We start from the raw sequence: 115,343 nt of genomic DNA, 5'->3' as shown, positions 1-115,343 counted from the left end.
CCGCTTCATGCCCTCCAGCGCGGCCTGCACGGTGAAGAACATGGGACGCTGGTTGATGGCGATGCGCTCGTCGAAGTAGTCGACGGTGACGTCGTCGATCCCGTGGCGCTGGTCGTTGGCGGCGTTGTTCACGACCACGTCGAAGTCGCCCAGCTGCGCCGCCATCCCGGCCATCACGGCCTGCAGCGCGGGAATGTCGGTGATGTCGCAGCGGCGAAAAACCGGGGTCCGGTGACCGGCAGCTTCCAGCCGCGACACCAGCGCCTCGCTCGCCTCGACCATGATATCGACGAATCCGACCACGGCGCCCTGCTCCGCCAGCGCGGCCACGATCGCCTCGCCGATGCCGCTGCCGCCTCCCGTCACGAATACCCGCCGCCCCTCCAGGCTCGGGTACTTGGCCCACTTTGTCATGCGTGTCTCCGTCTCGTTCTATGTGTTATGGTGCGCTGCGCGGTCCCGCCTACAGCGTCTTCACCTGCGCATACGGGGCCGGGTGGACGGCCAGCGGATTGCGCAGCGCCGGCCCGAACTGGGGCGACGCGATCTCGAAGGTCTCGCCCGCCTCCACCCGCACGTTGTCGGCGAAGCTCAGCGTCGCCGTGCCGAAGAAATGCACGTGCACGTCGCCGGGACGCTTGAACAGGCCGTACTTGAAATGGTGGTGCTCCAGGTTGGCGACCGTATGCGACATGTTCCGTTCGCCCGACACGAAGGCCTTTTCCCAGCGCACGCGGCCATCCTTGTCCAGCACCCGCGACACGCCCTCGACGTGGTCCGGCAGTTCCCCCACCAGCAGCGCGGGGCCGACGCCGCAGCTGCGCAGCTTCGAATGCGCGAGGTACAGGTAGTTCTGGCGCTCCGTCACGTGGTCGGAGAACTCGTTGCCGAGGGCGAAGCCGACGCGCCAGGGCTGGCCGTCGTCGCCGATCACGTACAGGCCGGCGATCTCCGGCTCCTCGCCGCCGTCCAGCGCGAATGCCGGCATGTCCAGCGCCTGGCCGGACGCGCGCACGATCGAGCCGTCGCCCTTGTAGAACCACTCCGGCTGCACGCCGGCCGTTCCCGCCTGCGGCTTGCCGCCTTCGACGCCCATGCGGAACATCTTCATGGAATCGGACAGGTTCTCGACGTCGCCGCCGATCTTCTTGTGCATGGCGTCGCGCGTGTCGGCGCTGCCCAGGTGCGTGAGGCCCGTGCCGGTGACGTAGCAGTGGGCAGGATCGGGATGGTCCAGCGGCGGCAGCACGCGGCCTTGTGCGGCAATCGCTTCATAGGAATCGGTGTCCGTGCCGGCGCCCGCATGGGCCAGCGCGGCAAGGCCCTTGCCCTGCGCGATGGCGGCCCTGGCCAGCTCCAGCATGGTGGCGTAACCGCCGACGGGGGTGACGGTATCGCCGTCGAGGATACCGACGCGGCGCGCGCCGGCGGCGGTGGTGTATTGAATGAGCAGCATCTGGTGTCTCCGTGTTGTTTACGCACATGGTGGGCACGTGGTGCCCACCCTACGTCCGGATGCGCAGGGTGGGCATCACATGCCCACCATGCCATCGCCGGCATCAATGCGAATGCTTCGGAACGGCCGACCCGCGGCACCCGACGAGGAAATCGAAGTCGCATCCTTCGTCCGCCTGCAGCACATGGTCGATGTACAGCCCGGCATACCCCGTCTTCGGCAGTGCCGGCTGCTTCTCGGCGCGGTCGGCCTGGCGCGTCCTGATCTCCTCGTCCGGGACGTCCAGGTGCAGGCGTCCGTTGGCGCAATCGAGTTCGATGACGTCACCGTCCCGGACGATGCCCAGCGGCCCGCCCGCCATCGCTTCCGGCGCCACGTGCAGCACCACGGTGCCGTAGGCGGTGCCGCTCATGCGCGCATCCGAGATGCGCACCATGTCCTTGATGCCGCGCGCCAGCAGCTTGGGCGGCAAGCCCATATTGCCCACTTCGGCCATGCCCGGATAGCCCTTCGGGCCGCAGTTCTTCATCACCAGCACGGAGTGCTCGTCGACGTCCAGGTCGGGATCGTTGATGCGCTCCTTGTAGTGCTCGAAGTCCTCGAACACGACGGCGCGGCCGCGGTGCGTCATCAGGTGCGGCGAGGCGGCCGATGGCTTGAGCACGGCGCCGCGCGGCGCCAGGTTGCCGCGCAGGATGCAGATGCCCCCGTCGTCGATCAGCGGCGTGTCCAGCTTGCGGATCACCTCGTCGTTATAGATCGGCGCGTCCCGCGTGTTTTCCCACAGCGTGCGGCCGTTAACGGTGGGCGCGTCCGGATGCGGCAGCAGGCCGCCCTCGCCCAGGCGGCGGATCACGCCCGGCAGGCCGCCGGCGTAATAGAACTCTTCCATCAGGTAGCGGCCCGAGGGCAGCAGGTCGACGATGGTCGGGGTACCCTTGCCAATGGCCGTCCAGTCTTCCAGCTCGAGCGGCACGCCGATGCGGCCGGCAATGGCCTTCAGGTGGATCACGGCATTCGTGGAGCCGCCGATCGCCGCGTTCACGCGGATCGCGTTCTCGAAGTTCGCGCGCGTCAGGATCTTCGACAGCTTCAGGTCTTCATTGACCATCTCGACGATGCGCATGCCGGACATGTGCGCCAGCACGTAGCGGCGCGCATCGACGGCGGGAATGGCGGCGTTGTGCGGCAGCGAGGTGCCCAGCGCCTCGGCCATGCACGCCATCGTCGACGCCGTGCCCATCGTGTTGCAGGTGCCGGCCGAGCGCGAGTGGCCGCTCTCCGCCGCCAGGAAATCGTGCATGGTGATCTGGCCGCCCTTGAACTGCTCGTGCAGCTGCCACACGGCGGTGCCGGAACCGATGTCCTTGCCGTTCAATTTACCGTTCAGCATGGGGCCGCCCGTGACGACGATGGCGGGAATGTCGACGCTGGCCGCGCCCATCAGCAGGGCCGGCGTGGTCTTGTCGCAGCCGACCAAGAGGACGACGCCGTCCATCGGGTTGCCGCGGATGGATTCCTCGACGTCCATGCTGGCCAGGTTCCGGGTCAGCATGGCGGTGGGGCGCAGGTTCGACTCGCCGTTGGAGAACACGGGGAATTCGACGGGGAAGCCGCCCGCTTCCAGGATGCCGCGCTTGACGTGTTCGGCCAGCTTGCGGAAGTGGGCGTTGCAGGGCGTGAGTTCGGACCAGGTATTGCAGATGCCGATGATCGGCTTGCCCTGGAACTCGTGGTCCGGGATGCCCTGGTTCTTCATCCAGCTCCGGTACATGAAGCCGTTCTTGTCCTGGGTACCGAACCACGCCGCGGAGCGCAGGGTGGGCTTCTTCTTTGTCTCGGACACGTGATCTCCTCGTCGTTGTTCCTGGCCGAGCGACGCATGCCGGGTCGAGCTCAGCGATGAGGAAAGTCTAAAGGCCGTTCAGATAACTTTCCAATCACTTTTTTGACGTTATCGATGTCAATTCAGGCATCGGTAGCGATCCCGAAGCGCCCCTCCGGCAGGCCGCGCACGTCCAGCCCTTGCGCGAACAGGCCACCGGCGCCGGCTGCGGGATCCGCCAGGCCGACGGACGCCGACGTCGCGTACAGCACGTCCAGGCCAGGCCCGCCGAAGGCGACGCAGGTCGGCTGCCGGGCCGGCAGCGCCAGGATCCGGTCGACCCGGCCATCGGGCGCGAAGCGCACCACCTGCCCGGCGCCCCAGCGGGCGTTCCACAGGAAGCCTTCGGCATCGATCGTGGAACCGTCCGGATCGCCCGCGGCGGCATCCGGCCGGGCGAACACGCGCGGGCGCGAGATGGTGCCGTCGTGCGCGTAGTCGCAGCAGCGGATGGCGCGCGTGGCCGAGTCGGCGTAATACATCGTGCGGCCGTCCGGGCTGAAGCAGATGCTGTTGGCGATCGCCACGCCGCCCAGCGGCAGCGCTTCCAGCGACAAATCCCGGTTCAGGCGGTAGAAGCCGCCGACCGGGTGCTTCGGATTCTCGGCCTGGTTGAACATGCCGAACACGAAGCGTCCCTCGCGGTCGACGCGGCCGTCGTTCAGGCGCGTGGTGGGCAGGTGGGGCTCGACGTCGTGCAGGCGCTCGAAGCTGCCGGTCGCGATGTCGAAGAAGGACAGCCCGGACGCGAAGCCGAGCAGCAGGTGGTCGTCGCGGCCGGTCAGCGCCATCGAGCACAGGCGCTCGCGCAGGACCCAGCGCTTGGCAAAACCCGTCTCGGGCACGTAGGACCACAGTTCGCTGCCTTCGATATCGGTCCACAGCAGGCGTTGCCGGCGATCGTCCCACAGGATGCCCTCGCCGAGGGTGTTGCGGGCGTCGAGGATCAGTTCCATCATCATCGTTATCTCATGGACCGTCGCCCCTGCGCAGGCAGGGGCCCAATTGTGCCTGCATCGCGACTGCTCATGCGAAATTGGGCCCCTGCCTGCGCAGGGGCGACGGTGGCTTTACGCAGGGCGACGGTGGTTTACTCGGGGGCGACGGTGGTTTTATTGCGTCACCGAGAATTTGTAGCGCGACTCCGTCCGGTACACCTCCCCGGGTCGCAGGATCGTGTTCGGATACGCCGGCTGGTTGGGCGAATCGGGAAAATGCTGCGGCTCGATGCAGAACCCGCCGCGGAAGGCGTAGCTGTGGCCCTTGCCCGCCAGGCTGCCGTCGAGGAAGTTCCCGCTGTAGAACTGCACGCCCGGCTCCTGCGTGAACAGTTCCAGCACCCGCCCCGACGTCGGCTCGAGCACGTGCACGGCGCGCGTCAGGGTCTTGTCCGCATCCGGCTTGTTCAGCACCCAGCAATGGTCGTAGCCGGTGCCGTGGCGCAGCTGCTTGTCCGGCTGGCCGATGCGCTCGCCGATCGTGCGCGGCTGGCGGAAGTCGAACGGCGTGCCCGTCACGGGGGCCAGGGGTCCCAGCGGGATCGCGCCGGCGTCGACCGGCACGAACCTGTCGGCGTCGATCGTCATCTCGTGCGACAGGATGTCGCCCTGCCCCGCGCCCGCCAGGTTGAAATAGCTGTGCTGCGTGAGGTTGACGGGCGTCGGCTGGTCGGTGGTGGCGGAAAAACGCATCACGATCTCGTTGTCGTCCGTGAGGCTGTAGACGACGGTGGCGTCCAGGTTGCCCGGATAGCCCTGCTCGCCGTCGGCGGCGCGGTAGCGCAGCGCCAGGCCGTCGTCCTCGATCGTGGCCGTCCACAGCACCTTGTCGAAGCCGGGATCGCCGCCGTGCAAGTGGTTCTCGCCGTTATTCACCGGCAGCTGGTAGGCCTTGCCGTCCAGCGTGAAGCGGCCCTTGCCGATGCGGTTGCCGTAGCGGCCGATCAGGGCGCCGAAGTAGGGGCTGTCCTTGACGTAGGGCCCGACGGTCTCGAAGCCCAGCGCGACGTCGGCGAAGTTCCCGTCGCGGTCGGGCACGTGGATCTCGGTGACGATGCCGCCGAAGTCGATGATCCTGACGACCATGCCGTTCCTGTTCTTCAGCGTGTACTGCTGGACCTGCCGGCCGTCCGGCAGCGTCCCGAATGCTTGCTGCGTGATGTCCATGCGCACGTTATGGTTTCCTCAAAGGGTGAAGGCCCGAACCCCGGCATGCCGTTCCCGGTGCAGCCCTCGCTGCCGGGCCGTGGATGCCGTGATCGTAGCATGCACGCGGCATGGGCCGGGGACGGATGGGCGGCGCGCGGTCCGGCCGGGTCCGGGGACGGTTCGCGCGGCATGCCGGCACGCATGGTAGCGGCTACACTGGACAGTATCCAATCAATTTTTCCGCTGGGTCGATACCGTTTTACGTATCTCTATTGACAATATGCAACTCGCCACCTTCGACGACTTCCGCGACCTGCTGCTGGCCACTGACCCGGATGCCGTCGCGGCGCCGGACGCGATCCCCGATCCCTTCCTGCTGGCAAGGGCCGGCGCGGTGAGCGCCCACTACATCCCGTTCGACTACGTGAACCCGGCGGCGCGGGTGGTCCTGGTGGGCATTTCGCCCGGCTTCGTGCAATGGAAGAACGCGGTGCGCGAGGCGCGGCGCCAGTTAATGGCGGGCGCGCCGCGCGACGAGGTGCTGCGCGCGGCCAAGTACACGGGCGCCTTCAGCGGGGCGATCCGGCCCAACCTCGTCGCCCTGCTCGACCACGTGGGCCTGCAGCGCTGGCTGGGCATCTCCAGCTGCGCGACGCTGTTCGATGCGCATGCGGACCTGATGCATGTGACGGGGGTGCTGCGCAATCCCGTGTTCGTGAACGGCAAGAACTACAGCGGCGCGGCGCCGAACATGCTGACCACGCCCCTGCTGCAGGAGCAGATGCTCGATTATTTCGCGCGCGAGGTGGCGCCGCTGCGCGCTGCCGTCTACGTGCCGCTGGGGCCGAAGGTCGGCCTGGCGCTGGACTGGCTGGCCGCGCGCGGGGTGCTGGACGGACGCCGCATCCTGCACGGCATCCCGCATCCATCCGGCGCCAACGCCGAGCGGGTCGCCTATTTCCTGGGCCGCAAGGAGCGCGCCACGCTGTCGAGCCGCACCAACGGCCCGCGCATCGATGCCGAGCGCGCCGCCCTGCTCGCGCGGCTGGCGGCGCTGTCCTGACGCGCCCGGACCGGGCGCGAAGGCGGGCGCAACGCCCCCGCGACACCACGGCCCCCTGCCGCAAAAGGCGAAAAACCCCATAATCGCCGGGGCTTGAAGCGTGCGCGGCATGCGCGGCGTTACACTGGAATCGTCCAGTGTACAGGTGCCGATCATGCGAAGCCATCCCCAGGAAATCGTGTCATCAAATGTTAAACACGCCGACTATTTCGAGCGCGAGCCGCCCGCCTTCTTCAAGCAGGTCATCGAGTCGAGCACCACCGGCATCATCATCACGGACCCCGTCGAGAACGACAACCCGATCCTGTACGCCAACCCGGCCTTCGAGAAGCTGACGGGCTACCGCCTCGACGAGATACGGGGGCAGAACTGCCGCTTCCTGCAGCGCGACGACCGCGGCCAGCCCGAAATCGCCCATATCCGCCACTGCATCGAGACGGCCCAGATCTGCTGCACGACGCTGCGCAACTACCGCAAGGACGGCAGCATGTTCTGGTGCCGCATGCACCTGTTCCCCGTGCGCGAGGACGGCGACGGCGTCACCCGCTTCGTCGCCTTCCTGGAGGACGTGACGGAAACGGTAGAGGCCCAGCGCGCCATGCGGCATGCGCGCGAACACCTCAGCGCCGTCCTGGAAAGCATCGCCGACGGCTGCTTTTCGCTCGACCGCGAGTGGCGCTTCACGTACATCAATGCCAAGGGCGCCGCGCTGGCAGGCCGCAATGCCGCCGAACTGGCCGGCCGGAATATCTGGGAAGCGTTCCCCGAAGCCGTCGGGGGACCGTTCTACGCCGCCTACCAGCGCGCGATGAAGGCGCTGGTGCCGACCAGCTGCGAGGCGTTCTACAAGCCGCTAAGCATCTGGCTCGAGGGGCGTGCCTACCCGTCGCCGGACGGCCTGACCGTCTTCTTCGCCGACGTCACGGGCCGCAAGGAAGCGGAGGCGCGCCTGGTGCACGAGGCCACCCACGACAGCCTGACGGGACTGCACAACCGCGCCAGCTGCATGCACGCGCTGGACGCGGCCATGCAGCGGGCCACCGGCAATGGCGCGACGGTCGGCGTGCTGTTCGTCGACCTCGACCACTTCAAGGAAGTCAACGACGCCCACGGCCACCGCTTCGGCGACCAGGCCCTGCAGGAGATCGGACGGCGCCTGCACGCGTTCGCGGCGCCGGACGTGCGGGTGGCGCGCATCAGCGGCGACGAGTTCGTGTTCGTGCTGGAACGCGCCGGCGACGACGCCGCGCGCGCCCTCGCCGCCGCCGTGCTGCAGCGCCTGGCGATGCCGATCGAGGTCGACGGGCACCAGGTGACGATCGGCGCCAGCATCGGCATCGCGATCGGCACCGGCGAGGAAGACACGCCGGACGAGCTGCTCAACAATGCCGACGCCGCCATGTACGAGGCCAAGGACAACGGCCGACACACCTTCGCCGTGTTCTCGCCCGACGCGCGCCAGCTGCTCAAGCAGCGCCTGCAGCTGCGCCAGGAAGTGTTTTCCGCGCTCGACCGGCGCCAGTTCGTGCTCTACTACCAGCCCCAGATCAGCGCCGTCAACGGCGCCGTGGTCGGCGCCGAAGCCTTGCTGCGCTGGGACCATCCGCGCCTGGGCGTGCTGGGCCCGAACGCCTTCCTGCCGATGCTGGAAGACTCGCCCGCCATCTCGGCGGTCGGCGCCTGGGTCTGCGAGGAAGCCTGCCGCCAGGCGCGCGAATGGGAGGTGCTGGGCTACCGGCTGCGCATGGCCGTGAACGTGTCACCGCGCCAGCTCACGGACGAGAACCTGCCGCCCTTGCTGAAGAACCTGGTCGGGCGCTACGGCCTGGACCCGGAATGCATCAAGCTCGAAGTCACGGAGAGCATGCTGATGCAGGACATCGACAAGGCCGCCAGCGTCCTGCGCACGCTGCAGGACGAAGGTTTCCACATCGCGCTGGACGACTTCGGCACCGGCTACTCGAACCTGACCTACCTGCGCCAGTTCCCCATCACGGCGATCAAGATCGACCGCTCCTTCGTGGCCGAGATCGAGCAGGACCGGCGCTGCCTGGACATCGTCAACGGCGTGATCGCGTTTGCCAAGTCGCTCAAGCTGTCCGTGATCTGCGAAGGCATCGAGACCGAGGCGCAGAAGACGGCGATCCGCTCGACCGGGTGCGACGTGCTGCAGGGATACTTGATCGGCAAGCCGATGCCGGCGGAGGATTTCAAGGCCCTGCTGCTGGCGCAGAGCGCGGCGCCGCAACAGGCCGAGCCGGGTTGCGATAACCCGTAGGGTGGGCACCACGTGCCCACCCTACGCCAGCTCCGGCGCCGCCTCCGTCACGGTGGCCGGCGCCCTGTCCACCTGCCGCTTGAACAGGTACAGGCTGCCCAGCATCAGCGCGATCGGCACCAGCGTCAGGTAGAACGCGAAATGCCCGTTGAAGCGGCCGAACACGTAGCCCGTGATCAGGGAACCCGTCGTTCCGCCCAGCGCCGAGAAGATCACCAGCAGGCCCGTCATCGGCGCATGCTGGTGGGGCGGCAGGGAGCTGAGCATCACGGAATTGATGCCCGGGTAGATCGGCGCCATGAACAGCCCGATCAGGGGGAACAGGAAGGCGGCGATGGGCGCCGTGGCCCAGCCGACATGGGGGTCGTGGGCGATGTCGCGCGCCAGCGGCAGCGCCAGCAGCACGATGGCGCCCATGGCCAGCACGCAGGAACACAGCACCGGATACCAGTGCAGGCGGCGCATCACGATCCCGGCCGACAGCCGCCCCAGCGCCAGGCAGCCCGCGTAGATGCTGGTGACCTGCACGCTCATCGCGGTCGGCAGCTTGAGGATCTCGTTGTTGAACGTGGGCAGCCAGGTGCCCAGCGCCTGCTCGACCAGCACATAGAGGAAGGCGGTCAGCACGAACACGCACACCAGCGGCCGCAGGAACAGGCGCAGCATGGCGACGAAGTCGGCGGCCGGTCCGCGGCTGTGCGGCGCCGCGGCCGCGCTTTCGTCGATGGGCGTGGCCAGCACCAGCACGAAGGTCGCCGCGCACAGGGCCGACAGCAGCCAGTACACGTTCAGCCAGCGGGTCGAGCCGGGGTCGGCGGAATCGATGAACAGGCCGAAGATCCAGTAGGCGCTCAGCACGCCGACCATGAAGAAGCCTTCCAGCGTATTGGTGATGCCCGCATGGTGCCTGGGGTCGCGCGAGACGAGTCCCACGGTGGCGTACACGGACACCTTGGCCAGCGCGAACGCCACGCCCACGCACAGGAACAGCAGCTTGGCGGTGGCAAAGCCGGGCAGCAGCGGCATCGCCAGCGTGGCGCAGGCCACGATGGCCAGCGCCGCCAGCATCGCCTTCTTGTAGCCGAAGCGCGGCAGGCTGGCGGCGACGAGGAAGGAGACGATGGCGATCGGCAGGTCCTTGAACCCTTCCAGGACGCTGGCCGCGCCCTTGTCGATGCCGTAGTTGTGGATCATCTGCAGGATCACCGTTCCCACGCTGTTGAGCAGGATGGCGAACACGAAGTAGATGAGGAATAAGGCCAGCAGGATGCGATGCTTGTTCAACGGTGTCTCCAGTATGTTTTTATGATGACCGTTACGGGGCGTCGGCGGCGCGCTCTTCAGTATGCGAACAGGTCGAACTCCTCCATCGAGCGGATGATCCGGTCGGCCCGCGCCAGCACCTGCGGGTCGCCCACGCCGACGGCGAACATGCCCGCATCCTTGATCGACGCCACCCCGGCCGCCGCATCCTCCACGCCCAGGCAATCGGCCGGCGCTACGCCGAGGTGCCCGGCCGCCGTCAGGAAGATCTCCGGGTCCGGCTTGCCGCGCCGGACGGTGGCGGCATCGACCACGTCGTCGAAGCGGTCGCGGATGCCCAGGCGGTCCAGCACCGTGAACGCATTCTTGCTGACCGACGCGAGGCCGATGCGCAAGCCGGCCGCGCGCACCTGTTCCAGCGCCGCAAGCGCGCCGGGCAGCAGGTCCTTCGGCGTCATCGTCGCCACCAGTTCCTGGTAGTGGCGGTTCTTGGCATCGGCCAGCGCCAGCTTCTCGCCCGCGTCGAAGGTACGGGGGGCGCGCGCCAGGATCAGTTCCAGCGATCCCATGCGGTCGATGCCTTTCAGCGCCTCGTTGAAAGCTTCGTCGAACGGCGTGTCGATGCCGTCGGCCAGGCGCTTCCAGGCCAGGTAGTGGTAGCGGGCGGTGTCGGTGATGACGCCGTCCAGGTCGAAGATGACTGCCTTGAAGCGGGTGTGCTGGGTGCTCATGCGAGGTTCTCCATGCGGATCGTTGCGTGTCCGGTGCCGAGTTCGAAGGCGCGGCCGTGGTGCGCCAGCGCCAGCCTGTCGCCTGCCAGCAGGCGGTAGTCGGCGCCGCCGGCGTCGACGGCCACTTCCAGCAGCGCGCCGCGCACGTGCACCTTGAAGCGGTAGCCGTTCCACCGGTCCGGCAGCGTGGGGGCAAAGCGCAGGCCGCCTTCGTCCAGGCGCATGCCGCCGAAGCCGTAGGCGACGCCGAGCCAGGTGCCGGCCATCGCCGCCGTGTGCACGCCGTACTCGGTGTTGGCGTGGGTATTGTCCAGGTCCAGGCGCGCCGTCTCCATGAAGTAGGCGTAGGCCTTGTCGCGGTAGCCCACCTCGGCGGCGACGATGCTGAAGATGCAGGACGACAGCGAGGAATCGTGCGTCGTCACCGCCTCGTAGTAGTCGAAGTCGCGGCGCTTGTCGTCCAGCGAGAACTCGTTCGACAGCAGCAGCAGCGCCAGCACCACGTCGGCCTGCTTGCACACCTGGTGGCGGTAGATCACGAGCGGGTGGTAGTGCAGCAGCAGCGGATACTTGTCCGCCGGCGTGCCGGCGAAGTCCCAGCGCTTCTTGGACAGGAAGCTGTCGTCCTGCTCGTGGATGCCGAGCGCCTCGTCGTAGGGCAGGCGCATGGCGGCGCTGGCGGCGCGCATGGCGTCGATCTCGGCCTGCTCCAGCCCGATGAGGGCGACCACGCGCGCATGGTCGTCCGGGCGCTCGGCGCGCAGGCGATCCGCCATGTCGGCCGCGAACGTCATGTGCATGCGCGCCATCGCGTTCGTGTAGTAGTTGTTGTTGACGAGGGCCGTGTACTCGTCCGGTCCCGTCACCTCGTTGATGCAGAAGCGTCCCTGGCGGTCGTACGATCCGAGACCCAGCCAGATCCTGGCCGTCTCCAGCACGATCTCGGCGCCGTACTGCGCGATGAAGTCGAAGTCGTTCGTCGCCAGCAGGTACTGGCGGATGGAATAGGCGACGTCGGCATTGATGTGGTACTGGGCGGTGCCGGCCGGGTAGTAGGCCGAGCATTCCTCGCCCGCGATGGTGCGCCACGGGAACAGGGCGCCGCGCGCATGGGCCATCTGGCGCGCCCGCGCACGGGCCTGCGGCAGGATGTCGTAGCGGTACTGCAGCAGCGCGCGGGCGATCTCGGGGCGCGAGAACAGGAAGAAGGGGAAGACGTAGATTTCCGTGTCCCAGAAATAGTGGCCTTCGTAGCCCTCCCCCGTCACGCCCTTGGCCGCGATGTTCGTCTTGCCGTCGCGCCCGACGGACTGCAGCAGGTGGAACTGGTTGAAGCGCACGCCCTGCTGCAGCGCGTCGTCGCCGTCGATGACGACGTCCGCTTCGCGCCAGAAGCCGTCCAGCCAGAGCGCCTGCGCGCGCACCAGCGCGTCGAAGCCCGCGGCGCGGGCGGCGGCCAGTTCGGCGCGCGCGTGGGATGCGACCCGCGCCTCGTCGACGTCGCGCGAGCTGGCGTAGGCGATGAACTTGTGCAGCACGGCCGTGATGCCGGCGCGCGCGGCGAAGGCGAACGCATGGCCGCTCGCGAGGGGTTCGACGCGGGCCTCGGCGCCGTCCAGCACCGAGTCGGTGGCGGTGGCCAGCAGGAAGCCGCTGTGGCGGGTGCGCTGCAGCACCAGCACGTCGCTCGCGCCGACCTCGCATCCGGCCAGCTGCAGGCTCGGGCCCGTGATCGCCGAGCCCACGCGCGGGTCGTCGCCGGCCTGCAGGTTCGTCACGGCCGCGTCGACGTCGGACAGGATGCGGACCTCGCCCGAGAAATTCAGCGGCGTCACCGCCACCTCCAGCGCCGCCACGTGCTTGCGCTCCAGGCAGACCAGGCGCCGGCTGGCGATGCGCAGGCGCTTGCCGGTGCCGGATTCCCACTCGACGCGGCGCTCCAGCACGCCGGTGCGGAAGTCCAGCATGCGCTCGTAGGCGAGCACGGTCCCCGTCTCCAGCGTGAACGGCTCGCCGTCGACGATCACCGTGACGCGCTTGGCGTTCGGGACGTTGAGCATGAACTCGTTGGTGCGGGCGAGGCCGTAGGCGTTCTCCGGATAGTGGATCGTCTCGGTGTCGTGGAAGCCGTTCAGGTAGGTGCCTTCCAGCGTGCCGCCGGGCGCCCGGCCCGGTCCGTGCCCTTCCTCCGGCGTGCCGCGCATGCCGATGTAGCCGTTCCCCAGCGTGAACAGGGTCTCGTGCAGGAAGGCGCGCGCGGGGTCGGCGGCGCGCTCGCGGATGCACCACGGTTCCGGGTCGAGCGCGGGGGATGGCACGGGCGCCGGCGTGTACGCCCGCATGGTATCGATGTCATTCTCCACGGCGTTGTCCTTGTGTGCGGTGTGTGGCATGGGGTGTGTAGTCGCGTGCGATGGGCGCCGGTCAGGTCTGGCGCACGATCAGGTTGGTGGGCAGCATCTCCGAGTGCACGCCGGCGCGGCCCTCGATCATCTGCAGCATCTTTTGCGCGAGCAGCACGCCGCCGTCGCGCAGGTACTGGTGCACGCTCGTCAGCGGCGGCACGAAGCTGGCGGCGCCCGGCGTGTCGTCGTAGCCGATCACGGAAATGTCTTCCGGCACGCGCAGGCCCGCCTCGGTCAGGGCGCGGATCGCCCCCATCGCCAGCTGGTCGCTGGCGGCGAACAGGCCGTCGCTGGCATGGCCGGCCTTCTTCTTGAGCAGCGCGCGCACGCATTCGAAGCCCGCCTCGAAGGTAAAGGCCTTGGGGCGCAGGATGTGGACGGGCGCGCGGCCCGACAGGGCGTCGATGAAGCCGGCGCAGCGCTCCTGCACTTCGGCGTGGTCGACGTCGCCGACGAACACGAGCCGGCGCCGGCCCTGCTCCAGGAAGCGTTCGGCCACGCTGGCGCCGCCCTTGCGGTTGTCACTGCCGACGACGACGTAGTCGGCGGCAGGCTCCGGGGCGCCCCACACGACCAGCGGCACGGTGGAACCCTGCAGCGCGCGCACCGCCTCGCCGTGCGAACCCTGGCCCAGCAGGATCAGGCCGTCGGCGCCCTGCACCGGCGCCGTGTCGAGCAGCTGCCGCGAGGTCAGCACGACGCTGTAGCCGGCCGTCGTCAGTTCCTGGGTGATGCCGCCCAGGAGTTCGAGCGGATACGGGTCCGACATGGGCCGGCCCTTCGCGGGCGTCATCTCGACGACGACGGCCACCGAGTACGAGCGCCCCATGCGCAGGTTGCGCGCGCTGACGTTGAAGCGGTAGCCCTGCTCGGCCGCGATTTTGCGGACCTTCTCGCGCGTCTTTTCCGTCACCAGGGGGCTGTCGCGCAGCGCGCGCGACACCGTAATGGTCGACACGCCGGCGATCTTCGCCAGGTCTTCCATCGTCAATGCGGTGTCGGTTGCCGCCGGTTTTTTGCGTTGCTGCGCCATGTGATCCGTCAAATGAAAGCTTCAGTCCGATCGCATTATGCCAGATTCCCTTGTGCTGTCGACAAAAAATGACATCGATAACAATACGATTGACATCGATAACAATTCGGTGATTCAATGGCCCGACTTGCTTGACCGAGTTGCAAGATCGGCAGGCTGCGGGGGAGGAGACGCCCCCGACCGATCCTCATCCATAAGAGAGACAATCCGATGAAAACGCCAGTCCAGTTTCCGCGGCTGCACGCCGTCGCCCTCGCCGTCGCCATCCTCGCGCTGCATGCGCACGCGGCGGCCCAGGAGTCCCCTACCCCGCAGCAGGCCAGCCCGGCCGCCGACGTCCAGAAGGAGATCCAGCAGGTCGTCGTGACCGGCACGGCGTCGGCCAGCGGCACGCGCAAGATCGACACGAGCTTCTCGATCACGGCCGCCACCGAGGAACAGCTCAAGATGGCGGCGCCCAGCAGCACGGCCGACGTGCTCAAGATCGTGCCGGGCGTGTACGCGGAGGCGACGGGCGGCCAGTCCGGCGCCAACATCGAGGTGCGCGGCTTCCCGTCGGGCAGCGATTCGCCGTTCGTGTCGGTGCAGATGAACGGCAACCCGATCTATCCGGTGCCCGTGCTGTCCTTCTTCGAAGGGTCCTCCGCCTTCCGCCTGGACGACACCATCGAGCGCGTCGAGGTGCTGCGCGGCGGCCCGAGCACCATCTATTCCGTCGGCCAGCCGGGCGCCACGATGAACTTCATCATGAAGAAAGGCGGCGACACGCCCGAAGGGAATATCCGCGTGACGACGGGCACGGGCAGCCTGCGCCGCATCGACGGCGTCTACAGCGGCAAGCTGGCCGACAAGTGGTACGGCATGGTCGGCGGCTTCTGGCGCAAGACCGACGGCGTACGCGACGCCGGCTTCCCCGCCGACGACGGCGGCCAGCTGTCGGCATCGATCACGCGCAAGCTCGACGGCGGCGAACTGACCGTCTATGCGCGCCACACGGACGACAAGAATGCCTTCTACACGGGCGTGCCGCTGATCTCGGCCAACGAGGGCCGCAGCATCTCGTCCTTCCCCGGCTTCGATCCGCTCACGGGCACCCTGATGAGCAACGAACTACGCCACTTCACCGTGGAAGCGGCGCCGGGGCGGACGCTGAACTACGACCTGGGCGACGGCCGTGGCCTGAAGTCGACGCTGCTCGGTGCCGACTACCAGCAGAAGATGAACGGCTGGGACGTGTCCAACAAGCTGAATTACTTCCGGGGCGACCTGAACACGATCGCCATGTTCACCGGGAACAACCCGCTGACCGCGGCCGACTACCTGGCGCAATCGATCGCGTCGGCCAACGGCAATGCGGCGGCGCTGGCCGCGGCCGGCCGCCGCGCCGGCGGCGGCGCGCTGACCTACACGAACGGCGGCGGCGCCGTCGCTGCCGACCAGCAGGTCGTGCAGGCGGGCCTGTGGGCCGTCGAGAAGAAGCTGCGCTCGTTCACGGACGAACTGCGCGTGAGCCGCGACATCGGCCGCGACAACACGCTGACCGTGGGCGCCTACTATGCCGATTACACATCGCGCGACACCTGGTACCTGGGCAACAGCCACCTGATGACGGCCACGCCCAACGCCCGCCTGATCGACGCGCGCCTGGACAACGGCGTGATCGTGTCGAACCGCGGCACCGACGGCAACGTCAACTATGCGCCGGTCGCTTCCTACGACGGCGACAACAAGGCCGTCTTCATCGCCGACGAATGGCGCATCAACGACCGCATCAAGGTCGACGCGGGCATGCGCCACGAGAAGCAGAGCCTGTCCGGTTCCGTCTCGAACCAGATGACGGGCGACACGGACAACAATCCGCTGACCGTCTACAACAACGGCACCTCGATGCCGGACGGGACCTTCACCCGCTACGCGCGCGACGATTCCGCCAATTCCTTCACGGTGGGCGGGCTGTACAAGCTGACGAAGAATTCCAGCGTGTTCGTGCGCGCCAACCAGGGCCACACCTTCATTTACTTCGACGACATGCGCAACGCCGGCAGCCAGGCCGTGCTGAACGACCGCAATCGCATCCCGAACCCGAAGGTGACGCAGTACGAAGTGGGCTTCAAGACGGCGACGCCCGTCTACAGCGCCTACGTGAACGCGTTCTGGACCGACTTCAAGGGCATCTCGTTCCAGCAGATCACGACCACCGACATCCTGTATTCGGTGAGCGGATCGGAGGGCAAGGGCGTGGAATTCGAACTGGCCGTGCGCCCGCTCGCGGGCCTGCAGCTGCAGCTGACGGGCGACTGGCAGGACTCGACCTACAAGGACAATCCGGCCATCGCGGGCAACCAGGTGCAGCGCCAGCCGAAGTTCCAGTACCGCTTCTCGCCCAGCTACCGCCTGCCGATCGGCGACTATGCACTGAAGTTCTACGGCACGTACTCGCATATCGGCGCGCGCTGGGCCGACCAGGCGAACACGCAATACCTGCCGAAGTACGACACGCTCGACATCGGCGTGCTGGCCGAAATCTCGGACCACTTGGAACTGCGCCTGACGGGAACGAACGTGACGAACGAGCTGGGGCTGACGGAAGGGAATTCGCGCCTGGTGGGCGCGAGCACGGGGCCGATCAATGCGCGGCCCCTGTTCGGACGGGCGTGGGAAGCGTCGCTGAACTACCGCTTCTGAGCGAGGAAGGTTCTATCTGCTGTACCCTCTTGGCGGGACTTCGGTCCTGCCTTTTTTTCGTCTGCTTGCAGGCATGGTGGGCATGTGATGCCCACCCTACGCTGGCACGACGTAGGGTGGGCACCACGTGCCCACCTTGCATCACGGCCGGATTACAGGAAGTGGTAGTTCAACTCGACCCACCCCGTCCGCCCCGCCGGGCTGTAGTTGCCCACCGCGTAGTTCGGCCAGCCGCCCGTGCTGTCGTACTTGATGCGGTTGAAGACGTTGTTGACGATGGCCGATACGGTCAGGCGGTCCGTCACGTGGTAGACGACACTCGTGTTGAACAGCGTGGACGGCGAGATGTAATCCGTCTGCGCCTGGTTCGGGATCTTGCCGTAGCGGGTGGCGAACAGCGTCGCCGACCACGGGCCCTGGTCCCAGTTCAGGCTCGCCGCCAGCTTGTCCGGCCAATCCTGGCTGTCCAGCGCATGCAGGTCATCCTTCACGACGTCGCCGGCGAACTGGCGCGAGCGGCGCGTCAGCGTCTTCGAATAATTGCCGCGCAGCGTGAAGGTGCCGTAGGCGCTCGTCCTCAGCGCATATTTCGCGCTGACGTCGATGCCGCTGCTTTCCTGCTGGGCCGCATTGATCGGATTGACGCGGATCTCCTTGATCTCGCCCGGACGCACGGGCGAATTCGCCGCGAAGCGGGTGATGCGCGCGATCGCGTCGACGCAGGTCGGCGAACCGATGTCCTGGGTGCCCAGGCGGCAGGCCGCTTCGTCGCGCAGCAGCTGGTCGGCATCCAGGTTGCGCACCAGGTCGTCGATGCGGATGTTCCAGTAGTCGATCGACGCATCGAAGGCGGCGCTCGGCGACCACACGATGCCGGCGCCGTAGGACTTGCCCTTCTCCGGCTTCAGGTCGGCGCTGCCGTACTGGACGTAGTCGGCGCCCGGCGACACGTTGCGGTAGTCGCAGCTTGCCAGCGGCTGGCCCGCCAGGCCGCAGCGGTAGTAGTCGGTCGTGGACGAGTAATAGCCCGTGCCGCGCGCCTTGTAGATGTAGTTCATGTCCGGCGCGCGGAAGCTGGTCGCGTAGTTGGCGCGCACCAGCAGGTCCTTCGTCGGGCGCAGTTCCAGGCCGCCGTTGTAGGTGAACTTGCCGCTGTCGCGCTCGGCGAATTCATAGCGGTCGTAGCGGCCGGCGAGCGTCGCCGTCAGCATCTTCGTCACGGGGATGTTCGCTTCGGCGCCGGCCGCATAGCGCGTGCGCGTGCCGGCCGTGACGTCGCTCGTCGTGGCGAGGTTGAAGTAGCCCTGGTTGATGCGCGCGTCCGGACGGTTCGAAAAGCCCTGGCGGCCCGCCTCGACGACGGCGGCCACCTGCAGCGGGCCCGCCGGCAGCTGCAGCACTTCGCCGTTGGCGCTGGCGGACAGGGTGTGCGTCCACGATTCGTCGTCGCTGCGGGCCTGGCCCGTGATGCCGTCGAATTCCGCGGCCGTCAGCGGACGCGCCAGGCGCGCCGGGTCCGGCGCATAGATCGCGATGCCGCTGGCATCCTGCCCCAGCTTCGGCCCCAGGAAGAAGCTGTCGATGTTCGCGAGGGCGCGCGGCGTCTGGCTCTTGCTCTCGTACCAGGACGCGCTGTAGCCCGCTTCCCACTTCCAGCTCGTGCCGGTGAAGCGGCCGCGCGCGCCCAGCGAGGCGGCCACCGATTCGTCCTTCCAGTGGCGGTTGTAGCGCGACACGCCGCCCATCTCTTCCGGCGACATGTAGCGGGTCCAGGCTTCGTAGTGGCCCGTGTTCCGGTTCAGGAAATAGCTGCCGTTGGTCGAGGACGACGTCCACGACGGCCCGCGCGTATTGTTCTGCGTATCGTTGCGGCCCAGCAGGAGGTCGGCGAACAGCGTCGTGTCGTCGTTCAGTTCGTAGGTTGCGCTGCCGAACGCGTTCTTGCTCAGGTTCTGGGTCTGCACGGACCAGTAGGTCGGGCTGACCTTGTTGCTGGCGCAGTAGTTGCCCGTGCGCGAAGCGTAGTTGCCCACGCTGCCGCCGAACAGGCCGCCCACCTGGGCGCAGTCCTGGTCGATGTAGCGGTTGGTGGTGGCGTCGCGGCGCGACAGCACGTTGGTGGGCGTGCCCTGGCGCGTGGCCATGAAGTCGCGCTGGTAGGCGGCGATCGGGTTGCGGTCGTCCAGCTCCAGCGAGAACACGGTCGACAGGCGGTCGAACTGGCGTCCGCCCGTCACCTGCAGGCGCCGCTCGGCGCCGCCGCCGCGCGTGGTGCCGCCGGCCTTGACGTTGACGTCGATGCCGTCGAATTTCTTCTTGAGGATGATGTTCACCACGCCCGCGATCGCGTCCGAGCCGTAGATCGCGGAGGCGCCGCCGGACAGGATCTCGATGCGCTCGACGATCGAGGACGGGATATTCGCCAGGTTGGTGAAGTTGACGGTGCCGTCGTAGGCGACGGGGAAGTCGGCGAGGCGGCGGCCGTTCAGCAGGATCAGCGTGTGGTTGGGGCCCAGGCCGCGCAGGCTGATGGTGTTGGCCGACGGCGTGAAGGTATTGCCGAAGTCGGCGCCCTGGGTGAAGCCGCTGTTCTGCACCTGGTTGTTGAGGGCGTCGAACACGTTCTTGTAGCCCTGGCGCGTGATGTCCTCGCCCTTGAGGACGGTGACGGCCGACGGCCCTTCGAGGCCGGCGCGCGCGATGCGCGAACCGGTGACGACGACGGATGCGGGGGGGGCCGGGGTGGCGGTGGTGGCGGTGGTAGCCGGGGCGGGTTCGGTCTGGGCCTGCGCGAGGTACGGCAGGCCCATGAGCGGCACGCCGGATAAGGCGGCCAGCAGATGCTTGGTCTTCATGCTTGTTGTGGTCAGTCCTTTTTGGGGAGGCGGACTTTACCAAACGGCACGGCTCAGCTGGAACGATTTATTTCGAAAAAGCTTATGCAAATACACACGAACACAGGGATGCGCGCTCAGAAACCCAGGTTGACCTTGGCCTTGACGGCATTGTTGTTCGAGTTGCCGCCCCAGCGCTCGCTGTTGCCGTAGCGCTCGAACGATCCCGACACGGAAGCCTTCTCGCTCAGCTTGTACTTGGCGCCGGCGCCCGCATACACGCCCGTGTCGCTCTCCTGCACCGACCGGCCCAGCTCGTCGCGGTGCTTGTACTCGCTATAGGCCATGCCCAGCTTGCCGTAGGCTTCCCAGCGGCTGCCCACGGGCACCATGACCTTGGCGGCCGCATGCGTCTGCATGCCCTTCACGTTCATGGCGCCGTTCAGGTCCTCCGGGCGGGTGGAATCGACGGGGTGGGTGCCGCGATCGTACAGGTTGACGTAACCGGCTTCCAGCGCCAGGAACGGCGTCAGCTGCACGCCGGCGAGCAGGCGTGGATCCGTGGCCCAGCGGGTGAACGGAGCAAACAGGCGCGCCATCGGGTTCGGCTCGGCGACGTTCTTCAGGTAGCTGCGCTCGACCGGCACGATCTTGCCGAACGGGCGCGACAGCAGCGGGGTCGATGACAGCGTCGCTTCGGGCTGGGGCAGCAAGACGGGGGACGGTTCCGGTTCGGGAACCAGTGTCTGGGCGTGGGCGCCGCCCACGGCGAACAGGATGGTGGCGGCAAGGCCGGTGGCGTGCATCGTCTTCTCTCCGTGTGTGAGTGTTCGACGTCAGCGTACCGGTGAATTGTAGAACATGAACAAACTAATTTTTAACAAGTTGTAAATAAATATGCATGTGAAGCGATCGAGTACGACTAAAAACCGTCGCCCCTGCGGAGGCAGGGGCCCAATTGCGCTTGCGTTGCGACGGCGCTAGGAAATTGGCCCCCTGCCTGCGCAGGGGCGACGTTGGTTCAGGGTCTGGTTACGCAACCCGCTGCACTTTATTTCAGGTGCACTTTCAGCTCGGTCCCTGCCTGCAGCAGCGCCGACTGCACTTCCGGCACCTTGGCCAGCGGGTTCAGCAGGCCGTAGTCGTGGATCATGCCGTTGTAGCGGGTGGCGGTCACGGGCACGCCGGCGGCATCCAGTTTCTTCGCATAGGCTTCGCCTTCGTCGCGCAGCACGTCCAGCTCGGCGGTCTGCACGAGGGCCGGCGGCAAGCCTTTCAGCTGTTCGGTGCTGGCGCGCAGCGGCGAGGCGGTGATCTCGTTGCGCTTGGCGGCATTGGGCTCGTAGTTATCCCAGAACCATTTCATCATGTTCTTGGTGAGGAAGTGGTCGTTGGCGAATTCGTTGTACGAGGCCGTCTCGAAGTTGTTGTCGGTCACCGGCCACAGCAGGACCTGGTAGCGGATCTTCGGCGCGCCCTTCTCCTTCGCCATCAGGGTAACGGCGGCCGCCATGTTGCCGCCGACGCTATTGCCGGCCACGGCCAGGCGGCTGCCGTCGACATTGATCTCCTTGCCGTTGGCGGCGACCCACTTGGTCGCGGCATAGGCCTGGTTGATCGCCACGCCGTATTTCGCTTCCGGCGACGGGGTGTAGTTCACGAACACGGCGGTGGCGCCCGAATAATTCACCAGGTCGCGCACCAGGCGGGCGTGGGTCGGGTAGTCGCCCAGCACCCAGCCGCCGCCGTGGAAGAACATGAAGACGGGGGTCGCGCCCTTGGCGCCGTGCGGCCGGACGACGGTCAGGTCGACCTTCTGGCCGTCCTGGGTGATCGTGCGGTTGCTGACGTCCACGCCGGACAGGTCCACCTGCACCGATTTCTGGGCGCCGACCAGCACCTGGCGCGCTTCCTGCGGAGTCAGCTGTTCCATCGGCTTGCCGCCGCTGCTGTTCAGCACGTTCAGGAAGGCCTGGGTCTGGTGTTCGGCGGCCGGGACGGCCGGGGCGGCCATGGCCGACTGGGCGCCGATGACGAACAGGGAAGCGGAGAGGATGGTGGCGACGGTTTTCATGGTGGTTACTTTCAGTGTCTTGTGTGGTCGATGTCGATCTGTTTTTACTTCACTTCATATAAACGCTATTTAATAGCGCACTACATATTACAGATTAATTCACTATTAAATAGCGCACTACTTATTTCATGGACGCCGGCAAGCGCGGTGCTGTCTTGCGCCTTGCCTCAGGCATTGTCCGCCAGCTTCGCCCGCAGCCCTTCGAGCTGCCCCTTGATGACGTTCAGCTCGCCCGGTGTGCACGCCATGGCGCACAACACCTCGTCGAAGATCGCACCCGCTTCGTCCTGCAGGGCGCGGCCCCCTTCCGTCAGGCTGACCACGACCTGGCGCTCGTCCGCGGCGGAGCGGGCCCTGCTCACCAGTCCGGCCGCTTCGAGCCGCTTGAGCAGCGGCGTCAGCGTGGCCGAATCGAGGAACAGGCGCGCACCGATCTCGGACACGGTCAGCTCGTCCTTTTCCCACAGCACCATCAGCACCAGATACTGGGGATAGGTCAGGTCCAGCTTGCGCAAGGCTTTGCGATACACCTTGTTCATCGCCAGGCCCGTCGAGTACAGCGTGAAGCACAGCAGGTCGCCGAGCACCGGGGGTTTCCGGCTTCCCTTTGCTGCCTGCTTCGTCGATGTGTCGTTGGCGTCCATGGGTCAAATATTAAATCGCGCGCTATCGAATAGCAAGCGATATTTGTAAGAAGATGTGACAGGACCATGGTAAGTGGTTCGCCCCGCTCCCGCCGCACCGCTGGCCGGGACGGCTGCGGCGCAGGACGGGATCGGGCGATGCCTCAGGCGGCCGCGGCCATCTTTGCGCGTGCGGCCAGGCGGTTGCGGCCGCCCGACTTGGCCTGGTACAGCATGCCGTCGGCCGCCTCCACCCAGTCGCAGGGCACATCGCTGCCGTCGATCGCGGCATGGCCCGTGTAGACGCCCAGGCTCAGCGTGACGATGCCGGTGGGGCTGTCGGCGTGCGGGATGGCGAGCGCTTCGACGGCCGCGCGGATCTTCTCGCCCACGGCACGTGCGCCGTCGAGGTCGGTATCCGGCAGGATCACCGCGAATTCCTCGCCGCCGTAGCGCGCCGCCAGGTCGGCCGGCCGGTGCGGGCCGCTGGCGATGGCGCGCGCCACGAGGCGCAGGCATTCGTCGCCCGCCACGTGGCCGTAGCGGTCGTTGTATTTCTTGAAGAAGTCGACGTCCGTCATGATCATCGAGAACGGCTTGCGGCTGCGCCGCGCGCGTTCGTGTTCGATTGCCAGCGTTTCCTCGAAGCGGCGCCGGTTGGCCAGGCCCGTCAGCCCGTCGCTGTCGGCCAGCACGCGCAGCGACACGTTGTGCACCTCGAGCGAGGCGCGGGCCCGGCGCAGCTCGTCCTCGAGCGCCTCGCGCACGCGGATCTGGCCGATCATGCGCTTGCCGCCCCAGGCCAGCACGCCCACGGCGAACAGCACCACGCAGCTCATCTTGATCACGGCCACCCACCAGCCGGCCAGGATTTCCGTCTTGGCCTGCGCGGTCGCCACGATGAGGGGCAGGCCGTCCAGGTGGCGATAGCTGTACAGGCGCTCGATGCCATCGATGTTCGACACCAGCATGCCCGTGCCGATCGGACCGTTCTGCTTGTAGAGCTGGTATACGGGCCCGTTGGCGACGCTGGTCCCCACCATGGGTTCGTTGAACGGCCGCCGGTACAGCAGCGTGCCGTCGTCCAGCATCAGCAGGATGGTGCCGGTGGGGCCGACGTCGAAGCTGTCGTAGAACTTGCCGAAGAACTGCAGCTTGAGCGAGGCCATCGCCACGCCGCCGAAGCTGCCGTCGGGACGGTCGATGCGGCGCGACAGCGGGATCGCCAGCACGCCGCTGGAGCGGCTGTAGATCGGCTTGCCCACGTGGACGCCGCGGTCCGCATGGGTCTTGTGGTACTGGAAATAGGCCCGGTCGGCATTGTTCCCATTGACCAGCTTGGGCAGCGAACTCGCCAGGCGCGCACCGTCCGGACCGTAGATGAACACTTCCTGCAGCTCGGGCGTCTCGGCCACGAGGGCCTGCATGCGCGCATGGATGCGTTCCCCGCTCGCGCCGTCGAGCGCATCGTGTTCGCCGCGCTCGACGATCTCGGCCAGCACGGCGCCGCCGATCTTGATCGAACGCTCCGCGTGGGACGCCAGCGCGCGCGCCATGTTCGCCGTGCTGATGCCCGTCTGCTCGATCTGGTGCTGGCGCGAGGCCCACAGGCTCCAGCCGTGCAGGCACAACAGCAGCAGGCAGAAGCCGCCCAGCCAGGCCGTGAGCCGCACCACCATCGGCTGGCGCAGGCGGTCCAGGCGCTGGAGGCGGTCGGCAGGGACGGTGGCGTGATTGTCAGGATCTTGCATGCAGCTCGACATATAAACGGAATGAACGAAAGCGTGGCGCACGACACCGTCGTCCACCACGCCAAGGCGCATGACGGCATTTTCCCAGAGACGGCAAGCGAAGTCGCTGCCGGGCTGACAACCGGTTGCCGCAAAACAACAAAAATCGCCACCACGACAGCCGGCGTTTACACGGCATATATACCTGCCTGGCAACTGTTTACGCCTATTTTCGGGTCGCCCTCCCACACTGGCATGGTCGTCAACAACCATCCTGGAAGGGAAAGATGGACATCCTTTATATCGCCGCGACTGTCGCCCTGACGGCGCTGATCTGCGGCCTGGCCCACGCCTGCGACAAGCTGGGGGGCAACTCGTGAATCCAATCTACTGGGGCGTGGGCCTGGCCGCGGCGGCCGTCCTCGTTTACCTCATCGTCGCCTTGCTGAACGCGGAGAACCTCTGATGAATACCGATGCCATCGTGCTGCTGGCGGTCTTCATGGCCGTCGTGACGCTGCTGGCCTGGCCGCTGGGCCGCGTGCTCGCCGCCGTCGGCGAAGGCCGCCCGGTGCCGGGCCTGTCCTGGCTGGCGCCACTCGAACGCCTGTGCTACCGCGTCGCCGGCGTCAAGCCGGACCAGGGCATGGGCTGGAAGACCTATGCGTTCGCCCTGATGCTGTTCAGCGGCGCCGGCGCCCTGCTCACCTATGCCGTGCAGCGCCTGCAGGCCTTCCTGCCCTTCAATCCGCAGAACCTGGCGAACGTGTCGCCGGATTCCTCGTTCAATACCGCGCTGAGCTTCGTCGGCAACACCAACTGGCAGGGCTACAGCGGCGAACAGACCATGAGCTACTTCAGCCAGATGGTCGTGCTGGCCGGCCAGAACTTCTTCTCGGCCGCCACCGGCATCGCCGTCGTGTTCGCGCTGGTACGCGGCCTGGCCGCCCGCTCGTCGAAGTCGGTCGGCAACTTCTGGGCCGACCTGGTGCGCTCGACCGTCTACGTGCTGCTGCCGCTGTCGCTGGTGCTGGCCGTGTTCCTGGCCTCGCAAGGCGTGATCCAGAACTTCGCCCCGTACCAGGAAGCGACGCTGCTCGATCCCGTCACGTACTCGCAGCCCAAGGTGGGCGCCGACGGCCAGCCGCTGAAGGATGCGGCCGGCAATCCCGTGACAGAACAACTGACGGCGGCGACGCAGACCATCGCCATGGGTCCCGTCGCCTCGCAGGAAGCCATCAAGATGCTCGGCACCAACGGCGGCGGCTTCTTCAACGCCAACTCGGCGCACCCGTACGAGAACCCGACGGCGCTGACCAACTTCGCGCAGATGGTCGCCATCTTCCTGATCCCGGCCGCGCTGTGCTTCGCGTTCGGCCGCATGGTCGGCGACGCGCGCCAGGGCTGGGCCGTGTTCGCGGCGATGGCCATCCTGTTCGTCGCCATGACGCTCGTCGCCATGTGGGCGGAAACCCAGGCGCATCCGGGCCTGCAGGCCCTCGGCGTCGACCAGGCCGCAAGCGCCCTGCAGGCCGGCGGCAATATGGAAGGCAAGGAAACCCGCTTCGGCATCGCCGCATCGAGCCTGTTCGCCGCCGTGACCACGGCCGCCTCCTGCGGCGCCGTCAACACCATGCACGATTCGCTGATGCCGCTGGGCGGCCTGGTGCCGATGGCGCTGATGATGTTCGGCGAAGTCGTGTTCGGCGGCGTCGGTTCGGGCCTGTACGGCATGCTGGTGTTCGCCGTGCTGGGCGTGTTCATCGCCGGCCTGATGATCGGCCGCACCCCGGAATACCTGGGCAAGAAGATCCAGTCCTACGACATGAAGATGGTCTCGATCATCATCCTGGTGACCCCGATCGTCGTCCTGGCCGGCACCGCGCTGGCCGTCAGCAGCGACCTGGGCGTGGCCGGCATCGCCAACCCCGGCGCCCACGGCTTCTCGGAAATGCTGTACGCCGTGACCTCGGCCGCCAACAACAACGGCAGCGCCTTCGCCGGCCTGTCCGCCAACACGCCGTTCTGGAATACCCTGCTGGGCGTGGCGATCTGGCTGGGCCGCTTCGCGATGATCGTGCCGGTGCTGGCGCTGGCCGGCTCGCTGGCGGCGAAACCGCGCCTGGCCACCACGTCCGGCACCATGCCCACGCACGGCCCGCTGTTCGTGACCCTGCTGATCGGCGCCGTGCTGCTGGTCGGCGTGCTGAACTACGTCCCCGCACTGGCGCTCGGCCCGGTGGCCGAACACCTGCAACTCTTCTCGGTGAAATAAGATGGCCCACCCCAACGTAACCCTGTTCGATCCCAAGCTGGTCGGTCCGGCCACGATCGACGCCTTCCGCAAGCTCGACCCGCGCCAGCAATGGCGCAGCCCGGTGATGTTCGTCGTCTATGTCGGCTCGATCATTACCACCCTGCTGTGGCTCGACGCCCTCCGCGGCAACGGCGAAGCCCCCGCCGGCTTCATCTTCGCCATCAGCCTGTGGCTGTGGTTCACGGTGCTGTTCGCGAACTTCGCGGAAAGCCTGGCCGAAGGCCGCAGCAAGGCCCAGGCGGCGTCGCTGCGCGCGCTGAAGCAGACCGTGATGGCCAAGAAGCTGACCACGCCGCAGTACGGCACCCAGTGGCTGCCCTGCCCCGCCACCGACCTGCGCAAGGGCATGTTCGTGCTGGTCGAGGCGGGCGACATCATCCCGGCCGACGCCGACGTCGTGCAGGGCGTCGCCTCGGTCGACGAATCGGCGATCACGGGCGAATCCGCGCCCGTCATCCGCGAATCCGGCGGCGACTTCTCGGCCGTCACCGGCGGCACCCGCGTGCTGTCCGACTGGCTGGTGCTGAAGATCGCCGTCAATCCGGGCGAAGCCTTCATCGACCGCATGATCGCCATGGTCGAAGGCGCGCGCCGCCAGAAGACCCCGAACGAGATCGCGCTGACGATCCTGCTCGTCGCCCTGACCATCGTGTTCCTGGCCGTGACGGCCACGCTGCTGCCGTTCTCGCTGTACTCGGTCGCCGCCGCCAAGGCCGCCGGCCTGGCCAGCTCGCCGGTGACGATCACGGTGCTGGTGGCCCTGCTCGTGTGCCTGATCCCGACCACCATCGGCGGCCTGCTGTCCGCCATCGGCGTGGCGGGCATGAGCCGCATGATGCAGTCGAACGTGATCGCGACCTCGGGCCGCGCCGTGGAAGCGGCCGGCGACGTCGATGTCCTGCTGCTCGACAAGACCGGCACCATCACGCTGGGCAACCGCCAGGCATCGACCTTCATCCCGGCCCCGGGCGTGACGGAACGCGAACTGGCCGAGGCCGCGCAACTGGCTTCGCTGGCCGACGAAACGCCGGAAGGCCGCAGCATCGTCGTGCTGGCCAAGCAGAAATTCAACCTGCGGGCCCGCGAGATGGCGGAGCTGAAGGCGGAATTCGTCCCCTTCACGGCGCAGACCCGCATGAGCGGCGTGGACCTGGAAGAGCGCCCCGTGCGCAAGGGCGCCGCCGACACCATGCGCAAGTACGTGCTGGGCCTGGGCTACGAGTATCCGCAGGCCGTGGGCACCGCCGTGGACGACGTCTCGCGCCGCGGCAGCACGCCGCTGGTGGTGGTCGACGGCGGCCGCGTGATGGGCGTCGTGGAGCTGAAGGACATCGTCAAGGGCGGCATCAAGGAACGCTTCTCCGAGCTGCGCCGCATGGGCATCAAGACCGTCATGATCACGGGCGACAACCGCCTCACGGCGGCGGCCATCGCGGCCGAGGCGGGCGTGGACGACTTCCTGGCCGAAGCGACGCCGGAAGACAAGCTCACCCTGATCCGCAAGTACCAGTCGGAAGGCCGCCTGGTCGCGATGACGGGCGACGGCACCAACGACGCGCCGGCGCTGGCCCAGGCCGACGTCGCGGTGGCGATGAACACGGGTACCCAGGCCGCCAAGGAAGCGGGCAATATGGTCGACCTGGACTCGAACCCGACCAAGCTGCTGGAGATCGTCGAGATCGGCAAGCAGATGCTGATGACGCGCGGTTCGCTGACCACGTTCTCGATCGCCAACGACATCGCCAAGTACTTCGCCATCATCCCGGCCGCCTTCGTCGCCACCTATCCGCAACTGAAGGCCTTGGATATCATGCAGCTGGCCAGCCCCAGCTCGGCGATCCTGTCGGCCGTGATCTTCAATGCCCTGATCATCGTCGTGCTGATCCCGCTGGCCCTGAAAGGCGTGAAGTACCGCGCGATCGGCGCCGCCGCGCTGTTGCGCCGCAACCTGCTGGTGTATGGACTGGGCGGCATCGTCCTGCCCTTCATCGGCATTAAACTGATCGACATGATCCTGGCCGCGCTGCACCTGGCGTGAACGAGTTGACCAGAATCGAGGAAAACACCATGAACATGACTTCGCAGATCCGCCCCGCCATCGCCAGCCTGGTGCTGCTCACCGTGCTGTGCGGCGCCGCCTACCCGGCCCTGGTGACGGGCGCCGCCCGCATCGCCTTCCGCGACCAGGCCTCGGGCAGCCTCGTGATCCAGGACGGCAAGGTACGCGGCTCGCGCCTGATCGGCCAGGCCTTCAGCGCGCCGCAGTACGTCTGGGGCCGCCCGTCGGCCACGGGCCCGATGCCGAACAACGCGGCCGGCTCGTCCGGCTCGAACCAGGGCCCGCTGAACCCTGCCCTGCTGGATGCCGTCAAGGGCCGCATCGAGGCCCTGCATGCCGCCGATCCGGACAACCGCGCCCCCGTGCCGGTCGACCTGGTGACGGCGTCGGCCAGCGGCCTCGACCCGCACATCAGCCCCGCGGCGGCGCTGTACCAGGCCGGCCGCGTGGCGAAGGCGCGCGGCGTGCCGCAATCGCGCGTGGAGCAGCTGATCCATGCGCATACGGAGCATGGCCTGCTGGGCTTCTTGGGCGAGGAACGCGTCAACGTGCTGGAACTGAACCTGGACCTCGACCGGACCGCCCCCGCAAAATAATCCGTAGGGTGGGCACCATGTGCCCACCAGGTGCCCGCGTCACGTCAGCGCCCGGTGGGCACGTGGTGCCCACCCTACGAAGGCTCCAAGCAAACAAGTAAGCTCAAGATGGCAAAGATGACGAACGACAGGCCTGACCCGGACATGCTGCTGGAACAGGTGCGCGAACAGGAGCGGCGCGACAGCCGCGGCAGGCTGCGCATCTACTTCGGCGCCTCGGCCGGCGTGGGCAAGACCTACGCGATGCTGAGCGCCGCGCACGCCCTGCACGCGGCGGGCGGCAATGTGCTGGTGGGCGTGGTCGAGACCCACGGCCGCAGCGAGACGGCGCGCCTGGTCGAGGGCTTGCCGCTGCTGCCGCTGAAGGAAGTGGTCTACCGCGACAAGGCCCTGCCCGAGTTCGACATCGACGCTGCGCTGGCCAGCGGCGCCGGCCTCGTGCTGGTAGACGAGCTGGCCCACTCGAACGTGCCCGGCTCGCGCCACCGCAAGCGCTGGCAGGACGTCGAGGAGCTGCTCGACGCCGGCATCGACGTCTACACGACGGTCAACGTCCAGCACCTGGAAAGCCTGAACGACGTGGTCGGCGGCATCACCGGCATCCGCGTCGCCGAGACGGTGCCCGACACCGTGTTCGACCGCGCCGACGAGGTGGTGATGGTCGACGTGCCGGCCGACGAGCTGCTGTCGCGCCTGCGCACGGGGCGCGTGTACCAGGGCGCCCAGGCGGAGCGCGCCGCCGGCAACTTCTTCCGCAAGGGGAACCTGATCGCGCTGCGCGAGCTGGCGCTGCGCCGCACCGCCGACCGCATCGAGGGCGACGTGCGCGCCTACCGCGTCGAGAAGTCGATCGATGCGATCTGGAAGACGGGTGCCGTGCTGCTGGCCTGCGTCGGCGTCGACGCCGGCGAACAGGTGGTGCGTGCCTGCGCGCGGCTGGCGAACCAGCTGGGCGCGCGCTGGCACGCCGTGTACGTGGAGACGCCCGCGCTGCAGCGCCTGTCCGAGGTGCAGCGCGAACACGTCCTCGACCACCTGCGCCTGGCCGACAAGCTGGGCGCCGTCACCGCCGTGCTGCCGGGCAGCGATGCGGCCCAGGTGCTGGCCGAGTACGCGGAAAACCACAACCTGTCCAAGCTGGTGCTGGGCCGCCCGCAGCGTGCGCCGCTGCCCTGGCACAAGCCGCTGGCGCGCCGCCTGGCCGCGCTGGCGCCGGAGGTCGATCTGGTCGAGGTGGCCACGCCGCCGCGCGAAGTGGGCGCGCTGCTGGCCCGGCCGCGCAAGGACGGCGCGGCGCGGCGCCCGTACGCGAGCCCGCATCCGCTGCCGCAGCCCACCCGCTACCTGCTGGGCGCCTGCGCCAGCCTGGGCACGGGCGTGCTGGCCTGGGTCCTGTCGGCCTGGCTCGACCTGCCCAACATCGCCATGCTGTTCCTGCTGGTGACCGTGCTGGTGGCCTACCTGTTCGGACGCGGCCCGTCCGTGCTGGCCACCTGCATCAGCGTGGCGCTGCTCGACTTCTTCTTCGTGCCGCCGCGCTTCTCGTTCGCCGTCTCGGACTTCCAGTACCTCGTCACCTTCGGCACCATGCTGGCCGTCGGCCTGATCACGGGACAGCTGACGGCGCTGCTGCGCTTCCAGGTGCGCGTGGCCCAGCAGCGCGAGAACCGCTGGCGCGCGCTGTACGAGTTCTCGTCGACGCTGTCCGGGGCGCTGCAGTCCGACCAGATCCTGGATGCGTCGCGCGAATTCGTCACGCGCGCTTTCCGCGCCGAGGCCGTGCTGCTGCTGCCCGACGACGACGGCAAGCTGCACGTGCCCGAGCGCGCGGCGGCGGGCAGCCTGCAGGTGGAACCGGGCACGGCGCAATGGGCGTTCGACCATGCGCTGCCGGCCGGCATGGGCACCGACACGCTGCCGGCCAGCCCCCTGTTCTACCTGCCCCTGGTGGCACCGATGCGCACCCGCGGCGTGCTCGCGCTGGCGCCGGAACAGCCGGACCGCATCCTGGCGCCGGAACAGCGCCAGCAGCTCGACACCTTCGCCACCGTGACGGCGATCGCGCTGGAACGCGTGCACTACATCGAGGTCGCCCAGGGCGCGCTGGTGGACATGGAATCGGAGCGCCTGCGCAATTCGCTGCTGGCGGCGCTGGGCCACGACCTGCGCACGCCGCTGACGCTGCTGGTGGGCGTGTCGGAATCGCTGGCCGCTTCCTCGCCGCCGCTGTCGGCGCTGCAACTGAGCCTGGCCGGCACGCTCAAGAGCGAGGCGCTGCGCATGAGCACCCTGGTCGCCAACCTGCTCGACATGGCCCGCATCCAGAGCGGCGGCGTGCACCTGCACCTGGACTGGCAATCGATCGAGGAAGTGGTGGGCAGCGCGCTGCGCGTCAGCCGCGAGGTACTGGCCGCGCACCACGTGGAGACGCGCCTGCCGCCGGACCTGCCCCTGGTGCAGTTCGACGCCCCGCTGCTGGAGCGCGTGCTGTGCAACGTGCTGGAAAACGCGGCCAAGTACACGCCGCGCGGCTCCACCGTCAAGATCGATGCGCGCGTGCGCGGCGACTGGATCGAGCTGCGCGTGACGGACAACGGGCCGGGCCTGCCGCCGGGCCGCGAGGAAGCCATCTTCGAGAAGTTCACGCGCGGCGAGAAGGAATCGAACACGCCCGGCGTGGGCCTGGGCCTGGCCATCTGCCGCGCCATCGTCGAGGCGCATGGCGGCACCATCCGCGCCGAGCAGGCCCCGGGCGGCGGCGCGCGCATCGTCATCGCCCTGAAGCGGGGCGAACCGCCGGCCGTGCCAGAGATCGAGGAACCGTTGGAGGACCATCATGGATGACAAGCCGGTCGCGCTGCTCGTCGAGGACGAGGCGCAGATCCGCCGCTTCGTGCGCGCCGCGCTGGAAGAGGAAGGCTGGCAGGTATTCGAGGCGGGCGACTGCCGCCAGGGCCTGATGGCGGCCGGCACGCGCCAGCCCGACCTGGTGGTGCTCGACCTCGGCCTGCCGGACGGCGACGGCGTCGCCTTCATCGCCGACCTGCGCCAGTGGTCGCGCGCGGCCGTCATCGTGCTGTCGGCGCGCACGCTGGAATCGGAAAAGGTGCGCGCCCTCGATGCCGGCGCCGACGACTACCTGACCAAGCCGTTCGGCACGGCGGAGCTGCTGGCGCGGGCGCGCTCGGCGCTGCGGCGCCAGCGCCAGGGCCAGGCCCGCGAGCAGCAGTCGACCGTCGTGCGCTTCGGCCAGGTGGCCGTCGACCTGCAGGCGCATGCCGTCACCAAGGACGGCCGCGGCGTGCGCCTCGCGCCCACCGAGTACCGCCTGCTGGCGGCGCTGGCCAAGCATGCCGGCCGCGTCGTCAGCAATCCGCAGCTGCTGCGCGAAGTCTGGGGCCAGCACTCGATCGACAACGCGCACTACCTGCGCATCTACATGGGGCACCTGCGGCGCAAGCTGGAGGACGACCCCGCGCAACCCCAATACCTGATCACGGAAACGGGCGTGGGCTACCGTCTCGCCGTCCCGCTCTAGCGACAGATCCCCTTTTTACAGCGAAGGCCTGCTGCGCCGCGCCCTCCGGGCACGGCGGAGGCACGACTCATCCTCAAGAAAGTGAAAACCATGAAAAACATCATCGCCACCATCGCATCGTTCATCTCGCTGGCCGCCGCGGCCACGGTCCAGGCCCAGGAAGCCAACCCGGCGCCGGCGGCGCCGGAAGCCGCCGCGCCCGACGCCGCGGCACCGGCCTCGCCCATCACCTGGAACCTGGGCGCGATCACGGACTACCGCTACCGCGGCATCTCGCAGACGCGCACCCACGCCGCCGTCCAGGGCGGCGTCGACTACGTGGATGCGGCCACCAGCCTGTACGTCGGCACCTGGCTGTCCAGCATCACCTGGGCCAAGGACGCCGGCGGCGGCGGCAACGTCGAGATGGATGTCTATGCCGGCAAGCGCGGCGAACTGGGCGGCGGCTTCAGCTACGACGTGGGTGTGCTGGGCTACATCTACCCGGGCAACGACCTGAAGGACCTGCCGGGCTTCGTGAACGCCAACACGGGCGAGATCTATGCCCAAGTCGGCAAGGGTCCGTACTACGTCAAGTACTCGAACGCGCTGACGAACCTGTTCGGCTTCGTCGACAGCCGCTACAGCAGCTACCTGGACGTGGGCGCGAACCTCGACGCCGGCAACGGCTTCACCATCGTGCTGCACGGCGGCCGCCAGCACGTCCAGCATTCGGCCAACGCGAGCTACACGGACTGGAAGGTCGGCGTCAGCAAGGCATGGGGCACGACGACGGCGACGCTGGCCTTCATCGCGACCAATGCCGAGGAAGCGGCCTACACCTCCGCGCGCAACGGCAAATTCCTGGGCAAGAACGGCGTGACGCTGCAGGTCGTGCACACCTTCTGATGCGAACGGCCACGGGGAGCGGCCCAGGGGCGCCCAGCGCGCTCATCATATGAGTATTATCATCTCATCGGCCCGCACCCCGCGGCCCCGTTCCATCGAAGACACGCACCATGAAACCGTACCAGACCGCGCTGATCGCCCTCGCCCTCGCCTCCCTCTCCGCTACCGCCTTCGCCGGCCGCGACGAAGTCCTGATCCAGCAGACGCGCAAGAACCAGCTGGCCTACGAGGCCCGCATCAAGCAGGAACGCCAGGAACAGCAGAAGCAACAGGAAAAGAACACCGCCCAGGCATCCGGCCAGGCGCCGGAGCCGGCCGCCGAATCGCAGCCGGTGGCCGCACCGGCACACTGAAAGGCGCGGTGGGCACGTGGTGCCCACCCTACTAAAGCGCCTTCGTGTTTGAACCGTAGGGTGGGCACCATGTGCCCACCATGCCATCAGGCCGGACAGGCCGCCAGCACCAGCACGGAGGACTGGTTTCTGCCCGCCCGCTTGGACTGGTACAGCGCATCGTCCGCCGCATGCGTCAGCGCCGCCAGCTCGGGGCGCGGACACCAGGCGAAGCCCATGCTGCAGGTGACGTCGAGCGTGCGCCCGTCGATCTGGAACGACGGACGGATCGCCTCCAGCAGCTTGTCCGCCACGCGCTGGCATTCGAGCGGCGAGCCGACCTGCTCCAGCACGATGACGAACTCGTCGCCGGCCAGGCGCGCCACCGTGTCGGTGCTGCGCACGGTGCCGGACAGGCGCTTGGCGAACTCGCGCAGCACGGCGTCGCCCACCGCGTGGCCCAGCGTGTCGTTGATCTGCTTGAAGTGGTCGACGTCCAGGTAGCACAGCGCCAGCGGCATGGCGCTGCGGCGCGAGCGCGCGATGGCCTGGGTCAGGCGCTCTTCGTAGCTGCGGCGGTTCGGCAGGCCGGTCAGGTGGTCCGAGTGCGCCAGCGCGTGCAGCTGGCGCTCGTATTCGCGCGCCGACGTCGCGTCGGTCGACAGCACGTAGATGCCCTGCACCACGCCGTCGCGGATGTGCGGCAGGTAGGTCGAACTGATCACGCGCGTGCGGCCGCGGCGCTGTTCCTCGATCTCGAGGTGCGAGCCGTGGCCGGACAGGCAGCGCGCCAGCGCCGCGCGGCGCGGCTCGTAGAACGCCTCGCCCATCGCCTCGGGCACGGTCTTGCCGACCATGTGCTCGCTGCGCACGCCGAACCATTCCTGGTAGCGCTGGTTGGCGAAGCGGTAGCGCAAATCGGTGTCGATGTAGGCGATCAGCGCCGGCACGTTGTCGGCGATGGTGCGCAGCCACTCCTCGCTCTCGACGATGCGCGAGCGCGAGGCCGCCAGTTCGGTGATGTCCTGCATCGCGACCACGGCGCCCATCGGCTCGCCGTCGGCGCCGGCGATCGGGCGGCCGCTCGCGAGCAGGTGGCGCGCCGGACGGCCGGGAACGCCGATCGTCATGGCGGCATTGCTGATCCGCTCGCCGTGCAGCGCGCGCAGCAGCGGGATCTCGCTTTCCGCCAGCGGCGTGACGCCATCCTCCCCGTACAGGCTGTAGTGCGACGACCATTCGGCCGCGGGCGTGCTGCTGGCGTCGAGGTCGTGGAATTCGCGCGCCGCCCGGTTGAACAGCGTGAGCTGTCCTTGCGCGTTGCAGGCGACGACGGCGACCTCGACCGATTCCAGCACGGCATCCAGCAATTCCTGTTTCTGGCGCAGCGCGTTCTCGGCAGCGGCGCGCTGGCGCATCTCGTGCTCGAGCGCCTCGTTCTTGGCATGCAGTTCGCAGGTGCGCTCCGCCACGCGCTTCTCGAGCTGGGCATTCAGTTCGCGCAAGGCCTGCTGGGCGGCATCGCGCGCCGCCACCACCACGCGCCGGTTCAATTCGTCCTGCACCATCTGGGCCAGGTCGCGCAGCATGCGGCGCTCGGCGACGCCAAAATCGCGCGGCTGCAGGTCCAGGATGCACAGGGTACCGACCGGCTGGCCGTCCAGGCTGTGCAACGGCTGCCCGGCATAGAAACGGATGCCCTTTTCACCACGGACGTAGGGGAAATCGCGGAAACGTTCGTCCGCCAAAGTGTCGCTTACAACCAACAATTCGTCGAGTGCGACCGTGTGGCTGCACATCGCAATATCGCGCGGCGTTTCGCAAACGTGAAATCCGACACCCGACTTGAACCACTGCCGGTTGTTGTCAACGAGCGACACCAAGGCGATCGGCACGCCGAAAGCGGCCGATGCAAGACGGGTAAAACGGTCGAAACGATCCTCCTGCGGCGTGTCGAGGACGCCGAGCGAATGCAGGGCGTTGAGTCGTTGTTCTTCTGCGAGTTCCTGTTGGCTGAGCATGAACGATCCTTGCCGTAGTGCGGCGAAGAAAGAACCGGCAGGGTTTTGGCCGGATGAGGCAATGGGTATGTGGTGGCAAGCGCGGGCGGTAGAGAAATTCTATCCGAATACCACGCCCCCGTACCAATTCTCCGGACACGTTGTCTCTTTAGAAAGATTAATACATGACCAAAACTATTGATCTATTTTACAATGAAACAATTGGAGAGAATCATCTCTTTTTTACTGTGTGCATCATTCATCTCCGCTATCCCTTGTAACTTTGTCTTGATTTTTCATTATGTGTGTAACCTAACCGAATGGGGTCGGTCCGAAACGTAAGGTGGACGCTTCGCTAACGAAAGGACGGCCCATGGACGCTTACCAGCAACACCCCATCCGGCTGCGCATCAATGGACAGGACCGGGACTTCGAGGTCGAATCCTGGGTCACCCTGCTCGACCTGCTGCGCGAACGCGCCGGAATGACCGGCACCAAGAAAGGCTGCGACCACGGCCAGTGCGGCGCCTGCACCGTGCTGCTCGACGGCCGCCGCGTGAATTCCTGCCTGACCCTGGCGGTCATGCAGAACGGCCACGAGGTGACGACCATCGAGGGCATGGCCCAGGGCGAGGAGCTGCATCCGCTGCAGCAGGCCTTCATCGAACACGATGCTTTCCAGTGCGGCTACTGTACGCCGGGGCAGATCTGTTCGGCCGCCGGCCTGATCGCCGAGGGCGAGGCCAAGTCCTTCGACGACGTGCGCGAACTCATGAGCGGCAACATCTGCCGCTGCGGTGCCTACCCGCAGATCGCGCGCGCGGTCAGCGAAGTGCTGGGCATCGAGCCCGCCACGCCGGGCCAGGCGACGGATCCGAAGGAAGGCTTCACGACCGGATCGGTGCTGGCATGAATCCATTCACCTTCACCCAACCCAAGGACGTCGACGGCGTGCTGGCGGCACTGGCCTCCGGCGCGCGCCCCGTCGCCGGCGGCACCAACCTGCTCGACCTGATGAAGGAAGGCACCATGCAGCCCGCCAGCCTCGTCGACATCAATGCGATCGCCACCCAGGGCCTGGACGTCGTCGAGGAACACGAGGGCGGCCTGCGCCTGGGCGCGCTGGCCCGCAACGCGGACACGGCGTACCACGCGCTCGTGCGCGAGCGCTACCCGCTGCTGCGCTCGGCGATCCTGGCCGGCGCCTCGCCGCAGCTGCGCAATATGGCGACCAACGGCGGCAACCTGCTGCAGCGCACCCGCTGCGTGTACTTCTACGACGTGGGCACGCCCTGCAACAAGCGCGAGCCCGGCACCGGTTGCCCGGCCAAGGCCGGCATCAACCGCCAGCTCGGCATCCTCGGCACCAGCGAGCAGTGCATCGCGACGCATCCGTCCGACATGTGCGTGGCCCTGCGCGCGCTGGACGCCACCGTGCACGTGCGCTCCGCGGGCGGCGGCGCACGCGCGATCCCGTTCGCCGACTTCCACCGCCTGCCGGGCGACCGTCCCGACATCGACAGCAACCTGCAGCCGGGCGAGCTGATCACCCACATCACCCTGCCCGACGCGGCGCGTTTCGTCGACCACAGCGCCTACATCAAGGTGCGCGACCGCCTGTCGTATGCGTTCGCGCTGGTGTCCGCGGCGGCCGCGCTCGACCTCGACGGCGACACCATCCGCGACGTGCGCATCGCGCTGGGCGGCGTGGCGCACAAGCCGTGGCGCGTGGAAGACGCGGAGCGCGAGCTGGTCGGCAAGACCGCGAGCGAAACGGCGTTCGCCGCCGCCGCCGACCGCATCCTGCAGGGCGCGCGCGGCTACGGCCAGAACGACTTCAAGCTGGTGCTGGCGAAGAACGCCATCGTCCAGGCACTCACCGTCGCCAAGCGCGGCACCGACAAAGCACAGGGAGTACAGCAATGACGGACCTGATTCCCGACCTGAAGACCCCGACCGCGCCCGCCGGCACGGGCCGCGTGCGCGCCGGCATGGCGGTCTCGCGCGTCGACGGCCGCGCCAAGGTCACCGGCAGCGCCCAGTACGCGGCCGAGTTCAGCGCACCGGACCTGGCCTACGGCGTCGTCGTCAGCGGCACGGTGGCCAAGGGCCGCATCAAGCGCATCGACACCGCTGCGGCCGAGGCGGTACCGGGCGTGATCGCCGTGATCACGCACGAGAACCGTCCCAAGATGCGCTCCAACGACCTCGCCTACAAGGACATGACGGCGCCGGCCGGCTCGCCCTTCCGTCCGCTGTTCTCGGACGAGATCTTCTGGAGCGGCCAGCCGGTGGCCCTGGTCGTGGGCGAGACCTTCGAGGCCGCGCGCCACGCCGCCGCCCTCGTCGACATCACCTACGACGTCGCCGAGCACGATACGAACCTGCTGAAGAGCCTGGACAAGGCCTACAAGCCGCGGCCGCTGAAGGCCGGCTTCACGCCGCCCTCGTCGAAGGGCAAGGCCGACGACGTGTTCGCGTCGGCGCCGGTGACGATCGAATCCGAGTACTACAACAACGTCGAGCACCACAACCCGATGGAGATGTTCGCCTCCACCGTGCTGGTCGGCGAGAACGGCCACCTGACCGTCTACGACAAGACCCAGAGCTCGCAGAACAGCCGCTGGTACGTGTCGCACGTGTTCGGCCTGTCCAAGGACAAGGTCACCGTGCGCAACCCTTACGTGGGCGGCGCCTTCGGTTCCGGCCTGCGCCCGCAGTACCAGCTGCCGCTGGCCGTGATGGCCGCGCTGAAGCTCAAGCGCTCCGTCAAGGTAATGCTCACGCGCCAGCAGATGTTCAGCTTCGGCCACCGTCCCGAGACCTGGCACAAGGTGAAACTGGCGGCCAGCCAGGACGGCAAGCTGCAGGCGATCTGGCACGAGGCGCTGCAGGAGACCTCTCGCCTGGAAGACTACGTCGAGGTCGTGGTGAACTGGTCCGGCCAGATGTACGCCTGCGAGAACATCCACCTCGGCTACAAGCTGATCGCCCAGGACCGCGCCACCCCGATCGACATGCGCGCCCCCGGCGCCGTGCACGGCGTGCACGCGATGGAAGTGGCGATGGACGAGCTGGCGTACAAATTGAAGATGGACCCGCTCGAACTGCGCCTGAAGAACTACGCCGAGCACAACCACCTGGAAGACAAGCCCTTCTCCAGCAAGGAACTGCGCCAGTGCTACCAGCAGGGCGCCGAGCGCTTCGGCTGGAAGGACCGTCCGATCGAGCCCCGCTCGATGCGCGACGGCGACGAGCTGGTCGGCTGGGGCATGGCGACCGGCATCTGGGATTCGCTGGTGATGGTGGCGCGCGTCTCGGCCGTGCTGCATGCGGACGGCCGCCTGGTCGTCTCGAGCGCGGCGACCGACATCGGCACCGGCACCTATACCGTCATGGCGATGATCGCGGCCGAGCAGCTCGGCCTGCCGATGGAACAGGTGACGTTCCAGCTGGGCGACTCGACGCTGCCGCTGGCGCCGATCGAGGGCGGCTCCTCGCACGTGACGACGGTCGGCGGCGGCGTGCATGGCGCCTGCGACAAGCTCAAGTCCACGCTGCTGAAGATGGCGCAGTCGCAGGCCGGCGACATCTTCAAGGGCAAGAAGATCAACCAGGTCGAGTTCAACGACGGCCGCCTGCACCTGCGCGGCCTACCCGAGCAGGGCGTGGCGCTGACGGACCTGCTGGCCAGGGCCGGCAAGGAGCGCGTCGAGGAAAAATTCCTGATGACGCCGCAGATGCTCAAGCAGCGCAAGTATGCGCGCTCGGTGCACCAGGCGATCTTCGTCGAGGTGCGCGTCAACGAGCTGCTGGGCATGGTGCGCGTGACGCGCGCCGTGAGCGCAGTGGCCGCCGGACGCATCATCAGCGCCAAGACGGCGGCCAGCCAGGTCAGCGGCGCCGTCGTGTGGGGCATCAGCGAGGCGCTGCACGAGGAAACCTTCACCGACCACCGCCTCGGCCGCTTCATGAACCACAACTATGCCGAGTACCACGTGGCCGCGAACGCCGACATCCACGACATCCAGGTGATCTTTGTCGAGGAAGAGGACCGCATCGTCAGCAAGCAGCTGGGCGCCAAGGGCGTGGGCGAGATCGGCATCGTGGGCGTGTCGGCGGCGGTCGCCAACGCGATCTTCCACGCGACGGGCAAGCGCCTGCGCACCACGCCGATCACGCCGGACAAGATCCTGATGGGCGACCACGAGGTGCCGGTGGACGGCCCGGATCGTTGAGGAGTTGAGCAAGCGCAGTGCCCGCACCTGAGCTGGCGCAGCAGGCGCGCGGCATGCATGCCGGATGATGGGGACTCGTCCTCGTCATCCGGGATATGCCATGTCCGCGCACAAACATTGCTTGAAATTATTGCTGTCATTCTTGTCGATCCTGTGCGGCGGCATCGTCCCGGCGCTGGCCGCGCCGCAGCAGGCGCCGCGGTATGCGCCGACCTTCCTGCCCGCCGACTTCACGGCCGCGGCCCTCAACCGTGCCGGCCAGGTCGTCGGCACCTCGGGCGGCGGCGCGGCGGTCTGGTCGCCCGCCTCCGTGGTGTCCTACGGCCAGCTGCTGCCCGGCAGCGAGGGCCTGGGCATCAACAACCGCGGGGACATCGTCGGCATCTACCGCGACCAGGCCTTCGTGTTCGCGGCCGACGTGTTGACGATCATTTCCAGCCGCGCCGACCACAGCTCGGCCACGGCGATCAACGAGGCCGGCGCCGTGGCGGGCACGCTGGCCAGCGCCTTCATCGACGGCCCCACGACGGGCTTCTACTACGCGCAGGGCAACCTGGCCCAGGTCGACTACGGTTTCCCCTTCGACGGCGGCAACGACGTCGCCCGGTCCGTGAACAACGCCGGCACGCTGGTCGGCACGCTGAACGATGCCAACGCCACGGATGACGACTGGTCGGACCGCAACCGCCAGGCCTACACCTGGCAGGACGGCACGCTGCGCACCTGGGGCACGCTGGGCGGCCGCATCAGCGAGGGGCTGGACATCAACGATGCCGGCACGCTGGCCGGCTGGTCGACGAATGCCGACGGCAGCGCCGAACTGGCCTTCCTCGCCTCCGACACACTCGGCATGATCGACCTGGGCTCGCTGGGCGGCAGTTCCACGCGCGCGCTTGCGCTCAACAACCTGGGATGGGCCGTCGGCCTGTCCGACGTCGGCGTCGCTGGCGGCGGCGATGGTGGCGATATCGGCGGCTACGACTACCACGCCTTCCTGTACGCGCAGCACGGCATCGTCGACCTGAACACCCTCGTCGATCCGCTGGGCGACTGGCGCCTGGTGTCGGCGCTGGACATCAACGACGCCGGCCAGATCCTGGCCCGCGCCTGCAACGGCATCACCGACGAATGCCGCGCCGTGCGCCTGGACCTGATCCCGGCGGTGCCGGAACCCGCCTCCGGCGCCATGCTGGCGGCCGGCCTGGCGCTGGTCGGCGTCCTGCTGGGCCGCGCACGCCGCCGTGCACATGCCCTTGGCAGGCTGGCGCTGCTGGCGCCATTGGGCGCACCGCTGGCGGCGTCGGCGCAGCCAACCGTTCCGCCCGCGTTCACCATGACGGCCGTGCCGCGCGGCTTCGACGCCCAGGCCATCAACAACCTGGGCCACGTGGTCGGCAGCTACGGCGACGCCGCCGCCATCTGGGACGGCAGCACCGTCACCACCATCGTCGCGCTGGCCCCCGGCAGCACGGGACGCGGCATCAGCGACGGCGGCGTCATCGTCGGCACGTGGAACGGCAACGCCTTCATCAGGACCGCCGCGGGCGTCGCCAACCTGGGACGCTACGGTTCCTGGGCCGACAGCCAGGGCATCGCCGTCAATGCGCGCGGCGACGTCGCCGGCAACGGCGGCTGGGGTCCCGGCGAGCGCGGGCGCGGCTGGGTGCTGCGCCTGGGCGTGCTGCGCGTCATCCCGTCCTTCAACGGCGAATTCAGCTACGTGGAAGCCATCAACCGCTTCGGCCAGGTGGCCGGCACCGCCCAGAAGCAGACCGAGCGCAGCCCGTTCGACCGCCGCGGCTTCATCTACAAGGACCGCGTGCTCGTCGACATCGGCGCCATCGGCGACGGCATCAACAGCGAAGCCTTCGACATCAACGATGCCGGCCAGGTCGTCGGCGGCGCCGAATACGTCTACGATCCGTTCGGCAGCGGCTACCACCCCTTCCTGTACCAGGACGGCATCATGCACGACCTCGGCACGCTCGGCGGCAGCTACGGCGCGGCCCAGGGCATCAACAATGCCGGCGCCGTGGTCGGCGGCTCCCTGCTGGCCGGGGACACGGAGCAGCATGCCTTCCTCTACGAAGGTGGCACGCTGCGCGACCTGCATGCCTTGACGGCCCTACCGCCGGGCTGGATCCTCGTCGGGGCGCGCGACATCAACGACCGGCGCCAGGTACTGGCCCAGGCGTGCGCGGCCGAGGATTGCACGATGGTCCGGCTCGATCCCGTCGCGCCGGCCGCCGGCGGGACCACCGCGGGGACCATCGCCGGCTCCCCCGCGGCCGCGCCGACCGCGCCGGCCGCCCCGGCTGGCCGCCGCTAGGCGGACAGCGCGCCCGCCAGCGTGGCGCGCAGCAGGGCCGGCGTGATGCCCGTCCAGCGCTTGAACGAGCGGCGGAAGTTGGCGGCGTCGTGGAAGCCGAGGTAATCCGCGACGTCGTCGTTGTCGAAGCGGCGCGCCTGGAACAGCCATAGCGCCACGTGGGTGCGCACCTGGTCCAGCTCGGCCTGGAAATGGGTGTGGTGGCGCGCCAGCTGGCGCTTCAGCGTGGCCGGGCTGACGCCGAAATCGAGCGCCGTGCGCTCCAGCGTGGGCGCCGTGCGCACGTGCTCCAGCAGGTAGTCGTACAGCGCCGCCAGCAGGCCGGGCGGCCGCTCGCCTTCGGCCGCGGCGGCATCGTCCGCCAGCTTGGCCGCGACCGCGCTGCCGCGCGGCCAGGGCCGGTCGAGCCATGCGGCGTCGATCAGCATGGCGTCGAGCTGGCAGTCGAAGCGCAGCGCGCTGCCCAGGTGCACGTGATGCTGCTCGACGTGGCGGGGCGCAGCGCGGTTGAAGCAGAAGCGCCACGGCAGGCGCTCGCCGCCCAGCCAGCGGCACAGCGCGACCACGGCCGTCATGTGCATTTCCACCAGCGCGGGCCGCAGGCCGGGGGCGCCCTGGCTGTCGACCCAGTACAGCACCGCGACCTCGTCCCAGGTCTCGAGGCGGGGCCGCAGCAGCGGGGTCAGGCGCGCATGCCAGCGGCACAGCGTGGCCAGCAGCGCGCGCAGCGTGGGCGCCTGCACCAGCGCATGGCTGGCGGCGCCGTCGTGGCCGGGCAGCAGCTGCTGTCCCAGCATGAAGCTGGTGTCCGGGCTGTCCAGCGCGCGCAGCAGGTTGGCCAGCAGCTGCAGGTACTGGGTCGGAGCCACGAGCAGCCCGGGGGGCAGATGGGGGTCCAGCAGTGGTTCCAGCCGGGTGGCGCGCAGCAGCGCGCCGTCGCCGGCGTCGCGCGCGCGGCCGTATTCCAGCGCCAGCGCCGGCTGCTGGCGCGCCGGGATCGACGGTTCGGTGGCCGCCCGCCAGGCGATCACGCCGCGTCCATCCGGCTGCACAAGTCCGCCAGCAGGCTGTCCGGCGCGCCGCGCGCGGGCGCGCAGTCGTGGCGCAGGCTGATGGGCACGCGGCGCGCGCCCGCGTAGTGGCGCATGGCGCCCACCATCGCGCACAGGTGGCGCGCGGCGTAGTGCGCCTCGTCCAGTTCCAGGCCGGGCATCAGCACGGCGAAGCGGTCGCCCGCGTAGCGGCACAGCAGGTCGTCATTGCGCAGGTTCAGCAGCAGCATGTGCGCCACCGCCTGCAGCGCGCGGTCGCCCTCCGGGTGGCCATGCTCGCGGTTGATGCGGTGGAAGCCGTCGATGTCGAGCAGGACCAGCGCGCAGGGGCCGCCCTGCTGGGCCTCGCGGCGCAGCTGCTCGCGCAGGTAGCCGGCATCGGCCAGCTGGGTGACGCGGTCGAACGGCCGGTGGTTGCGGAACAGGCGTTCGCGCTTCTTCAGGTGCTCGTTGAGGTGGGCCTGTTCCTTGCGCCAGTAGAACATGCCGGCCGTGAGCACGAGCATCCCCAGCGGCACGAGGCCTTCCAGCGCCTTGTCCCACATGGCGCCCTTGTCGATGCGCCAGAACTCGTCCATGCAATCGGCCCAGGAGCCGAACATGATGCAGGCCAGCCCTCCCGCCAGCAGGCGCGTGACCCTGCCGTCCGGCCGGCTCGCCAGCACCAGCAGGCCCCACACGGCCGCCAGCAGCGCCGTGCCGCCCTCCTCCAGGACGTCGATCCAGTGCCAGGTCGCGAACGGCTTGGCGGCGCCGCAGGTGGCGTACAGGAAGGCCAGCGCGGCGAGCACGCACAGGGACAGCGCGACGGGACGGATCAGGGGGCGGACAACGGAGCGGAGGATGGGGAGGAAGGCAGGCATGGCCGGGGACCATAGCGCGGCCATGTGACGGGAGGATGACAACGCGGCAAGCCTGTCGCATCCGCGCACGGGTCCGAACGGCTCACGCCGCGCGCACCCGGGGAGTCTTTACGGCGCGGCCCCGGGCGCCCGGGAGCCGGCGGGCGGACGCGAAACGGGTCATTTCGGCTCATGCCGCGTGTGCAGCGGCGCCGCCGGCGCGTCCCGGCGGGCCGGCGCCGGCAGTCCGTCACCGACCCGTCACATTCGCCCCCGAGAATGCGCCGCATTCCAACAACATCATCGCCCAAGACCATGCGCCACGTTGCCCTGACACCCCTCGCCCTCGGCGCCAGCCTGCTGGCCGCCAGCCTCGCCCATGCCGACCAGACCGTGGTCGTGACCGGACAGCGCGCCAGCCTCGCATCCGCCATCGCGGCCCAGGAAAAGGCCGACAACATCGTCAGCGTCGTCAGCAGCGACGACATCGGCGGCCTGCCGGACAAGAACGCGGCCGAGGCGCTGGCACGCCTGCCCGGCGTGGCCGTGCAGCGCGACCAGGGCGAAGGCCGCTACGTCGTGGTGCGCGGCCTGGATGCCGACTACAACAGCGTGACCATCAACGGCGCCCTCGTCCCGTCGCCCGAGGCGGGCCGGCGCGCGGTGGCGCTGGACGTGCTGCCGGCGGGCCTGATCCGCTCGCTGACCGTGACCAAGACCCTGACCCCGGACCAGGATGCCAATGCGCTGGGCGGCAGCATCGACGTCAAGACCCTGTCCGCGTTCGACCTGCCGGGCAGCCTGCTCAGCGTGGGCGCCGGCGCCAGCCACGATCGGCTGACCTCGCAGACCAGCCCGAACGGCAATGCGCTGTGGGCGCAGCGCTTCATGGACGGCAAGCTGGGCGTGGCCGCCGGCCTCTCCGGCGAAAAGCGCAAGTTCGGCTCGGACAACGTGGAGACGGGCGGCGCCTGGAACGGCGACCGCCTGGCCGGCTTCGAGCTGCGCGACTACCTGCCCGTGCGCGAGCGCTATGCCGGCGCGCTGAACCTCGACTACCGTCCGGATGCCGCGTCCAGCTATGCGCTGCACGGCTTCGTGAGCCGCTTCTCGGACGACGAGGTGCGCGACCGCCTCACCGTCAGCAACGTCAAGAAGGGCGACCTCGCCGAAGGCGTGACCGATACGGCGCGCGTCGAGCGCCGCCTGCGCCAGCGCAAGTTTACGCAAGAGATCCGCTCGCTCAGCGCCGTGGCCGACCAGCGCATCGCGCCGCAATGGTCGCTGCACCTGGAGGCGGCCGGCAGCCGCGCCACCGAGGACACGCCGGAGGCGCTCAACGACGGCAGGTTCCGCGGCGTGTCCAACTTCGCCGGCATCGGCTTCACGGACGGCGTCAAGCCGCAGCTGATCGCGCCCGCCGCCGTGTTCGATCCGGCCAGCTATGCACTCAACGCGATCACGCTGCAGCAGCGCTATTCAAAGGACAGCACGCGCCAGCTGCGCCTCGACCTGACCCGCGACATGGACCTGGCCGACTGGCGCGGCGCCCTGAAGTTCGGCGCCAAGACGACGCGCCGCGACAAGGACAACGACACGAACCAGTGGGCCTACAACAGCAGCAAGTCGAGCAGCGGCAACTACTGGGGTCCGGGACCGACGGCGCTGACGGCCTTCGTCGGCGACCACCAGCTCGACTACGCGCTGGGCACCATCGGCACCGCCATCGATCCGGCGCTGCTGCGCGCCCGCGTCGCCGGCCTGCCGCGCGCCGGTGCGCGCCTGGCCGTGGAATCGGCGCTCGACGACTTCCGCATGAAGGAGGACATCGACGCCGGCTACCTGCAGGCCACGTTCTCGCGCGGCCCGTGGTGGCTGCTGGCCGGCGTGCGCGCCGAGCACACGAAGTTCGCGGCGGACGGCTTCCAGGCCGCCGGCGACAAGATCGGCGCGCGCAATGCGGGCCGCTCCTATACGAACTGGCTGCCCAACGTGCAGGCGCGCTTCGACGTCGATGCCGCCACCAGCATCCGCGCCGCCTGGACCGGTGCCGTCGTGCGCGCCAATTTCAGCCAGCTGGCGCCGGGCGTGAGCCTGGACAGCGCCACCGAGGCGACCATCGGCAACCCGGACCTGGCCCCACTCAAGGCCCACAACATCGACCTGGGCGTCGAGCGCACGATCGGCCGCGACGGCGTCATGTCGGCCTACGTGTTCCACAAGGACATCAAGAACTTCACCTATTCGACCAACCTGGCGGGCAGCGGCGCCTGGGCCGGCTATACCAGCGCCGTGTCCTATGCCAACGGCGACAGCGCCACCGTGCGCGGCATCGAACTGGCCTGGCAGCAGCCGCTGCGCATGCTGCCTGCCCCGTTCGACGGCCTGCTGGTCGGCGTCAACGGCACGCTGACGTCGTCGTCGGCCGACATTGCCAGCTTCGACGCCGCCAGCGGCGGCCGCGCCGGCCGCAGCATCCGCATGCCGGGCCAGTCCAGCCGCATGGCCAACCTGATGCTGGGCTACGAGGCCGGCCCGGTCAGCACCCGCATCGCGCTGAATTACAAGTCGCCCTACCTGCTGGAACTGGGCGCCGACGTGCTCGACCCGGCCCAGGACCGCACCGTCGACACCCAGAAGCAGGTGGACTTCTCGCTGCAGTGGCAGCTGACGAAGCGCGTCGCGCTGTCCTTCGAGGCGGCCAACCTGAACAACGAAAAATACTATGTCTACCAGGGCGAGAAGGGTCACAACGCCCAGTACGAACGATACGGCCGCACCTACAAGGTCGGCCTGAAAGCGAGCCTGTTCTGATGAAGTCCCTGGTGTTCCTTTCCCTGCTGGCGGCGGCATCGTCGGTATGTGCCCAGCAGGTTCCGGCCGCGCTGGCCACGGCCGCCGACGTCGCCCCGCTGCCGGGCGGCGCCTGGCTGGCGCTGGACAAACGCGGGCTGCGCCTCGTCGGCCCCGACGGCACGCAACACGGCGCCATCGCCCTGCGGCCGCGCCAGTTCGACGTGCGCAACAGCGCCGGCGGCGTGCTGGCCCTCGTCGTCGACGCCAATACCGAGCGCGCGCTTCCCGTTCTCGCCGACGCCGCCGCGGGCACGCTGCAGGCCTTGCCCGCCCTGCCGGAAACGGGCTTCGGCATCGAGGCGGCCTGCCTGTACCGCGACGCCCAGCACCTCGACCACGCCTTCCTCGTCGCCAGGGATGGCCAGGCGCAGCAATGGCTGCTCGGCGCCACGCCGCGCCTGGTGCGCCACCTGGCGCTGCCGCCCGGCGTGAAGCACTGCCGCGTCGACGATGCGACGGCCACGCTGTACGTCAGCGAAGCGGACTTCGGCCTGTGGGCCTACGATGCGGACCCGGAGAGCGGCGGCGCCCGCCATCCCGTCGACGTGCGCGCGCCGTTCGGCAAGCTGGCCGGCGGCGCCGGCGCCATCGCCGTGCTGCCGGGCGGCGTTGCCGCGCTCGATGCGAAAGGCACGCTGCACGCATGGCGCCGCGAGGACGACGCCTGGCAGGCGCAGGCGCCCCTCGCCATGGAGGCGACCGGCCTGGCCGCCGGCGCGCCGCTGCTGGCGCGCGGCAAGGACGGCTGGCATGCCGCCGGCCTGGCATGGACGGCGACGGCGGCGCCGAGCAAATCACTGCCGATCGTCACGGCGCGCGCCCAGACGGACCCCGTCGCGCGCGCGGGCGACGCCGCCGACGATCCGGCCATCTGGGTGCATCCGTCCGACCCGGACGGCGCGCGCATCCTCGGCACCAACAAGAAGCAGGGCCTGCTCGTGTACGACCTGCAGGGCCGCCAGCTGCAGCTGCTGGAAACGGGCCGCCTGAACAACGTCGACGTGCGCCAGGACCTGCGCATCGGCGGCGCCCGCGTTGACCTCGCGATGGCGACGCAGCGCGACGAGAACGCGATGGTGCTGTTCGCGATCGATGCGCACGGCAAGGTGGCCGAGGTGGCGCGCATCCCGACGCCGCTGGACGACATCTACGGCGCCTGCCTGTACCGCACGCCGCAGGGCGGCCTGGACGCCTTCGTCAACGACAAGGACGGCCGCTACCTGCACTACCGCATCACGCGCAACGGGGGCCGCTTCGGCGCCGAGCTGAAACGCCGCTTCCGCCTGGCGAGCCAGCCGGAAGGCTGCGTGGCCGACGACAGGACGGGCCTGCTGTTCATGGGCGAGGAAGACCGCGGCGTGTGGGTCGTCGACGCCGATGCGTCGCGGCCGGCGGCGCCGCGCATGGTGCTGGCGGTGGGCGACGTGCTGCATGCCGACGTCGAAGGCATGGGCCTCTACCACGGCAGCAAGGGCAGCTGGCTGGTGGTGTCGAGCCAGGGCAACGACAGCTATGTGGTATTGGACGCGGCACCGCCGTTCCGCGTGCGCGGCGCCTTCCGCATCGGCATCGATGCGCAGTCCGGCATCGACGGCGCGTCGGACACGGATGGCCTGGAGGTGACGTCGGCGCGCCTGGGCGGGCCGTATGCGAAAGGCTTGCTGGTGGTGCAGGACGGGCACAAGCGGCTGCCGGACGGGCCGCAGAACTTCAAGCTGGTGGCGTGGGAGGACGTGGCGAAGGCGCTCGGGCTGGAATAGAAGCCGACGCATCGCAGGCGATGAGGGTGGGCACGTGGTGCCCACCCTACCTGTCGGCGCCGTACGGTGGGCATCCGCACCGCGCATCGCGTCCGCCGCCATCGCCGCGCCTGCGCTACCATGGACGCGACACCGTTCCCGCCCGCGACCATGCTGCCCCTCGAAACCTTCGTCCGCCGCCCGTCCCGTCCCCTCGCCAACGCGCCGCGCGTGCTGCTGGTGCACGGGATCTGCGTCGGCGCCTGGGTGTGGCAGGAGCACTTCATGCCCTACCTGGCCGATGCCGGCTTCGAGGTCCATGCGCTGAGCCTGCGCGGCCACGGCGGCAGCGCGGGACGCGAGCGCCTGAACGACTGGCGCCTGGCCGACTACACGGCCGACCTGCGGCGCACGGCGTCGGCCATTGCCGCCGGCAGCGACGCGCCCCTCGTCGTCGTCGGCCATTCGCTGGGCGGCGCCGTGGTGCAGGACTGGCTGCGCGGCGGCGGCCATGCGGCTGGCGTCGCGCTGATGGCTTCCGTGCCGCCCTGGGGCCTGGCCTACTCGGCCTGGCAGATGTGGATCAACTCGCCCGATTTGTTCAACCAGCTGGCGCGCCTGGGCATGCCGGGCGACCAGCTGCTCGACCCCGCCGTCCTGCGCCCCCACCTGTTCTCCAGCGACCTGCCGGACGCCGACTACGCGCGCTTCGCCAGCCGCGTGCAGGGCGAATCGCGCCACGTGGGCGTCGAGCTGCAGGGCTGGCGTCCGTTCGCGCCGATGCCCTGGCAGGTGCCGCCGATGTTCGTGCTGGGCGGCCTGGACGACCGCTTCATCCGCCCGGACGCCGTCCAGGGCACGGCCGCCTACTACGGCGTCGCCCCCACGATGGTGCCGCGCCTGGCCCATGCGCTGATGCTCGATCCGCGCTGGGAAGACGCCGCGCGTCCCCTGCGCGACTGGCTGCTGCGCTTCGCCGCCTGATTTCCCCGTCCCTTCCCGTCGTACGCGGCTCCCGGCGTACCGACGATCTTGTCATTTTGCTGTCACCGGCGTGACATTTTCGTTTGTTTTAATACATCGAACCGTGCCATCCGAGCGCGGCCCCCTGACCGTTTCATCTGACTTTGGGAGAAGTTCAGCATGACGAACCACGCCATCTCGCCGTCGCGGCGCAACCTGCTCAAGGGCATGGCCGGCGCCAGCACCCTGCCCTTCGTCGGTGCCTTCGCGGCACTGCAGGCGAAGGAAGCCATCGCCGTTAGCTCGGCCGCAGGAAAGACCAGCAACCTGATCGACAGCCCCTACGGCCCGATCGCCCCCGTCAACGACATGACGACCGGCCTGCCGCTGCTGCAGCTGCCGCCGGGCTTCACCTACAAGAGCTTCGGCTGGACCGGCGACACGATGACCAACGGCCACGCCTGCCCCGCCGCCCACGACGGCATGGGCGTGGTCCTGTCGCGCAAGGTCGGCCGCAGCACGGAGCTGGTCCTGGTGCGCAACCACGAGGTACACGCCGTGGCGCAGGACCGCTTCATCCATGCCTTCGGCGCCTACGACACGGGCGCGAGCAGCGCCGGCGCGTCGACGCGGCTGGGTGGCGGCACGACGAATCTGCTGTTCCGCGACGGGAACTGGGTCAGCGTCACGCCGAGCCTGGGCGGTACCGACGGCAACTGCGCCGGCGGCATCACGCCCTGGGGCACGTGGCTGAGCTGCGAGGAGATCGGTTCGGATGCCGTCAGCGGCTCCGGCAAGAAGCACGGCTACGTGTTCGAGGTGTCGACGGAGACGACGCAGACGACGGGCCTGCCGATCGTCGGCATGGGCCGCTTCGCGCACGAGGCGGCCGCCGTCGACCCGGCCACCAGCAACGTCTACATGACCGAGGACCAGTCGGGCAAGTCGGGCTTCTACCGCTACGTCCCCCTCATCAAGACGGGCGGCTACGGCGCACTGGCGCGCGGCGGCGTGCTGCAGATGGCCAGGGCCAAGGGCATCGTCAACGCCAGCCTGGCCGGCGGCCTGGTCGGCGACACCTACCAGCTCGAATGGGTCGATATCGCCGATCCGGACGCCAACCGCGGCAACGCCGCCGGCCCCACCGGCGCCATGATCACGGGCGCGGCCGGCCCCTTCCTGCAGGGCTGGCAGCAGGGCGCGCTGCGCATGAACCGCGGCGAAGGCATCTGGTACGCGCAAGGCAGGATGTTCGTGATGGACACCGCGGGCGGCAGCGTGCAGCGCGGCGCGATCTGGGAACTGGACCTGGCCGCGCAGACGATGACCTGCATCTACTCCAGCCCCAACACGACGGTCGGTAATATGGGCGACAACCTCACGATCAGCCCGCGCAACGCGATCCTGATCTGCGAGGACGCATCCAGCGCCACCACCGACATGTTCGGCTTCGGCCAGCGCCTGATGGGCATCACGGGCGACGGCAATGCCTACATCTTCGCCAAGAACAACGTGGTGCTGAGCGCCGCCCAGCTGCGCGCCGCCGGCAAGGACGCCGGCCTGGCCGCCGACCACCGCGGCAACGAGTTCGCCGGCGCCTGCTTCGACCCGACGGGCCGCTACCTGTTCGTGAACATCCAGACCCCGGGCATCACCTTCGCCATTTCCGGCCCTTGGGCCAAGGGCCCGCTGTGAGCGCGCGCCATCGACAGGAGACCACCATGCACGCCAAGCTTCTCGCCTCCCTCTTCCTCGCCGCCGGCCTGGCGCTGGCACAGGGCGCCCAGGCCGTCGTCCTGCAGGGCGCCAGCGGCAGCAATTCCAGCGCCGACTACAGCGGCGCCGGCACCGTCGCCTTCGACCTGGACCTGGCCACCTTCACGCCCACCACCTTCCGCTTCACGCTGGAAGAGGCCGACCTGGCCGGCCCGCTCGCGTTCAACTCCCTGGTGCGCAATCTCGGCGGCGCGGCGCTGGAGCAGTTCAGCTTTTCGCTGACGGGCATCACGTTCGCGGCCAGCGGCAGCGTGACGCCGGCCTTCGGCACGCTCGGCACCGTCAGCTTCGGCCCGCAGGCGGCGAACATCGCGTTCTCCACGCCGGAATGGGCCGAGTTCCAGTTCGGGAATCCGTTCGGTGATGCGGGCGGCAGCGACTGGCTGCTCGCCACCACGGGCCTGCGCGCCGGCGACACCTTCACGATCACGGCCGCGAGCACGGTCGCGGCCGAGGTGCCGGAGCCGGGAACGGCGGCCATGATGGTGCCGGCATTGTGCATGCTGGGCCTGATGGCGGCACGCCGGCGCAAGCGCGGCTAACGATCGATCGTTGAGGATCCGCCCGGGCCGGCGCGCCCGGGCGGATCTGCGTCTCAGACCAGGCCGGTGGCGTAGTACACGCCGATGACGAAGAACACGGCCAGCGTCTTGATGATGGTGACGGCGAAGATCTCGCGGTAGGATTCGCGGTGCGTCAGCCCCGTCACCGCCAGCAGCGTGATCACGGCGCCGTTGTGCGGCAGCGTGTCCATGCCGCCGCTGGCCATCGCCACCACGCGGTGCAGCACCTCGAGCGGGATGTGCGCCGCCTGCGCGCCCTCGATGAACAGGTCCGACATCGCCGCCAGCGCGATGCTCATGCCGCCGGAGGCCGAGCCCGTGATGCCGGCCAGCGAACTGACGGACACCGCCGCGTTCACGAGCGGATCCGGAATGCTTTTCAAGGCGTCGCCGACGACGATGAAGCCGGGCAGCGCCGCGATCACGCCGCCGAAACCATACTCGGACGCCGTGTTCATGGCCGCCAGCAGCGCGCCGCCGACGGCCGCCCTGGAACCGTCGGCGAAGCGCGCCGCGACGCGCCGGAAGGCCGTCGCGACGACCAGCACGATCCCCAGCAGCAGCGCCGCCTCGACGGCCCAGATGGCGACGACGGTCTTGATGGTGGCCGTCACCGGTGCGTGCACGCCCGGCAGGATCTCGGGCGCCACCGTGTAGACGTCGCCGTACCAGGCCGGGATCAGGCGCGTGAACGCGAAGTTGGCGACGCCGACCGTCAACAGCGGCAGGATCGCCAGCGCCGGATGCGGGAGGGAAGGATCCGCCCCGGCGGCGCGGGTGCGCTCCGGTTCGTTGACGAGCGACGTGCCGTAGCCCTCCCCCTTGGCCATGGCCGCGCGGCGGCGCCATTCGAGGTAGGCCAGGCCGACGGCGACGATGAACAGCGAGCCGATCGTACCCAGCACGGGTGCGGCCCACGACGTGGTCTTGAAGAACGTGGTGGGGATGATATTCTGGATCTGCGGCGTGCCCGGCAGCGAGTCCATCGTGAACGAGAACGCCCCCAGCGCGATCGCGCCCGGCATCAGGCGCTTCGGAATATTGCTCTGGCGGTAGAGCTCGGCCGCGAACGGATAGACGGCGAACACGACGACGAACAGCGACACGCCGCCATACGTCAGCAGCGCGCACACGGCCACGATCACGGCGTTGGCGCGCGCGCGGCCAATCCAGCGGATCGCCGCGTTCACGATGGACTCGGAAAAGCCGGACAGTTCGATCACCTTGCCGAATACGGCGCCCAGCATGAACACGGGGAAGTACAGCTTGACGAAGCCGACCATCTTTTCCATGAAGATGCCGGAAAAGACGGGTGCGACGGCGCCGGGCTCGGTGAGCAGCACGGCGCCGAGCGCGGCGACCGGTGCGAACAGGATGACGCTGTAGCCGCGGTAGGCGGCAAACATCAGGAATGCCAGGGCGGCAAGGACGATCAGAAACGACAAGGTGCCTCCTCCATGGTGGGTCGTGCGGGCCGGATCGTGACGTCGATCTCTTGGCGGCCCACGCCAATTATTATTCAGGAATCAACAGCTTGCTATACGTAAAATTACGGTTTTAACATGACCGTTCGTGGAATGGTAGCGATAACCAAGAATTAACATTCCTTACCAACAGTGGATTCTTTGTAGAAATAACTTTAGCCAAACTGGCTTTCTCTGCAACAAATTTGAATAAATAACATCAAGAAATTGCACTCAACACTTGCATGATGCTTATAATTGTTAAATAAAAAATGACGGAGTGGGGGCGCTTTGACCAGCACGAGCACCGAGATCCTGTTGATGCTGATGCCTGTAGCATTGCTGGCAGCCATCCTGCTGGCCCGCCAACAACAGCGTCTTGCCGCCCTGACGGGCGAAGTGGGGGAATTGCGGCGCACTGTGCTGCACCTGGAATCGCTGTTCGAACAGGCGCCGCTGGGCATGGCGGTGTTCGATACGGAAGGACGCTTCCTGCGCGTCAACGGCCTGCTGGCCGACATCAACGGTCTCACGCCCGGCGACCATCTCGGCAAGACGCTGCGCGACCTCGTGCCCGGCGTGGCCGATGCCTCCGAGGCCGCGTTCCACCAGGTGATGCAGAGCCGCCAGCCCGTCGTCGGCATGGTGTTCGACGGCGCCACCGAGGCGAACCCCGGCCACAAGCGCACCTGGCGCTTGAGCGTCCATCCCGTGTTCGACCGCGCGCAGAAGCTGCTGGGAGTATCGGCCGCCGTCGAGGACATCACCGAGCAGCATCGCCTGACGGCCGCCCTGCGCGAGAGCGAACAGCGTGAACGGCGCCGTGCCGCCGAACTGGAAAGCGTGATGGAAGCGGCGCCCGTCGCCATCTTCATCGCCCATGACCGCGACTGCCGCCACGTGACCGCGAATGCCACCTGCCGGCGCCTGCTGCGCCTGGCGCCGGGCGAGAGCCCGACCATGACGGGACCGGGCATCCGCTCCTACGACGTGTACGAAGGCGAGCAAGCCGTCGCGCCCGAGCACCTGCCGCTGGAGCGCGCCGCCGCCAGTGGCGAGGAGACCTGGGGCCGCGAGCTCGTCACCCGCTTCGCCGACGGCGACCGCCTGCACATCATGGTCAACGCGGTGCCGCTGCGCGACGAACGCGGCCGCGTGCGGGGCGCCGTGGCCGCGTTCATCGACAGGGGCGCCGCGCACTAGCCTGCGCGCCGGGTGCGGGCGTAGATCCAGTCGGCCAGCGCCGGCAGGATCAACAGGGTCAGCGCCGTCGACGACAGGATGCCGCCGATGACGACGGTCGCCAGCGGCCGCTGCACCTCGGCGCCCGTTCCCGTCGCCAGCGCCATCGGCAGGAAGCCCAGCGATGCCACCGGGGCCGTCATCAGCACGGGCCGCAGGCGGGCCTGGGCGCCTTCGCGCACGGCGCGGCGCGCGTCGATGCCCTGCTCCAGCAAGCCGCGCATGAAGCCGAGCATCACGAGGCCGTTCAGCACGGCCACGCCCGACAGCGCGATGAAGCCGACGGCCGCCGACATCGACAGCGGCAGGCCGCGCAGCCACAGGGCCGCCACGCCGCCCGTCATGGCGAACGGTATGCCGGAAAAGACCACCAAGCCGTCGGCGATCCGGTTGAACATCATGTACAGCAGCGCGAACACGAGGGCCAGCGCGGCCGGCACGACGAGCGCCAGGCGCCTGCCCGCCGCCTCCATCTGCTCGAACTGGCCGCCCAGCCCGAGCCAGGTGCCGGGCGGCAGCCTGACCTGCGCCAGTTCGCGCCGCAGGTCGGCCACGAAGGAACCGAGATCGCGCCCGTCCACGTTCGCGCCCACGACGACGCGGCGCTTGCCGTTCTCGCGGCTGACCTGGTTCGCCTCCGGCACGATCGCCAGCGTGGCGATGCTCGACAGCGGGATGCTGTCCGACCGCCCGTCCGCCTTCGATGGCGGCAGCGCGATCGGCAGGCGGCCCAGCACCTCGATGTCGTTGCGCTGGCCTTCAGGCAGGCGCACGGTGATGGCGAAGCGGCGGTCACCCTCGAACACGAGGCCGACGTCGCGGCCGCCCACCAGGGTGCCGAAGGCTTCCTGCACGTCGGCCACGTTCAGGCCGTAGCGCGCCGCCTTCAGGCGGTCCACCTGCAGGGTCAGCGTGGGCAGCCCCTCGGTCTGCTCGACCTGCACTTCGCGCGCGCCGGGCAGCCGCTCCAGGCGCTGCGCGACCTGGCGCGCCACCTGCTGCATCGCCTCCTGGTCGTCGCCGAACACCTTTACCGCCACGTCGCTGCGCACGCCCGAGATCAGCTCGTTGAAGCGCAGCTGGATCGGCTGCGAGAACTCGTAGGCGTTGCCGGGGATGCGTTCGGCGGCCTCGCGGATCGCCTGCACCAGCTGGGCGTGGGTGCGGCGCGGCCGCGGCCACTGGCTTTCCGGACGCAGCATGATGAAGCTGTCGGCGGCGTTCGGCGGCATGGGATCGGTCGCCACCTCGGCCGTGCCGATGCGCGCGAACATGCGGTCGATCTCCGGGAACTGCGCCAGCAGCGTGCGCTCCAGCTGCTGCTGCATCTGCACCGACTGCTGCAGGCTGGTGCCGGGAACGCGTAGCGTCAGCAGCGCGATGTCGCCCTCTTCCAGGTTGGGCGCGAACTCCGTGCCCAGGCGCGTGGCCAGCAGGCCGCCCAGCAGCACGGCCAGCACGGCGAAGACGAGCGCCACCGGGCGGTTCCGCAGCACGCGCTCGAGCAGCGGCGCATACCAGCGGCGCGCGCCCGCCATCAGGCGGCCCTCGCGCTCCGCCACCGGCCCCGTGACCCACAAGGCGACGGCGGCCGGCACGACGGTCACGGACAGCAGCATCGCCGCCGCCAGCGCCATCACGACCGTCAGCGCCATCGGGTGGAACATCCTGCCCTCCACGCCGCCCAGCGCGAACACGGGCAGGTACACCGTCATGATGATGAGCTGGCCGAACAGCAGCGGCCGGCGCGCCTCCGCCGCCGCGGCGGACACCTCGGCGAAGCGCTCGCGCGCCGTCAGGGGCCGCCCGGCCGCGGCCTGCGCGTGGGCCAGGCGCCGCACGCAGTTCTCGACGATGACGACGGCGCCGTCGACGATGATGCCGAAGTCCAGCGCGCCCAGGCTCATCAGGTTGGCGCTGACGCCCGCCTGCAGCATGCCCGTGAAGACCATCAGCATCGTCAGGGGAATCACGGCCGCCGTGATCAGCGCGGCGCGCAGGTTGCCGAGGAAGAGGAACAGGATCGCGACGACCAGCAAGGCGCCTTCCACCAGGTTGTTGCGCACCGTGCGGATCGCCTTGTCGACAAGGACCGAGCGGTCGTACACGGGCAGCGCGCGCACGCCCGGCGGCAGCGAGCGGTTGACCTCTTCCAGCCTGGCGCGCGCGGCGGCGGACACCGTGCGGCTGTTCTGGCCCACGAGCATGAACGTGGCCCCGAGCACGACCTCGCGGCCGTTCTCGGTGGCGGCGCCGGTGCGCAGCTCACGTCCCATCTCCACCTGCGCCACGTCGCGCACGCGGATCGGCGCGCCGGCGCCGGCATCGATGACGATGTCGCGGATGTCGTCCAGCGAGCGCAGTTGTCCCGGCGTGCGCACGACCAGCTGTTCGCCGCCGCGCTCGATGTAGCCGGCGCCCGCGTTGCCGTTGTTGCGCTCCAGCGCGCGCACCAGCATGTCCAGCGACAGGCCCAGGGCCGACAGGCGCGCCATGTCGGGCGCCACCTGGTATTCCTTCAGGTAGCCGCCGATGGTATTGACCTCGGTGACGCCGGGCACGCCGCGCAGTTGCGGCGCCACGATCCAGTCCTGGATCTCGCGCAGGTCGGACGGCGTGTACGGCGTGCCATCGCGCTTGCGCGCATCCGGCGCCGCCTCCACGGTCCAGGAAAAGATCTCGCCCAGGCCCGTCGCGGCGGGACCCAGCGCCGGCTCGATCCCGGCCGGCAGCGCGCTCCTGGCCTGCTGCAGGCGCTCGCCCACGAGCTGGCGCGCGAAGTACAGGTCGGTGCCGTCCTCGAACACCACCGTCACCTGCGACAGGCCGTAGCGCGACAGCGAGCGGGTCTGCTCCAGGCGCGGCAGGCCGGCCATCGCCGTCTCGATCGGGAAGGTGATGCGCTGCTCGACCTCGAGCGGGGAATAACCCGCGGCAGCGCTGTTGATCTGCACCTGCACGTTGGTGATGTCCGGCACTGCGTCGATGGGCAGGCGCCCGTAACTGGCCACGCCCAGCACGGCCAGGCCGGCGGCGGCGAACATCAGCAGCCAGCGCCGCGCGATGGAAAAGGCGATCAGGCGCCCGTAGAACGAGCGGTCGGTGGCGTCAATGGTCATGGTCGGCCTCTCCCTTGCCCAGTTCCGCCTTGAGCAGGAAGCTGCCCGCCACCGCATGCGGCGTGCCGGCCGCCAGGCCCGCGACGATCTCGGTGCGGCGGCCGTCCGACCGGCCCGTCGTCACCGTGCGCGCCGCGAAGCCGGCCGGCGTGCGCACGAACACCACCGTGCGCTCGTGGATGGTCTGCAAGGCGTCGGTGGCGACGGTGACGGCCACTTCGGCCTGCCGGCCCATCAGGTCGACGTCGGCCAGCATGCCGGGACGCAGGCGCAGGCCGGGATTCGGCAGCACGATCCGGGCGACGGCCGTGCGCGTGGCCGCGCCCAGCACCGGTCCGACGAAGGCGACGGTGCCCTTGACCTCCTGCGCCAGCGCGGTGGCACTGACGCTGGCCGGCATGCCCACGCTCACCTGGCCCAGGCTGTCGGCCGGCACGGCGGCCTCGATCCACACCCGGCCGAGGTCCGCGATGACGAGCAACGGCTTGCCCGGATCGGCCGCCATGCCCGCGACGGCGGGCCGCTCGACGACGATGCCGGCCAGCGGCGCGCGCACCGTGACGGTGCTGGACGGCACGCCGGCGTCGACGTTCAGCGCGGCCAGGCGCTGGCGCGCCGCCTGCTGCGCGATCTGCGCCTCCTTCAAGGCGCTGTCGGCGGCGTCGAAGTCCTGGCGCGCCGAGATGCCCTCCTCCCACAGCCGGCGCTCGCGCTCGCGCACCGTGCGCGCCAGCTGCAGGCGCTGGCCGGCCGCCGCGAGGTCCGCGCGCCACTGCGCGACCTCGGGACTGCGCAGGACGACGAGCCCGTCGCCGCGCTCCACCGCCGCGCCGGGCGACACCAGCACCGACTGCACCATGCCCGTGGCGGGCGCGGCGACGGCGACGCTGCGGTCGGCGTCGGCCACGACCTGGGCCGGCAGGTGCAGGCGTTCGCCGATGGTGGCGGGACGCGCGCTGTCCACGGCGATGCCGTTGGCTGCGACCTGGGCCGCCGTCATGGCGATCGCGCCGTCTTCCTGCGCCGCGGGGGCGGCGCCGGCGTCGGGATGGCGGTCGTCGTGGCCGTGGGCGTCCTGGTGCTGTGCGTGGCCATCGCTTTCCTGCGATGGCCCCTGCGGCGCCGGCGGCCTGCGCCACAGCATCAGCGCGGCCAGCACGGCGGCGACCACGCACATCAGCGCGATCGCGGTTTTCTGCTTCTTGTTCATCATGGTGCTTTCGAAAATGGTTGTGCGGGCCCGGCCACGCGTTCCAGCTCGGCGCGGGCGCGCCAGGCGTCGCGCAGCGCCTGCCAGCTGCGCGAGCGCACCTGGAACCAGGTGCGCTGGGCGTCGAGCACGTCGAGGAAGCCGAACTTGCCGTATTCAAAACCCTTCAGGGTGAGGTCGTGGACGGCGCGCGCCTCGGGCACGACGTCGCGCTCGAGCAGCTGCGCTTCGGCGCGCGCTTGCACGTAGCGCGCGTGCGCCGCCGCCAGTTCCGCCCGGGCCGCGTCGCGCGCCGCTTCCAGCTCGGCCTCCGCGCTTGCCCCGCGTTCGCGCGCGGCCGTGAGCCTGCCGCCGTTGCGGTCGAACAGGGGCAACGGCACGGCGATGCCGACGACGGCCTGGCGCCGGCCGGCCTGGTCGTCGCGCTGGCTGCCGACGGACAGCGTCACGTCGGGGATGCGCGCCGCGCGTTCGACGTCGATCCGGGCGCGCTGCACGGCCAGCCGGCCACGGGCGCGGCGCACCTCGGCGGCGGCGTCCAGGCCGCGCCGCAGCAACGCGTCCAGCGGTTCGGCCTCGGGCAAGGCATCGGCGTCGATGGGAACGAGCGGCCGCTCGACGGCGGCAGCGCCCAGCAGCTGCGCCAGTTGCGTGCGCGCGACCGCGAGCTCCGCCAAGGCGCGTTCGCCCTCGGCCTTCGCCTCGGCCTGGGCCAGCCGCGCCTTGGCCGCCTCGATCGGCGACACCTTGCCGGCCGCGACCCTGCTACTCGCGACGCTGCTGCCGCGCGCCGCCAGCGCCGTCATCGCATCGGCGAGTTGCTGGCGTTCGCGCGCCGCGAGCACGGCGCAATAGGTGTCGATGACGTCGGCGCGGATCGCCTGCCGGCGCAAGGCCAGCTCGGCGTCGGCCAGCGCGAGTTCGCCCTCGGCCAGCCTGACGCGCGCGCCGCGCTTGCCGCCCAGTTCGATGGGCTGGTTGACCTGGACGGTCGTGGTCCGGCTGCCGGCCCGCTCGCCTTCGCGCAGCCAGGCCAGTTCCGGATTGGCCAGGCGGCCGGCCTGGTCGACGTCGGCCTGGCCGGCCGCCACGTCGTGCTGCGCCGCGCGCAGCAGCGGATGACGTTCGAGGGCCAGCGCGATGGCGGCCTGCAGGTCGAGCGCCGCCGCGGGTTGGGGTGCAGGTGTCAGTGTAGGCGCCGCGGCCATGGCGGACGGCGCGGGCCCGTGCGGTTGCGCGACGGCGCCCCCGCACCAGGCCACGAGCGCCGCCGCCAGGACGCGAAGGCGCCTGGAGTGGATGTGCATGGTTGCTCCCGATGGTTGGATGGATCAGGCGTGCAGGGGCATGCGGGCCGGTGGCGGCCCGTCAGGCAAGGCGCTGCACGCTAGGCGGCAGTGTCGGGCCACTGGGGACGTTCGGGCCGTCCGGCGGGGAAGGATGCGTAGCTGGGCAGCGGCGCGGCGCAGGCCGGCGCGTGCACATGGGGGAACGGGGCCGGCGATTCGCCCGGCGGGGCCGCGGCCGTGTGGCTGAACGAACAGGCGGCGCAATGGGGATCGGCCGCGCCGGCGCCCTCGTCGTCGGCCGTGACCGTGGCGACGTCGACGACATTGGCTTCCCCGGCCAGCGCATGGTGGCTCACGCCGACCGCCGTCACCACGCAGCACCGGTCCGCCGTCGCCAGCGCGAGCTGGAACGGATAGACGAGGAGCAGGAAGATGATGAACCAGCGGCGCATGGGTCGGCGTGCGGGAGGATGTCGGTTGGTTATAGGTTCGATCGTACCGCAGAAATCCGGTGCGACGGGTGCATGATACCGGACCGGCCACGATGTTAGCGCCTGACATTTGCAGACATGTGCATGTTAGGATTCGCCACCAATAAAAAAAGGAGACATGCATGAAGAAGAGCCGCATCGATGCGACCCGGCGCCACGTGCTGGCCGCCACGGGCCTGGCCATGATCTGGCCGGGCCTGGCCCGTGCCACGGCCGTCGCCAGGACTGTCGCGGACGACGACGGCGAGCGCGAACGGCTGGCCCTGTGGTACACGCAACCGGCCGCCCAGTGGGTCGAGGCCCTCCCCCTCGGCAACGGCCGCCTGGGCGCGATGGTGTTCGGCCGTCCGGCCCAGGAACGCTTGCAGCTCAACGAAGACACGCTGTATGCGGGCGGTCCCTACGATTTTTCCAACCCCGGCGCGCGCGACGCGCTGCCGCGGGTGCGTGCGCTGATCGACGCCGGCCGCTACGCCGAGGCGCGCGACCTGGTGAGCGACGCCATGATCGCCAAGCCGGCGACGCAGATGCCGTACGGCGCGGCCGGCGACCTGCTGGTCGACGTGCTGGGCCTGTCCGGCGCGGCAAGGTACCGCCGCGCGCTCGACCTCGACACGGCGATCGCCTCGACCTCCTTCACCAGCGGGCGCACGCGCCACCTGCGCGAAAGCTTCGCCAGCCTGCCCGACCAGGTCGTGGTGCTGCACCTGCGGGCGACGGGGCCGGACCGGCTCGACATCGACGTGGGCTACCGCCATCCGCAATACAAGGTCAGGTACGGCAACACGCGCTCGAGCAAGGACGGCGATCCGGTGCTGCAGACGGGCGTCGCGTGGGACTTCCGCGAACCGCTGCGGATCGAGGACGTGCCGGACAGCCTGTCCGTCGCGGCCGACGGCCCGCGCGCCCTGCTGGTCCAGGGCCGCAACGCCGACAACGCCGGCGTGCAGGGCGCGCTGCGCTACGCCGTGCGCGTGCTGGCGCTGGGCGACGGCAAGGTCACGGTGGAGGGAGGCCGCCTGCGCGTGCGCGGCGCGCGCGAGATCACCTTGCTGGTCGGCGCCGCCACCAGCTACGTGCGCCACGGCGACATCACGGGCGATCCGGTGCGCATCGTGCGCGGCCACACGGATGCGGCGGCGCGCAAGCCCTATGCGGCGCTGCGCGCCGACCACGTGAAGGCGCACCGGGAACCGTTCCGGCGCCTCTCGCTGCGCATCGGGAAGGACGCTGGCGCGCTTCAGCCGATGCAGCCGACCGACGCCCGCATCCGCGCCGCCGCACAGGCGCTGGACCCGTCGCTCGCCGCCCTGTACCTGCAATACGGGCGCTACCTGCTGCTGTCGTCGTCGCGTCCCGGCAGCCAGCCCGCCAACCTGCAGGGCATCTGGAACGAAGGGACGAACCCGCCATGGGGCGGCAAGTACACCATCAACATCAATACGGAGATGAACTACTGGCCGGCCGAAGCGGCCAACCTGCCCGAGTGCACGGAGCCGCTGCTGCGCATGGTCGAGGAACTGGCGGTGAGCGGCGCCGTCGTCGCGCGCCAGGGCTGGGGGGCGCGCGGCTGGGTCGCGCACCACAACACGGATTTGTGGCGCGCCGCCTTCCCCATCGACGGCCCCAACTGGGGCATGTGGCCCTGCGGCGGCGCCTGGCTGTGCCAGACGCTGTGGCACCACTACGAGTACGACCCGGACCCGGCCTACCTGCGCCGCATCTACCCGCTGCTGAAAGGCGCGTCCCTGTTCTTCGTCGACACGCTGGTCGAGGACAAGGACGGCCGCGGGCTCGTCACCTCGCCGTCGATCTCGCCGGAGAACGAGCACCACCCGGGCGTGGCGGTCTGCGCCGGCCCGGCGATGGACCGCCAGATCGTGCGCGACCTGTTCGCCTGGACGATCGCCGCGCACGCGCAGCTGCACGATCCGGACGCCGCCTTCGCGCAGACGCTGAAGGACATGCGCACGCACCTGGCGCCGGACCGCATCGGCGCCCAGGGCCAGCTGCAGGAATGGCTGGAAGACTGGGACGCGCAGGCGCCGGAACAGCACCACCGCCACGTGTCGCACCTGTACGCCGTCTACCCGAGCGAGCAGATCAACGTGCGCGACACGCCGGAACTGGTCGCGGCGGCGAAGAAGGTGCTGGACAACCGCGGCGACATGTCGACCGGCTGGGCCACCGCGTGGCGCCTGGCGCTGTGGGCACGCATGGGCGACGGCGAACGCGCCCACGGCATCCTGCGCGGCCTGCTGGGCCCCGTGCGCACCTATCCGAACATGTTCGATGCCCACCCGCCCTTCCAGATCGACGGCAACTTCGGCGGCGCGGCCGGCATCCTCGAGATGCTGGTGCAGTCCTGGGGCGGCGAGATCCGCATCCTGCCGGCGCTGCCGACCGCCTGGCCGGAAGGTTCGCTGCACGGCGTGCGGGCGCGCGGCGGCCTTGTGCTGGACCTCGACTGGGCCGGCGGCCGGATGCGGCGCCTGTCCATACAGGGCAAGCCGGGCCAGCGCGTGCGACTGCACGTCGATGGCCGCGCCGTGGCGCTCGAACTGGATGCGCGCGGCCGGGCGGAGATGCGCGCGAACTGAGCGAGGAACGATATCCACAGGGGACGGGAGATATCCACAATTTCTGTGGAGAACAACCACCCCCGGGGAGCGAAAGCCAGCAGCCATGCGGTGTTCGCTGGCGTGCCCGCCTTTTAGGCAGGCTAGCCGTGATCGATCGTCGCCACCAGCCCGCGCCGGCCGTTGCGGTCGAAGGCCGCCACCTTGATCGTGCCGCGCGCGGCGATCGGTCCCGTCACCGGCGGGCTGGCGGCCGTGGGTTCGCTGCCGTCGATGGTATAGCGCAGCGTGATGCCGGGCAGGACGTGGTTGGCGAGCACGCGGTCGCCCTCGACGATCAGGCCGGGCGGTGCGATGCGGTAGTCGACGCCCACGCCGTCCAGGTCCAGGCGCGGCAGCACGCGCTGGCCCAGCGTATTGACGAAGCCGGTCCACGCATCGCGGTACAGCGCCGCGGCACTGGCCGGATCGCTCTCAGTGGCCCAGGTGGGATCGGGGGCCCAGGCGCGTTCCGCCACGGCCAGCAGGCGCGGCATGACGAGGTAGTCGATGAGGACTGGGTCGCGCGCGGTCTCCGTGAACATCGTGGCCTCGAGCCCGCGCACGCGGCGCTTGCCGAAGTCGGTGAGGCCGTCCTTGCCCATGCGCGCGGCCGGCGCCGCGTTCTTCAGGTAGTCGAAGGGAATGAAGTCGTAGACGTCCTCCAGCTCCGTGTAGGCGCCCCAGTTGACGCCGGGCTCCTCCGGATTGGCGTTGTACGACATGTCCATGTACATCCTGGTCACCGGCGCCAGCACGATGTCGTAGCCGGCATTGGCGAGGCGGTAGGCGAAGTCCTCGGCACCGGGCGTGTTGTTCCAGACATAGGCGTGAAAGCCCCGCTGGGTAAAGTGGGGATTCGGGATCAGCTTGCGGCGGCCGTGCAGCACCGTCTGGCGCGCGCCGATCTCTTCCCAGCCGGACGTGAACAGGCCGCGTCGGCGCAGCATGGCATCGACACGGTCGTAGAAATAATCCCACAGGTCGGCCGTCGTCTCGAGTCCCTCCTGCCGCATGCGCGCTTGCGCTGCCGGGGATTTTTCCCAGGCGCCGTCCGGCACTTCGTCGCCGCCCATGAAGACCGTGTGCAGCGGCACGCCGGCCTCGCGGTGCAGCGCGACGATGGCGTCGACCACGTGCTCGATGAAGACGAAGCTCGACTCCAGGCCCGGATTGAGCACGTGGTCCGTGTACATCTGCGGCGACTTGTAGACGGAGCGGTCCTCGAACTCGGTCAGCAGGTACCTGGCCGCGTCCTTGTCCCCTGCCGCCCGCAGGCGCCGGTAGCGCGCTTCCATCGCCTGGATGGCGGCGCGCGCATGGCCCGGCATCTCGATCTCCGGCACCACCTCGATGTGGCGCGCATGCGCGTAGCGCAGGATCTCGATGTAGTCGGCGCGGCTGAAGTAGCCGCTGCCGCGGGGGTCCTTGGGATCGGGGCCGGAACCATAGGCTGGCTGCAGCCGCAGGCCGGGCTGCGCCGCGTGGCCGCGCACGGCGCCGATGGACGTCAGCTCCGGCAGGCCCGCGATCTCGAGACGCCAGCCTTCATCGTCCGTCAGGTGGAAGTGGAAGCGATTCAGCTTGAAGCGCGCCATCAGGTCCAGCCACTTGAACACCGTCTGCTTGCCGTGGAAGTTGCGCGCGACATCGAGCTGGAAGCCGCGGTAGCCGAACCTTGGCACATCGACGATCTCGATGGCCGGAAGCGCGAAGTCCCGCGTGCCGGGCAGCGGCATCAGGCCGCGCAGCGTCTGCAGGCCATAGGAGACGCCGGCCGCGCTGTTGCCGACGATGGCGATGCCGCCATCCGCCGTGATGCTCAGGCGGTAGGCTTCCGGCGAGGCCTGGCCGGCGACCTTGCCCACTTCCAGGCGCAGCAGCGGGCCGCCATCCGGCAGGTTCGCGGGGAACAGCGATCGCGCCAGCGCCGCTTCATTGCTCAACGCGGCCGGCGCATCGATGCGTGGACGCGCCGTCAGCCGCAGCGTTCCCCTGCCCTTCTTCAGCTGCAAGGGAGTGGGCAGCACCGGCGGAACCTCAGTGGCGGGCAGCAGGACGGCGCGGGCGTTGCGGCGATAGGTGTCCTGCGGCGTGGTCAGGGGAGGAATGCCGCTCTGCCCCCGGTCCAGCTGCTCCGGACGCGTGACGGGCAACAGCGCGAAGTCGATGGCCGTACCCGCGTCCGGCGCCGCATCGTAGACGAGGTAGGGGCCGGCCGGTGCGCGCGACAGCTTGATGACGGGGTCCGGGTGATAGTAGACGACGTCCAGCGTCTGGCCCGGTTGCAGGCCGGGGAAATCCGGCGCAGGACGCAGGCGGAACAAACCGCCCGCGACCTGCTCCAGGGTCACCTTTCCCGGCAAGGCGCCCGTCTCGACGCGTTCCATGAAATTGAGGTACAGCGACCAGCCCTGCGGCGGCAACGGTTTGCTGTCCTTGTTGGTGAGGATCAGGCGCGCCTGCGTGCGGCCATTCGGTGCCTGGGCCGAGTACAGGTTGCGCTGCAGTTCCCAGCGCAGTTGCAACTTGGCGCCGCTGGCAACGGTTTCCTGTATCGCTGGGGCTTCCTGCGCCTGCGCCTGTGCCAGTGGCGCGGCCAGCAAGGCGAGCAGCAGCCAGCGTGCGTATCGTGTCCGGTCGATCAACGGTGTCTCCATTCAGCGCCAGCGGCGGATGGCATGCCCGCGCGCCGCATACCAGAAAATCAGCGCATAACACGGCAGCATGAGCCAGTAGGCCTCGCGCAGCGCGACGGCGTCGGAAAGGCGCCCGTACAGCAGCGGCAGCACGGCGCCGCCGGCGATCGCCATCACCAGCAGGGCCGAGCCACTGGCCGTGTGGCGCCCGAGTCCCTGCAGCGCGAGGGGCCAGATGGCCGGCCACACCATCGCATTCGCAAGGCCCAGCAGCGCCAGGCACATGACGGTATTCGGTACCGGCGCGATCCCCGTCCAGCCCAGCAAGGCCTGCGCGATGCCGCTGTCGTGCGGCGAACCGGTGGCCACGCCGACGGTGAACACGAGTCCGGCCAGGCCAGAGCATAGCAACGCGCGCTGCTGCGACAGCCAGCGTGGAATCGCCACCACGCCGATCAGGTAGCCGAGCACCATGCACACCATCGTGTACGACGTGAGCACGCCGAAGTTGGAGACGCCCAGTTCGTGGCCGTACAGGCCGATGGTATCGCCCGCGATTACCTCCACGCCGACGTAGGCGAACAAGGCCAGCGCGCCCAGCACCAGTTGGGAGTACTGCAGGACGCCGAGGCGTTCGACACCGTCGTCTCCTTCATCGGTATCGAGCGGAATCTCGCGGAGCCTGGAGAAGTGGATGAAGACCATGATCGCAAACAGCAGCCCGGCCATGCACGCGTATGGGAACACGAGGCGCTGCGCCAGCATGGCGCGCATCGCATCGCGCGCGGCCGGCGCCAGCGTGGCCAGTGCCGTGTGCGAAAAGCGGTCGATATCGGCCAGCATCAGCGAGGAAAAGACAAGCGGCACGACGACGCCCGCCCCCTTGTTGAAGAGTCCCATGATACTGATGCGCATGGCCGCGCTCTCGCGCGGGCCGAGGCAGACGATGTAGGGATTGATGGCTGTCTGCATGAGCGTCATGCCGGTAGCGAGCGTGAACAGCGCGGCCAGGAACAGTGCGTAGTGCGTGGTCTGCGCCGCCGGGATGAACAGCAAGGCGCCGCAGCCCATGATGGCCAGGCCCAGCGTCATGCCGTTCTTGTAGCCGGTTCGCCTGAGCACCGCGGCGGACGGCAGCGCCATCACCGTGTAGGCGATGTAGAACGCGAAGGTGACCCACAGGGCCTGGAAGTTATTGAGGCCGCAGACGATCTTCAGGAACGGGACCAGGGAGCCGTTCAGCCAGGTGACGAAGCCGAGGATGAAGAACAGGAGGCCGACGAAGAGCATGCCGGTGACGACGGTGCTGGTCGAGTCATCGGGTTGCTGTTTTGGCTGGTCGACGCTCAGTTCCATTCTAGCGCTCCTCGTTATGGATGAGTCATGCTAGCAGGGAGGTGGACCTAAGACCAGAAATACCGGTCAACTCATCGTTACGTCGGGTCTAAGTTTAAGTAGACAATTCAGCAATTTTCTTCTTGTCGTCGACGGCGAACGAGCCGCCGGCGAGAAGAACAGAATTTCATGGAAAACAAAAGCTTATATTGATAATAAAATCCAATTTAAGCCAATCCACTTTATTGCCACAAAATCAAGTATCCGACGTCTTAGAGGAAACAATTGATCCAAGTACGTCTGGTATTAATCTCTCACTAAATCCAGCAGCAACACCTAAGATCAGCAGCGCCGATTTGCTTTCTTTGAAAAGAGAAAAAGCCAAATCGGCGTTGGCGGCCGCACATGCAATTGAGCCAAATAATCCGCCAATCAACACGCGACAGACATTACTTAATATTATCAGGACAGCATGATCCCCCTCATTTACGACTGTTGTCTTTGAACGTTCAAGAAATGATATCAACGCTCCTGCGACACCCCCAGTAGCACTTATAAGGGAGAGATGAATAAATTTCGGAAACTCAAATTTATAGTATCCAAATACAGCCACTAACATCAACGTTATCGCAACTCCAACCGTGACTACCAAAAGCTTAAGTTTTACTTCATTTTGTATCGCACCAAGAACAATCTTCTCAAGTGTCAGAAATAGCCCGTTCGCCGCCGAGGGAAGTTTAAACGAACCATGAAGCGCCGCTGCCAATCGTCGATTAAATTTTAACCGATCTTTTTCAGAGAGCAGGGCCTCAGCCATTGAACGAATTCGAGTATACTCAGCTATAGCGAAATCTATCTTTTCTGATTTTGCGCTTATTCTATAACCGATTCCCCCATTCTCATTCTGCCAGACACAATATCCCTGCCCTCGACCAACGATTGCCTTAACGCCTGGATGTGCATCAATTTGATTTTTATAATCTTCCAAAAGTTTATCTAATTCCACCTGATCACATCGTTCAAAAATTCGTCGCAAAATAATTACTATGCACTTGTTCAACAAATCAAATCGTTCATTTTTGAATTTTTTGTCGGCTAAGGTTATCAAGCTTTCCAAGCTTGCCACTCTATTAGAAAATTCGTCTCCGCTATACTTATAGCTTATATTTCTTTGACCTTCTAGGGAAAATACTACTGCGTGTGGCGATTCGTGGTATGTTTTTACCACCTTCTTTCCGCGATAATATACCCCGGCTTTGATTTCCGTCACTTTTGTGACATCAATTTTCACTTCCTCATTTTTCTCTTCAATTCCCACTTCATTTTCCATATTAGGCTTCCAAGTTCGTGACAGTTATCAAAAGGATTGCAGCAAGGAAGTCATGATTGTATGGCAAATCGACGCGTTAATGTTTGTTGTCTTAACTACTAACACTTACAGTTATCCACGCGCCACTTCCCCGTGAACACAGCGAAATTAAGAGCCTATTTTAGTAAGACTCATCTACCGGAACGCCTAAAACTTTTTTTATTCTAAGTCGATGACCGGAAGACTTATCATGGGCTTGGTAAAGTGACGATGGATGGTTGCTAGATGAGTTGTGGTAGCAGATGGAGCCGCTTCCGCCTCCCTTAAGCCACATCCACTGGGTGGTCACAATCCGCGCGTAAGCGACCGTGTCTCAATGGAAGCGATCTTTTTTTGCTGTGTACGGAATGTCAGTGGAATGCGCTGAGCGCTCCGGGAATTTGCTCGAGTCGTTTAGCGCATAGGCAGCTCCAGGAATAGGTCTAAACTGAGCCTGTATCACGCTCGCGACGAAGAGTCGTTCGAAGACGGAATGATGCCGGTGCTTTTCGATGCGACTCCAGCCGGGCAACGTCGACGGAACGAGAACGAACTGCGTTTGCGTCCGATCCGTCGGGTGCCGGCCAATGAAGAGACGGTCTACTTTGCCTCGATCAAGGCCGAACAGCGCGAGATCACTATCGATGCGGCGCGATTAGCGGCTGGTTCAGGCGCTGGTTGCGCATCCCCTGCGGTGGAATGTTTTATTACGTCTGCCGAAGTCGCAGCAGCGGCTGTGAGCCTGATCGACGAGGCTGCACCAAATGACTGCGATGGCGATCAGCCCACCGCCGATGACCGTCTTGTACGCGCAAGGATCATGACGGGCATTTGCTCGATGACGATTTAAATCCAGTCCTTACTTTCGCCCAAGCGAAAGGCTTTCGGTCATGAATAAACCATCTAATGAGCGCATCGCTGAGGCCCTGCCCGCACGCGTCGATGGCATCGACGTGGCAAAGCTGCTCGACACCCCGACCGAAAACAATTTCACCTGCCCGCACACGAATCTGTTCAGCCCCTGCTTTCAGGCTTATTTGGTACTGAGCGAAATCTATCGCGGCGCCCTGCCGCAGAAAGAGTCGGCATGAGTCAGCGCATCCATAACCAGGCAACCCAAGGGAGCGATACCGCATTCGCCTGAGAGATGTGGCAGTACACAGAGCGTCGAGGGGGCAGTGGTCGTCCGCGATCTGTGCAAGCACAGTAAGGAGGCAGAGGGATATGGTCAACGTACCGGCCCGCTGACAGCCCATGAAATCAGGGCATTCGCGGAAACGCACCGCGTTGAGGGCGGCATTGACCTAGCTGGCTTCGCTCGCGCGATTGAGCGCGGCACTGATCAAGGCCTACACCCTGCTCCCAGAGGTGCGCAAGGCAGAACGCGCGAAGCACCATCGTCGATATTTCCTAGGCGGGCTGGACTAGGGGCTTGCCATCTACAGTGGGGCGATCAGGGCGCTCGCCATGGGGCTCACGAAGGATGAAGCTGATACGGAGCCTCCCGCGAAATCGGTTAAGCCGCGTCACAGCATCGAGATTACGAAGCTAGAGGAGCTCGCTGCCTCAGATGGTTTGCGGCTGCGGTTCGAGGACTGGGCCGGCAAGCGCCCGTTCGATTTGAAGCGCCAGAGCGATGGGTACGTCAACATCGAGACTTCTTATGCCTGGATGGGATGGCTCGGAGCCTACGCGGCGATTGGCTAGAAAGAGGATGAATCCGAATGAGCCAGACTGAACGAAATGTTTCGGTGAGCGATGCCGATTGGGCGTTGATGGTCAAAGGCCACGAGGACGTCGGCGACCACCAGAACGCGGACATCATCCGCAAGCAGCGGGAGGTGGCACGTGCGCCGCGCGGCTTCCTTGTCATAACTGGCGAGGTGAGATTCGAACCCGCACCCGCTGTCGCTGCACCCATCGGCGCCGGGGTGGGGCGCGAGCTAGAGCCAGATCGGCAACTACCCGTGAATTCACCAGCGCTGGAGCATTGTTCTATGCCATGGGCGCCGGCGTCGGCGACGCTGCCCTCGCGCCAGATCAAGCGCAGAGCGTCGATACCCTCGCCACGGAGTCGGCGCAGAGAGAGCTGGCCGAGACGCTGCTGGCGGCACCGGACATGAATGCGAAGCTGGGCAGCGCACTCCAAGCACTGCGAAAGACAGAGGTAGCCGAGGCCGTCAGCGTCATGCTGTGGCTGTACCGCCGCCTGCCCCGCGGCTACGGCTGGCCCCCTCACATCGAAGCAGCAGTCGAGCGGGTGGCAAGTTATGTCGGCATCACTGTGGCCGAATGCCTCGCTAAGCATGTACGTGGCCAGAACGAAGACCAAACGAACGGAGTCAACAATCAACGCACTTAACGCTTCCTGCGCCTACCGGCCGTGATCGAGCTGATCGGCCTCGAGCGCACAGTCATCTACGAGCGAATCAAGGCGGGCACTTTCCCTGCGCCCGTCCAGATCGGGCCACGGCGGTTGCCTGGGATGCAGAAGAGTTGTCTCAATGGCAACAGAGCTTGACTAGCGGAGTAAAGACTAGCGCCACGTAAGAGAGGCAGCACGATAAAACCAATCATAGTTGCTCAAGATTTTTCCTTGACTCTTCGAGAGCTGTATAGAGATCATCAAGCTCGTTATACAGCTTGTCTGTGGGAGGCGCACCATTAGCCCCGAGAGGCGGGATATTCACGTGCGCCTTATGATCCAAGTGCGATGAGATCACTGCTACTGCAGTTTCGATACCGAAGAACGAGCCAGACAATTTCGTTATCCGCTCAATGATCGTGCCGTCAATGCCAGAATAAAGGTCGCGATCGTATAGCGCCTCGTACCTTCGCATCAGCGCAAGACTATTCCCAGTAATCGCGGCAAGCGGCTTGCTACCCTCTTTCAGTGACTTCCCGAGATAATGCACCCTCAGCCGAAGATCATTGACGATCGCCATCGTGTGATGAAGTGCCCGGACGCGGTCAAGCAATATAGAGTCTCGTCGCTGCTGGTTCGCTATGTGAAGTGCTACCCAAGCTGCTACCACCGCGCCAATCCCAGATGTCCACGAACCGAGAAGGCTAAGCATATCGAGCCAAATTTTGTACTCAGTTTCGGTAGACGCGTGGACGGCATTGCGCCACAACGCAACCGATGTGCCGATTGCTATTGATGCAACGAATGCAACAAACAGCAACACATAAAAGACGAGCTTTTTCATTCAATCAACCAGCATACCGAGTGGTGTATTGCTTAATTGTAATCGTTCTCAACTAGAGGGTCAGCAAAATGTTGCTCCCCTGCTGTGGGGGTAGGAGTCTGGACATCAGTAAGGGGCGTGGCGAGCTTGGGCATGGCGGTATCTGTTTCGACGGTATGAGTAGATACCGTCAACAGTACCGCTAGAGATGCTGGATTTCAATGGACTCTAAAAACGGTTGGCGAACAAAAAACCCGCGTTCTCACAAGGAGTAACGCGGGTTTGCTGAACGAATTTGGATCACTTCGTACATGTTCCTGGCGGAGAGAGGGGGATTCGAACCCCCGATAGGCTATGAACCTATACACGCTTTCCAGGCGTGCGACTTAAACCACTCATCCATCTCTCCTGATGGGTTTTCGCATCTCTGCGAAGCCGCCTATTATAGCAACTATTCCCGGCAGTACAAGGGTGTTCGGTGCCCATGTCGCGCGCGGCGTGCGCAGCCTTACTTGGGTCCCCGCCTGCGCAGGGGTGACGAGTGTTGTTTGCGATACCACAAGCACTGGAGTTTCGGTGGCCCACAATAGTGCAATAATGGTATTGTTGCTCAGATAAAACTTTCTCACATACGAGCCACAGCCGCCGTGAAACGCCAATCCCTCTACGCCATCATCTTCGCAGTCGCCTCAGCCGGCGCCGCCAGCGGTACCTATCTCGTCAGCCGCAAGTCCGACACGCCGCCCGCGCCGCAGCAGTCGGGCAGCAGCGCCGCGCAGTCGTCGCAGGCCAACGCCATTGCCTCGGACATGCGCGAGATGCTGGCCGCCTACCGCAAGATGATCGTGCTGACGCTGGACGAGGAAGCGCTGTCCGCCGAGGCGCGGGCGGAGGCGAATCGCGTCGGCCAGCAGCTGTTCCACGAAAACCAGGAGCGCATCGCCCGGGTCGACAGCGCGGTGGGCCAACTGCTCGCGTCGACCGATGCGCGCCGCTTCGACCAGGTCGGCGGCCTGCTCGACTATGTGGAATCGGGCGAAGGCCTGTACGACGCAGACCGCCTGGCTTTCCGCGAGATGCTGCAGTCGCTGCTCGACCGCGTGGCCCAGGATTCCGCGCTCCCCGCGATCAAGCTGCACAAGCGGATCTCGGAAGACCTCGACGCGCTGGCCGAAGTCGTGCGCATGTACGAGAAGGAGATCCGCGCCGTGTTCGGCCGCTACGAGTCGCGCTCCATCGTCCTGAAGCGCGAGAAGTGGGACAGCTACGTCGCCTACCTGAAGACGCTGTACCAGCGCGACCGCATCCTCAAGGATTACGGCGTCGTGCTGCCCTACCCTGCCAAGCCCGATCCGGTCGAACCCGCCGAGCCGGCGGCGGCGCCGACGAAAGCGCGCGAGGAGGCCGAGATCTTCGGCAAGACGCTGCCGAAGAAGACCATCGTACTGACCTTCGACGACGGCCCGCACCGCCGCTACAGCGAGGAGATCGCTGCCATCCTCAAGCAGTACGATGCGCCGGCCGTGTTCTTCAGCGTCGGCAGGAATCTAGGCACGCTCGATGCAAACGGCGCCGCCAAGTTGAACGCCGGCGCGGCCGTCAGCCGCAAGCTCAAGGCCCAGGGCTACGTACTCGCGAACCACAGCTTCTCGCATGCGCAACTGTCCAAGCAGACGGGCGCCGGGCTGCGCTCGGAGATCCTCGATACGGATACCCTGCTGAAAGCCGTCGACCCGCAGCGCTCCGACCTGTTCCGCTTTCCCTATGGCGCGCGCAACAAGGAAGGCTTGCAGCTGCTGGAGAACGCGCACCTGAAGTCGGTGATGTGGAATATCGATTCTCTCGACTGGGCCGACCCCGTACCCTCCTCCATCGCCGACCGCGTGCTGCGCGCGGTGGACAAGGAGGGCCGCGGCATCATCCTGTTCCACGACATCCACGAGCGCACCGTGAAGGCGCTGCCCGCGATCCTGGAGCGCCTGGCGGCCGAGGGCTACCAGTTCGCCGGCTGGGACGGCGCGGCGTTCAAGGCCAGCGCCAGCGCCGCGCCGGCGCCCGTGCCGCGGGCGGCCGCCACGGGGTATGCGAATTCGTGGGCGATCCTCGTCGGCGTCGACAATTATCCGAAGTGGCCGCGCCTGCAGTATGCGGTACACGATGCCGAGGGCGTCGGCCAGCTGCTGGTGCAGAAGTTCGGCTTTGCGCCGGAACGCGTCATCACGCTGAAGAACGAGCAGGCCACGCGCACGGGCATCCTCGCCGCCTTCCACGACAAACTGGCGCATGGAGGACTGCAGCCGAACGACCGCATCTTCGTGTTCTTCGCCGGCCACGGCGCCACGCGCAAGCTCAGTTCGGGGCGCGATCTCGGCTACATCATTCCCTACGACGCCGATCCGAACCAGCTGGCGACGGACGCGATTCCGATGACGGAGATCCAGAACATCGCGGAGAGCCTGCAGGCCAAGCACGCGTTCTTCGTGATGGATGCCTGCTACAGCGGCCTGGGACTCACGCGCGGTGGCGCCAATGCGTCCTTCCTGCGCGATAACGCGCGCCGCCTGGGACGCCAGATGCTGACGGCCGGCGGCGCCGACCAGCTGGTGTCCGACGGCGGGCCGAACGGCCACTCGGTGTTCACCTGGACGCTGATGCAGGGCCTGGGCGGCAAGGCCGACCTGAACGGCGACGGCCTGATCACGGCGACCGAGCTGGCGGCCTATGTGGCGCCGGCCGTATCGAGCGTGGCGCAGCAGACGCCGGCCTTCGGCAGCCTGCCCGGTTCGGAAGGCGGCGACTTCGTGTTCGAGCTGCCGGAAGAGACGGAATTCCTGAACACGAACACGGCGCAGCTGTCGAACGATGCGATCGCGCTGAACAGCAAGCTCGATGCGAAAGCATCCACGCCCTCGGCCACCGTCGTCGTCAAGGACTTGCAAGGCGGTACCGCGACGATCACGGCGCCGGCCGCCGTGCCCGTGTCGAGCCGGCAGCAGGCGCAGCGCGCCAACGACCACGGGCTGCAGCTGTACAAGGAAAAGCAGTACGCGCAGGCCGAGGCGCAGTTCACGGAAGCGCTCAAATTGCGGCCGAACTTTGCGCTGGCGGCGAACAACCTGGGCTTCGTGTTCTACAAGCAGGACAAGTTCGCGGAAGCGGCGCGCTGGTTCGAGAATGCGATCAGGATGGATCCGTCGCGGGCGATCGCGTACATGAACCTGGGCGATGCGTATGCGCGGGCGGGGGATGGGGGGAAGGCGAAGGCGGCGTACAAGACGTATCTGGAGCTGGCGCCGAATAGTGCTGGGGCGGGGTATGCTCGGCAGCAGATGGAGAAACTGTAAGTTTGCCCGTCGTTCCCGCGCAGGCGGGAACCCATGCTGAGCGTCTTTAGTCACTTCAGTATGGGTTCCCGCCTGCGCGGGAACGACGTGGGTGGTCGGTCAACGGTTCAGCTTCGGTGTCGTTTACTTCACATTGGGTCCCTGCCTGCGCAGGGACGACGTTGTTCCCCGCCGCCACAACCCTGGAGGACCGCGATGGAAATGAAGAAGATCAACGCCGGCAAACTGCGCGCCATCGGCTACGACCAGCGCGAACGCACCCTGCGCGTGGAATTCGACGACGGCACCGCCATCGACTACGCCGCCGTCGGCAGCGACACCTGGCGCAAGCTGTCGACGTCCGCCTCGCCGTGGAGTTATTACCGCGACAACATCGAGGAAGAGTTCACGGGAAAGCGCGGACGCGCCGCACCCAGCGCCGGGACAGCGGCCATCGACCGCGACGCCCTGATGAAAGCCTTCGGCGGCGGCAGCGATACCGACGGCGCGTAACACCAGACACGCCTAAAAAAAATGCCGCACCGGTTTCCCGGGCGGCATCAACTCTGCAATCTGTCAGGAGATTAGACTCCTAAATCGGCCTGCACTCAAGCAGATTCTTTCAGCTGGTCGAGAATGGCCGGGTTTTCCAGCGTCGACACGTCCTGGCTGATGGTTTCCCCCTTGGCCAGCACGCGCAGCAGGCGGCGCATGATCTTGCCGGAGCGCGTCTTCGGCAGGTTGTCGCCGAAGCGGATTTCCTTCGGTTTCGCGATCGGGCCGATTTCCTTGCCGACCCAGTTGCGCAGCTCGGCCGCCAGCTTCTTCGCTTCCTCGCCGGTGGGGCGCGCCTGCTTGAGCACGACGAAGGCGCAGATCGCCTCGCCCGTCGTCTCGTCCGGCTTGCCGACCACGGCGGCTTCCGCCACCACCGGGTGCGCCACCAGCGCCGATTCGATTTCCATCGTGCCCATGCGGTGGCCCGAGACGTTCAGCACGTCGTCGATGCGGCCCGTGATGGTGAAGTAGCCCGTGTCCTTGTTGCGGATCGCGCCGTCGCCGGCCAGGTAGTACTTGCCGCCCAGCTCTTCCGGGTAGTAGGCGGTGCGGAAGCGGTCCGGGTTGTTCCAGATCGTGCGGATCATCGACGGCCACGGACGCTTGACGACGAGGATGCCGCCCTGCCCGTTCGGCACGTCGGCGCCCGATTCGTCCACGATGGCGGCCATGATGCCCGGCAGCGGCAGCGTGCAGGAACCCGGCACCATCGGCGTCGCGCCCGGCAGCGGCGTGATCATGTGGCCGCCCGTCTCGGTCTGCCAGAAGGTGTCCACGATCGGGCAGCGCGCGCCGCCGACATTGTTGTAGTACCACATCCAGGCTTCCGGATTGATCGGCTCGCCCACGGTGCCCAGCAGGCGCAGGCTGGACAGGTCGAAGCTCTTCGGATGCACCTTCTCGTCCGCGTTCGAGGCCTTGATCAGCGAACGGATCGCGGTCGGCGCCGTGTAGAAGATGCTGACCTTGTGCTTGGCGATGGTTTCCCAGAAACGGCCCGCGTGCGGGTAGGTCGGCACGCCTTCGAAGATGACTTGCGTGGCGCCGACGGCGGTCGGGCCGTAGGCGATGTAGGTGTGGCCCGTGACCCAGCCGATGTCGGCCGTGCACCAGTAGACGTCTTCCGGCTTGATGTCGAAGGTCCACTTCATCGTCAGCATCGCCCACAGCAGGTAGCCGCCGGTGGAGTGCTGGACGCCCTTCGGCGTGCCCGTCGAACCCGAGGTGTAGAGGATGAACAGCGGATGTTCGGCATCCACCCACTCCGGCTCGCACTCGGCGCTCTGGCCGTCGACCAGGTCGTGCAGCCAGATGTCGCGGCCTTCCTGGAACTGGATGTTGCCGCCCGTGCGCTTGTAGACGATGACGTCCTTGATGGTCTCGCAGCCGCCCATGGCCAGCGCCTCGTCGACGATGGACTTCAGCGGCAGCGATTTACCGCCGCGCAGCTGCTCGTCGGCAGTGATGACGGCGACGGCGCCGGCGTCGACGATGCGCTCCTGCAGCGACTTCGCCGAGAAGCCGCCGAACACGACGGAGTGCGTCGCGCCGATGCGGGCGCAGGCCTGCATCGCGGCCACGCCTTCGATCGACATCGACATGTAGATGACGACGCGGTCGCCCTTCTTGATGCCGCGCGACTTCAGGCCGTTGGCGAACTTGCCGACGCGCTCGTGCAGCTCGCGGTAGGTGGCGCGCGTGACGGTGCCGTCGTCGGCTTCGAAGATGATGGCGGTCTTGTCGCCGTTGCCGTTCTCGATATTGCGGTCGAGGCAGTTGTACGACGCGTTCAGCTTGCCGTCGGCGAACCATTTATAGAATGGCGCATCCGACTCGTCGAGCGTCTGGGTGAAGGGCTTGTTCCAGGCGATGTTCTCGCGGGCCAGGCGGGCCCAGAAGCCTTCGTAGTCCTGTTCGGCTTCGGCGCACAGCTTGTTGTACGCCTCCATGCCGGAAATGGTCGCCTGGTCGGCGAATTGCGCGGACGGATTGAATACGCGGTTTTCCTGCAGGCCCTGCAGGCTGTTCTCGTTCTCGGCCATACTAGTCTCCTTAGTAATACAGATCCCCGATCGGTACGGCGGCCACGCGGGGGCCGCAGGTCGGGATCCTGGTAGTTTTGCCACATACCTTATGCGGGCTCGCTTACTGATCGCTTACATGGAGCATGTCCATCGGCGCCGGCGGCCTCGCTTCGGCATCCCGAGGTCATTCTAGCAAGCTTTCCGGAATGCCGATGGACAGTGCCAGTGGAGCCCGGCGGGTGTAGAATGCCGAGTTGTCTTCCCCCTGCGCCACCGGAGTCCTCTTCTCGATGTACGAACCACAATCCCCTGCCGCCGCCAGGAAGCGCTCGGCGCTCGCCAATTTCATGTTCGCCAGCCGCTGGCTGCAGCTGCCCCTGTACCTGGGCCTGATCCTGGCGCAGTGCGTCTACGTGTACCATTTCTGGGTCGAGCTGGTCGACCTCGTCATGGCTGCGATGGGCAGCCAGGCCGCGCTCGAACACATCATCGCCGCCGTCGCCGTGCCGGACGCGCCGGCGCCGACCAAGCTGAACGAAACGACGATCATGCTGGTGGTGCTGGGCCTGATCGACGTCGTCATGATCTCGAACCTCCTGATCATGGTGATCGTGGGCGGCTACGAGACCTTCGTGTCGCGCATGCACCTGGAAGACCATCCGGACCAGCCGGAATGGCTGTCGCACGTGAACGCGTCGGTGCTGAAGACCAAGCTGGCGATGGCCATCATCGGCATCTCCTCGATCCATCTGCTGAAGACCTTCATCAACGCCGGCGCCTACGAGGCGAAGACGCTGATCGCCCAGACCGGCATTCACGTCGTGTTCCTGTTGTCGGCGATGGCGATCGCCTACACCGACCGCATCATGTCAAATACCGGCAACTCCAAGCAGCACTGAAACCCAACCAAGCACTCCAAGTCCCCCTAGCGAGATCCTCATGACTGTCATCAAACAAGACGACCTGATCGAATCGGTCGCCGCCGCACTGCAGTACATCAGCTATTACCACCCGGCCGACTACATCCAGCACCTGGCGCGCGCCTACGAGGCCGAACAGAGCCCGGCGGCCAAGGATGCGATCGCGCAGATCCTGACCAACTCCAAGATGTGCGCCGAAGGCAAGCGCCCGATCTGCCAGGACACGGGCATCGTCAACGTGTTCCTGAAGGTGGGCATGGGCGTGCGCTTCGAGGGCTTCACGGGTTCCGTCACCGACGCCGTCAACGAAGGCGTGCGCCGCGCGTACAACTTCCCGGACAACAAGCTGCGCGCATCGATCGTGGCCGACCCGCACTTCGAGCGCAAGAACACCAAGGACAACACCCCGGCCGTCGTGCACATGGAACTGGTCGAAGGCGACACGGTCGACGTGAAGGTCGCGGCCAAGGGCGGCGGCTCGGAGAACAAGACCAAGTTCGTCATGCTCAACCCGTCCGACTCGCTGGTCGACTGGGTGCTCAAGACCGTGCCCCTGATGGGCGCCGGCTGGTGCCCGCCGGGCATGCTGGGCATCGGCATCGGCGGCTCGGCCGAGAAGGCCATGCTGATGGCGAAAGAGTCGCTGATGGAAGACATCGACATGTACGAGCTGAAGCAGCGCGGCCCGCAGAACAAGCTGGAAGAGCTGCGCATCGAACTGTGCGACAAGATCAACGCGCTGGGCATCGGCGCGCAAGGCCTGGGCGGCCTGACCACCGTGCTGGACGTGAAGATCAATATGTACCCGACCCACGCGGCCAGCAAGCCGGTGGCGATGATCCCGAACTGCGCCGCCACCCGCCACGCCCACTTCGTGCTGGACGGCTCGGGCCCGGCCTACATCGAACCGCCGGCGCTGTCGACCTGGCCGGACGTGCAGTGGACCCCGGACACGCAGAAATCGAAGAGCGTGAACCTGGACACGCTGACCAAGGAAGAAGTCGCGTCCTGGCAGCCGGGCCAGACCCTGCTCCTGAACGGCAAGATGCTGACGGGCCGCGACGCCGCCCACAAGCGCATCCAGGACATGCTGGCGAAAGGCGAAAAGCTGCCGGTGGACTTCACCAACCGCGTGATCTACTACGTCGGCCCGGTCGATCCGGTCGGCGACGAAGTCGTGGGCCCGGCCGGTCCGACCACCGCGACCCGCATGGACAAGTTCACTGACATGATGCTCGAGCAGACGGGCCTGATCGCCATGATCGGCAAGGCCGAGCGCGGCCCGGCAGCGATCGAGTCGATCAAGAACCACAAGTCGGCCTACCTGATGGCGGTCGGCGGTTCGGCCTACCTGGTGTCGAAGGCGATCAAGTCGGCCAAGGTGCTGGGCTTCGAGGACCTGGGCATGGAAGCGATCTACGAGTTCGAGGTAAAGGACATGCCGGTGACGGTGGCCGTCGATTCGACGGGTACCTCGGTGCACACGACGGGTCCGAAGGAGTGGGCTGCCAAGATCGAGTCGCTGAAGGGCATTCCCGTCAACGCAGTTTGATATGAAATTGGGCCCCTGCCTGCGCAGGGGCGACGTTCCAGGCTGGCCCCATCGATGGCACGTCATCCCTGCGCAGGCAGGGATCCAAGTTTGCCGGCATGACCGCAGCGCACGGTTGCGTTAACATCATCCCATGCACACCCCGCCTTTCCCCGACGCCCCCATCGGCGTCTTCGACTCCGGCCTCGGCGGCCTTTCGATCCTGCGCCACATCCGCGCGCGGCTCCCCCACGAACACCTCATCTACGTGGCCGACGCTGGCTACGCCCCCTATGGCGACAAGTCCGACGACGTGGTGGCCGCGCGTTCGCTCGCCGTGGCGCGCTTCCTCGTCGCGCGCGGCATCAAGGCGCTGGTGGTGGCCTGCAATACGGCCACCGTCGCCGCCGTGAAGGTGCTGCGCGAGCACTTCCCCGACATGCCCATCGTCGGCGTCGAACCGGGCCTGAAGCCGGCCGCCGCCGCCAGCCGCAACGGCAAGGTCGGCGTGCTGGCCACGGCGGGCACGCTGGCCGGCGCCAAGTTCCTGCGCCTGCGCGACGAAGTGAGCGCGGCGACGCAGGCCGCGTTCCTGCTGCAGCCCTGCCGCGGCCTGGTCGAACGCATCGAGGCCAACGATGCCGAAGGCACCACGGCCATGCTGCGCCGCTACGTCACGCCCCTGGTCGAACAGGGCGTCGATACCCTGGTCCTCGGCTGCACCCACTATCCGCTGGTGAAGGCATCGATCGAGCAGGTGGCGGCGGAGGCGGGCGCCGCCGGCATCACCCTCGTCGACACGGGCGAAGCCGTCACGCGCCAGCTGGTGCGCCTGCTGGAAGCGGGCGGGCTGCTGCGCGCCGACGCGTCGCCCGGCAGCCTGGAAGCCTATACGAGCGCCAGCGCTACGGCCTTGTCGGCCGCGTTCAACGTCCTGGTCGGGATCGACCCGCCCGTGCATGAAGCGACGTTCGGGGACGACTGAGCGCTTCGCGGCGAAACGGCCCGGAAAGACAAAAAGGTCCCGAGAATACAAAAAGGGCGCGGAAATGCAAAAAGCCCGGCTTGACCGGGCTTTCGCTGAATTCTTTGGGGTGGCTGATGGGACTCGAACCCACGACAACAGGAATCACAATCCTGGACTCTACCAACTGAGCTACAGCCACCACTGACTTGCTTATTTATCTCGTTGTTGCCGAGACAGAACGAGATTATATAGGGTGATCCCGGATCTGGCAAATCTATTTGCCCAATAGTGCAGAGTCACGCAGCAATGTCGCCGCCCTCATCCCGGCAATAAGAAAAACCGGCTCATAAGCCGGTTTTCAGGTTCACGCATTAAGAGCGATGCGGATTGTTCGGACGGTCGTCGAAGCGGTTCGGCACGCCGTCGCGGTCGTTGTCGCCGCGGCCCCAGCCGCCGCGATCCATCCTCCAGCCGCCGCGGCCGTCTTCGCGCCATTCCGGACGGCGCCAGGCGTAGCCGTGGCGTTCACGTTCCCAGTGACCGCGCACCCACACATAACGATGGCCGCTGTAGTTCCAGTAGCCCGGCGCCCAGACGTAGCCGCGGCGGGCCGGCGGCACCACTTCGTGGCGCGGCGGCGGCGGCGCTTCGCGGACGATGACCACGCGGTCGGCGGCGGATGCCTGCATCGGCAGGATCGCGGCGGTACTGATCAGGGCAGCGGCAGTGGCGCAGAGGATGCGTTTCATGGTGCTTCTCCTTCTTGTGTTTGTATGGCTTCACTATAGCCATGCGGAACCGCGCACGACTGGAATGAAGCAAGTTCTTACATTCGAAACAAGTAGGAACAGATGGGTTACATAGTGCGCCATACTGCGCATGGACAAACAAAAACCGGCCGCCAGGGCCGGTTTTTTCGAGTGGAGCGGATGCGGATCAGTCCAGCTTCCAGGCGTAGTCGACCTTGGTCCAGGTCTGGGCCGGCGCGCCATCCTTGCTGCCCGGCTTGAACTTGCAGGCGGCCAGGCCTTTCAGTGCCGCCTTGTCCAGGCCCTTGAAGCCGCTCGACTTGTCCAGCTTGGAATCCGACACCGAGCCGTCAGCGTTGACGAGGAACGACATCGAGGTCGTGCCCTGCTCTTCGTTCATCAGCGATGCTTTCGGGTATTCGACCTTGCACTTGGACGGGTCGAAGCTGGCCGGGACTTCGGCGGCGAAGGCCGGAGCGGCGAAGGCGGTGATGGACAGAGCGGCGAACAGGCTAGCGACGAATTTCTTGTTGGACATAATAATTTCCCCTGAAAAATAAAGTTTTTTTTAAATGCCGGCGCGGGCGCCGGCCGATCTAGCGAGCCTGGCGGCTCAGAACTCTTCCCAATCGTCGCTGGCGGCGGCCGCAGCGACTTTCTTCGAAGTCTGCGCCTTCGCTGCCGGCGCCTCGTCTCCTTGTTCCTGCTGCGGTGCAGCCTTGGCTGCGACCGGCTTCTTCAGCTGCGGGCGGGCCGGGCGGGCGGCCGGGGCGCGTGCCACGATGGCCGTCGACACGGGTGCCGCCGCTGCCGGCTCGGCCACCGGCTCTTCACCGGCGGCCAGCTTGAAGATGCTGACCACGCGCTGCAGTTCCGCGGCCTGGTCCTGCAGGCTCTGGAATGCGGCAGCGGCCTGTTCGACCAGCGCGGCGTTCTGCTGGGTCATGCCGTCCATCTCGATGATCGACACGTTCACTTGCTCGATGCCGGCGCTCTGCTCGGCGCTGGCGGCGGCGATGTCGCTCATGATGTCGGTCACGCGCTTGACGCTGTCGACCACTTCGTCCATCGTCACGCCCGCTTCGCCGACCAGTTTCGAACCGCGGCTGATCTTTTCGACCGAGTCGCCGATCAGCGTCTTGATTTCCTTGGCGGCGGCAGCCGAGCGCTGGGCCAGGTTGCGCACTTCCGATGCCACGACGGCGAAGCCGCGGCCCTGTTCACCGGCACGGGCTGCCTCGACGGCGGCGTTCAGCGCCAGGATATTGGTCTGGAAGGCGATGCCGTCGATCACGCCGATGATGTCGGCGATCTTGCTGGCGGAGCTGTTGATCTCGCCCATCGTGCCGACCACTTGCGACACCACGGCGCCACCCTTGCGGGCCACGTCGGATGCGGCGGCGGCGAGCTGGTTCGCTTCGCGGGCATTGTCGGCGTTCTGCTTGACGGTCGACGTCAGTTCTTCCATCGTCGACGCCGTCTTTTCCAGCGAGCTGGCCTGCAGTTCGGTACGCGAGGACAGGTCGGCGTTGCCGGCGGCGATTTCGCGCGAGGCGGTGGTGATGGTGTGGGTGCCGCGGCGGACCTGGCTGACGATGTCGACCAGGCTGTTGCGCATCTGCTTCATCTCGGTCAGCAGGCTGCCGCGATCGGAGGCGGCGGTCTCGATGGCGATCGACAGGTCGCCGTGGGCGATGCTGCCGGCGATCTTGGCCGTGTATTGCGGTTCACCGCCCAGCTGCTTGAGCAGGCCGCGGGTGATGAAGGTGGCGGCGGCGATGCCGATCGCGACGGCGATGGCCAGCAGCACCAGCATGAAGTTACGGGCATTCGAGAACTGCGCTTCCGCGTCGACCTTGGTCTGGGCGTTCTGCTTGTCTTCCATCGCACCCAGCTGGTCCAGCGCTTCCAGCCACTTCTTCTGGGCCGGGCGGATTTCCTTGATCATGACGCGGGTCGCGTCCATGGCATTGTTGGCCAGGTACAGCTCGGACGCCTTGGCGATCGCCGGCATGGCGACGCTTTCCGCTTCCTTGATCTGTTTCAGCAGGGCTTTTTCCTGATCCGACGCTTCTTCCGCGAACTTGGCGCTCAGCTTTTGCTGGAGCGCGTCGTACTTGGCGGTTTCATCCTTGAAGCGGGCCAGTTCCGGTTCCATGTCGGCCGGATCGGTCATCAGGGTCAGGGTACGCAGCGAAGCGACACGCTCGCTGACGTTGTGGCGCATGTCGACCACCAGGCGGTTCACGACGTTGCTGACGCTCACCACGTGGTCCAGGCGATTCTGGATCTGCGCCATGCGCACGATGCCGACCACGGTGACGATGACCAGCAGTACCAGCACGAGGGCGAAGCCCAGGCCCAGGCGCACGCCGACCTTCATGTTTGCAAGATTCATTCCCTATCTTCCCTGTTTCAATTTATTCGGATCCGCGTAGCGGCTGCCGTTTATCACCGGAAGTCCATCTTCCCTGGACTCCGCGTATCTCTTCGAGGTAAAGCAAAAGCGTCTTCGCAGACAGAACACATGCACAACGACAGGAACGTTTCGTTACAACAACAATACAATTCCTATACAACAATATGACAAGCAGTCAGTTGTTGAGAAGAACCTCGATTATGGTTCTCTTCTTTCCATTGGGCAAGAGCATTTACAGAAAGCATTTCACACCTGCAACAATAAGTAACAAAGTGTGGCGGAAGTTGAACACTGGCGCGACGCGGGACGCGTCGCCGCCAGGCAGAGAGGAAGGGGAAGGAAGAAAGATCAGGCGGCCTGGCGCAGGCGGCCGGCGGCTTCGAGGAGGAGTTCCGGGTCGCCGGCGGCGAGCTTGCGCGAGTCGGACAGCACCTGGCGGAAACCGCGCGCGCCCGGCAGGCCCGCCATCAGGCCCAGCATGTGGCGCGTGATGCTGTTCAGTTTCAGACCCAGCGGGCCATACCGCTCCAGCTCGCGGCGGATGTAGGGAATCATTGCTTCCAGCACCTCTTCGCGCGACTTGACCGGCGCGTCGTCGCCATAGAAGCGCGCATCCCAGCCGGCCATCACGTACGGGTTGTGATAGGCCTCGCGCCCGACCATCACGCCGTCGACATGTGCCAGGTGCAGCGCGATCTCCTCGTTCGTCTTGATGCCGCCATTGATGACGATTTCCAGGTCCGGAAATTCGCGCTTGAGCTGGTAGGCGATCTCGTAGCGCAGCGGCGGGATCTCGCGGTTTTCCTTCGGCGACAAGCCCTTGAGCACGGCATTGCGGGCGTGGACGATGAAGGTGCGGCAGCCGGCGTCCGCGATGGTGCCGACGAAGTCGCGCACGAAGCCGTATTCCTCCTGGTAATCGATGCCGATGCGGTGCTTGACGGTGACATCCACCGACACGGCATCGCGCATCGCCTTGACGCAATCGGCCACCAGTTGCGGTTCCTGCATCAGGCAGGCGCCGAACGCGCCCTTCTGCACGCGTTCCGAAGGGCAGCCGCAGTTCAGGTTGATCTCGTCATAGCCCCACTGCTCGCCCAGCTTCGCGCTTTTGGCCAGGTCGGCCGGGTCGCTGCCGCCCAGCTGCAGGGCGACCGGATGCTCGATGTCGTCGAAGCGCAGGTGGCGCTCGGCGTCGCCGTACACGAGCGCGCCGGTGGTCACCATCTCGGTGTACAGCCAGGCGTGGCGGGTGATCTGGCGATGGAACGCGCGGCAATGGCGGTCGGTCCAGTCCAGCATGGGTGCAACACTCAGGGTTCGTTGACGATATTTCATGGTTTGTTCGATTCCAAATGCTCGGCGTCTGACGCAACCCGATAGTTTACAGCGAAAGCGAAGAGGACGAGCATCTGACGTCCAACATCGTTCGGCTGCCGCAACGTCTCGTCATGCCATTTATATGATGGCATGCCGTTCACGAACTACATCGGATCGCCATGTGTGGTCCGCGCGCCCGATGCAACCATGCGCCATGGATGTAATCGGCTTTTCGAGCGAAAAGCAACAAAGTCTTCACCGATTGACGGACAGGAGGGAGTGCAGGCGCTACAATTCCACAAGGCAATTTTACGACGCTAGTCATGATTCCACGCTTCTCTCCCCCTGCAAGCCACCCTGTGCCGCGCACACGCCTCGTCCGCCGGGTGCGCCCATGAATTCGATCGTCGTCCCACGCCACGTCGACGAAGTCGAACCACACCGGCGCGCCGTCCGCCTGAACCCGCGCGACGCCAATGCCCATGCTCTGCTGGGTATCGCCTTGCTGCGCCAGCGCGAGCTTGCGGAGGGCGTGGCCTGCCTGCGCCGTGCGCTGGAATTGAACCCGAAGGCGAAGGACTTGCGTGCGCTGCTGGCGGCGGCATTGTTCGATGCCGGCGATTTCGAGGCCGCCGCCGACAATTACCGCCAGGCCCTGCGTTTCCAGGATACCGCCGACCTGCACCAGGGCCTGGCCGATGCGTTGCGCCATCTGGGCCGGGCTGCCGAAGGCGAAACGAATGCACGGCGCGCCGTCGCGCTGGCGCCGGACAACACCGCTGCGCTGCTGACCCTGTCCGCGGCGCTGAATGCGCAGGACAAGACCGACGAGGTCGTCGCCATCCTGGAACGGGTACTGCAATTGGAGCCGGACAATGTGGACGTGCGTTACGACCTCGGCCATGTCCTGCTGCGCGCCGCACGCTACGCCGACGCGCTGCCGTTCCTGCAGGAAGTCGTGCAGCGGCGCCCCGACCATGCACTGGCACTGCGCCACGCCGGCACCTGCCTGCGCGCGGCGCGCCGCTGGGATGAAGCGCTGTCGTGCTTCGAACGCGCGCTCGTCCTCGCGCCGGACAACGCGGACCTGCTGGTGGAAGTGGGCGTGACGCAAAAGGCCGCTGGCGACTTGCCGGGGTCGATCGCCACGATGAACCAGGCCCGCAGCATCGAGCCCGACAATATCCTGGCCATCCGTGGCCTGATCTACAGTCAGTTCGCGCTGGGGGCGTGGCAGGAAGCTGCGGCGATGGCGCGCGCAGCGATGGCCATCGAACCGACCCCCGACTCGCACAGCATGCTGCTGTTCATCCTGAGCCACTATTGCCAGGATGCGGACGAGCTCACCAGGGAACACTTCGCCTACGGCGAGCGCTGGGAAACGCCGCTGCTCGCCTTGCGCCAGCCGCATCCGAATACGCCGGATCCGCAGCGCCGCTTGCGTGTCGGCCTCGTGTCGGCGGACTTGTACCACCACGCCGTGACCCGCTTCGTGGCGCCCGTATTCGAATCGCTGCAGCACAGTACGCAACTGGAGCTGTACGTGTATTACAACCACACGATCGAGGACGAGATCACCCAGGCCCTGCGCAGCCAGGCGGCGGCGTGGCGCTCGATCGCCGGCGTCGACGACGACGCGGCGGAACGCATGATCCGCGACGACGGCATCGACATCCTGATCGACCTTTCCGGCCACTCGGCCATGAACCGCCTGCCGCTGTTCGCGCGCAAGCCGGCGCCCGTCCAGGCGACGTGGATCGGCTACGCGGGAACGACCGGGGTGAAGGCCGTCGACTACATCTTGTGCGACCGCTTTCTCGCGCCGAACGGTCGCTATGACGACCAGTTCAGCGAAAAAGTGGTCAGCCTGCCGCTGGGCGCGCCGTTCCTGCCCGCATCGAACGCGCCCGACGTCAACGAACTGCCGGCGCTGCGCAACGGCTACATCACCTTCGGCAGCTTCCACCGCGCCAGCAAGCTGAGCCGCGAAGTGATCGCTTACTGGGCCGGCCTGCTGCACGCGATCCCGGATGCGAAGATGCTGCTGGGCGGCCTGGAAACAGGGGTCGACGACGTCCTCTTCGACTGGTTCGAGGAGGCCGGCATCGCGCGCGACCGCCTGATCGGCCGCCCGCGCGTCTCGGTCGTCGACTACCTGCGCCAGCACCACGAGGTCGACGTCTGCCTGAGCCCCTTCCCCTACTCCGGCTCGACCACGATCGGCCATGCGCTGTGGATGGGCGTGCCCACGCTGGCGACGGTCGGCGCGACCAATCCCAGCCACGCCGCCGCGTCGTTCATGGCCCACCTTGGCCTCAGCACCTTCATCACCGAGGATCGCGACACCTATATCAAGCTGGGCGTCTTCCTTGCGCAGAACCTGCCCGCGCTGGCGGCCATGCGCGCCTCGATGCGCGAGCGCTTCACGAATTCCGTCCTCGGCTACCCGGACGTGTGCGCGGCCGGCCTGGAGCTCGGCCTGCGAAAGATGTGGCAGCGCTGGTGCGCCGGCGAAGCGCCGGCGCCGCTGCGCGTCGACCTGGCCGAACTGGTACCGCAGGACGAGGCCTGAGGCCCGACGATGAAAGCGATCCACAGTCCCGCCGACCTGGCCATTAACGGCGCGCCGCCGGCCTTCGACGAGCAGCTGCACGTCGGCCGCCCGAACATGGGCGACCGCGACGCGTTCATGCGCCACGTCGAGGACATCTTCGACCGCCGCTGGCTGTCCAACGACGGCCCGCTGGTCCAGCAGTTCGAGCAGGAAGTCGCCGCGCACCTGGGCGTGAAACATTGCGTCGCCATGTGCAACGGCACCATCGCCCTCGAGATCGCGATCCGCGCGCTTGGCATGGAGGGCGAGGTGATCGTCCCGGCCTATACCTTCGTCGCCACCGCCCACGCACTGCAGTGGCAGGGCATCACCCCCGTATTTGCCGACATCGATCCGGCCACGCACACGCTCGACCCGTCCGCCGTGCGCAAGATGATCACGCCGCGCACCAGCGGCATCATCGGCGTGCACCTGTGGGGACGCGCCGCGCCGGTGGAAGAACTTCAGGCGATTGCCGACGAATTCGGCCTGAAGCTGATGTTCGACGCCGCCCACGCCTTCAGCTGCACGCACGGCGGCCGCAAGATCGGCAGCTTCGGCGCCTGCGAGGTGCTGAGCTTCCATGCCACCAAGTTCTTCAATTCCTTCGAGGGCGGCGCCGTCGTCACCGACGACGACGAACTGGCGCGCACCATGCGCCTGATGCGCAACTTCGGCTTTTCCGGCCTGGACCAGGTCAGCTATCCCGGCACCAACGGCAAGATGATCGAGATCGCCGCCGCCATGGGCCTCGTCAACCTGAAGGCCATCGACGACGTCATCGCGGCCAACCGCGCCAACTACCGCGCCTACCGCGAGGAACTGGCCGGCATCCCCGGTGTGCGCCTGGTCGAGTACGACGAGGCGGAGCGCAACAACTACCAGTATGTGATCCTGGAAGTGGCGCCTGATTGCGCCATTGCGCGCGACCGCCTGGTGGACACGCTGCGCGCCGAGAACATCCTGGCGCGCCGCTATTTCTGGCCAGGCTGCCACAAGATGGAGCCCTACCGCTCCCTGTTCCCGCATGCCGGCCTGCTGCTGACGGCGACGGAGGCCGTGGCCGACAGCGTGATCGTGCTCCCCACCGGGCAGACGATGGACGCGGCCAAGATCGCCGTGGTCGGCCAGGTCATCCGCGCCGCCCTGCTGTCGCCTTGAGCGCCGGCGCACGCCCACCCACAGCCGGCCTCGTGCCGGCTTTTTTCATGGACGGCGGCGCACGAACCCATGCTTGCCTTGTATTCTTTACATCGCCGAAAAAAAATTTAAAAAAATTTCCGCATGGAACTTAATGAAGGGGCGTTCTTGGTCGTCTTGTACTTGTGAGAGCGAGACAAACTCGACGAATCTCACCGACTACCGGATAACCGGATTACCGAATTCAAGGAGCCCACCATGCTGAGCCTTCACACCAACAACGCCGCACTGTCGGCCCAGAACGCCATCACCAAGACCCAGTCGGCCCTGTCGACCTCGCAGACCCGCCTGTCGACCGGCTACCGCATCAACTCGGCAATGGATGACGCCGCAGGCCTGCAGATCGCATCGCGCCTGAAAGCCCAGACCTCGGGCATGGCTGTCGCAATGCGCAACACCCAGAACGCCACCTCGATGATGCAGACCGCCGAAGGCGCGCTGGACGAAGTCAGCAACATGCTGATCCGCATGAAAGACCTGGCAACCCAGGCTGCCGACGCCTCGTCGACCACCGACGACAAGACCGCGATGCAGGCAGAATACGACGCCCTGGGCAAGGAACTGGGCAACGTCCTGAAGAACACCACCTTCGGCGGCAAGACCCTGCTGGTCGGCGGCACCATCGCTGCATCGATGACCTTCCAGATCGGCGCATCGTCGAGCGAAACGATGTCGGTGGACCTGAGCGCCGACGTGACCTCGATCGTCACCAACGTGACCGCGGCAACCGCCAACTACGCTGCCGCCGCAACCGGCACCGAGATCACCGGCACCAATGCCAACGGCACCATCGGCAAGCTGGACACCGCCCTGGCATCGGTCAACAAGGTCCGTTCGGGCCTGGGCGCTGCAGCCAACCGCCTGGACCACGTGTACAACAACCTGTCGAACATCAGCAGCAACACCAAGGCCGCTGCTGGCCTGATCACGGACGTCGACTTCGCCAGCGAATCGGCCAACATGACGTCGAACCAGATGCTGCTGCAAGCCGGCACCGCAATGCTGAAGCAGACCAACAGCATGTCCTCGATGGTCATGTCGCTGCTGCAGTAATACCAGGATTCCCGTACCCGCGTGCGGGATTGCTCGAAGGCCAACCACGCGGTTGGCCTTTTTACTTTTGACCTGCCGACATCATGGCCAGCCTCTCGATTCCCACCGCCACCTCCACCGTTCCCGCGCCTGCCGTCCCGGTCCCGCCGGTGCCCCCGGCCGGCGCCGTGGCCGCCGCCCTGCCCGCCGTGCTGCTGCAGCCCGACGCCGAGGCGCTGGCGCTGCCGGCCGCCCAGGCGGTACCCTCGCCGTCCCAGGGCGGCGATGCCGCGTCCGGCCAGGACGGCACGGCGATGCGCCCGGACCAGGTGATCATGGCGCGCCAGCTCGCATGGCCAAGCCAGGATGGCGCCGCGCTCGCGGCCAACTGGCGCGGCATGGTGCGCGGCTACGGCGCGCAGGTCGCGGCGCGCGAACAGCAGGCGCGCGAAGGACACCTGCCGGGGGCATTGCTGCAAAGCGGCCAGGATCCGAGGACGCTGCGCCAGTCCGACATGATCGGCGCGCCGCTGGATGCCTGGCGCTTCACCGTGCATACCGGTAACGCGCGCGACCAGCACCTGCGCGTCATCGACGGCGACGAGCCGGCGGACCAGCAGGGCCAACAGAAACGCCGGCGGCGCGGACGCGCGGCGTTGCGCATGGAGCTGATCCTCGACGACGGCGCGATCGTCATCGTCCAGGCGCTGCCGGTGGCCGATGGCCTCAAGATGGAGTGGTGGACGCCGGACGCGCGCACGGCGGCGCGCCTGCGCTGGCTGCAACCGGACCTGGAGGCGGCGATCGAACGGGCCGGACTGCGCGTCGTGGCGTGGACATTGCGCGAAACGCCGCCCGAGGGCGCCATGCATGCGCGCTTGCCGACGCTCGAGGCGGCGGAGGCGCTCACGCTGCCCGTGTTCCGCGCCATGGCGGAGCTGGCGCTGCTGCTGCCCACGCGCGGGCCGAACGACCCGCGCTGAGCGGCCGACCCTAGGCCACCGCCGCGATCGCGCTCGCGATCGCCGCCATCGCTTCCCCGATCTCGAAATGACCGCCGCCGCAGGCGTGGACCGCGCCACGCGCCTGCGCCGGCGCATAGCGGAAATACGGATCGTCGTGCGCCAGGAACACGCGGTCGGCGGGCTGTCCGCGTGCGGCCGCGCCGGCATGGGTGCGCTTGATGTCCATGGCCTGCCGCACACGCAGCGCGACGGCGTCGGCATCTGCGCCCGTACGGCGCACGATCTCGGCCCCGAAGGCGGCGACATCGATGTGCTCGGCCGCGAATGTCGGGCAGACGAATGAACGCGACAGGAAAGGCCGGCGCGCGAACAGCGCAGCCCAGCAGCCAAAGGAATGTGCGACCAGGTGGGCCGGCTTGTCGCCGACGATGCGATCGAGCTCCGCGCCGAGCGCCTCCAGGCCCGCTCCCGCGTCGAACATGGCCGCGTAGTCGATGCCGGGAATCGTCAGTTGCAGGTCCGGAAACCGTTCCAGCCACGGCAGCCAGAACCCGCCGTTGCTGAACAGGCCGTGCACCAGCACCACCTGGCGCGGCGCCGCACGGCGCAGGATGCGCGCGCTCGCCAGGCCGGAGAAGTCGCTCACGACGCCTGTTCGTCCTTGGCCTTGTGCACCGCGATGACTTTTGCCGGATTGCCGAACACCGTGACATGGTCCGGCACGTCCTTCACCACGACGGCACCGGCACCGACGATCGCGCCGGCGCCGATCCGCACGCGCGGCAGCACTGTTGCATGCGGGTGGATCGTGGCATTCCTGCCGATCCGGGCGCCGCCCCCGATGAAGGCGTGCGAGCCGACCGTCACACCCTCTTCCAGCAGCACGTCGTGGCCGATGCACGCGAAGCCCTGCACCAGCACGAATCTTCCGACGGACACGTTCGACGAGATGCTGCACATCCCGAGGAAGATCGCGCCCGGCACGGCATCCACCTGCGTGGCATAGTGCCCCATCGGCGCCACCACGGTGCCGAGCCGCGCGCCGCGCGCCAGCAGGCGCGCGCCGACGGCGACCCGGCTGGCGCCCTCGCCCAGGCACGCCACATAGACTGCGTCGCGCACTACCTCGTGGGTATCGATCGGTCCCAGCACATGGTCGGCCACCGTGACATCGTCGACGAAACCTCGCACCACGTCCCTGCCTGCGTAGACCTGCAGCCAGGCGCGCACCTCGCGTCCGAAGCCGCCGGCGGCGGCCAGCACGTAATCGCTCGCACGAGCGCCATCCATTGCATCAGCCTTGTTCATCGCCCGTTCCTACTGGATGCTGTAACCGCCATCGACGGTCAGGTTCTGGCCCGTCATGAAGGAAGCATGGTCGGACAGGAGGAAAGCGACCACCCCGGCCACTTCATGCGGCTCGGCGTAACGGCCGCCCAGCGGGTAGCGGGCCATGTCGGCGCGCTTGGCGTCGTCCGACAGGTAGGTGGCGCCCGCCACCAGTTCCGTATTCACCATCCCCGGCGAGACACAGTTCACGCGGATCAGCTTCGGCGCCAGCTCGAGCGCCAGGACCTTGGCCATGCCGACCAGCGCGGCCTTGCTGGCTGCATAGGCGGCAATGCCCTTCATGCCGATGCTGGTGCCGCTGATGGAGGACATGAACACCACGGAGCCTTTCTGGTTGATCTTGGCGGCGCGTACCAGCTCCGCCGTCAGCAACAGCGGGGCCGACTGGTTGGTGCCGACGACGCGCTCGTATTTCTCGAGCGAGAAATAGCGCAGCGGGCTGTTCTCGACGATGCCGGCGCAATGCACGACGCCGTCGAAGGCCGGCAGCGTTGCCACGAACGCGCGGCAGGCCGCGAAGTCGAGCATGTCGAAGGCCAGCGCCTGTCCGCCATTCAGGCCGGGAGACGCGAGCGCTTCCAGGCGTGCGGCGTCGCGTCCGAGGCCCCACACCTCGGCGCCCATCGCCACCAGCTGGCGCGCCGTGGCCAGGCCGATGCCGGACGTGGCGCCGGTGACCAGCACCCGTTTCGTGCTCAGGTTCATGGGTTCATCCATCGTAGATAGGTTGCGTGGAAATGTGCGAGGCGGTCCTCGACCGGCTGCAACTGGTGCGGCCCGCGCGCATGCCGGATGCCGAGCTGGGAATGGTTCAGCACGACCTGGTCTTCGGCCAGCACGCGGCGCGTGAACGCGACGGCATTCTGGCGCACATACTGGCGCACCGGACCCTTTTGCGCCGCCAGCAGCGGCGTTTCGAACAGGCTCCATTCGAGCAGCGTGCTGCCCGCCTGCTGCGGCTTGAAATGCGAAACGAAGCCGACCAGCCCTCCCGTCACCGACACGAACAGGTTCGGGAACACGTAGGCATGCAGGTAGTCGGCATGCGCGCCCGGGATCAGGCGGCCCTTGGCGGCGCCGTCGTTGCGGTTGGCGATGTGCAGGCAGGAATCGTCGCCGAAGCGGCTCTCGGTGGCACGCGACGCCGAGCTGATCCCGGTCGGCACGAAGCTGTCCTGGTGCACGAAGGAAAGGTGGTACGATTCCAGCACGTTCTCCACCAGCAGCTTCCAGTTGGCCGCGTGTTCCAGCGTCTCGGCATGGAACCACGCGCCGACCTCGAATCCGACCTGGTCCAGGGCGCCGGCACCATGCGTGGCGGCCAGCTCGCCCTCGGGCGCCATGAACACGAGGCCGCTCTGCTCGACGGTCGAGCAGGCCTGCAGCCGGCGCCGCGCGATGCACGCATCCTGTGCCATCGGCGCGCGCGCAAGCAGGCCGTCCGCATCGTATTGCCAGGCGTGGTAGGCGCAGCGCAAGGGACGGTTGCCGCGACCCGGCGGATCGACCAGGTTGGCGCGGTGCAGGCACACGTTCTCGAACGTGCGCAGCGCGCCGCCGGCGCGGCGCGTGGTGAACGGCCGGCCGCACACGGCATAGCTGTCGAAGTCGTCCTCCTGCGCGAAGTGCGCGGCGGCGCCCACGTACAGGCCGCGCGCGAAGATCCGCCGGTACTCTTCCTCGAGCACCGCGTCCTGCCAGTAGGCGCTCGGTTCAATAGGCATGGTCGCTGTCGATCAGGCGCAGTACAGTGCCCGGCTGCAGCTCGACCGTTGCGCTGGCCCAGGACAGTCCCACGCCGAAACCGGACAGCATGACCTTGCCGCCAGCGGCGAGCCGCTCGGCGCCGGCACACAATGTCAACGGGATCGACACCGAGCTGGTATTGCCGTAGTCGCGGATCGTGTTGATCTCGCGCTCCGCGGGCCAGCCCACCTTCTTGCGGATGAAATCGTTGATCATCTTGTTGGCCTGGTGGAGCACCACGTGCTCGACGTCGTCCAGCGTCCAGCCGGCGGCATCCAGCACCCGGCGGATGCTCGGCGGGACCGCGCCGATGGCGAAGCTGAAGATATCGGCGCCGCGCAAGACCAGGTTCGAACGGTTGCGCACGATGCCCGGCGCGACCTCGGTGTCGACGAAACCCTCCGGAACGGCAGGATTGCGCGCGGCCAGCCCGCCCGCCTCGACGATGATCGCGTCCTTGCCGGCGCCGTCGGAATTCAGGTCGAAGTGGATCGGCGCCGCCCCGTCGTCGAGCTCCAGCGCGGTGGCGGAGCCCGCGTCGCCGAACAGCGGCCAGCTCGACTTGTCGTTGTAGGAGCACAGGCGCGTCGACACGTCGCCGATCAGCAGCAGCGCGCGCCGGATACCCAGCGTGCGCATCATCGCGCCGAGGATGGCCAGGCCGTACGGATAGCTGGAGCAGCCGAGGTTGACGTCGAAGGCGGCGCACGACTTCGGCAGTCCGAGGCGCTGCTGCAGCACGATGGCGGTCGCCGGCACCGGATGGTCGCCCGTCTGGGTAATCATCACGAGCGCGCCGATGCCATCGCGTTCCCAGCCCAGCTGGGCGAGCAGGTCCTCGGCCGCGGCCTGGCACAGGTCGGATGCGCACTGCCCGGGCGCGGCGACGCGGCGCTGCTCGATGCCGGTGCCGGCGGCGAACTTGGCGCGCTCGGCTTCGCTCAACACCGTGTAGTCGGCCGTCCGCGCGACCGTCGTCGGCACCGCACTGACGATGCCGCGGATCGCCACCCCGGTCAGCGGCGCCATCATGCCCGCCGTTCTACGACCAGGTTCCAGAGGTCCTGCAGCGTCTGCGCCTTTTCCAGGTCGGTGCCGCCGACCGAGACGCCGTAGTGCTCGTCGATCATGGCGATCACGGAAAGCGCGGCCAGCGAATCCCAGTTGGCCAGGTCCTTGAAGACGGTGGCCGCGGCCAGTGCGCCGGCGTCCGTCTCGAGGGCTTCGGCGAAGTGTTTGATGAAGGTGTCGATGTTCATGTGTGTATCCTGTCAAAATTGGATGATGGTGGCGGCCCACGAATAGCCGACGCCAAAGCCGACCAGCATCAAACGCGTGCCGGCATCAAGCTGGCCGGCCTCGCGCATGCGCATCAGCGCCAGCGGGATCGTCGACGAGACCGTATTGCCGACGTCTTCGATGTGGATCGGGAGTCTTTCCGGCGCGACGCCGATCTTCTTGCGCAGCGCGTCGAGCATGAAGCGGTTGGCCTGGTGCAGCACGAAGTAATCGACATCGTCCTTCACCAGGCCGGCCTTGTCCAGCAACGCATCGATCGCCGCCGGTACTTCGCGCAGCGAGAACGCGAACACCTCGGCGCCGTTCATGTAGAGCTGCTCCGGACTGCGCACGTTACCGTTGGCATCCTCGCGCGCGACGGCCGTATCCGGGCTGCAGGGCCGGCGCGCGCCGCCTGCCTCGACGATCAGGTCGCGCGCGCCGGCACCGTCGGTACCGAAGACGAAGGGCCCGATCGCCTGCGCGCCGTCGTGGGCGCCGACGACCGTGGCCGTGGCACCGTCGCCGAACAACGTGCGTACGCTGCGGTCCCGTGCATGGATGTATTTCGAATAAGTGTCGGCAGTCAGCAGCAGCACGCAGCGCGCCGCCCCGCTCTCGACCAGGCCCTTGGCCAGCGACAGGCCGTAGACGAAGCCCGAGCAGCCCAGGTTGAAGTCGAGCGCGCCGGCGCTGCGCGCGATGCCGAGGCGCTGTTGCAGTAGGCAGGCGGTGGTGGGCAGCAGGTAGTCCGGGGCCTGGGTACACAGCAGGATGAAGTCGACGTCCTCGCGCCGTACGCGGCCTTGCGCGAACAAGGCTTCGGCTGCCGCGCAGGCCAGATCGCCCGCCGTCTCATCACGCGCGGCGACATGGCGCGAGCGAATACCCGTCTTGGCGAGGATCTTGTCGGCGCTCCAGTCGGGATACAGGGCCGCCAACTCCTCGTTGGACAGGACCTGCCGCGGCAGATGGGCCGCCAGGTCGACGATGCGCGCATGCGTTGCCATCGAGCCCTCCCGCCTCAGCCCACCGTCCCGACGATCGACACCTCGCGGTTCTCGGGAATCTCGTTATACGACAGCACGTGCAGGCCCGGCGCGAACAGGCGCGCGTAGCGGGCCAGCAGGGGCCGGATCTGCGGCAGCACCAACAAGAGCGGCGGCGTATGCTGCTGCTTCATCTGCTCGCGCGCCACCGGCATGTTCAGCTGCAGCTGCGACAGCAGCTGCGGGTCGATGGGGTAATTGTCCAGCACGACCTTGCCGCCGCCGTTCTGGCGTGCCTGGTTGAGGGAACCGAGCAGCATGTTTTCCAGCTCGCCCGACAAGTTAAAGGCCGGCATGTCCTTCTTCTTGCCGTACAGGCCGGAGACGATCTGGCGCCGCAGCGCGCAGCGCACCTCGGCCGCCAGCAGGATCGGATCCTTGGTCGTCTCGGCGCTGTCCAGCAGCGTGGTGGCGATGACGACGATGTCCTTGAGCGACACGTTCTCGGCCAGCAGCACGCGGAACACGCGCAGCAGCTGGGTATGCGTGAGCGCCTTGTCGAGCGCCCCGGCCAGCTTCGGCGAGAGCGCCGTCAGGCGCTCCATCAGCGCCGGCACGTCCTCATGGCGGAACAGTTCCGACATGTAGTCGCGCGCCACCTTCGAGGTGTGGGTGGCGATGGCGCTGGCCACCTCGACCACCTGGTAGCCCTGCCCCAGCGCGTGCGCCTTCTGGTCCGGCTCGATCCAGGTGACGGCCATGCCGAACGCCGGCTCGATCGCCGGGATGCCGTCCAGCTCCCCGTACACGTTGGGCGACGGGATCGCCATCAGCGCATCCGGCTGCACCTCGCCCTCGGCCACGACGGTGCCGTTGATCGCGATCGCGTACTGGTTCGGGCGCAGCGTCAGGTCGTCGCGCACGCCGATGGCCGGCAGCAGGAGGCCCATCTGCTCCGACAGGCTCTGGCGCACGCCCTTGATGCGCTTGACCAGCACCTCGCCCTGCCCCTTGTCGACCAGGTGCACCAGCTTGTAGCCGACCGCCACCGAGATCGGCTGCACCACCGGCAGCTGCTGCCAGTCGAGTTCCGGCGCGCGCTCGTCGCGCAGCGCCGCCTCGATGGCGGCGACGTTGGCGTTGTCCGGCGCCGCGACGCGGTGCGACAGGCGCCAGGCCACGTAGCCCAGCGCGGCGGCGAACACCATGAAGTAGAACCACGGCATGCCCGGCACCAGGGCCAGGATCACCATCACGCCGGCGGCCGAGTACAGCACGTTCGGCTGGGCCAGCAGCTGGCCGCTGACCTGGTCCTCGAAGTCGCCGGAGTCGCTGATGCGGGTGACCAGGATGGCCGCGGCGGCCGACAGCAGCAGCGCCGGGATCTGCGCGACCAGGCCGTCGCCGATGGTCAGCAGCGCGAACTGGCGGAAGGCGTCGCCGAACGACAGGCCGTGCATCAGCGAGCCGATCGCCACGCCGCCGATGATGTTGATGAGCAGGATCAGGATCGAGGCGATGGCGTCGCCGCGCACGAACTTCGAGGCGCCGTCCATGGCGCCGTAGAAGTCCGCCTCGGTGGCCACGTCCTTGCGCCGCTGCTGGGCCTTTTCCTGGTTGATCAGGCCTGCGTTCAGGTCGGCGTCGATCGCCATCTGCTTGCCGGGCAGCGCATCGAGCGTGAAGCGCGCCGACACTTCGGAGATACGCTCCGCGCCCTTCGTGACGACCACGAAGTTGATGATCATGAGGATCACGAACACCACCAGGCCGACCACGAAATTGCCGCCGATGACGACGTTGCCGAACGATTCGATCACCTGGCCGGCCGCATGCGTGCCCTCGTGGCCGTGCAGCAGCACCACGCGCGTGGAGGCGACGTTCAGCGCCAGCCGCAGCAGGGTCGTGCCCAGGATCACGGTCGGGAACACGGAGAAGTCGAGCGGACGCTTGGCCGACACCGAGACGAGGATGACGATCAGCGCCAGCACGATGTTGAAGGTGAACAGCACGTCCAGCAGCACCGGCGGCAACGGCAGCATGATCATGGCGAGCAGCGCCAGCAGGAACGCCGGGGTGGCGTACTTGTGGCGGCGCAGCTCCGCAATCAGGCTCTGGATCTGGTTCATGTCGCTTTTACCTCGCTCAAATGGGCCGGCACGGCCACTTCATTCGGGAACCGCGGGGGCGCCTGGCGCCGGCCTGCACGGAACGCATTCAATTGCAGCACGTAGTTCAGTACCTGCGAAACCGCCTGGTACAGCGCCGCCGGGATCTGCTGCTGGACCTGGCTGGTGTTATAGATCGCGCGCGCCAGCGGCGGCAGCGACACGGTCTCGATCTTGTGCTTCGCCGCGATCGCCTTGATGTACAGGGCCATCTCGTCGACGCCCTTGGCCACCACGAACGGCGCCTCGGCGCGGTCGGCGTCGTACTTCAGCGCCACCGCATAGTGCTCGGGATTGACGATCACCACGTCGGCCGTCGGCACCGTCTTGTTCACGTTGCGCCGCGCCAGCTGCTGCTGCAGCTGGCGGATGCGCGCGCGCACTTCGGGCTTGCCCTCGGTGCTCTTGTATTCTTCCTTCACTTCCTGCTTGCTCATGCGCTGGCCGCGCGCGAACAGGAAGGATTGCAGCGGCACGTCGATGACGGCGAACAGCAGGAACACGGCGACCAGCGCCATCACCCCGTCGAGCATCATCGAGGCGCCCTTGACCAGGCCGTCCGACAGCGGCATGCGCTGCAGGTCGACCCAGGCCGACAGCCCAGAACGCATCACGTGCACGAGCACGATCGCCAGCACCGTCGCCTTGGCGACCGAGGTGGCGACGCCGCTCCAGTGCTTGGCCGAGGCCAGCTGGCCCAGGTTGCGCAGCGGGTCGAAGCGGTCGAACTTCGGCACCAGGTTATTGGTGGAGAACACCAGGCCGCCCGGCACCACGCTGGCCACCATGATCGCCAGCGGCACGCCCAGCAGGGGCAGCACCATCTTCACCAGCAGCATGGCGGCGGCGCCGAACACCACCGACATCGCGTTTTCCATCGAGCCCGCCTCGCCCAGCGGCACGTACACGAGCCGGAACAGCGCGCGGAACGATTCCAGGTAGCCGGGCAACAGCGCCACGAACAGCTTCAGGCTGACCAGGATCCCGACCGCCGTGGCCAGGTCCTTCGAGCGCACCACATGCCCCTGCTCGCGCGCCTTGCGCAGCTTCTGGGCTGACGCCTTTTCTGTCTTGTCGCCGCCGCTGCCGGTATCAGCCATCATTGCACCTCAACTGCGACTCCGCATCTGCTGCTGCAGCATCTCCAGCACCTGGTTCGTCATCTGCACATAATGTTCGGGGACGAAGCGCACCACCTGCACCAGCATCATCAGGCCGAAGATCGTCACCAGCGAAAAGCCCAGCGAAAACAGGTTCAGCGACGGCGCCACGCGGTTCAGGAAGCCGAAGCCGATCTGCACCACCATCGTCGAGAACACGATCGGCAGCGCCAGCAGCACCGCCGCCGAGAACACCCAGCCCACGTTCAGCGCCACCGCCTGCAGCAGCAGCGGATTCCAGCCGCCGCCCACGGGCCAGGCATGGAAGCTCTGGCCGATCACGCCGACCAGCACCAGGTGGCCGTCGACGGCGAAGAACACCAGCATCGCCACCAGGCCGAGCAGGCCCGAGACGACGTCCGACTGCTGGCCGTTGACCGGATCGTTCATCTGCGCCATCGAGTAGCCGACCTGGCTCGACGCCAGGAAGCCCAGCATGTTCACCACCGCCATCGTCAGCTGCAGCGCGAAGCCGATCACGCCGCCGATGATCGCCTGCTCGAACATGGCCACCACGCCGGCCAGCGAGAACGGGTCGGGCATGGCGCCGCCCTTCGTCAGCGGCAGCATCATGAACGACAGCGCCATCGCCAGCAGCGCGCGCACCGGGATCGGCACCAGCACGTCGCCGATCACGGGGGCCGTCGACAGCATCGCCATGATGCGGCAGAACGGCCACCACAACGCGCCGATCAGCGGCAGCAGCAGGTTGACGACCTCGATCACGCCCGCGCTATCCGACCAGCTGCGCCGCGCGCTGGAACACGGACACGCAATAATCCATCAGCTTGACCGCCATCCAGTGGCCGGCCACGATCAGGGCCAGCAGCGTGACCAGGAGGCGCGGCAGGAAGCTCAGGGTCTGCTCGTTGATCTGGGTGGCGGCCTGGAACAGCGCCACGATGACGCCGGCCACGAGGCCGGGCACCACCAGCACCATCACCAGCAGCATCACCAGCTGCAGGGCTTCGACGACGATGTCGACGGCGATATCGGGAGTCATGCGCTTGTGCTCATGCGGGTAAATGGGCGGCTAGACGCCGTGGATGCTGCTGACCAGGGTATTCACGGTCAGGGTCCAGCCGTCGACCAGGACGAACAGCAGCAGCTTGAACGGCAGCGAGATCACCAGCGGCGACAGCATCATCATGCCCATCGCCATCAGCACCGACGACACCACCAGGTCGATGATCAGGAACGGAATGAACAGCATGCAGCCGATCTGGAACGCGCTTTTCAGTTCCGACAGCACGAAGGCGGCCATCTTGACCGTGAAGCCGCGCTGCATCGGTTCCATCTCGGCCGGCTCGCCGGCCAGGTGCGCGATCTGGGCCAGCGCCGTCTTGCTGGTCTGGGCCAGCATGAAGCGCGACAGCGGCACTTCGGCCGTCTTGAGGGCCTGCTCGAGCGAGATGCGGTCCTTGTCGTAGGGGACGAAGGCTTCGTTCCAGACCTGGGTGCCGACCGGCCGCATGACCAGCAGCGTGAGGATCAGCGCCACGCCTGTGACGATGCGGTTGGGCAGGCCCTGCTGCAGGCCGAGGGCCTGGCGCAGCAGCGACAGCACGATCACGAAGCGGGTGAAGCTGGTCATCATCATGATCATCACGGGCAGCAGCCCGAGGATGGTCATCAGGACCAGGATCTGCGACTTCACCGTCAGGCCGCTGGACGAACCCGGGATCACGCCCGGCAGCACGTCCGGCGCGGCCGCGGCGCTGCCGGCGGCCAGCAGCAATGTCAGAAACAGCGGCGCGGCGCCGGCGAGCGCCGGCATCCAGCGGCGCGTGCGCGCGCCGCCCGTCGAACCCATCATGGCGCGAGCATGTCCAGGTTGAGGCCGTCCAGGTCGATCACTTTCAGGCCGTACTGCTCGCCCGCGACCACCACTTCGGCGCGCCCGATCGGGGCGCCGTTGACCTTGATGACGAGCGGCTCGCCGGCCAGCGCGTCGAGCGGGATCACGCTGGCCGGACCGATCGCCATCAGTTCCTGCAGCGAGACGCGGGCCGAGCCCACTTCCAGCGTCAGGGTGACCGGGATGCGGCGCATCATCTGCGGCAGGCGCGGGGTGCGCGGGCTTTCCGCCGGAGCGGCCGCTTCGTCGCCGGCCAGGTCATCGATGATCAGGTCGCCGCCGGCGGCGAATTGGTCGTTCAGGTTCATGTCCATTTATTCGGCATCTTCAAAAGAGGTTAAACAGAGCTTGCCCCGGCTCTCGGCGACGGCGGCGGTGAACAGGCGCGCTTCATCGAGCAGGACGTCGGCGCGGCCCACGTTGACCGGGATCACGTCGCCTACTTTAAGGTCGAACAGCGCTCCGAGGGTAATTTCCTTGCTGACCAGGCGACCTTCCAGCTTGACCTGCAGCTTGGCGGCCAGCGGTTCGCTCGGCCCGCGCGCGGCATGGGCACGCGGTTGTTCCGGACGCAGGCTGCCCAGGATCGCCGCCATCAGTGGCTGGTCCGGCGCGATCCAGAAACGGCGCGTCTCGTCGTCCATGCTGCGCACAACGATCTGGACGGCCCAGCCGTTCGCCCCCGGCATTGCGGCGCCCGTCACGGCGTTCGCCGCCACCGGTCGTGGCGCGACGTCCATGGCCGCGCTGGCGGCGACGCGTGCATACAACAAATCGACCATCTGTTGCGTCAACACGACGTTCAGGCGCTCTTCGGTGGCGGTCACGCGCTCGCTGCGGCGCTCTTCCTGGACCTGGCGAGGCGTTGCGGCGACGCGACGGCCGCCGTAGCGCCGCTCCAATAGTGTGAGCAACAAACAACGCTCGAAGGCCACCGACACGGTGCCCATGGCACCCGCGACGGCCATCCAGCGCAGCGCAGCATCCTGCGGGACGCGGCCGAATTCGGCTTGCTCCAGGCGCCAGCCGGCCCAGTAGCGGCGCGCGCTACCCTGCATTGCAGCATCCAGGTCGTCCTGCAGACGTGCCGCAAACTGGGGCAGCAGATGGACTGGACGCCCCAGCAAGGAGGGGTCCAGCACCTGGTGCGGCGTAGTGGTGTCAGGGGTGGCGATCGGCATTTTTAGTTAAAAAGATGGTAAGCGTTGATGCACTCTTTTCATTCCTTTGGGCAACTATTATACCCGGGAAATTGTGTCGCATCCGATGATATTCCTCTTTGATTTACTGATTGCCCTACGGTAAGATGCACCCATTACTGCCCGGGAAATCAAAAAAACTCTTTCCGGGTAAATCAACGACAGCCGCTATTCTCTCCCGTTCCGCGAGAGAAACCAAGCGGCGGCAAGAGACTGAAAATTTAACAATCCAGGTAATACAGTGGATTGTTCAGCAACCTTTCACTGATAGTCAGTCTGCACTATTTACCAAACATCAACGCATTCAGCATGGAGTCCAACACGATGGGAACTGAACTTGCCGGTCTGATCCGCGCCGACCTGGCTGCGCTGAACAACGAGGCCGCCCGCCTCTCCGTGGCCCCGGCCATGGACGCCGGCCAGCTTGTGCAGGGCAGCAACGACGGCAACGTCTCGTTCACGCAGGCCATGAAGAACGCGGTGGCCAGCGTCGACGGCGAACAGCGCGCGGCCGGCGAGAAGATGGCGGCCGTCGACAGCGGCAAGAGCGACGACCTGGTCGGCGCCATGCTGTCGTCGCAGCAGGCCAGCCTATCGTTCTCGATGCTGATGCAGGTTCGTAACAAGGTCATGGGCGCCGTCGACGAGCTGCTCAAGCTGCCCGTCTGACAGGAAGAAGCGACGTGATTGCCACCCTCAAAACGGCCCTCGCGGGCAAGCGCCTGGCCATGCCGCCGGCGCTGTCGAAGAACCTGACCCCGATGCTGGTGCTCGCCATCGGCATCACGGCCGCCCTCATGCTCTACATGTGGAACGACCAGGCGGGCTACAAGCCGGTGTTCGGCGCGCGCGAGAAAGTCGCCGCCAGCGACATGATGACCGTGCTCGAAGCGGAGCGCATCCCCTATCGCGTGCATCCCGAGTCGGGCCAGGTGATGGTCCCCTCGGGCCAGCTGGGCAAGGTGCGCATGCTGCTGGCCGCCAAGGGCGTGACCGCGCAGCTGCCGGCCGGCCTGGAACTGATGGACAAGAACGACCCGCTGGGCGTGTCGCAGTTCGTGCAGGACGTGCGCTTCAGGCGCGGCCTGGAAGGCGAACTGGCGCAGTCGATCCTGACCATCGACGCCATCGCCTCGGCGCGCGTGCACCTGGCGATCGCCAAGTCGACGTCCTTCGTCGCCAGCGACGGCGACAAGTCGTCGGCCTCGGTCGTGGTCGCGCTCAAGCCGGGCAAGACCCTGTCGAACGAGCAGATCGCCGCGGTCGTCAACCTGGTCTCGGGCAGCGTGGCGAGCCTGGCGCCCGGCCGCGTGTCGCTGGTCGACCAGAACGGCAACTACCTGTCCTCGCGCGTCGACCTGGCCGACGGCTTCGACGGCGCCGCCCAGGGCGATGCCGCCGCCAAGCGTTTCCAGGACGAGACCCGCGCCAACGTCAACGAGCTGCTGGGCCCGATCCTGGGCGCCAACAACTACAAGGTCAGCGTGACGGCCGACGTCGACAACGACAAGGTCGAGGAAACCCAGGAAACGTATGGCGCCGCGCCCAAGGTCACGAGCGAGGCGATGCGCGAGGAGATGGAGAAGAACCGCATGCCGATGGGCGTGCCGGGCACCCTGTCGAACCGTCCGCCGGTGCCGCAGAACCCGGTCACCACGGACGGCGCCGCCGGCGCCGATGCCAAGGCCGACGACGGCAGCGCGCGCAAGAACGCCACCACCCGCCAGTACGCCTACGACCGCGCGATCACCCAGATCAAGCGCTCGCGCGGCCGCCTCAAGAAGCTGTCGGTGGCGGTGGTGCTGAACAATGCCACGGCGACGACGCCGAAGACCGGCTGGACCCCGGAAGAAATCGCCAACATCGACAAGATCCTGCGCGGCGGCCTGGGCATCGACGCCAAGCGCGGCGACGTGCTGGCCGTGTCCTCGCTGACCTTCCCGGCTGCGGTCGCGCCGGAACCGTGGTGGCAGGAACGCGACAACGTGGTCGACATGACCGGCTGGGCGATGTGGGCGATCGGCGCGATCCTGGGCTGGTTCCTGATCCTGCGTCCGCTGATGCGCATCGCGACCCAGCGCCTGGCCCCGGCCGCGCCGCTGGCGACCGTCCCGGGCGGCGCGAAGCCGGCCCTGGCGGGCGCCGCGGCGGCAGGCGGCGCCGCTGCCCTGGGCGCGCCGGACGGCGCGGCGGTCGCGGCATTGCCGGGCGCCGCCCCGGCGTTGGCCGGCGCGCTGCCGGTCCAGCCGCTGCTGGAAAACTATGACTTGCCGCCGGCCGGTTCGGCCGTGGACGTGCTGGTCGATCACCTGAAGGTCCTGGCCGGCAAGGAGCCGGAACGGGTGGCGGAAGTCGTGAAACAATGGGTGCAGAAGAAAAATGGCTGATTTCGACAATAACGACGAGCAGGAAGTGGCACTGAGCCCGGTCGAACAGGCCGCCATCGTGCTGCTGTCGATCGGCGAGGAACCGGCTGCAGCCGTGCTGCGCTGCCTCGAGCGCGAAGAACTGATCGAGCTGACCCAGGTGATGAGCCGGATGAGCGGCATCAAGGTCGATGCCGTCAAGTCCTCGATCCAGAAGTTCTTCGACGACTACCGCCAGCAGAGCGGCCTGCATGGCGCCTCGCGCACCTACCTGAAGCGCTCGCTGGACCTGGCGCTGGGCAGCGACATCGCCAACAGCGTGCTGAACACGATCTACGGCGACGCGATCCGTCCGATGATGGCGCGCCTGCAGTATGCGTCGCCGAAATGGCTGGCCGAGTACATCGCCGCCGAACACGTGCAGATGCAGGCCGTGTTCCTGGCCTTCCTGCCGCCCGCGCTGGCCGGCCAGATCATCGACGCGCTGCCGGAGGAAGGCCGCGAGCTGGTGCTGCTGAACCTGGCGCGCCTGGAAGAGATCGACCGCGACCTGCTGCGCGAGCTGGAAGAGCTGGTCACGCGCTGCCTGGCCGCCCTGGACACCCAGAGCACCGCCGTGGAAGGCGTGCGCCAGGCCGCCGAGATCCTGAACCGCCTGCCGAACAACCGCGCCGGCATGGTCGAGCTGCTGCGCGCCCACGACCCGGACGTCGTGTCGCAGATCGAGATGTCGATGTACGACTTCTTCATCCTGTCGCGCCAGACCGAACAGACCATCACGCGCCTGCTCGACGAGATCCCGCTGGAGCAGTGGGCGATCGCCCTCAAGGGCGCCGAGCCGGCCCTGCGCGATGCGCTGCTGGGCGCGATGCCGAAGCGCCAGGCGCAAAGCTTCGAGGACCTGATGCGCCGCTCCGGCCCCGTGCCGATGTCGCGCATCGAGCAGACCCGCCGCGAGATCATGGCGCAGGTCAAGGAGCTGGTCGACAACGGTGAAATCGAAGTGCAGCTGTTTGCCGAGGCGACCGCCGAATGAAGCAGTTCCGGCCTTTCCACTTCCCGCCGCTGGCCCAGCTCGCGCCCAAGAAGCACGGCGCGGACGGCGACGCGTCCTCCCCGCCCTCGGAAGCGGACTGGCAGGGCGCGGTCGCGGACGGCTATGCCCAGGGCCAGCAGGACGGCTACGACGCCGGCCATGCGCGCGGCCTCGAGCAGGGCCAGGCCGAGGGCTATGCGGCCGGCCATGCCGAAGGCGCGGCACGCGGCCACGAAGAAGGCATGCAGCGCGCGCTGGCGCACCTGGAGTCGCTGGCCCAGCCGGTCGACGCCATGCTGGAAAGCCTGAAGTCGCTGGCCACCGAATACCGCAACGCCCAGCGCAAGGAAGTCGTGGACCTGGTCGGCAAGATCGCGCGCCAGGTGATCCGCGCCGAACTCGCGCTGCAACCGGTGCAGATGCTGAACCTGGTCGACGAGGCGCTGGCCGCGATGCCGCCCTCACGCGACGAGGTCGAGGTGCTGCTCAATCCGGAAGAACTCAAGCGCATCCAGGAACTGGATCCGAAGCGCGCCAAGAAATGGAACCTGCTGCCCGACCCGAGCCTCGAGCCGGGCGAATGCCGCGTCAAGTCGGGCGACCATGAAGTCGACGCCGGCTGCCAGGGCCGCCTGGCCGCGTGCATGGAGCAGGTCCACGACGCGCTGCTCGCCGCCGACGACGAGAAGGAGGCCGCATGAGCGCCCTCGCCGACACCCTGCGCTCGCTCGAGATCGGCGCGGTGCCGGTGGCCACGCCCACCGGGCGCCTGGTCGCCGTGCAGGGCCTGCTGCTCGAAAGCGTGGGCTGCAAGCTGCACACGGGCCAGCGCTGCCGCATCGAGACGGTCGACGGCGACTGGCTCGATGCGCAGGTGGTCGGCTTCCGCGACAAGGTTACCTACCTGATGCCGTTCAAGAAGGCCGACGGCCTGGCCACCGGCGCCCGCGTCGTGCCGGCCGCCGGTCCGTCCAGCATCTCGATCGGCCCGTCCTGGATGGGCCGCATGGTGAACGGCCTGGGCGAACCGATCGATGGCCTGGGACGCCTTGGCGGCGACCAGGTGCTGTCGACGACGCCGCCGCGCGTCAATCCGCTGAAGAAGGCGCCCGTCGAGGAGCCGCTGGACGTGGGCGTGCGCGCGATCAACGCCATGCTCACGCTCGGCAAGGGCCAGCGCGTGGGCCTGATGGCCGGCTCCGGCGTCGGCAAGTCGGTGCTGCTCGGCCTGATCACGCGCCAGACCGTGGCCGACGTGATCGTGGTCGGCCTGATCGGCGAGCGTAACCGCGAGGTGCGCGAATTCGTCGAGAAGTCGCTGGGTCCGGAAGGCTTGAAACGCGCCGTGCTGGTGGTGGCGCCGGCTGACGAAAGTCCGCTGATGCGGGTGATGGCGACGGAGCTGTGCCACGCGGTCGCCGCGCATTTCCGCGACCGCGGCCAGAACGTGCTGCTGCTGTGCGATTCGCTGACCCGCTACGCGATGGCGCTGCGCGAAGTCGCGCTGTCGCTGGGCGAGCCGCCGGCCACGCGCGGCTATCCGCCGTCGGTGTTCTCGCACATGCCGCAGCTGGTCGAATCGGCCGGCAACGGCGAAGGCGAGAGCGGCAGCATGAGCGCCATCTACACGGTGCTGGCCGAAGGTGACGACCAGCAGGATCCGGTGGTGGACAGCGCGCGCGCGATCCTCGACGGCCACATCGTGCTGTCGCGCGAACTGGCCGAGCGCGGCCACTACCCCGCCATCGACGTGGCCCAGTCGATCAGCCGCTGCATGGCGCAGGTGGTCACGGCGGAACACGCGCAGGCCGCGCGCAAGCTCAAGGCGACGATGGCGAAGCATGCGCGCGTGCGCGACCTGATCCCGCTCGGCGCCTACCAGCCCGGCGCCGATCCGGACACCGACCGCGCCGTGAAGCTGCATCCGCACATCGAGGCATTCCTGTGCCAGGGCACGCGCGAAGACGCGCCGTTCGCCCCGGCGATCGAACAACTGCAGGCGTTGATGGCATGACGAAGAAAAATACGATCGATAGCCTGGGCACCCTGGTGCGCCTGCGCAGCACGGAAGTCGAGCGCCTGCAGGCCGACATGGCCAAGCAGGAAGCGGTGCGCGCGCGCTACCAGGCCAGCGTCGACAAGCTGACGGCGCTGGCCGAGGGCAGCGGCGCGTCCGGCGCCCAGGTAGGCACGAGCGCGGGCGGCCGTCCGCTGTCGCCGCTGCTGGCGATGAACTGCGGCGACTACAAGCAGGCCGTGTTCGCGCTGGCCGACGTGCACCGCACCGACCTGCACCTGCACGAGGCGAACATGGCGGTCTCGCAGCGCAACCTGGCCCAGGCCTGGACCCGCCGCGAACTGCTCGGCAAGGTACTCGAGAAACACGAAACGGCGTTCGCGCACGCGCAGGAGCGCGGCCAGCGCAAGCGCGAAGACGATATCGCCACCCAGTCGTGGCTGGCTGGCCGCGCCGGCTGACCGACACATCAAGCAGCACACCGACAAGCAAGACAAGATAAAACAAGGAGCTAGCATGGCAAGCACGATCACCGCACCGACCTACGAGCCGACTTCGACCGCGGCGGCGCTGGCGGAAAAGTCCGTGACGGCACTGGACAGCAAGATCACCTCGCAGACGACGTCGACCTCGGCCACGGCCAAGGCACTGACGAGCCTGAGCTCGGCGATCTCGGCGTTCCAGACTTCGCTCGCCTCGCTCACGGGCCTGGGCAAGTCGGTGCTGGCATCCAGCGCGACCCTGTCCGACACTACCGTCGGCAGCGCCACCGCCAAGTCGCAGGCAGCCGCCGGCACCTACAGCCTGTTCGTGCAGCAGATCGCGACCGCCGGCCAGGTCTCGTACAACAACGTCACCAATGCCGCCACGCCGGGCGGCACGCTGACCGTCAAGCTGTCCGACGAGACGGCCGGCGCCACCGGCACCCCGGTCACCTTCGACGTCGACCTGTCGGCAGCGGCGGATACCGATGGCGACGGCAAGCTCAGCGTGCGCGAGCTGGCCGCCGCGATCAACAAGGCGTCCGGCAACAACGGCCAGGTCTCGGCCGGCGTCGTCACGATCGGCAACGAGACGCGCCTCGTCATGACGTCGAAGAACACCGGCGTGGCCAACACGATCTCGCTGGACGCATCGGGCGTGAGCGACGCCACGCTGCAATCGAGCCTCGGGACCCGCACGATCGTCACCGCCGCGCAGGACGCCGTCGTTCTCCTGGGCGGCAAGACCGGCACGCCGATCAAGCAGTCGTCGAACACCTTCACCAACATCGACGGCGTGTCGCTGACCGTGACGCGCGCACAGTCGAGCAGCGAGAACCCGATCACGCTGAAGGTGGCCGGCGACAGCGACGGCACCGCCAAGAACGTGCAGGCCTTCGTCGATGCCTACAACAAGCTCAAATCGTCCATCGACGCGCTGCTGGCGCCGGGCGATGCGAAGGCCGGCACGGCCGCCGGCGCCTTCGCCCACGACTCCGGCGTGCAGTCGCTGCAGAGCCAGCTGGTGTCGATCCTGCGCCCGACCGGCTCGACCTCGCTGGCCGCGTACGGCATCATCGCCAACCGCGACGGCACGCTGTCGCTGGATACGACCCGCCTGAACAAGCAGTTGAACGTCGATCCGGACGGCCTGGACAAGCTGCTCGGCTCGAGCAGCTCCAGCGCGCCGAGCGGCGCCGCCGGTGCCCTGAACACCTACCTGAACCAGTGGAGCAACAGCACCAACGGCCAGCTCAAGAGCCGCACCGAAGCCAATACCAAGGCCCAGGCCGCGATCACGGACCTGCAGGCCAAGCGCGACCAGCAATACAACTCCGCCTACGACCGCTACCTGAAGCAGTTCACCGACCTGCAAACCCTGCAGTCGACGATGCAGACCAACCTGACGATGCTCGACGCCCTGTTCGGCGACGACAAGAAATAATCCTGAGAGAACATCGATGTCCTACCAAGAAGCCTACGGCAGCTATCACGCCACCAGCCTGGACGCGCAGACCTCGCGCGCCTCGCCGGTCGAGCTGGTGCTGCTGCTCACCGACGGCCTGCTCGACGAGCTGGCCCGGGCGCGTGCCCACATCGTGGCCAAGCGCTACGAACAGCGCGCCGCTAGCATCAACAAATGCGTCGACATCATCAATGGTCTGTCCAGCTCGCTCGACTTCGATGGCGGCGGCCAGGTGGTGTCGAACCTCGCCAACTTGTACGAATTCTGCGTCGGCCACCTGCACGGCGCCGGCATCAAGCAGGATCCGGCCATGATCGACGAAGTCGTGAAGATCATGACCACGATCCGCACCGGCTGGGCCGGCGTACAGGCGCGCAATGGATAAGGAAGCGACGCGCGTGCAGGGCGACCGCCACGCCCGGCTGATGGCCATGGGCGATGCCCTGCAGGCCGCCGCCGCGCGCGCCGACTGGGACACGCTGGGCGAGCATGCGCGCGCCCTCGGTCCGGCCCTGCGTGCACTGGCCGCGCGCGGCCCGTGGAACGCGGCCGAACGATTGGTGCTGGCGCGCCTGCGCGGCCAGCACGACGCCGCCGCAGCAGCCGCCGCGACTGCCGTCCAGGAACTCGCGGCGCGCCTGGAAACGATGCGCGCCAACAAGGAAGGCTGGCTCGCCTACGCGATGCACAACGATATAGAACAAGGCGCAAGCCAGGAATGACCATGATGCTATCCAATTTCACCTCGTCCACGCCGGCAGGGCCGGCGCAGGCGGCCTCCGGCGCCCAGCCGGCTGCGGGCGCCGCGAATACGGACAGCGCGGGCAACGCCAGCACCGCCGCCGGCGCGCAGCCGCCGCAGCCGTTCACCCAGTGGCTCGGCCAGCAGGCCGGCGCCCAGGCGCTGCAGGCCGCGCTCGCCACCGCGGCCGACGCCACCACCGCCGGCGCCGCCCCCGCGGCAGCGGACGGTCACGAAGCAACGGACGACGCCGCCGACGATGCCGCCGCCCCCGCACCGGACAATGCGCTGCTGGCCGCCATGGCGATGCCGCTGATGCCGCTGCCCGCGGCCCAGGTCGCGCAGGCGCTGCAGGCCGCCCAGGGCAGCCAGGCCGGCGCCAGGGATGCCGATGCCGGCAGCGACGCTCCGGCCGCCGCAGGCAAGGATGGCGCGCGCGCCGCCCAGCCGCAGCTGGCCGCCGTGCAGGCTGCCACGACCGCGACGGCCGCGCTGGCCGCCGGCGCGCCGGCGACGCCGACGCCCGCCCCGGTCCAGCCGGCAGCGCCGCAGGCCGCCCAACAGGACGGCAGCACCGCCCTGCGCGTGGCGGTCCACGTCGATGCCGGCAATGCCGGCGGCGCCGACGCCAAGGAAGGCGGCGCCGACCACGCCGGCACGCAGGCCGCGGCCGCGCCGCTCGTGGGCGCCGCCGTCGGCGGCAGCGCGCCGACGCAGGCGGCCGCCGACACGGTCAAGCTGTCCGGCCCGCCGACCGCATGGCGCCAGAGCCTGCAGGAAGCGCTGGGCGAACGCCTGAACGTCCAGGTCGGCAAGAACGTCGAGCAGGCCGTGATCCGCCTCGAGCCGCCGCAGCTGGGCCGCATCGACATCGCGATCCGCCACAGCGCCGGCACGCTCGAGGTCAACATCTCGGCCTCCAACGGCGAGGTGCTGCGCCAGCTGCAGACCGTCAGCGACAACCTGCGCAGCGACCTGTCTCAGCGCCAGTACACCGAGGTCGCCGTGACGGTGACGCCGGCGCCGAAGAACGGTGCCGCCCCGTTCGGCGATCCGCAGCAACAGGGCCGCGGCCGCCAGCAGGGCCGCGACCAGGATGACACCGCCCCCGGCCGCGCCCTGGCCGAGGCCAGCACCAACGCCTCCGCCTTCACGCTGGGCGGACGCGATTCATGACACGGGCCCCATCCCGTCCTATCCAACTAGGCTCGATGAGTAATTAAAGATGAACAGCAAAGTCAAGATGATGGTCGCCATTGCCGGTGCCGTGGTCGTCAGCGCCGCCGGCGCCGGTGGCGCGGTCTGGTGGTTCATGCCCAAGCCGGCCGCGGCAGCGGGCTCCGCCAAGAAGGTGGAAGAAGAAAAGCCGAAGGAAGGCAAGCCGCTCAAGTACGTCACCCTGGAAAAGGTGATCGTGATGCTGCGCCGCGGCCCGAACGACGCCGACACGCACTACCTGTCGACCGACCTCGTGCTGGCCGCCGATCCCGCCAAGGAAAAGGAAACCAAGGAAAACCTGCCGCTGCTGCGCAGCCTGGCCGTGCGTACCCTGTCGTCCTACTCCATGGCCGAGGCTTCCGCCATGACGGTCGAACAGTACGCCGAGGCGCTGAACAAGTCCTTCGACGCCGGCTACGAGCACGAGCACACCGAGAAACCGTTCGCACAAGTCATGATCGGCAAGCTGATCATCGAATGACGATACCGACCAGCGGGGAATGACGTGGCCTACATGACCGACTACGCCGACAGCTACGCCAGCAGCGAATACGCCGATGCCGCCCTCCACGCGGGCATGAGCGAAAAGGAAGAGCAGCGCCACCTGCTCGCCTATGCGCCGCTGGTCAAGCGCATCGCGCGCCAGCTCAATTCGCAGGCGTCGGGCGCCATGGGACGCGAGGACATGGAACAGATCGGGCTGATGGGCCTGCTGGAGGCGCTGCGCCGCTACGGCACGCCAGACGCCGGCTTTTCCAGCTACGCCTCGCTGCGCCTGCGCGGCGCCATCCTCGACGAATTGCGGCGCCAGGACTGGCGTCCGCGCGCCGTGCGCCAGGACAGCCACAAGCTGCGCGACGCCGTGCGCGCGCTCACGCGCCGCCTGGGCCGCGAGCCGAACGACAAGGAGGCCGCCGAGGCGCTTGGCCTGTCGCAGGAAGAATGGCGCCAGTTCCTGCTCGACGACGTCGCCGAAGAGATGCTCAGCTTCGACGAAGTGCTGCAGGAAGCGACCGAGCAGGAACACAGCGCCCCCGGCCCGGAACAGCAGTTCATGGTGCGCCGCAGCCTCGAACAGGCGCTCGGCGCCCTGAACGAAAAAGAGCAGCGCGTGATCCAGATGATCTACGAGTTCGAGCTCAGCTACAAGGAAATCGCCGCCGTGCTGGACCTGTCGGACGCCCGCGTCTGCCAGCTCAACAAGAGCGCGCTGACCAAGATGAAAGCCGCGCTGGCCCAGGCCTGACCGCGTCCACAAAGAAAAAGAGAGAGGTAACAATCATGCAAATCCTTGGCATCCTGATCGTGCTCGGCGCCGTGTTCGGCGGCTTCGCACTGATGGGCGGCACCTTCGGCGCGATCTGGCATCCGACCGAGCTGGTCGTCATCGGCGGCGCCGCCCTCGGCGCCCTCGTGCTGGCCAACCCCAAGCACGTGCTGGCCGAACTGCTGGTGCAGATGAAGAAGATCGCCGGCAAGCACAAGCACGACTCGGAATTCCAGCGCCAGCTGCTGCTGCTGATGTACGAACTGCTGCAGACGGCCGCCGGCGGCCTGAAGGCCCTGGACGCCCACGTCGAAGCGCCCAAGGAAAGCCCCATGTTCCAGCGCTATCCGCTGATCCTCGAAGAACCGAAGCTGCTGGCCTTCATCGTCGACAACTTCCGCCTCATGGCCATGGGCAAGATCAACGCCCACGAGCTGGAAGGCGTGCTCGAGCAGGAACTGGAAGCCATCCACGAGGAACTCTCGCAGCCGGCCAAGTCGCTGCACAAGGTGGCCGAGGCGATGCCGGGCTTCGGCATCCTGGCCGCCGTGCTGGGCATCGTGCTGACCATGAACTCGGTCGGCGAAGGCGCCGACACCGCCGAGATCGCCGAGCGCATCGGCGCCGCGATGGTGGGCACCTTCATCGGCATCTTCTTCTGCTACGGCGTGCTGGACCCGATCTCGGGCATGATGAAGCAGCTGGTCAATTCGGAAGCGTCGACCATGGAAACCGTCAAGGTGGTGCTGTGCACCCACGTGGCCGGCAAGCCGCCCCTGCTGGCGATCGACGCCGGCCGGCGCCTGATCCAGCTGAACACGAAGCCCAGCTTCGCCCAGCTGGAAGCCTGGATCAATGCGATGGCCGACGGCGACGACGCCGGTGCGGCCAAGCGCAAGGCTTAAGCGGAGCGCGCAGTGCAAGCGAACAAGAAGGGCGACAAGCACCACGAGGAAACCATCGTCAAGCGTGGCGGCGGCAAGCACCACGACGACGAGCACGGCGGCGCCTGGAAGGTGGCGTTCGCCGACTTCTGCATGGCGCTGATGGCGCTGTTCCTCGTGCTGTGGCTGATCGCCTCGCGCGACGCCCAGCAGGCCAAGAAGATCGTGCGCGACAACATGGCCAACGGCATGCTGGAATCCACCGGCCGCAAGCCGGAACT

General features: G+C 67.4%; 95 protein-coding genes and 2 tRNA genes (2 of these 97 running past the window's edge). 50 read left to right on the top strand and 47 right to left on the bottom strand.

Annotated features, from left to right (window positions below; translation table 11 throughout):
* The 5 genes from ACI1V7_RS11480 to ACI1V7_RS11460 form a co-directional block, all read right to left on the bottom strand.
* Positions 1-414 carry the 5' portion of an SDR family NAD(P)-dependent oxidoreductase gene (locus tag ACI1V7_RS11480; RefSeq protein ID WP_404531893.1) on the bottom strand. The gene continues 354 nt to the left of window position 1, outside the view, so the window shows 414 of its 768 coding nt (coding positions 1-414); its start codon is at positions 412-414; its stop codon lies beyond the left edge, outside the window.
* Positions 415-463: 49 nt separating this feature from the next.
* Positions 464-1,456 carry an AraD1 family protein gene (gene araD1, locus ACI1V7_RS11475; RefSeq protein WP_404531892.1) on the bottom strand — a complete coding sequence of 331 codons (993 nt, stop codon included), beginning with the start codon at positions 1,454-1,456 and terminating at the stop codon, positions 464-466.
* A gap of 103 nt (positions 1,457-1,559) precedes the next feature.
* The gene (locus ACI1V7_RS11470; RefSeq protein WP_404531891.1) at positions 1,560-3,302 is read right to left on the bottom strand and encodes an IlvD/Edd family dehydratase; all 1,743 of its coding nucleotides are present in this window, start codon (positions 3,300-3,302) and stop codon (positions 1,560-1,562) included.
* Positions 3,303-3,424: 122 nt separating this feature from the next.
* The gene (locus tag ACI1V7_RS11465) at positions 3,425-4,303 is read right to left on the bottom strand and encodes an SMP-30/gluconolactonase/LRE family protein (RefSeq protein ID WP_404531890.1); all 879 of its coding nucleotides are present in this window, start codon (positions 4,301-4,303) and stop codon (positions 3,425-3,427) included.
* A gap of 150 nt (positions 4,304-4,453) precedes the next feature.
* Entirely contained in the window at positions 4,454-5,506 is a 1,053-nt protein-coding gene (locus tag ACI1V7_RS11460; RefSeq protein WP_489672318.1) for an aldose epimerase family protein, read from the bottom strand.
* A 262-nt stretch (positions 5,507-5,768) separates the two neighbouring features.
* On the opposite strand from ACI1V7_RS11460, the gene ACI1V7_RS11455 reads away from it, so the two are divergent.
* Positions 5,769-6,551, top strand: coding sequence for a hypothetical protein (locus tag ACI1V7_RS11455; protein WP_404531888.1), 783 nt, complete (start codon positions 5,769-5,771; stop codon positions 6,549-6,551).
* A 154-nt stretch (positions 6,552-6,705) separates the two neighbouring features.
* The gene (locus ACI1V7_RS11450; protein WP_404531887.1) at positions 6,706-8,829 is read left to right on the top strand and encodes an EAL domain-containing protein; all 2,124 of its coding nucleotides are present in this window, start codon (positions 6,706-6,708) and stop codon (positions 8,827-8,829) included.
* 21 nt (positions 8,830-8,850) lie between these two features.
* Here ACI1V7_RS11450 and ACI1V7_RS11445 read toward each other — a convergent pair whose 3' ends face one another.
* The 4 genes from ACI1V7_RS11445 to ACI1V7_RS11430 are packed head-to-tail and all read right to left on the bottom strand — an operon-like array spanning position 8,851 to position 14,261.
* Positions 8,851-10,113: an MFS transporter gene (locus ACI1V7_RS11445; protein WP_404531886.1), complete on the bottom strand. Its 1,263-nt coding sequence runs from the start codon at positions 10,111-10,113 to the stop codon at positions 8,851-8,853.
* Positions 10,114-10,169: 56 nt separating this feature from the next.
* A complete protein-coding gene (gene pgmB / locus ACI1V7_RS11440; protein ID WP_404531885.1) occupies positions 10,170-10,823 on the bottom strand; it encodes a beta-phosphoglucomutase in 654 nt (217 codons plus the stop codon).
* Complete coding sequence (locus tag ACI1V7_RS11435) at positions 10,820-13,216, bottom strand: glycoside hydrolase family 65 protein (protein ID WP_404531884.1); 2,397 nt, start codon at positions 13,214-13,216, stop codon at positions 10,820-10,822. Before ACI1V7_RS11435 ends, pgmB begins: the two co-directional genes overlap by 4 nt.
* Before the next feature lie 31 nt (positions 13,217-13,247).
* On the bottom strand, positions 13,248-14,261 hold the full coding sequence (locus ACI1V7_RS11430; protein ID WP_404531883.1) for a LacI family DNA-binding transcriptional regulator: 1,014 nt from the start codon (positions 14,259-14,261) through the stop codon (positions 13,248-13,250).
* 210 nt (positions 14,262-14,471) lie between these two features.
* Between ACI1V7_RS11430 and ACI1V7_RS11425 the strand changes: the two genes are divergently transcribed.
* Positions 14,472-16,946, top strand: coding sequence for a TonB-dependent receptor (locus ACI1V7_RS11425; protein ID WP_404531882.1), 2,475 nt, complete (start codon positions 14,472-14,474; stop codon positions 16,944-16,946).
* Between the two features lie 152 nt (positions 16,947-17,098).
* Here the strand turns inward: ACI1V7_RS11425 and ACI1V7_RS11420 are convergent, their stop codons facing one another.
* The 5 genes from ACI1V7_RS11420 to ACI1V7_RS11400 form a co-directional block, all read right to left on the bottom strand.
* Complete coding sequence (locus tag ACI1V7_RS11420) at positions 17,099-19,801, bottom strand: TonB-dependent receptor domain-containing protein (RefSeq protein ID WP_404531881.1); 2,703 nt, start codon at positions 19,799-19,801, stop codon at positions 17,099-17,101.
* 116 nt (positions 19,802-19,917) lie between these two features.
* Positions 19,918-20,586, bottom strand: coding sequence for an outer membrane beta-barrel protein (locus ACI1V7_RS11415; RefSeq protein ID WP_404531880.1), 669 nt, complete (start codon positions 20,584-20,586; stop codon positions 19,918-19,920).
* 245 nt (positions 20,587-20,831) lie between these two features.
* On the bottom strand, positions 20,832-21,854 hold the full coding sequence (locus ACI1V7_RS11410; protein ID WP_404531879.1) for an alpha/beta hydrolase: 1,023 nt from the start codon (positions 21,852-21,854) through the stop codon (positions 20,832-20,834).
* A 167-nt stretch (positions 21,855-22,021) separates the two neighbouring features.
* Positions 22,022-22,393 carry a MarR family winged helix-turn-helix transcriptional regulator gene (locus ACI1V7_RS11405; protein WP_404532517.1) on the bottom strand — a complete coding sequence of 124 codons (372 nt, stop codon included), beginning with the start codon at positions 22,391-22,393 and terminating at the stop codon, positions 22,022-22,024.
* A 248-nt stretch (positions 22,394-22,641) separates the two neighbouring features.
* Positions 22,642-24,228 carry a sensor domain-containing diguanylate cyclase gene (locus ACI1V7_RS11400; RefSeq protein WP_404531878.1) on the bottom strand — a complete coding sequence of 529 codons (1,587 nt, stop codon included), beginning with the start codon at positions 24,226-24,228 and terminating at the stop codon, positions 22,642-22,644.
* 355 nt (positions 24,229-24,583) lie between these two features.
* Between ACI1V7_RS11400 and ACI1V7_RS11395 the strand changes: the two genes are divergently transcribed.
* The 8 genes from ACI1V7_RS11395 to ACI1V7_RS11360 all read left to right on the top strand — a co-directional run bounded on the left by ACI1V7_RS11395 (position 24,584) and on the right by ACI1V7_RS11360 (position 33,957).
* Positions 24,584-24,673: a potassium-transporting ATPase subunit F gene (locus ACI1V7_RS11395; RefSeq protein ID WP_404531877.1), complete on the top strand. Its 90-nt coding sequence runs from the start codon at positions 24,584-24,586 to the stop codon at positions 24,671-24,673.
* Positions 24,673-26,481, top strand: coding sequence for a potassium-transporting ATPase subunit KdpA (gene kdpA, locus ACI1V7_RS11390; protein WP_404531875.1), 1,809 nt, complete (start codon positions 24,673-24,675; stop codon positions 26,479-26,481). The genes ACI1V7_RS11395 and kdpA overlap by 1 nt, the downstream gene beginning before the upstream one ends.
* A 1-nt stretch (position 26,482) precedes the next feature.
* Positions 26,483-28,561, top strand: a complete 2,079-nt coding sequence (gene kdpB / locus ACI1V7_RS11385; protein WP_404531874.1) for a potassium-transporting ATPase subunit KdpB — start codon at positions 26,483-26,485, stop codon at positions 28,559-28,561.
* A gap of 35 nt (positions 28,562-28,596) precedes the next feature.
* A complete protein-coding gene (gene kdpC, locus ACI1V7_RS11380; protein WP_404532516.1) occupies positions 28,597-29,178 on the top strand; it encodes a potassium-transporting ATPase subunit KdpC in 582 nt (193 codons plus the stop codon).
* A gap of 108 nt (positions 29,179-29,286) precedes the next feature.
* A complete protein-coding gene (locus ACI1V7_RS11375) occupies positions 29,287-32,022 on the top strand; it encodes an ATP-binding protein (RefSeq protein WP_404531873.1) in 2,736 nt (911 codons plus the stop codon).
* Complete coding sequence (locus tag ACI1V7_RS11370; protein WP_404531872.1) at positions 32,015-32,716, top strand: response regulator; 702 nt, start codon at positions 32,015-32,017, stop codon at positions 32,714-32,716. Before ACI1V7_RS11375 ends, ACI1V7_RS11370 begins: the two co-directional genes overlap by 8 nt.
* A gap of 90 nt (positions 32,717-32,806) precedes the next feature.
* The gene (locus tag ACI1V7_RS11365; protein ID WP_404531871.1) at positions 32,807-33,604 is read left to right on the top strand and encodes a TorF family putative porin; all 798 of its coding nucleotides are present in this window, start codon (positions 32,807-32,809) and stop codon (positions 33,602-33,604) included.
* A gap of 110 nt (positions 33,605-33,714) precedes the next feature.
* Positions 33,715-33,957 (top strand): hypothetical protein, encoded by a 243-nt coding sequence (locus ACI1V7_RS11360; RefSeq protein ID WP_404531870.1) that lies wholly within the window; start codon positions 33,715-33,717, stop codon positions 33,955-33,957.
* Between the two features lie 86 nt (positions 33,958-34,043).
* Here ACI1V7_RS11360 and ACI1V7_RS11355 read toward each other — a convergent pair whose 3' ends face one another.
* On the bottom strand, positions 34,044-35,957 hold the full coding sequence (locus tag ACI1V7_RS11355; protein ID WP_404531869.1) for a sensor domain-containing diguanylate cyclase: 1,914 nt from the start codon (positions 35,955-35,957) through the stop codon (positions 34,044-34,046).
* Between the two features lie 352 nt (positions 35,958-36,309).
* Here ACI1V7_RS11355 and ACI1V7_RS11350 point away from each other — a divergent pair, with 352 nt between their 5' ends.
* The 4 genes from ACI1V7_RS11350 (at position 36,310) to ACI1V7_RS11335 (ending at position 42,503) form a co-directional block, all read left to right on the top strand.
* Positions 36,310-36,849 (top strand): (2Fe-2S)-binding protein, encoded by a 540-nt coding sequence (locus tag ACI1V7_RS11350; RefSeq protein ID WP_314541125.1) that lies wholly within the window; start codon positions 36,310-36,312, stop codon positions 36,847-36,849.
* Positions 36,846-37,862, top strand: a complete 1,017-nt coding sequence (locus ACI1V7_RS11345; protein ID WP_404531867.1) for an FAD binding domain-containing protein — start codon at positions 36,846-36,848, stop codon at positions 37,860-37,862. The genes ACI1V7_RS11350 and ACI1V7_RS11345 overlap by 4 nt, the downstream gene beginning before the upstream one ends.
* Positions 37,859-40,174, top strand: a complete 2,316-nt coding sequence (locus ACI1V7_RS11340) for a xanthine dehydrogenase family protein molybdopterin-binding subunit (protein WP_404531866.1) — start codon at positions 37,859-37,861, stop codon at positions 40,172-40,174. The genes ACI1V7_RS11345 and ACI1V7_RS11340 overlap by 4 nt, the downstream gene beginning before the upstream one ends.
* Before the next feature lie 130 nt (positions 40,175-40,304).
* On the top strand, positions 40,305-42,503 hold the full coding sequence (locus tag ACI1V7_RS11335) for a PEP-CTERM sorting domain-containing protein (RefSeq protein WP_404531865.1): 2,199 nt from the start codon (positions 40,305-40,307) through the stop codon (positions 42,501-42,503).
* Here ACI1V7_RS11335 and ACI1V7_RS11330 read toward each other — a convergent pair.
* Positions 42,500-43,534 carry an AraC family transcriptional regulator ligand-binding domain-containing protein gene (locus ACI1V7_RS11330; RefSeq protein WP_404531864.1) on the bottom strand — a complete coding sequence of 345 codons (1,035 nt, stop codon included), beginning with the start codon at positions 43,532-43,534 and terminating at the stop codon, positions 42,500-42,502. The genes ACI1V7_RS11335 and ACI1V7_RS11330 overlap by 4 nt on opposite strands.
* Positions 43,531-44,418 (bottom strand): GGDEF domain-containing protein, encoded by an 888-nt coding sequence (locus ACI1V7_RS11325; protein ID WP_404531863.1) that lies wholly within the window; start codon positions 44,416-44,418, stop codon positions 43,531-43,533. Before ACI1V7_RS11325 ends, ACI1V7_RS11330 begins: the two co-directional genes overlap by 4 nt.
* A 294-nt stretch (positions 44,419-44,712) precedes the next feature.
* On the opposite strand from ACI1V7_RS11325, the gene ACI1V7_RS11320 reads away from it, so the two are divergent.
* From ACI1V7_RS11320 to ACI1V7_RS11300, 5 genes are all read left to right on the top strand, one after another.
* Positions 44,713-47,211: a TonB-dependent receptor gene (locus ACI1V7_RS11320; protein WP_404531862.1), complete on the top strand. Its 2,499-nt coding sequence runs from the start codon at positions 44,713-44,715 to the stop codon at positions 47,209-47,211.
* On the top strand, positions 47,211-49,013 hold the full coding sequence (locus tag ACI1V7_RS11315) for a phytase (protein WP_404531861.1): 1,803 nt from the start codon (positions 47,211-47,213) through the stop codon (positions 49,011-49,013). The genes ACI1V7_RS11320 and ACI1V7_RS11315 overlap by 1 nt, the downstream gene beginning before the upstream one ends.
* Before the next feature lie 120 nt (positions 49,014-49,133).
* The gene (locus ACI1V7_RS11310) at positions 49,134-49,976 is read left to right on the top strand and encodes an alpha/beta hydrolase (protein ID WP_404531860.1); all 843 of its coding nucleotides are present in this window, start codon (positions 49,134-49,136) and stop codon (positions 49,974-49,976) included.
* Positions 49,977-50,135: 159 nt separating this feature from the next.
* Positions 50,136-51,650, top strand: coding sequence for a PhoX family protein (locus tag ACI1V7_RS11305; protein ID WP_404531859.1), 1,515 nt, complete (start codon positions 50,136-50,138; stop codon positions 51,648-51,650).
* 26 nt (positions 51,651-51,676) lie between these two features.
* Positions 51,677-52,273: a PEP-CTERM sorting domain-containing protein gene (locus tag ACI1V7_RS11300; protein ID WP_404531858.1), complete on the top strand. Its 597-nt coding sequence runs from the start codon at positions 51,677-51,679 to the stop codon at positions 52,271-52,273.
* Between the two features lie 53 nt (positions 52,274-52,326).
* On the opposite strand, the gene ACI1V7_RS11295 is transcribed toward ACI1V7_RS11300, so the two are convergent.
* On the bottom strand, positions 52,327-53,739 hold the full coding sequence (locus ACI1V7_RS11295; RefSeq protein WP_404531857.1) for a GntP family permease: 1,413 nt from the start codon (positions 53,737-53,739) through the stop codon (positions 52,327-52,329).
* A gap of 309 nt (positions 53,740-54,048) precedes the next feature.
* Here ACI1V7_RS11295 and ACI1V7_RS11290 point away from each other — a divergent pair, with 309 nt between their 5' ends.
* Positions 54,049-54,960, top strand: coding sequence for a PAS domain-containing protein (locus tag ACI1V7_RS11290; protein WP_404531856.1), 912 nt, complete (start codon positions 54,049-54,051; stop codon positions 54,958-54,960).
* On the opposite strand, the gene ACI1V7_RS11285 is transcribed toward ACI1V7_RS11290, so the two are convergent.
* The 4 genes from ACI1V7_RS11285 to ACI1V7_RS11270 all read right to left on the bottom strand — a co-directional run bounded on the left by ACI1V7_RS11285 (position 54,957) and on the right by ACI1V7_RS11270 (position 61,069).
* Positions 54,957-58,118: an efflux RND transporter permease subunit gene (locus ACI1V7_RS11285; protein WP_404531855.1), complete on the bottom strand. Its 3,162-nt coding sequence runs from the start codon at positions 58,116-58,118 to the stop codon at positions 54,957-54,959. The genes ACI1V7_RS11290 and ACI1V7_RS11285 overlap by 4 nt on opposite strands.
* Positions 58,108-59,331, bottom strand: coding sequence for an efflux RND transporter periplasmic adaptor subunit (locus ACI1V7_RS11280; protein ID WP_404531854.1), 1,224 nt, complete (start codon positions 59,329-59,331; stop codon positions 58,108-58,110). Before ACI1V7_RS11280 ends, ACI1V7_RS11285 begins: the two co-directional genes overlap by 11 nt.
* Positions 59,328-60,635, bottom strand: coding sequence for a TolC family protein (locus ACI1V7_RS11275; protein ID WP_404531853.1), 1,308 nt, complete (start codon positions 60,633-60,635; stop codon positions 59,328-59,330). Before ACI1V7_RS11275 ends, ACI1V7_RS11280 begins: the two co-directional genes overlap by 4 nt.
* Positions 60,636-60,715: 80 nt before the next feature.
* Entirely contained in the window at positions 60,716-61,069 is a 354-nt protein-coding gene (locus ACI1V7_RS11270; protein ID WP_404531852.1) for a hypothetical protein, read from the bottom strand.
* A 161-nt stretch (positions 61,070-61,230) separates the two neighbouring features.
* Here ACI1V7_RS11270 and ACI1V7_RS11265 point away from each other — a divergent pair, with 161 nt between their 5' ends.
* A complete protein-coding gene (locus ACI1V7_RS11265; protein WP_404531851.1) occupies positions 61,231-63,708 on the top strand; it encodes a glycoside hydrolase family 95 protein in 2,478 nt (825 codons plus the stop codon).
* 122 nt (positions 63,709-63,830) lie between these two features.
* Here the strand turns inward: ACI1V7_RS11265 and ACI1V7_RS11260 are convergent, their stop codons facing one another.
* From ACI1V7_RS11260 to ACI1V7_RS11250, 3 genes are all read right to left on the bottom strand, one after another.
* Positions 63,831-66,386: a family 20 glycosylhydrolase gene (locus ACI1V7_RS11260; protein WP_404531850.1), complete on the bottom strand. Its 2,556-nt coding sequence runs from the start codon at positions 66,384-66,386 to the stop codon at positions 63,831-63,833.
* On the bottom strand, positions 66,387-67,721 hold the full coding sequence (locus ACI1V7_RS11255; protein WP_404531849.1) for a sugar MFS transporter: 1,335 nt from the start codon (positions 67,719-67,721) through the stop codon (positions 66,387-66,389). It abuts the gene before it with no gap.
* A gap of 235 nt (positions 67,722-67,956) precedes the next feature.
* Positions 67,957-69,030, bottom strand: coding sequence for a hypothetical protein (locus tag ACI1V7_RS11250; protein ID WP_404531848.1), 1,074 nt, complete (start codon positions 69,028-69,030; stop codon positions 67,957-67,959).
* A 511-nt stretch (positions 69,031-69,541) separates the two neighbouring features.
* Here ACI1V7_RS11250 and ACI1V7_RS11245 point away from each other — a divergent pair.
* The 5 genes from ACI1V7_RS11245 to ACI1V7_RS11225 all read left to right on the top strand — a co-directional run bounded on the left by ACI1V7_RS11245 (position 69,542) and on the right by ACI1V7_RS11225 (position 71,569).
* The gene (locus ACI1V7_RS11245) at positions 69,542-69,898 is read left to right on the top strand and encodes a hypothetical protein (protein WP_404531847.1); all 357 of its coding nucleotides are present in this window, start codon (positions 69,542-69,544) and stop codon (positions 69,896-69,898) included.
* A 40-nt stretch (positions 69,899-69,938) separates the two neighbouring features.
* Complete coding sequence (locus ACI1V7_RS11240; RefSeq protein WP_404531846.1) at positions 69,939-70,139, top strand: hypothetical protein; 201 nt, start codon at positions 69,939-69,941, stop codon at positions 70,137-70,139.
* Positions 70,140-70,515: 376 nt separating this feature from the next.
* Positions 70,516-70,755 carry a phiTE_015 family protein gene (locus tag ACI1V7_RS11235; RefSeq protein WP_404531845.1) on the top strand — a complete coding sequence of 80 codons (240 nt, stop codon included), beginning with the start codon at positions 70,516-70,518 and terminating at the stop codon, positions 70,753-70,755.
* 295 nt (positions 70,756-71,050) lie between these two features.
* The gene (locus ACI1V7_RS11230) at positions 71,051-71,410 is read left to right on the top strand and encodes a hypothetical protein (RefSeq protein ID WP_404531844.1); all 360 of its coding nucleotides are present in this window, start codon (positions 71,051-71,053) and stop codon (positions 71,408-71,410) included.
* Between the two features lie 21 nt (positions 71,411-71,431).
* Positions 71,432-71,569, top strand: coding sequence for a helix-turn-helix transcriptional regulator (locus ACI1V7_RS11225; protein ID WP_404531843.1), 138 nt, complete (start codon positions 71,432-71,434; stop codon positions 71,567-71,569).
* A gap of 52 nt (positions 71,570-71,621) precedes the next feature.
* Here ACI1V7_RS11225 and ACI1V7_RS11220 read toward each other — a convergent pair whose 3' ends face one another.
* Together ACI1V7_RS11220 and ACI1V7_RS11215 are read right to left on the bottom strand one after the other, a co-directional pair.
* The gene (locus ACI1V7_RS11220) at positions 71,622-72,257 is read right to left on the bottom strand and encodes a hypothetical protein (RefSeq protein ID WP_404531842.1); all 636 of its coding nucleotides are present in this window, start codon (positions 72,255-72,257) and stop codon (positions 71,622-71,624) included.
* A 297-nt stretch (positions 72,258-72,554) separates the two neighbouring features.
* Positions 72,555-72,645: transfer RNA gene (locus tag ACI1V7_RS11215), tRNA-Ser, on the bottom strand.
* A gap of 238 nt (positions 72,646-72,883) precedes the next feature.
* Here ACI1V7_RS11215 and ACI1V7_RS11210 point away from each other — a divergent pair.
* Positions 72,884-75,580 (top strand): polysaccharide deacetylase family protein, encoded by a 2,697-nt coding sequence (locus ACI1V7_RS11210; RefSeq protein WP_404531841.1) that lies wholly within the window; start codon positions 72,884-72,886, stop codon positions 75,578-75,580.
* Between the two features lie 195 nt (positions 75,581-75,775).
* Positions 75,776-76,072: a KTSC domain-containing protein gene (locus ACI1V7_RS11205; RefSeq protein ID WP_404531840.1), complete on the top strand. Its 297-nt coding sequence runs from the start codon at positions 75,776-75,778 to the stop codon at positions 76,070-76,072.
* Positions 76,073-76,167: 95 nt separating this feature from the next.
* Here ACI1V7_RS11205 and acs read toward each other — a convergent pair whose 3' ends face one another.
* Positions 76,168-78,159, bottom strand: coding sequence for an acetate--CoA ligase (gene acs / locus ACI1V7_RS11200; protein WP_404531839.1), 1,992 nt, complete (start codon positions 78,157-78,159; stop codon positions 76,168-76,170).
* Between the two features lie 272 nt (positions 78,160-78,431).
* Between acs and ACI1V7_RS11195 the strand changes: the two genes are divergently transcribed.
* The 3 genes from ACI1V7_RS11195 (at position 78,432) to murI (ending at position 81,577) form a co-directional block, all read left to right on the top strand.
* The gene (locus tag ACI1V7_RS11195) at positions 78,432-79,040 is read left to right on the top strand and encodes a YqhA family protein (protein WP_404531838.1); all 609 of its coding nucleotides are present in this window, start codon (positions 78,432-78,434) and stop codon (positions 79,038-79,040) included.
* A gap of 40 nt (positions 79,041-79,080) precedes the next feature.
* Complete coding sequence (locus tag ACI1V7_RS11190) at positions 79,081-80,613, top strand: fumarate hydratase (protein WP_404531837.1); 1,533 nt, start codon at positions 79,081-79,083, stop codon at positions 80,611-80,613.
* Positions 80,614-80,746: 133 nt separating this feature from the next.
* On the top strand, positions 80,747-81,577 hold the full coding sequence (gene murI, locus ACI1V7_RS11185; RefSeq protein ID WP_404531836.1) for a glutamate racemase: 831 nt from the start codon (positions 80,747-80,749) through the stop codon (positions 81,575-81,577).
* Positions 81,578-81,682: 105 nt separating this feature from the next.
* Here the strand turns inward: murI and ACI1V7_RS11180 are convergent.
* The 5 genes from ACI1V7_RS11180 to dusA form a co-directional block, all read right to left on the bottom strand.
* Positions 81,683-81,758, bottom strand: a tRNA-His gene (locus ACI1V7_RS11180).
* A 172-nt stretch (positions 81,759-81,930) separates the two neighbouring features.
* Entirely contained in the window at positions 81,931-82,308 is a 378-nt protein-coding gene (locus tag ACI1V7_RS11175) for a YXWGXW repeat-containing protein (protein WP_404531834.1), read from the bottom strand.
* Positions 82,309-82,495: 187 nt separating this feature from the next.
* On the bottom strand, positions 82,496-82,846 hold the full coding sequence (locus ACI1V7_RS11170; RefSeq protein ID WP_404531833.1) for an energy transducer TonB: 351 nt from the start codon (positions 82,844-82,846) through the stop codon (positions 82,496-82,498).
* 75 nt (positions 82,847-82,921) lie between these two features.
* Positions 82,922-84,706: a methyl-accepting chemotaxis protein gene (locus tag ACI1V7_RS11165; protein WP_404531832.1), complete on the bottom strand. Its 1,785-nt coding sequence runs from the start codon at positions 84,704-84,706 to the stop codon at positions 82,922-82,924.
* Positions 84,707-85,075: 369 nt separating this feature from the next.
* The gene (gene dusA, locus ACI1V7_RS11160) at positions 85,076-86,065 is read right to left on the bottom strand and encodes a tRNA dihydrouridine(20/20a) synthase DusA (RefSeq protein WP_404531831.1); all 990 of its coding nucleotides are present in this window, start codon (positions 86,063-86,065) and stop codon (positions 85,076-85,078) included.
* A 376-nt stretch (positions 86,066-86,441) separates the two neighbouring features.
* Between dusA and ACI1V7_RS11155 the strand changes: the two genes are divergently transcribed.
* The 4 genes from ACI1V7_RS11155 (at position 86,442) to ACI1V7_RS11140 (ending at position 91,855) form a co-directional block, all read left to right on the top strand.
* Entirely contained in the window at positions 86,442-88,619 is a 2,178-nt protein-coding gene (locus tag ACI1V7_RS11155) for an O-linked N-acetylglucosamine transferase, SPINDLY family protein (protein WP_404531830.1), read from the top strand.
* Between the two features lie 9 nt (positions 88,620-88,628).
* Positions 88,629-89,801 (top strand): DegT/DnrJ/EryC1/StrS family aminotransferase, encoded by a 1,173-nt coding sequence (locus tag ACI1V7_RS11150; protein ID WP_404531829.1) that lies wholly within the window; start codon positions 88,629-88,631, stop codon positions 89,799-89,801.
* A 237-nt stretch (positions 89,802-90,038) separates the two neighbouring features.
* Positions 90,039-90,893, top strand: a complete 855-nt coding sequence (locus ACI1V7_RS11145) for a flagellin N-terminal helical domain-containing protein (protein WP_404531828.1) — start codon at positions 90,039-90,041, stop codon at positions 90,891-90,893.
* 83 nt (positions 90,894-90,976) lie between these two features.
* Positions 90,977-91,855 carry a hypothetical protein gene (locus ACI1V7_RS11140; protein ID WP_404531827.1) on the top strand — a complete coding sequence of 293 codons (879 nt, stop codon included), beginning with the start codon at positions 90,977-90,979 and terminating at the stop codon, positions 91,853-91,855.
* A gap of 10 nt (positions 91,856-91,865) precedes the next feature.
* Here the strand turns inward: ACI1V7_RS11140 and ACI1V7_RS11135 are convergent, their stop codons facing one another.
* From ACI1V7_RS11135 to ACI1V7_RS11070, 14 genes are read right to left on the bottom strand one after another with little or no spacing between them, the layout of a single operon-like run.
* Entirely contained in the window at positions 91,866-92,483 is a 618-nt protein-coding gene (locus ACI1V7_RS11135; RefSeq protein ID WP_404531826.1) for an esterase/lipase family protein, read from the bottom strand.
* A complete protein-coding gene (locus ACI1V7_RS11130) occupies positions 92,480-93,145 on the bottom strand; it encodes an LbetaH domain-containing protein (protein WP_404531825.1) in 666 nt (221 codons plus the stop codon). Before ACI1V7_RS11130 ends, ACI1V7_RS11135 begins: the two co-directional genes overlap by 4 nt.
* Before the next feature lie 9 nt (positions 93,146-93,154).
* Positions 93,155-93,892 carry an SDR family NAD(P)-dependent oxidoreductase gene (locus ACI1V7_RS11125; RefSeq protein ID WP_404531824.1) on the bottom strand — a complete coding sequence of 246 codons (738 nt, stop codon included), beginning with the start codon at positions 93,890-93,892 and terminating at the stop codon, positions 93,155-93,157.
* Positions 93,889-94,911 carry an aromatic ring-hydroxylating oxygenase subunit alpha gene (locus ACI1V7_RS11120; protein WP_404531823.1) on the bottom strand — a complete coding sequence of 341 codons (1,023 nt, stop codon included), beginning with the start codon at positions 94,909-94,911 and terminating at the stop codon, positions 93,889-93,891. Before ACI1V7_RS11120 ends, ACI1V7_RS11125 begins: the two co-directional genes overlap by 4 nt.
* A complete protein-coding gene (locus ACI1V7_RS11115; protein ID WP_404531822.1) occupies positions 94,901-95,965 on the bottom strand; it encodes a 3-oxoacyl-ACP synthase III family protein in 1,065 nt (354 codons plus the stop codon). Before ACI1V7_RS11115 ends, ACI1V7_RS11120 begins: the two co-directional genes overlap by 11 nt.
* Positions 95,962-96,192 carry an acyl carrier protein gene (locus ACI1V7_RS11110; RefSeq protein WP_404531821.1) on the bottom strand — a complete coding sequence of 77 codons (231 nt, stop codon included), beginning with the start codon at positions 96,190-96,192 and terminating at the stop codon, positions 95,962-95,964. The genes ACI1V7_RS11115 and ACI1V7_RS11110 overlap by 4 nt, the downstream gene beginning before the upstream one ends.
* Before the next feature lie 12 nt (positions 96,193-96,204).
* Entirely contained in the window at positions 96,205-97,221 is a 1,017-nt protein-coding gene (locus ACI1V7_RS11105; RefSeq protein WP_404531820.1) for a ketoacyl-ACP synthase III, read from the bottom strand.
* Positions 97,222-97,235: 14 nt separating this feature from the next.
* Positions 97,236-99,329, bottom strand: coding sequence for a flagellar biosynthesis protein FlhA (gene flhA, locus ACI1V7_RS11100; RefSeq protein WP_404531819.1), 2,094 nt, complete (start codon positions 99,327-99,329; stop codon positions 97,236-97,238).
* The gene (gene flhB / locus ACI1V7_RS11095; RefSeq protein ID WP_404532515.1) at positions 99,326-100,468 is read right to left on the bottom strand and encodes a flagellar type III secretion system protein FlhB; all 1,143 of its coding nucleotides are present in this window, start codon (positions 100,466-100,468) and stop codon (positions 99,326-99,328) included. The genes flhA and flhB overlap by 4 nt, the downstream gene beginning before the upstream one ends.
* Positions 100,469-100,477: 9 nt before the next feature.
* Positions 100,478-101,254: a flagellar biosynthetic protein FliR gene (fliR, locus tag ACI1V7_RS11090; protein WP_404531818.1), complete on the bottom strand. Its 777-nt coding sequence runs from the start codon at positions 101,252-101,254 to the stop codon at positions 100,478-100,480.
* A 7-nt stretch (positions 101,255-101,261) separates the two neighbouring features.
* Positions 101,262-101,531 carry a flagellar biosynthesis protein FliQ gene (fliQ, locus tag ACI1V7_RS11085; RefSeq protein WP_404531817.1) on the bottom strand — a complete coding sequence of 90 codons (270 nt, stop codon included), beginning with the start codon at positions 101,529-101,531 and terminating at the stop codon, positions 101,262-101,264.
* A 30-nt stretch (positions 101,532-101,561) separates the two neighbouring features.
* A complete protein-coding gene (fliP, locus tag ACI1V7_RS11080; RefSeq protein WP_404531816.1) occupies positions 101,562-102,344 on the bottom strand; it encodes a flagellar type III secretion system pore protein FliP in 783 nt (260 codons plus the stop codon).
* Positions 102,341-102,700, bottom strand: a complete 360-nt coding sequence (locus ACI1V7_RS11075) for a FliM/FliN family flagellar motor switch protein (RefSeq protein ID WP_404531815.1) — start codon at positions 102,698-102,700, stop codon at positions 102,341-102,343. Before ACI1V7_RS11075 ends, fliP begins: the two co-directional genes overlap by 4 nt.
* The gene (locus ACI1V7_RS11070; protein ID WP_404531813.1) at positions 102,701-103,567 is read right to left on the bottom strand and encodes a FliM/FliN family flagellar motor switch protein; all 867 of its coding nucleotides are present in this window, start codon (positions 103,565-103,567) and stop codon (positions 102,701-102,703) included.
* 342 nt (positions 103,568-103,909) lie between these two features.
* Here ACI1V7_RS11070 and fliE point away from each other — a divergent pair, with 342 nt between their 5' ends.
* The 14 genes in view from fliE to ACI1V7_RS11000 are tightly spaced (at most 59 nt apart) and all read left to right on the top strand, a layout consistent with a single transcriptional unit that may run on beyond the window.
* A complete protein-coding gene (gene fliE / locus ACI1V7_RS11065; protein ID WP_404531812.1) occupies positions 103,910-104,254 on the top strand; it encodes a flagellar hook-basal body complex protein FliE in 345 nt (114 codons plus the stop codon).
* Between the two features lie 59 nt (positions 104,255-104,313).
* On the top strand, positions 104,314-105,972 hold the full coding sequence (gene fliF / locus ACI1V7_RS11060) for a flagellar basal-body MS-ring/collar protein FliF (protein WP_404532514.1): 1,659 nt from the start codon (positions 104,314-104,316) through the stop codon (positions 105,970-105,972).
* Positions 105,965-106,987, top strand: coding sequence for a flagellar motor switch protein FliG (locus ACI1V7_RS11055; protein WP_404531811.1), 1,023 nt, complete (start codon positions 105,965-105,967; stop codon positions 106,985-106,987). The genes fliF and ACI1V7_RS11055 overlap by 8 nt, the downstream gene beginning before the upstream one ends.
* On the top strand, positions 106,984-107,688 hold the full coding sequence (gene fliH, locus ACI1V7_RS11050) for a flagellar assembly protein FliH (protein WP_404531810.1): 705 nt from the start codon (positions 106,984-106,986) through the stop codon (positions 107,686-107,688). The genes ACI1V7_RS11055 and fliH overlap by 4 nt, the downstream gene beginning before the upstream one ends.
* Positions 107,685-109,001 carry a flagellar protein export ATPase FliI gene (fliI, locus tag ACI1V7_RS11045; RefSeq protein ID WP_404531809.1) on the top strand — a complete coding sequence of 439 codons (1,317 nt, stop codon included), beginning with the start codon at positions 107,685-107,687 and terminating at the stop codon, positions 108,999-109,001. Before fliH ends, fliI begins: the two co-directional genes overlap by 4 nt.
* Positions 108,998-109,465, top strand: a complete 468-nt coding sequence (locus ACI1V7_RS11040) for a flagellar FliJ family protein (RefSeq protein WP_404531808.1) — start codon at positions 108,998-109,000, stop codon at positions 109,463-109,465. Before fliI ends, ACI1V7_RS11040 begins: the two co-directional genes overlap by 4 nt.
* A gap of 55 nt (positions 109,466-109,520) precedes the next feature.
* Positions 109,521-110,930, top strand: a complete 1,410-nt coding sequence (fliD, locus tag ACI1V7_RS11035; RefSeq protein ID WP_404531807.1) for a flagellar filament capping protein FliD — start codon at positions 109,521-109,523, stop codon at positions 110,928-110,930.
* 16 nt (positions 110,931-110,946) lie between these two features.
* Positions 110,947-111,336, top strand: a complete 390-nt coding sequence (fliS, locus tag ACI1V7_RS11030) for a flagellar export chaperone FliS (RefSeq protein WP_404531806.1) — start codon at positions 110,947-110,949, stop codon at positions 111,334-111,336.
* Entirely contained in the window at positions 111,329-111,673 is a 345-nt protein-coding gene (locus ACI1V7_RS11025; protein WP_404531805.1) for a hypothetical protein, read from the top strand. Before fliS ends, ACI1V7_RS11025 begins: the two co-directional genes overlap by 8 nt.
* A 2-nt stretch (positions 111,674-111,675) precedes the next feature.
* A complete protein-coding gene (locus tag ACI1V7_RS11020; protein ID WP_404531804.1) occupies positions 111,676-112,869 on the top strand; it encodes a flagellar hook-length control protein FliK in 1,194 nt (397 codons plus the stop codon).
* Positions 112,870-112,918: 49 nt separating this feature from the next.
* On the top strand, positions 112,919-113,392 hold the full coding sequence (locus ACI1V7_RS11015) for a flagellar basal body-associated FliL family protein (protein ID WP_404531803.1): 474 nt from the start codon (positions 112,919-112,921) through the stop codon (positions 113,390-113,392).
* Between the two features lie 33 nt (positions 113,393-113,425).
* A complete protein-coding gene (locus tag ACI1V7_RS11010) occupies positions 113,426-114,157 on the top strand; it encodes a FliA/WhiG family RNA polymerase sigma factor (RefSeq protein WP_404531802.1) in 732 nt (243 codons plus the stop codon).
* Between the two features lie 32 nt (positions 114,158-114,189).
* The gene (motA, locus tag ACI1V7_RS11005; RefSeq protein ID WP_404532513.1) at positions 114,190-115,083 is read left to right on the top strand and encodes a flagellar motor stator protein MotA; all 894 of its coding nucleotides are present in this window, start codon (positions 114,190-114,192) and stop codon (positions 115,081-115,083) included.
* 12 nt (positions 115,084-115,095) lie between these two features.
* Positions 115,096-115,343, top strand: partial view of a flagellar motor protein MotB gene (locus ACI1V7_RS11000; protein WP_404531801.1) — the 5' end (the start) only. The gene runs 709 nt beyond the window's last position; only the first 248 of its 957 coding nucleotides appear in the window; its start codon is at positions 115,096-115,098; the stop codon falls past the right edge of the window.

The organism is Massilia paldalensis (assembly GCF_044901715.1).
Lineage (GTDB): Bacteria > Pseudomonadota > Gammaproteobacteria > Burkholderiales > Burkholderiaceae_D > Telluria > Telluria paldalensis.
This window is presented reverse-complemented; position numbering and strand designations above follow the sequence as displayed.

Excerpts from the sequence above, each read along its gene's own strand:
- araD1 (WP_404531892.1), bottom strand. The coding sequence starts at position 1,456 with ATGCTGCTCATTCAATACACCACCGCCGCCGGCGCGCGCCGCGTCGGT.
- ACI1V7_RS11465 (WP_404531890.1), bottom strand. The coding sequence starts at position 4,303 with ATGATGATGGAACTGATCCTCGACGCCCGCAACACCCTCGGCGAGGGC.
- ACI1V7_RS11460 (WP_489672318.1), bottom strand. The coding sequence starts at position 5,506 with ATGGACATCACGCAGCAAGCATTCGGGACGCTGCCGGACGGCCGGCAG.
- ACI1V7_RS11455 (WP_404531888.1), top strand. The coding sequence starts at position 5,769 with ATGCAACTCGCCACCTTCGACGACTTCCGCGACCTGCTGCTGGCCACT.
- ACI1V7_RS11450 (WP_404531887.1), top strand. The coding sequence starts at position 6,706 with ATGCGAAGCCATCCCCAGGAAATCGTGTCATCAAATGTTAAACACGCC.
- pgmB (WP_404531885.1), bottom strand. The coding sequence starts at position 10,823 with ATGAGCACCCAGCACACCCGCTTCAAGGCAGTCATCTTCGACCTGGAC.
- ACI1V7_RS11435 (WP_404531884.1), bottom strand. The coding sequence starts at position 13,216 with ATGCCACACACCGCACACAAGGACAACGCCGTGGAGAATGACATCGAT.
- ACI1V7_RS11430 (WP_404531883.1), bottom strand. The coding sequence starts at position 14,261 with ATGGCGCAGCAACGCAAAAAACCGGCGGCAACCGACACCGCATTGACG.
- ACI1V7_RS11425 (WP_404531882.1), top strand. The coding sequence starts at position 14,472 with ATGAAAACGCCAGTCCAGTTTCCGCGGCTGCACGCCGTCGCCCTCGCC.
- ACI1V7_RS11420 (WP_404531881.1), bottom strand. The coding sequence starts at position 19,801 with ATGAAGACCAAGCATCTGCTGGCCGCCTTATCCGGCGTGCCGCTCATG.
- ACI1V7_RS11415 (WP_404531880.1), bottom strand. The coding sequence starts at position 20,586 with ATGCACGCCACCGGCCTTGCCGCCACCATCCTGTTCGCCGTGGGCGGC.
- ACI1V7_RS11410 (WP_404531879.1), bottom strand. The coding sequence starts at position 21,854 with ATGAAAACCGTCGCCACCATCCTCTCCGCTTCCCTGTTCGTCATCGGC.
- ACI1V7_RS11405 (WP_404532517.1), bottom strand. The coding sequence starts at position 22,393 with ATGAACAAGGTGTATCGCAAAGCCTTGCGCAAGCTGGACCTGACCTAT.
- ACI1V7_RS11400 (WP_404531878.1), bottom strand. The coding sequence starts at position 24,228 with ATGCAAGATCCTGACAATCACGCCACCGTCCCTGCCGACCGCCTCCAG.
- kdpA (WP_404531875.1), top strand. The coding sequence starts at position 24,673 with ATGAATACCGATGCCATCGTGCTGCTGGCGGTCTTCATGGCCGTCGTG.
- kdpB (WP_404531874.1), top strand. The coding sequence starts at position 26,483 with ATGGCCCACCCCAACGTAACCCTGTTCGATCCCAAGCTGGTCGGTCCG.
- kdpC (WP_404532516.1), top strand. The coding sequence starts at position 28,597 with ATGACTTCGCAGATCCGCCCCGCCATCGCCAGCCTGGTGCTGCTCACC.
- ACI1V7_RS11375 (WP_404531873.1), top strand. The coding sequence starts at position 29,287 with ATGGCAAAGATGACGAACGACAGGCCTGACCCGGACATGCTGCTGGAA.
- ACI1V7_RS11370 (WP_404531872.1), top strand. The coding sequence starts at position 32,015 with ATGGATGACAAGCCGGTCGCGCTGCTCGTCGAGGACGAGGCGCAGATC.
- ACI1V7_RS11365 (WP_404531871.1), top strand. The coding sequence starts at position 32,807 with ATGAAAAACATCATCGCCACCATCGCATCGTTCATCTCGCTGGCCGCC.
- ACI1V7_RS11360 (WP_404531870.1), top strand. The coding sequence starts at position 33,715 with ATGAAACCGTACCAGACCGCGCTGATCGCCCTCGCCCTCGCCTCCCTC.
- ACI1V7_RS11355 (WP_404531869.1), bottom strand. The coding sequence starts at position 35,957 with ATGCTCAGCCAACAGGAACTCGCAGAAGAACAACGACTCAACGCCCTG.
- ACI1V7_RS11350 (WP_314541125.1), top strand. The coding sequence starts at position 36,310 with ATGGACGCTTACCAGCAACACCCCATCCGGCTGCGCATCAATGGACAG.
- ACI1V7_RS11345 (WP_404531867.1), top strand. The coding sequence starts at position 36,846 with ATGAATCCATTCACCTTCACCCAACCCAAGGACGTCGACGGCGTGCTG.
- ACI1V7_RS11340 (WP_404531866.1), top strand. The coding sequence starts at position 37,859 with ATGACGGACCTGATTCCCGACCTGAAGACCCCGACCGCGCCCGCCGGC.
- ACI1V7_RS11325 (WP_404531863.1), bottom strand. The coding sequence starts at position 44,418 with ATGCCTGCCTTCCTCCCCATCCTCCGCTCCGTTGTCCGCCCCCTGATC.
- ACI1V7_RS11320 (WP_404531862.1), top strand. The coding sequence starts at position 44,713 with ATGCGCCACGTTGCCCTGACACCCCTCGCCCTCGGCGCCAGCCTGCTG.
- ACI1V7_RS11315 (WP_404531861.1), top strand. The coding sequence starts at position 47,211 with ATGAAGTCCCTGGTGTTCCTTTCCCTGCTGGCGGCGGCATCGTCGGTA.
- ACI1V7_RS11310 (WP_404531860.1), top strand. The coding sequence starts at position 49,134 with ATGGACGCGACACCGTTCCCGCCCGCGACCATGCTGCCCCTCGAAACC.
- ACI1V7_RS11305 (WP_404531859.1), top strand. The coding sequence starts at position 50,136 with ATGACGAACCACGCCATCTCGCCGTCGCGGCGCAACCTGCTCAAGGGC.
- ACI1V7_RS11300 (WP_404531858.1), top strand. The coding sequence starts at position 51,677 with ATGCACGCCAAGCTTCTCGCCTCCCTCTTCCTCGCCGCCGGCCTGGCG.
- ACI1V7_RS11285 (WP_404531855.1), bottom strand. The coding sequence starts at position 58,118 with ATGACCATTGACGCCACCGACCGCTCGTTCTACGGGCGCCTGATCGCC.
- ACI1V7_RS11280 (WP_404531854.1), bottom strand. The coding sequence starts at position 59,331 with ATGATGAACAAGAAGCAGAAAACCGCGATCGCGCTGATGTGCGTGGTC.
- ACI1V7_RS11275 (WP_404531853.1), bottom strand. The coding sequence starts at position 60,635 with ATGCACATCCACTCCAGGCGCCTTCGCGTCCTGGCGGCGGCGCTCGTG.
- ACI1V7_RS11270 (WP_404531852.1), bottom strand. The coding sequence starts at position 61,069 with ATGCGCCGCTGGTTCATCATCTTCCTGCTCCTCGTCTATCCGTTCCAG.
- ACI1V7_RS11265 (WP_404531851.1), top strand. The coding sequence starts at position 61,231 with ATGAAGAAGAGCCGCATCGATGCGACCCGGCGCCACGTGCTGGCCGCC.
- ACI1V7_RS11260 (WP_404531850.1), bottom strand. The coding sequence starts at position 66,386 with ATGGAGACACCGTTGATCGACCGGACACGATACGCACGCTGGCTGCTG.
- ACI1V7_RS11255 (WP_404531849.1), bottom strand. The coding sequence starts at position 67,721 with ATGGAACTGAGCGTCGACCAGCCAAAACAGCAACCCGATGACTCGACC.
- ACI1V7_RS11250 (WP_404531848.1), bottom strand. The coding sequence starts at position 69,030 with ATGGAAAATGAAGTGGGAATTGAAGAGAAAAATGAGGAAGTGAAAATT.
- ACI1V7_RS11245 (WP_404531847.1), top strand. The coding sequence starts at position 69,542 with ATGATGCCGGTGCTTTTCGATGCGACTCCAGCCGGGCAACGTCGACGG.
- ACI1V7_RS11240 (WP_404531846.1), top strand. The coding sequence starts at position 69,939 with ATGAATAAACCATCTAATGAGCGCATCGCTGAGGCCCTGCCCGCACGC.
- ACI1V7_RS11235 (WP_404531845.1), top strand. The coding sequence starts at position 70,516 with ATGGGGCTCACGAAGGATGAAGCTGATACGGAGCCTCCCGCGAAATCG.
- ACI1V7_RS11230 (WP_404531844.1), top strand. The coding sequence starts at position 71,051 with ATGGGCGCCGGCGTCGGCGACGCTGCCCTCGCGCCAGATCAAGCGCAG.
- ACI1V7_RS11220 (WP_404531842.1), bottom strand. The coding sequence starts at position 72,257 with ATGAAAAAGCTCGTCTTTTATGTGTTGCTGTTTGTTGCATTCGTTGCA.
- ACI1V7_RS11205 (WP_404531840.1), top strand. The coding sequence starts at position 75,776 with ATGGAAATGAAGAAGATCAACGCCGGCAAACTGCGCGCCATCGGCTAC.
- acs (WP_404531839.1), bottom strand. The coding sequence starts at position 78,159 with ATGGCCGAGAACGAGAACAGCCTGCAGGGCCTGCAGGAAAACCGCGTA.
- ACI1V7_RS11195 (WP_404531838.1), top strand. The coding sequence starts at position 78,432 with ATGTACGAACCACAATCCCCTGCCGCCGCCAGGAAGCGCTCGGCGCTC.
- ACI1V7_RS11190 (WP_404531837.1), top strand. The coding sequence starts at position 79,081 with ATGACTGTCATCAAACAAGACGACCTGATCGAATCGGTCGCCGCCGCA.
- murI (WP_404531836.1), top strand. The coding sequence starts at position 80,747 with ATGCACACCCCGCCTTTCCCCGACGCCCCCATCGGCGTCTTCGACTCC.
- ACI1V7_RS11175 (WP_404531834.1), bottom strand. The coding sequence starts at position 82,308 with ATGAAACGCATCCTCTGCGCCACTGCCGCTGCCCTGATCAGTACCGCC.
- ACI1V7_RS11170 (WP_404531833.1), bottom strand. The coding sequence starts at position 82,846 with ATGTCCAACAAGAAATTCGTCGCTAGCCTGTTCGCCGCTCTGTCCATC.
- ACI1V7_RS11165 (WP_404531832.1), bottom strand. The coding sequence starts at position 84,706 with ATGAATCTTGCAAACATGAAGGTCGGCGTGCGCCTGGGCCTGGGCTTC.
- dusA (WP_404531831.1), bottom strand. The coding sequence starts at position 86,065 with ATGAAATATCGTCAACGAACCCTGAGTGTTGCACCCATGCTGGACTGG.
- ACI1V7_RS11155 (WP_404531830.1), top strand. The coding sequence starts at position 86,442 with ATGAATTCGATCGTCGTCCCACGCCACGTCGACGAAGTCGAACCACAC.
- ACI1V7_RS11150 (WP_404531829.1), top strand. The coding sequence starts at position 88,629 with ATGAAAGCGATCCACAGTCCCGCCGACCTGGCCATTAACGGCGCGCCG.
- ACI1V7_RS11145 (WP_404531828.1), top strand. The coding sequence starts at position 90,039 with ATGCTGAGCCTTCACACCAACAACGCCGCACTGTCGGCCCAGAACGCC.
- ACI1V7_RS11140 (WP_404531827.1), top strand. The coding sequence starts at position 90,977 with ATGGCCAGCCTCTCGATTCCCACCGCCACCTCCACCGTTCCCGCGCCT.
- ACI1V7_RS11130 (WP_404531825.1), bottom strand. The coding sequence starts at position 93,145 with ATGAACAAGGCTGATGCAATGGATGGCGCTCGTGCGAGCGATTACGTG.
- ACI1V7_RS11125 (WP_404531824.1), bottom strand. The coding sequence starts at position 93,892 with ATGAACCTGAGCACGAAACGGGTGCTGGTCACCGGCGCCACGTCCGGC.
- ACI1V7_RS11120 (WP_404531823.1), bottom strand. The coding sequence starts at position 94,911 with ATGCCTATTGAACCGAGCGCCTACTGGCAGGACGCGGTGCTCGAGGAA.
- ACI1V7_RS11115 (WP_404531822.1), bottom strand. The coding sequence starts at position 95,965 with ATGATGGCGCCGCTGACCGGGGTGGCGATCCGCGGCATCGTCAGTGCG.
- ACI1V7_RS11110 (WP_404531821.1), bottom strand. The coding sequence starts at position 96,192 with ATGAACATCGACACCTTCATCAAACACTTCGCCGAAGCCCTCGAGACG.
- ACI1V7_RS11105 (WP_404531820.1), bottom strand. The coding sequence starts at position 97,221 with ATGGCAACGCATGCGCGCATCGTCGACCTGGCGGCCCATCTGCCGCGG.
- flhA (WP_404531819.1), bottom strand. The coding sequence starts at position 99,329 with ATGAACCAGATCCAGAGCCTGATTGCGGAGCTGCGCCGCCACAAGTAC.
- flhB (WP_404532515.1), bottom strand. The coding sequence starts at position 100,468 with ATGGCTGATACCGGCAGCGGCGGCGACAAGACAGAAAAGGCGTCAGCC.
- fliQ (WP_404531817.1), bottom strand. The coding sequence starts at position 101,531 with ATGACTCCCGATATCGCCGTCGACATCGTCGTCGAAGCCCTGCAGCTG.
- fliP (WP_404531816.1), bottom strand. The coding sequence starts at position 102,344 with ATGATGGGTTCGACGGGCGGCGCGCGCACGCGCCGCTGGATGCCGGCG.
- ACI1V7_RS11075 (WP_404531815.1), bottom strand. The coding sequence starts at position 102,700 with ATGGACATGAACCTGAACGACCAATTCGCCGCCGGCGGCGACCTGATC.
- ACI1V7_RS11070 (WP_404531813.1), bottom strand. The coding sequence starts at position 103,567 with ATGCCGATCGCCACCCCTGACACCACTACGCCGCACCAGGTGCTGGAC.
- fliE (WP_404531812.1), top strand. The coding sequence starts at position 103,910 with ATGGGAACTGAACTTGCCGGTCTGATCCGCGCCGACCTGGCTGCGCTG.
- fliF (WP_404532514.1), top strand. The coding sequence starts at position 104,314 with ATGCCGCCGGCGCTGTCGAAGAACCTGACCCCGATGCTGGTGCTCGCC.
- ACI1V7_RS11055 (WP_404531811.1), top strand. The coding sequence starts at position 105,965 with ATGGCTGATTTCGACAATAACGACGAGCAGGAAGTGGCACTGAGCCCG.
- fliH (WP_404531810.1), top strand. The coding sequence starts at position 106,984 with ATGAAGCAGTTCCGGCCTTTCCACTTCCCGCCGCTGGCCCAGCTCGCG.
- fliI (WP_404531809.1), top strand. The coding sequence starts at position 107,685 with ATGAGCGCCCTCGCCGACACCCTGCGCTCGCTCGAGATCGGCGCGGTG.
- ACI1V7_RS11040 (WP_404531808.1), top strand. The coding sequence starts at position 108,998 with ATGACGAAGAAAAATACGATCGATAGCCTGGGCACCCTGGTGCGCCTG.
- fliD (WP_404531807.1), top strand. The coding sequence starts at position 109,521 with ATGGCAAGCACGATCACCGCACCGACCTACGAGCCGACTTCGACCGCG.
- fliS (WP_404531806.1), top strand. The coding sequence starts at position 110,947 with ATGTCCTACCAAGAAGCCTACGGCAGCTATCACGCCACCAGCCTGGAC.
- ACI1V7_RS11025 (WP_404531805.1), top strand. The coding sequence starts at position 111,329 with ATGGATAAGGAAGCGACGCGCGTGCAGGGCGACCGCCACGCCCGGCTG.
- ACI1V7_RS11020 (WP_404531804.1), top strand. The coding sequence starts at position 111,676 with ATGATGCTATCCAATTTCACCTCGTCCACGCCGGCAGGGCCGGCGCAG.
- ACI1V7_RS11015 (WP_404531803.1), top strand. The coding sequence starts at position 112,919 with ATGAACAGCAAAGTCAAGATGATGGTCGCCATTGCCGGTGCCGTGGTC.
- ACI1V7_RS11010 (WP_404531802.1), top strand. The coding sequence starts at position 113,426 with ATGACCGACTACGCCGACAGCTACGCCAGCAGCGAATACGCCGATGCC.